Raw genomic sequence first — 115,343 nt, forward strand, 5'->3', positions numbered from 1 at the left:
TCATCTGAGGCAGCAGGGTATTGGTCAGGATAGCGTCCACCATGCGACCACCAGACTCCACCTCGGTACAGCGCTGAACAATTTGTTCCACCACGCTGTCGTCAAACTCAGAAATAATGCTGTGATTCTCTTCCAGACGACGCTGAATGCGCTTGAGCTGCAGGCGAACAATCAGCCCCAGCATCTCGTCACTGAGCGGGTAGTACGGCACCACCAGCAGGCGGCCCAGCAGCGCTGGCGGGAATACTTCCAGCAGTGGCTGGCGAAGCGCGCCGCTCAGGGCGTCTGGCTCCGGCATCAGATCCGGATCGGCACACATGGCGCTGATCAGATCGGTGCCAACGTTAGACGTCAGAATAATTATGGTGTTACGGAAATCAATGTGGCGACCCTCGCCGTCTTCCATCCAGCCTTTGTCGAAGACCTGGAAGAAAATCTCGTGTACGTCCGGGTGCGCTTTTTCAATTTCATCCAGCAGCACCACGCTGTACGGACGACGGCGGACCGCCTCGGTTAACACCCCGCCTTCACCATACCCTACGTACCCCGGAGGCGCACCTTTTAAGGTGGAAACGGTGTGTGCTTCCTGGAACTCACTCATGTTGATAGTGATAACGTTCTGTTCACCGCCGTACAGCGATTCGGCGAGCGCCAGTGCGGTTTCGGTTTTACCGACGCCTGACGGGCCACACAGCATAAAAACACCAACCGGTTTGTTCGGGTCGTCGAGTTTCGCCCGTGAGGTTTTGACGCGACGGGCAATGAGCTCCAGACCGTGACGCTGGCCAATAACGCGCTGGTTGAGCGTGTCGGCGAGGTTCAGCACCGCGTCGATCTCGTTTTTCACCATCCGGCCCAGCGGGATGCCGGTCCAGTCGGAAACCACTGCAGCGACCACGTTTTCATTCACCGCCGCGAACAGCAGCGGTTCATCACCCTGCAAGGCATTCAGCGCCTGCTGCTGTTCCGCCAGTTGGCGGCGAAGCTCAGCATTATCGTCGTCGCCTGCTGCAAACAGCGCGGCACGCAGGCTGATAATCTCCTGCACCAGGCTGCGTTCCTCTTCCCAACGCTGGGCAAGGGCTTCGCGTTTTGTTTCATACGCGTCGCGATCTGCAAGTAATGCCGTCACGCGATCGACGTCACCTGCCCCCACGCGGGCTTCGCGTTCCGCTATCTCAATTTCCACGTCCAGCGCGGCAAGGTGGCGCAGGCAGTCTTCCAGCTGCGCAGGTGGCGCGCTCTGGCTGACCGCGACGCGGGCACAGGCGGTATCAAGCAATGCAACAGCTTTATCCGGTAGCTGACGCGCCGGAATGTAGCGATGCGACAGCTTCACCGCCGCGCTGACCGCTTCGTCCAGCAACAGGACCTGGTGATGGGTCTCCAGCGGCGAGACGGTGCTGCGCAGCATCAGAATGGCTTTGGCTTCATCCGGCTCGTGAACCTGTACCGTCTGGAAACGACGGGTCAGCGCCGGATCTTTCTCAATGTATTTTTTGTACTCCGCCCAGGTCGTTGCCCCAATGGTACGCAGTTGCCCGCGAGCCAGGGCAGGCTTCAGCAGGTTTGCCGCATCACCGGTCCCCTGCTGGCCACCTGCGCCAATCAGAGTGTGGATCTCATCAATGAACAGAATGATCGGCGTGGCGCTGGACTGCACTTCATTGATTAATGCCTGCAGACGTGCTTCGAACTCACCTTTCATGCCTGCACCGGCCTGTAGCATGCCGATATCCAGCAGCCAGAGTTGAATATTTTGCAGCGGTTCCGGCACGTCGCCGTCGGCGATACGCAACGCCAGTCCTTCCACCACGGCCGTTTTCCCGACCCCGGCTTCTCCGGTCAGCAGCGGATTGTTCTGACGGCGGCGCATCAGAATGTCGACCATCTGGCGGATCTCTTCATCACGCCCGACCACCGGATCAATTTTCCCTTCACGGGCACGCGCAGTCAGGTCCTGACCATACTGGGCCAGCGTGCCCTGTGCAGCCGGTACTGCACCGGCTGGCACATCCGCCGCGGCAGCAGCCTGCTGCGTCTCTTTGCTGTTGGCGCAAATAGCGTCGAACTGCTCAATCAACACCTCGACATTCAGACGAGTAAACTGCGCAGAGATGCTTTTCAGCACGTTAGCCAGATTCCAGGTTTTCAGTATGCCGATCAGCAAATGCCCGCCACGAATACGGCTGACGCCAAACTTCAGCGAGCCGAACACCCAGGCGCGCTCCACAGCGCTGTCGATATGTTCGGAGAGATCGGAAACGGAGCTCGCGCCGCGCGGAAGTGCGTCCAGCGCGGCCACGATATCACGCGTCAGTTGCTGTTCGTCGAGACCAAAGTGGCGGATGACCTGCTGCAGATCGCCATCCTGCTGCTGCATCAGCTGATGCAGCCAGTGCACCAGCTCAACATAGGGGTTGCCGCGCAGCTTGCAGAACGCAGTGGCGCTTTCCAGAGAGGTAAATAACAGCGTATCCAGTTTGCCGAAAAGCACGGCACGGCTAATTTCTGACATGTTCGGTTCCGTTGATAACAATGCGTTAGAAAAATTATCGCTCTGCGCAATACACCAGGTCGCCACGCGGGACAGGCTGCGGCTGAAGTCCCAGCCAGGTGTTATAGCCTAATCGCCCGGCGCTGCCGAGCGTGGTGCCCTGTACCACGTCTTCACGCAGGATCACCCGTGTTTCCCATTCAAACTCCACCCCAAGATACTGGCGCACCCAGTCGCGCAGCTCGGTGACCCACGCTTCGCCCGGCAGAAAACGGTTGTACTCCTCCGCGCTCAGCGGGCCAATGTCGATGCGAAACTTGTGCTGCACGTCGCGGACGGCAACGCCGAGAAACGCAGATTCGCCCAGACGAGGCAAACGACGTCCTTCGCCCAACTGCGCCTGCTCACGCGGTGAAAGCGGCATCCACTGCGGCACGTTGCTTATCAGTTTGACCGGCGCTTTAAAATAGTTGCGCAGGATCTTCTCCAGCCCCTCGGGATCGCGCCCGTGACGGGTCAGGTGCCCGGCGTGGGTAAAGCGTGCATGCGAGCTCAGGCTGCCTTTGTCCATCTGGCCCGGCTGTCCCATGCCAATCAGCGACGCCAGATACCCCTCAAAGCGCCTGTTGTCTGCGCGGTCCAGAGAGACTGCAGGCTGCGCATCCGCCCACGCGCGATAAAACAGCAGCGTCAGACGATGATGGAACAGATCGGCAAACGCGCTCAGGCTGGTGTCCTGGTGATGATGAATACGCTCGCGGGCGTACTCGGTCATGTGTACCGGCAGCGGGCCGTTAGGGCCAAACAGGCCGAAGCTGAGGATAGACACCTCATGCAGCCCGCTTTCCTCCCGCAGGCCGACCTGTGCCACCGTCGACGGCGCAAAACTCATCGACGGCTGCTGACCGATGCGTAACGGCTCAAACTTTGGCAGTGGCGCGCGTCCCAGCGGGTAGCGCTCGCCGCCCTGAGCATCAATACGCCTTAACAGCTGGAACAGATCGTAGCGCCACGGGGTCTCGCGAACGCCATGCCAGAACGTATCCGGCAGCGGCGTCAGGCGCTGGACGCGCAGCGGTGCGACAGCAACGTCACTCATAGCAGCGCCCTTTTACCCATCCGCGGCGCCCAGTAGCCGATCTCGCCGCGCTGCTGACTTTGCAGGGTGAACTCGGTGAAGCTGTTGATCGACACCAGCCGGGCAAACAGGCGCTCCAGCACGCTGCCAAAAAGCCAGGGGCTGGCACCGGAAAACGCCCGCTCATCCACCGTCAGGGTAATACCGATCCCACGGGCGAAAACGACCGGACCGGGTTCAGGAACACGACGGTGAACGGGTTCCAGCACGCAGTGGCGAACCCCTTCGACCTGACGCGCAACGGGCGTTTCTGCCAGGTTGGCATACAGCCCTAACAGCTGACGCAGCGCCGCCGCGCCCTCTTCATTTTCGCTGTCCATCAGGCTGAGGTAGTTCATCTGCAACTGGCTTATAAGCCGCCAGGTACTGAACCCTTCGCCCAGCGCCGGACGCGGTGGCGTTGGGCCTTTACGCAAGGTCAGGGATTTCACCGGCATGGAGTCGGCCATAATGAACTGCCCGAGCTCCTGCTGCAGCATCAGCGGCAGATCGCGGCTGGTGCACAACACCTCTGCAGAGATGTAGCGCAGGTTTTCCTGCCAGGGTGCATGCTGTTCATCCACCAGCGAAACAAAGACCTCCGAACCGATATAACCGGTACGGGTGCCGTACCGCAGAGCGTGTTCTGAGAGCACGCGCTGTTCCCGGCGCTGAGAAAAATAGGCACCGTAATTGCCTGCATCGCCGCTCCAGGTACTCCAGAAAGGACGAAACGTCTGGTCGTCACGCTGGCCATCGACACTGCCGAAGATTTTTTTCACCGCGTAAATTTCATAATCCAGCGGACGAATGTTATCCACCACCAGATGGTATTCATGCTGACCGTCGTTGAGCTTTTGTCGCGCCGCCACTTTCGGGAACAGATTGATCACTGGCGTACAGTGCAACGCCAGATGACTGGCATCAACGACGCGCTCCAGTTGCTCATCCGACTTATCCAGCAGGATGAAAATATCAAAGGCTTTTTCGTCTTCGCAGCGCACAATAAGCCTGCTCAGACCGCTCAGGCTGATGAAGCGGAAACGTGCCGGAAAAGCAAAATACTCCTGCAACAGGCGATAACCGTCAAAGTTACGCAGATCGTCCGGGAGCAGCGCCTGATCCGGTTCAAAGCCCTCCTGACGCAAAGCGTCAGATGCCAGCAGTTGTCGCTGCGGCTGAGGGCTGACCGTCTGGCAGACGATCCCGGCGTGGTGCTCCATCACCAGCTCCAGCAGCTTCAGCGCTTCAATGTCAGGACCGCCGAGGAAAAATTCCAGACGGTCGAAATCCAGGTGGCCGAGGTTTTGCGGGCCGTCGCAGGCGATGCGGATCCGTAACGCGCTGTTGATCCCCCGTTGGCTCAGGCCCAGCTGCGCCAGCGGCAGGTCAGCAGACACCCCGCCCAGTTCGACTTTCTCGATTTTCAGCGGCAGCAGGTTGACCTCGTGCGCAGTGGTATAGCTGCAGGTCACGCCGGTTTTTTTCAGCGCCAGGCTGTCCATCATAGTGCCGCGCGGCACGATAAAGCCTTTGCTCAGATCGCCCCGGCTACTGTCTGGCTGGATTTCAGCAATCGCCATTGAGGGGGTCGGGGCGAGATAGTTCGGTGCAATCATCTCCAGCAGGCGCTGAGAGAAACGCGGAAACTCCGCATCCATTTTCATCTGCACGCGGGACGTCAGGAAGGCAAAGCCCTCCATCAGACGTTCGGTATACGGGTCCGCAACCTCGATGCCACGCATGCCCAGCCGTCCGGCGACTTTAGGGTAGCGTTCTGCAAATTCAGCCCCCATTTCGCGCAGGTAGGCCAGTTCACGGTTGTAGTATTCGAGCAGTTTACTTTCCATGATTACCCCGCATCTTTCAGTTCAAAATGGCCGTTTTCCAGATCGACATCGGTGCGAAACAGAAACTCCAGCGGGTATGGCACACACCACAAACGCCCTTTGATTTCGATGGACAGCACGTTGTGCAGATCCAGCGATGAGGTATCCGATACGCAGCGAACCTGCAGCCCTTGCGGCAAAATACGTGGTTCAAAATTGATGATGGCCTCAGTGAGCTTGCGCTGAATGTCGTGCCATTCGATATCCGACATGCGCTTCCCGGCCAGCGGCGCAACACCAAAGTTGATCACCGAGCGGTTGACGTGTGGCAACGCACTCAAATCACCGGACGCATCATGGTTAATGGTGTTAAACAGCCACTGCAGATCCCGCAGGACATTGCGACGCAGCGCAGCGTGGGTGATCAGATTGCTGTTGGCCGACTCGCGTTTTTTTTCCGGGTCGTTATCGGTGAGGCGATCCAGCAGTGAGGGCTGCATTTTATCGCGCGCCCCCACCTTCTCCTGCTTGCTGCGGGCTTGCCAGCCGCTGCGCAGCAGATCGCCTTCGCCAGCGGGATTACTCATCGGCTCCATCCGTCGCAAACGTCACGAGGCTTAGCGTCAGCAGCGGGCTTTCGCTTTGTTCGCTCAGCCAGGCTTTCTGCCCCATCCCTTCGTAAAGGGTGGCGTCCTCGTCGAGCGGACGCCACTCGGTGGTGCGTCCCAGCTTGACCGCATCGGAGGCATCGGCCGCAAAAGGATAGCGCGCCGGGATCTGACACACCTGTTCCGTACCGTCGGTCAGACGTACCAGCGCATGGCGCCAGACGAGATCGGTGACGCTGGCCGGGGCCTGGAAGCGGATCTCCGCGATGGCGCTAAACGGCAGCCAGAAATAGCGACCGTTCACAATGGTTTCACACACCGGGCCGAGGCGGGCATCGCCGTCCATCAGCCAGTCAAACGTCTGTGTTTCCTCGTTTTCGAGGGTGAGGTGTCCCGGGTTTGCCTGCGCCTGTTCAAGGGCGTCCAGACGCAGTACCGCTGCTTGTTCGCCTTCTTCGCTCAGCGCCGCAGCAAGCGTGGTCAGCCACGGCCACTGGGTTTCAGGCATGGCCGGACGCGCTTGTCCCGCCATTACCTGCGCACGTTGCAACTCGCCCTGGATTGACTGCTCCAGCAGCGTAACCGTTGGCTTTGCCTGAGGCTTCAGCGCCAGCCAGCTTTTCAGTTGAGTCAGCGCACGCGTCCAGTTGCCGCTGAGGGTTAAAAACTGTACGAACGCGGCGCGGAGATCGGCATCTGCCGGACGGGCTTTGATTTCGGCTTCAAGACGCGCCAGCGCGTCGTTGAGCGACTCACCCGCCAGGTGTTGATAAAGCGTATTCATAGCCATTCCTTAATTCGCCGCGCGCCACGCACCGACTGCCGGGTCGCGCAGTTGAGGACGCAGGGTATCAATCAGAACGATATTCACCGGGGTACCGGGTGCAACCCAGGCGCTCCAGGTTTTTTTCACTGCCGCAATACGCGCCTGCAGTTTTGCATCGTCGCTGGCGGTTTCACGGGAAATCTCCACCGCTACGGTGCCGTTGCTCTTCCAGCTATTGAGGGTGTCGTCGTAAGGCAGGATCATCCAGCTCTGGTCGCTGTTTGGGGTGCTGAATACCATGCGCTCTTTGTTGACGGAGGTGATCAGCGCGTTTTCAGGGTTGGCGCTTTGATTCAGCCCCGTTACCGGGAAGCCATGAATGTACGTCACTGCCATCTCTTTCTGCCCGCCGTTACGGGACTGCGAGATGACGGCGTGTCCGCTCAGCCAGCTCCCGTTACCGCAACGGGTGGTGTCAGTATCCGGAATAAACAGCGCCGGTGCTGAGGAGCCCCCTTCCCAGAAGGTGCGCAGGTGGCAACCATCCTGAAGGGTAAATTCCTGCCACGGCGTGCGGTCGGCGGCAGCAGTTTGGGCGGCGACATTCTGGTCCGGCGGCACTAACGCACCGCTGGCAGGGGTTGCGGTTACGGTCGCTGCAGGGGCGGACTGCTCCTGTTTCACCACCAGCGCCCAATCCTGTGCTTTACCTGCTGTGCCCTGTGCCAGCGTCGTGCCCGCCGGATCGTTAAGCGTCCAGTTGAGCTTATTCACTTTGCTGCACTGGTGTTCCAGCAGAGAACCAAGACGTGGCACAAAGTTCTCCAGAACGGAAACGTCTTTCTTGCCGTTCGCCACAATACGCAGAGCCACCTCTGGCTTACACCAGCTCTGCGGCGTGTTGTCCTTGATGTTGTCGATCCAGATATCCAGCTTCTGCGCAGGTGACTGCACAATGCGGAAATTCTCAGCCTGCGCGGTGGAAGCCACCGTCAGAAGTGCCAAACCCGATAGCCAAAGTTTCATATCGTTCCTTGTGTGTCTAATCAGTTCCGCAGGGAAGAAATTGTGCTGCGTCAGAGAGTGTGTGCAGCAATGTGGTGTCCTGAGGGTTGCCCATCCATACCGCCAGGGCGGTATAGTTATCCTGCGCATTCCCCTCCTGCTCGGCATTCTTTTGAATAATTTGGTTCATTAAGGTCAGCCACTCTTGCGGCGTGTTGACCATGTGTAGCGATTGTTTCATCTGCTCTTCGCTGACGCCATGCCAGAAACCGTCTGTGCAGAGTAAAAAGGCATCGCCGTCTTCAACCTGAACCACGTCGCTATAGCTCGCTTCCGGTCCACCGTTTTCAATCCCCAGCGCCAGATACAGCAGGTTGCTGTTCAGGTTGTCGGTCTGGTGTCCGGCATCTTTCATCTGTTGCACCAGGCTGTGGTCGGTGGTGACATGCCACAACCATCCACGGCGAAACAGATACAGGCGGCTGTCTCCGGCGTGCGCCCAGTACGCCAGGCCGTAATCCCTGTCAATAAACAGGCTGACCAGCGTCGTGCCCATCCGGCGATAATCCTGTACCGCCTGCTGTTCACTAAGAATGGTGCGGTTCGCCGTTTTCACGTAGTCGCGTATATGCTGCGCGTTGAGGTGCTTGTCGCCATCGAAGCGGGAGATAATGCTATTGCGGGCCAGTTCAGCGGCGACGTCACCACCCGGCAGGCCCGCGATGCCGTCACAGACGACAAAGCAGGCTGAACGTTCCCCAATGGTTTCTCCCGTCTGATCCTGGTTGCTGGCGCGCGTCCCCTGGCGGGAGAGAGAAGCCGTTGCGATATTCATTTGTCTTCCGATCCGCTCTGTGAGTCTTTGTACTGATTCACCTCCATGTCATACGCATGAAGGAATGCTTCGCCAAACAGGGTATGGAAGTCATCCTCAATCTCGCCGGCCGTCTCACCATAGCTGCGGACAAAATAGTCCCACAGGGCGGCTTTGCGGCTGCCCGGTAGCGCCAGACGGGAGGTCATGCCGTTCTGCTTCGCCTGCTCTTCCAGCTGTTCCGGGTTAAAGGACTGCAGCATCGCGGCAATAATGGCGCGGATACCGGAGATCATGCCCAGCTGATGCGCCTGCAAATCGATCAGCGCGTCGCGCACGGATTTTGTTGGCGGCATAAACCCCGGCATCGGGGTGCCGAACATCTGGATCAGCACGGTTTTGCCGGTCGGCAACAGCTTGAACGGGTTGTTGGCGTCGTCCAGCACCATGGTCATATCGGCTTTTACGCCGCGTTTGAGGATGGAGCGCGAGGAGAGCAGCGCCACGGTTCCCTGAGAGAACATGCCCAAAATCTGCCCCAGCTGACGCATATTTTCACGGTCAAACTGCGGCACCGGCTGCATTTCACTCAGGCCCATGCCTTCCAGCAGCGCCTCCAGCAGTTCACCCTGCAACACATCGCCCTTCTCGCCATTGTTTACCGTGGCAGTTGGGGAGGCTGTGTTATTGACCGGATCGATACGCAGACGGCCCTTAGGGGCCTGAGCGCTACTGCGCGTCACAGCCTGCGGCGTAGGCATCGTGAAGCCTGCATAATCTGGTCGCGCGGGCGCTTCTTCTGCACGCGGTACTTCCTGCGGCTCAGGGGCAAACAGCGGAGAATCAGCCAGCACGTTGTCTTCCTGCTCAGGTTCAGGTACTGGCTTATTGTCGATGATCTCATCCGGATGGGTTAACGGCGTGCCGCCCATCAGCCCGAGTGGGTCATCATTACGTGCAGCTGGCGCGCTGGCCTTGCCACCAAACAGGGCCAGCGGATCGAGTTCATCTGTCGCCTCTTCTTCTGGTGCGGGTTTACTCTCTACCGGCGGCACCAGTGTTGACGGGGTGACGTCATCGAAGATGCTCTCTTTTTTGAACAACGCTTCATCGCTGAACAGCGTGTCCGGATCGACATTCTTACGCTCAAGCTTAGGATCGCTGTCGTTGAACATCGCCAGCGGATCTTCAGCGTTACGCTCCGGGGCCGCAGGCTGGGAGAAGGGATCGTGCGAAGCTGCAGGCTGCGGTTTTGTGCGGTTGCTGGAGATACTGTCTGAGATAGAGAACTCCTGCATCAGGTTATCCCAGATTTCCGTTGGCACGGCTGTCGGCTCTGCTTTCGCTCGTGGCGCTGCACTCACAGGCTTCGGTTGCTGAGCGGGTGCGACAGTCGGACGTGCCTGCTGCTGCATGCTGGCCGCCATACGGCTCACGGGCTGCGTGTCGTGGATCAGCTCGGTCACTTCGAGGCGGTAGTCATCAATACCGAGAATGTCGCCATCCTGCAGTTCAACCTGACGCCCCCGCTCCAGCGGAATGTCATTTAATACCACGCGGGTGACGCTGCCACGGTTGGTCACGCGGCATTCACCCTGGGCGTCAACGTGAACAATGGCCTGCAGACGAGAGATAGTGCGGTCATTATCCGGCAATACCAGATTGTTATCCGTACCGCGCCCAATGGTGCCGCCCGGGGCGTAAAAATCACAGCTGCTTTGTGGCGGCTGATGACCGGGTTTCGTAGAAATAATCGTGAATCGCATGGCGTATTCCTGCTGGTATGATTAGCGCTCAAACGCTGCCGCTCTCGAGGGTGAAAACGGCGGCGTTTGGGGGTTAATGCAAAGGTAAGTTTAAATATTGAGCATCATTTGAAACGGTACTTTTATCGCCCAGTAACAACTAACACAATTAACAATAACATTAAAAACACGACAAAAACTGTTAATTTATGAAACGTTGTAATCCACTGTAAACGGTATATTGAACGTATTAACCTTCCTGCTTCAGGAGAGATTTGCATTGTGCCACCTGATTTTATCGGCTTGCACGCAATTACTTTTCTCATTAAGAATACACGATGAGCAAAGCCAGGTAATCCAAGCTGTTCATAAAAAAGATAATCATTTATATCTAAGTATTGTTTATTACTCAGAAGGTGAAATGCTTTTTAAGCTCCTGAGAGTGTTTCCGATAAAAGTAAACGTATAAAACTAAAGAGCTAAACAAACCTAAAAATACAAAAGAAAGCAGTATCAGGCGCATTTACTCGCCCCCAAAAAATCAATCACATGGTGTAATTGTGTCAGCATAATTAAAAAAACATTCATATAGATAATAAACGTTTATACACCATCAACACTTGCCATGACTAAAAGCAGTATAAAAACCGCCGCCGTGATTTTTATTTTTTTGTCATAAGAGTAAACCCAGGAGAGTTCAGAATCGGACAAAATGTTATGGCACGAATGGGAATGAAGTATTCGAGAATTGGTTAGTTTAACGTCCCTACCCTGTAACAGTCTGGATAATATTGTGACACGAAAACCAAAACCCCAAAAACCCAAACCTTCCCAAAGTTGATAGTCCTCTTTCCTTAATAACCCAATCTGCGTTAATGAATTATATACTTTCAATACTTCACTTGAGTGCTTTCGATAATCAATATAGAAAGTAACAGCCATGATCAAAAAAAGAATAAACAGAAAAATCATAAAAATGGAGAAAATATCATTAGTAATCATATCATTCCCCACTGAATATTAAGCTACCCATCTGCTCACCAACAAACCCACCTACTTTCGTACCTCCTACATCTCCAGTAGTTTTGATTAGCGCTCAAACGCTGCCGCTCTCGAGGGTGAAAACGACGGCGTTTGAGAAAGAGAATATCAAAAAACTATTTAATGAAGGTTATAAAATATAATCCAACTATGAGCCACAGAGTGAATATTAATGCCTGTAATTTATAACGACGATGTAACTTTAGTATCCAACCAATTCTTTCATCCGGCAACGACTGCACATATTTATAAGCTTCTTCCTGCACAAGCCTTTCATGAGTGAACTTCATTCTAACGCCTTTATAAAGACGTACAAACCAGATTATTTTCTGATAATTGGCCAACGAACCAAAAAAAGAAGCGTAGTTTGTTACAAGATCCAGGTCATATCCTTTGCGTCGGTAGTCAGAAAGTAACTGATTATAATCAGCCTCGTGTTTTTTGAAATAACGAGAACTGAACAGATCCATAACTACAACAATAAGAAATAAAGCCACGACAAGGAATAATAGTAAATTCTCTATATTCACCATATTTTATCCATCATATACTCAGTCGCTCCGCCCGCTATCTCGCCACCAACGTATCCACCTGCAGCCGCCCCGACAATGGAGCAGGCGAGCAATCCTACCCCCCCCGTCGCAACACCAAGCGCAACACATACACCAGCACCTGCCATGGCTCCGTATTTACCACCGTAAATACCCCCTGCAAGGCTTGCACCAAAACTGCTGTATTTTTTCACAGCCACTTTAGCGCAACTCTGCTCTCGTCCCACGGTACATGCATTGTAAACTTCATTGGTGGTATTTACACCTGCAAAACCTATTGCAAGCCATCCTCCCGCTTTAAGAAAACGGGCGGTCTTAGAGGCATTATCGATATAAGTTGAATAACCGCGAATAGAAGCGACTCCTGCTGTGCTCCATTCATGTACAATTGATCTGCTTGACAACCCTAACGCATGCTTCAATTCGTTATAAGGTTTCATATTTAACGTCAACCTGGACAATTTGTTTAATAATCCATCCAACTCAGAAAAGAGACGCTGACGCTCAACAAAAAACTGCTGGCTTATCAATGTCCCTTGCGCCCTGTACTGATTCTGGTAAGCCAACTCAATGGATTTAAGTTTTTTTTCTATTTCACTGAAATATTTTTCACCTGCATCAGCAACGACACCAAGGGACTTATCCATAAAATTAGTAACTGCTGCTATGGTACTAAAATGTTGATTAAAGAAATTCGCTTCTCCAGAGTTAAGGTCGGCCAGAGCACCATTGACTTTCTTTTTTGCAAGCTGTAATTGCTTAAATTGCACAGCATTATTACTTCCCGGCGCATCAAGAATCAACATCTGCCCAGGTTTTGACCACTGCATATCACTATTAACCTGCATGAAATAACGTGCAGCATCACTATTGGGATTGTTGAACAAGTGCCTTGCCTGGAAATCCAGGGTTCCGGGTTGCTGAACAATACAATATCCCGGATTAACTAATGATTGACTAGCCATGTTCATTCCTTTTGATTTTCACAAAAATGCTCACGAATAAGTAAAAACATTAAAATAAAAATGGAGTTGAATTAGTATCCAAATGTTGGCACTTCTTTAAAACGCCAACATTTGAAAACTCCTCTATTCTATTTTAGCCAGCACTAATTCACCTTTAGAATTTATACTAAGCATAAAGCGAGTCGCATATCGAATAGCGCCATTATAATTTCTCGAATTTAATACCACATCATACTCTCCTGACCGCCAGTCCACCTTATCCCAGCGAAGACACTCTTCAGATTTTAGAATATGGCGGGAAGGATATTTCCCTGGAGAAAAAATAGTCTCCCATCCGTTACCTACACGCCTAGATATAGATGGTTCATAAACTAACACAGGTTCACTGAATCTCGCGTCATTCGAAACTCCAAAACAGGGAACATTTTTTTCTAACTTAACGGTTAGACTCTGAAACTGAGCAGGATGGGATATACAGGCGCCACATGATAATACAATGGATATAACCGTTAACACTTTTTCCATCGCAAATATACACCGGCTTATGAACCAATCGTAATAACCGGGGAAAACTCCCCGGTCACATACGCAATTACGCTTCTTTATTCTCTTTGATGTTCCAGCCAGCGCTGCTTTCAGCACCTTTACCACCAGAAGTGGTCTGCTCCCAGTACTGCTGTTTCACTTTCGCAGCCTGGAATGCGTAGGTCACACCAACGGTATCGCCGTTGTCAGCACCGGTGTACTGAACAGACGTTACCAGAACGTCTTCCAGCGTGATGCGGGAGTATTCTACCTGCTGGCCACCGGCTTTACAGACGGACAGCTCAACTTTGGTCAGGTGTTTACCGCTGGCGCAGTGTTTCAGGATTGCTGTAGTGGATTTGTCAATCAGAGCGTTAACGTGCAGATCGTTAAAGTTAACTTTACCGGCACCGCCGCCGCCGCCGACGCTCATATTACCTGGCTGGGAAGCGCCCCAGGAGAAGGAGGTAATATCAGTCCAGCCGGTGTGGTTAGAATCTTTAGATTCGCCCGTAACACCCTCGACCTTCAGAAACATATCAATAGCCATAATATCTACTCTTCGTGGATGAACAATATTGCTTTCGAAAAAGCACTTATATGGCAAACAGGAAAGCATGGGGCTGAATAAAACCGTCCATATTTTACCTCTGCCTCATATCAAACGACTCATGTCATTTGACAGTCTTACACTCCCCCTGAATGAACGGAAAGAATGTGAAGTCTTTTACTACTCTGGGTTATCCTGAATCCAGGTACGATCAGGATCGCCAATGATAACCTGCGGAACCAGTTTATTCAGTTCGTCGCTATGATAAAGACGTAAACAGTTTAAGGTTACGCCGTTGACATCGGGTTTTCGCTCTGAATGAAAACCATTAATTTGGTTTTTATATTTCCCAATGAGGGCATTCACTTTATCCGTGCCATTTTCGGCATCAAAAGGTATCCACTCAATAAATGCACTCGCACATCGGGCCGCATCAGCAGAAAACTGGCTGCCTTTATCTGCGACCTGCGCAAGACAGCGCGCCAGAACTAAATCTTTTAAAACCTGTCGGTATGTTTGCTGCTGATAAAAATCAGGATAGTTATTTCCAGCACACACATAAAAAGTCATAAATGCGAGGAAAAAACAGAAATGTTTCACCTTATATCCTTTGCCATATGCTCAGTAGCGCATCTGCCAGCGTGAGGCACTAACTTCTCTCTTTCCATTTCTCTGCAACAACGTATATCCCTATCGCTAGTGAATTAAGTCCAGCACATAAGAACCCATGCATTGCGATTCGCGGAACATCATCCGGCCAGTCAAAGATAAACAGATAGTAGCCGGATACCGTCACAAACAGCATGAATGAAATAATTAACAACGCATAAACCATTAAATAGCTGATGAATTTTCGTATTAACGCTTTCACAGTCAAATTCATTAGCTATCTCGTATTAACCGAAAAGTTGCCGGCCCAATGGGCCGGCAATCATCATCACGCGTCTTTCGTCTTCAGCGACGGCAGTTTAGACACCAGACGCAGGGACACAGTCAGACCCTCCAGCTGGTAGTGTGGACGCAGGAAGAACTTCGCGGCGTAGTAGCCCGGGTTGTCTTCGATTTCCTGCACCTGCACTTCCGCAGCCGCCAGCGGTTTGCGGGACTTGGTCTCCTGGGAGGAGTTCGCCGGGTCACCGTCGACGTAGTTCATGACCCAGTCGTTCAGCCAGCGTTCCATCTCCTCGCGCTCGCGGAAGGAGCCGATTTTGTCGCGCACGATGCACTTCAGGTAGTGCGCAAAACGGCAGCAGGCGAACAGGTACGGTAGGCGAGAGGCCAGACGCGCGTTAGCGGTGGCATCCGGGTCGTGGTATTCGGCCGGTTTTTGCAAAGACTGCGCGCCGATGAAGGCGGCAAAGTCGGAGTTTTTGCGGTGAACCAATGGCATAAAGCCGTTTTTCGCCAGCTCGGCTTCACGACGGTCGCTGATGGCGATCTCGGTCGGGCACTTCATGTCCACGCCGCCGTCATCGCTCGGGAAAGTGTGGCATGGCAGGTTTTCTACCGCCCCGCCGGACTCCACGCCGCGAATCGAGGTGCACCAGCCGTACTCTTTGAAAGAACGGTTGATGTTGGCAGCCATCGCATACGCCGCGTTCGCCCAGGAGTAACTGTTGTGGTTCGCGCCGTCGGTCTGCTCTTCAAAGTCAAAGCTGTCAACCGGATTAGTACGAATGCCGTACGGCAGACGTGACAGGAAGCGTGGCATCACCAGACCCAGATAGCGGGCATCTTCGGATTCACGCAGTGAACGCCAGGCGGCGTATTCGGTGTTCTGGAAGATCTTGGTCAGGTCGCGCGGGTTAGCCAGTTCCTGCCAGGATTCCATCTGCATCACGCCCGGTGCGGTACCGGTGATAAACGGACAGTGCGCCGCAGAGCCGATGCGCGCCATTTCACCCAGCAGCTCAACGTCCTGCGGACTGTGGTCGAAGTAGTAGTCACCCACGATGCAGCCAAACGGCTCACCACCAAACTGGCCGTACTCCTGCTCGTAGATTTTCTTGAAGATCGGGCTCTGGTCCCAGCCCACGCCTTTATAGCGTTTCAGGGTGCGGCCCAGCTCCTGCTTGGAGATGCTCATAAAGCGGATCTTCAGCATCTCGTCGGTTTCAGTGTTGTTCACCAGGTAGCTCAGACCGCGCCAGGCGCTCTCCAGCTTCTGAAACTCGTCGTGGTGAATGATCTGGTTTACCTGCTGCGACAGCTGTTCGTCGATACCGGCAATCAGGTTTTGAATGGTGCGGTAGGTGTCGTTGGAGAAAGTGACGGTATTTTCCAGCGCCTGCTGCGCCAGAGTTTTGACCGCGCTTTCTACAGCGGAACGCGCCTGATCGGTTTTCGGGCGGAACTCTTTGTTCAGCAGCGCGCTGAATTCATCCTGGCTGAACGCCTGACCCGCCTGCTGCTCATGTTGTTGAGTCTGGTTGCTCATCGATTATTCCTCGCTACCTTTCGCACTTTCGTCATTTTTCGGCAACTGGCTCAGGGATTTGAGCAGCGTCGGATCCTGGAGAATTTTCGCGATCAGCTCTTCTGCACCGTTTTTGCCGTCCATGTAGGTCAGCAGGTTGGAGAGCTGAGTACGCGCTTCCAGCAGCTTGTTCAGCGGTTCAACCTTACGGGCCACCGCATCCGGCAGGAAGTCGTCCATGCTGTCGAAGGTCAGATCGACATTGAGCTTACCTTCGCCGGTCAGGGTGTTATCCACCTGGAACGCCACACGCGGCTTAAGTGCCTTCATGCGTTCGTCAAAGTTGTCGATGTCGATTTCGAGGAATTTACGCTCGTCGACGGCCGGCAGGTTTTCAACCGGTTTGCCGACCAGATCGGCCATGACGCCCATCACAAACGGCAGCTGAATTTTACGTTCTGCACCGTAGATCTCTACGTCGTACTCAATCTGCACGCGGGGGGCACGGTTACGTGCGATGAATTTCTGCCCACTGTTACTCATTGCCATGATGTTCTCCATCAAAGATGCGCGGTGAAGTTGAAACGGCAGGCTCCATGCCTGTCGTCATAATGCCTGGACGCGTTATTCGCGGCGTCCAAAGATGTTTTCCAGTTGGTTAACGCCGTCCGGCGCCAGGTCGCGAATAATGTCCATAAAGTTGAGTTCTGACAGCCGCTGTACCCGTTCAATCATCAGCGGCGCAGGGTGGCTCGGTTCGTACTGCGCAAAATACTGCTTCGCTTTTTCCAGCATCAGCTGCGCGTCGGCGCGGCTGGTGACCTGCACACTGCGCCAGTCGGTGACCTGCTGAACGGGCTGTGCTGTCACCTGTTGCTGCTCAGCTTGTTGTTCAACCTGCGCTTCACGGTTTGGCAGCAGCTTGCTGATGTCGGTCACCTGACAAGCGCCGGCGACCAGCCCCACAGTTTTCAGCAGCTGCTCCATTTCGGGTACGCCGCTTTCACCGAGATACCCGGTGAGGAGATCGCGAATGGCCTGCAGCCGTTCGTGAATGACGATAACCGCGGCGGTACCCGGCTGGTCGCCGCGAGCCAGTTCGTCAATCAGCCGTGGACGACCGCCCGGATAATCCGGACATTCGGTCTTGCTGCCATCCAGCAGCGCCTGGGCATCCCGGAGCGAAATTTCATCGCCGTTTGAACGCAGCAGCGAAGCATTACGCACGGCGACGGTGAGGTCAGATTTATCGCTCAGCCCTGCCAGAGCGTTAATGCGATAGAACGGATCGGTTTCGCCATACTCTTCCAGCAGCGGATAAAGCGGCTCCCAGTAACGGCTGATGGCCTCCTGCACCAGCAATAGTCCGTCTGCGTAACCTGCCAGCCCGCGACGGCGGGTCCAGGCATGCGTGAGTGCCAGCAGTACGCGAAGATCTTTGGTGCGGGTCAGCAGGCTGGTGGCGTATTTTTCAACCGTGTTCCAGTCAGCAGGCTCCGCCGGGATAATGGTGTCGCCAAACTGCTGTTCTGCTTTCCCAAGACTTGCCTGATTCATGATCTGGAAGTCAGCGTCGTACTCCAGGTTTTCGCCGCAGGGCTTGTCGGGGCTTATTGGCGCGAGAAATTCTTCGATATTCATGAGATCCCTGCTTATTCAAACATGGGCGGATAGAGACCGTGACGGCCCGGGCGGGCGCCCCCTGCCGGGTCGAACAGCAGAGTGAAAAGCTGTCCGGTAAAGTTACCGCTATGCACATGGGTGTACAGCGGATAACCATCGCAGCGGTTAGTCCACCAGTAGCTGGTCTGGCGCAGCGGATCAAAGCACTCCGCGGCCTGGGGCCAGCCCAGCGTGTTCTGACCGTCCTCGTCATAACCAATCACATCAAGGATGTCAGAACGCTTTTGCGGCTCAACGGGCTGCGGCGCCGGAATGGTCATCAGCATCTCGTCCAGCTGTGAGGCGGAAAAACTATTGCGCACCGCGTGCAAACCCAGGCGCCCAATCTGCTGATACCAGCTTTCAGCCTGGCTGAGCAGGCTGGTCGACCACTCTGTCGGGGCGAAGCTTAGCTGAAGGCAAACCGGGTACTGGCGGCCAACGCTGTCGCGGCCGGGCAGCAGACAGCCCATCTGGATCATCTGGCTACCCAGCATCGGGGGGACAACAAAATTCCAGACCGGCGCTTTGTGAAACTGGCGCTCGCCGCTGCGCTGCTCTTCCTGCTGCCAGGCCAGCAGACCAACCTGGAACCAGTGTGACCACTGGCGCTGTAAAGTGTCAGGAAAGCGACGCTGCAAAAAATCTCCGGCGCTGGGTAACTTGCCATACCAGCTGTAGCGGTTCATCGCAGGGGTATTCGTCATACGGCTGTCCTTGCGGTTATGGGCATGAGAAACGAGGAAGCTGGAACGGGTTGCGAATGCTGTTTGGCGCAAACTCCAGCGTGACCTGATGTCCGTCGACGTTGAACGTGGCCTGGCGGCTCAGGCTACCTGCCCCCGGGCTGGTGCTCGCTTTATCGAAAAAGCGGTTTAGCGCCCAGGCACCGTTGGTCACCAGCGTCGCCGTGCTGCCATTCGCCAGCCCCAGCTGCATACGTACCTGATTGGTACCACCCGGTCCTGGCCAGTTCATGATCTGCACCGCCTGAGGACCATGGCTGTAGCGCAGTTGCTGGCCATCAACGTCCAGCGTCAGGTTCAGAATGGTGTTATCCATTCGCACGGTGCGGACCGTCACTTTGAAAGACGGGGTCGTGGCGCCATTAGCAAAGAAAGCATCACGGATTGACTGGGCCTGCTGGAACGGTCTCAGCAGTCCTTCGCTTCCCGGCAGCGTTTTGCCGTCAATGCCAGGCATAAAGCGCCAGTTTGCCTGCGTGGTATCCACTTTATTGGTCAGATTGTCGCGGAAGAAGGCGTCCATCAGCCCGGTTCCCGGCGCAAACATACGCGCGAGATCGTCAGGAGTGACCTCGGTGCTGGCGCTGCGTACCAGCGGGTAGCGACCGGCAATCGCCTGACGACAGAATCCGCCCACTTCGACATTGATCCGCTTACGCACATTGTCCAGATCGCGGCGCTGGGTATCACTGCTGGCCCCCACCGCCATGTTGCTGAACATGGTTTGCAGCCCGCCCGGCAGACGACCGGCGCTGGCCTGCAGACGGCTGATCGCCTCGCCGCCCGGTGCCGGCATACCGCTGTTGGCGGCATCCTGGACGGCGGTCAGGTAACGATAAAGCTCGTCCACCTGCTTAAGAAAGTCATCAAATACGATGGTCTTCCCGCCCTTCTCCAGCGGCTGCGCCAGCTCAATCAGCGGGGCGTAGTGATCGGTAACCAGTTGTTCCGGTGACTGAGCGACAACGGCAGCCTGTGACGGAGCAGAGTTGTTATTGCTGAACAGCGTTTCCAGCGTGCGGGTAGCGCGGTTGCTTTGATCTTGTGCTTTACCGGCATTGTCTGCTGCTGGTTCATCACGAGATAGCGTCAGTACCTGACTCAGGCTCAGCACCAGACGGCGCAGCGGCGAGTTTGTGCCAGAAAGCAGGCGTGCGGTATTGATACGCTGAGAAAGGTCGGCACTGTTGTTAAGCTGAATGTCGGCGAGCCAGGGATCCCAGTTTGCGATAAAGTCTCGCATGTAGAGCTGGCGCACGGCGTTATCGATCTGCTTTTTATCTTCCTGCGCCGTGGCGGCTCCCAGCACCCAGGCATCGTCTTCATGCAGGGCGGTGGTGACGCTGTCAATCTGGCCGTTAAAGCTTTTCCAGTAGCCGTCCGGGGTATAAAGCCCCGGCACACCCTCACTCACCGGCTTGCCGCTTTTACGTGAGAACACCAGTTCGCTCTGCGGTCCTCCCAGGTCGGTAAGAGAAACCGGCTTCAGATTTTCATCATGTTCCAGCAGACGCTTCAGACGACCATATACGCGGGTGGAGAGCGGCTGCTGGTTGATCAGCGCTCTTTCGCGGGTAACCAGGGATTCGTCCTGGGCATACGGGGAGGCCTGAATTTTTGGCTCCAGCAGCTGCGTTAGATGCCATTCAAGCTGTTGCAGCTGTGCCTTCGTGACGTTCTGCGGCAGGTTGCGCTGCAGATTGAGCATCACCCACGAATGCAGGAATTTGCCGTCGTAGTGCTTCGGCTGATACAGCATTTGATAGGCTTTTAGCGCTTCGTAGCTGTATTCCACATCGCTGCCGTTGTCGTTACGAAGCCAGGTGGTGATGTGCATGGCGACGGCAGGCAGCAGCATCTGATCCAACGCTTTCTGGTACAGAGACTGCGATGCATCACTGACGTCATCCCCACGATAAAGACCCATACGGCGGGATACTGGCGGATCGTTTACATCAAACGCGTCACTCTTCGGCAGGTCCACCAGACCATTGAGCAGCGGCAGCAGATCAAACAGGTCACGCTGAGGCTGGTTCTGTAAGGCTTTACTCTGCTGATCCAGCAGCGGCACCTTCGCATCGACCTCTTCCAGATACGCCTTGTTTTTGGCGTAGCTGGTCAGCCACAGTCCACCGAGGATCACCAGCAGAGACAGCAGTGCTGCATAGCCGGACCAGATCACCGCCCGGTTGCGCAGTTCCCACCAGCGGTTTTCTCCGGCAATACCGGCCTCCTGGAAAATGACGTTTTGCAGCAGATTCTTGATGAAAAAGCTCTGGCCTTTCGCTCCTGGAATGGGTGCCTCTTTGCTGACTGCATCCCAGCTATCGCCCTCGGCACCTTCAGGTAAAGAGAGCGCGCGGTTCAATTCACCCATCACGCGGTCGAACGGCATGCCCTCCTGCGTCCCGCTGGCGAAGTAGATCCCGCGTGGGGAAAACTCGGTTTCGAAATTCGAACGGGCGAAGACCGTGCTCAGGTAGTCCGCCAGCAGCGGACGCAGCGCGGCAAACTCCTGCGGGAAGAGATAGGCTTCGGCGCGGGTTTTCGCGTCATGCTCTTTCAGCATGGTTTCCGGCAACCCGGCGTCCAGGCGCTGCTGCAGCAGAGAAAACTCCTGCTGGAAGTTGCCCATCAGGTCGTAATCGGCGTGTCTGGTTTGCTCCCACGGCAGCGTAAAGCCCCAGATCTGATCGCGCTGGGCTTTGTCGTAGTCGGCAAACCATGCACGGAAGCCTTTAAGCAGGTCAGCCTTGGTTACCATCACGTACACCGGGAAGCGAATGCCCAGTTGTTCATGCAGCTCAGACAGACGCTGACGCAGATTCACCGCCTGCTGGCGGGACGCCTCGGCAGACTGGGTGAGCAGGTCAGAAATGCTGATAGTGATGATGACACCGTTGATCGGCTGGCGGCGGCGATACTTACGCAGTAACCCCATGAATTCCAGCCATTCTCCGGCATCCTGTACCTGCTCGCTCTCCTGAGTGGTATAGCGACCCGCCGTATCCAGCAGCACCGCCTCGTTAGTGAACCACCAGTCGCAGTTACGTGTCCCCCCAATACCGCGCAATGCAGTCTTACCGAAACGATCGGCCAGTGGGAACTGCAGCCCGGAATTGACCAGCGCCGTGGTTTTACCGGAGCCCGGTGCGCCAATAATGACGTACCACGGCAGTTGATAAAGATATTGCGTGCTGAAGCGCTGCGTCCACTGGGCACTCTGCCCCGCTTTGCTGAAGTGCGCTTTTTTCAGCATCTGCGCGGCTTCATCAAAACGGCTGGCGAGGATCTGCTCCTCGCTGTTCAGTCGTTTCTGCGGATCCGCGGCTTCCGGTTTGCTCGTGTTCTCATTGAGCTTGTCCATCAGCTTGCGGTTCAGCCAGGCATTATACAACCGCGGCAGGATATGGCCTTGCGCCCAGAGCAGATAGACCACAGCGATGCTGATAATGCGGTTTTGTTCAGACTCAAGCGGTCGGGTGTCCACGATGGACAACAGGGGACCGATCATCCAGATCACCGCCGCAAGCGCCGTTACGCCGAGGAAGCTCCACAGAATGCGGTTGGTCAAAATGGAAAGAAGTGTAGTCAGCATCCTTAGTTTCCTTGCGGCAATCCGTTCAGCTCAGCCTGTATATTTTCAGGCGACACCAGCAGAGTAATTTCCACACGGCGGTTACGGGCGCGATTTTCAGGCGTCGTGTTTGGCGCCACCGGGTTAATCTCGCCCCGCCCTTCCGCTTTCACACGATCGGGCCGGGAGAGGCTTCCCTGCAGCATTTTCTGTACCGAGCGGGCACGTTCCAGAGACAGTTCATAGTTAGAAGCAAAGCGCGCGCTGCGGATCGGTACGTTGTCGCTGTAGCCCACCACTAGAATTTTGCCGCTGACGTTATTCATCGCCTGCGCAATACGGTTAATCACCGGTTCATATCGGTCACGCACAACGGTGGAGGCAGAGGCAAACAGACCGTCACCTTTCAGGATCACGACGCTGCGGTCCGCTTCGTCTTTCACCGCGACCAGGCCCGCCTCGATTTCAGGCTTCAGGAAGCCGCGCAGGTTTAACACCGCAGGTACTTGGCGAGCTGGCTGCTGGATGGTGGTTTCCGGCAGCTGGGACTGGTAAATCTTCGCCAGCACCGGGCTGGTGTTGTCGCCAAGACGCCAGTTAAGGACGATGTAGAACAGGCAGGCGATAAAACCGGCCAGCGCGACACAAGCCCAGAGCGGTACCATCGGACGCCACAGTTTGCGCAGCACCGGGCGATCTTCCGGATGGGGAGAAAGCGGTGGCGGATAGCTTCCACGTACGCCTCGGATCATCTGCCAGAGTCGCTGCTTGATCGTCTCGAGCTGGGTGCGGCCATTATCCAGCACCCGATAACGCCCTTCGAAGCCAAGCAGCAGGCAGTAATTGATCATCTCCAGCAGCAGAATATGTTCACGCGGGTTCTGCGACAGGCGCGCCAGCAGCTGGAAGAATTTCTCGCCGCCCCAGGTTTCGTTATGAAACGTCACCAGCAGACCGTTGCTTGACCAGACGCCGCTGCTTCCCCAGGGGGTCAGCGCAGCCGCTTCATCCAGGGCCGTACACAGGCAGTAACGTGCCCCGACGATCACCTCATAGGCGAGACCAGCCTGCTGACAGCGGACTTCGAAACGGCGAATTTCATCGATCAGACGCTGGCGTAATGCCACCTGATCGTCATGAGACACCGAATGACGGATCTGCGGAATCGCATTGAGCAGCGGATTAGCGGCCGCCACCAGCGGATTGTTACTACTGGCTCCGGTAATCGCGGCATCACTGCCGGTATCCTGTCGTTCCTGCATATTTAGCGCTCGCTATATTATTCTGTCGGGCTACGGATGGCCCAAAACTCCATATCCAGCCCCGGGAATTCCCCTGCAAGATGCAGGGCAAATGCACCGGACTTATCCATCTCGTGCCACAGCTCACTGCCTTTCTCCAGCTCAAAGTAGCTGTAGCCCGCATGCCATGGGATCTGCGGTGGCGCAACCGGCATGGCGCGCAGCATAATGCCAGGCAGTTGCAACTGGACCAGATCGCGGATTTTCGATACCGGTGCGATCTTCATCTGGGCAGGGAAATAGGTTTGCAGGTGTTCGCCTGGCACACTGGCTTTTACCGCCAGTACGAAACCAAACTCACGCACCATGCTGGTTTCAGGCACCGTAGCGATGTTCAGACCGTGAGAGCGTTCGTTAAGCGGCAGCTGAATCGCGTGATCTTCCATCACCAGCGACAGCCCCTGACGCAGCATCAGCATCAACTTACTGAAGCAGTTCGCGAGATCGTCATGATCGTAAATCGGTAGTACGTTTTCGGGGTGACGTTGCGAGGTCCAGGTGGCGAGTTCGGTGGCAAACGGCAGCCAGCTGCGCCAGAGCGTTTCCGGGTGCAGCAGCGGCAGCGTTTTTAAGTGAGAAACCTCGCCCAGATGGCGGTTCACCAGCGACAACAGCGTAAATTCGATCAGTTCAGAGGTGTTAAAACGGCCAGGCTGACGCAGACGACCGCCAATCTGCTGACTGCGCTGCACCAGTAAGCCGTGCAGATCGTTGATCATGCTGTAGATCTGCGGGCTGTTATTGGCGTTCATCATTGGCGGAATGTAGCTGTTATCGAGTCGCACGAGGTTATCGTTACGTTTCTCGGTCACTGCCGCCACGCCGATGGCGGTCCATTCTGCTGTCAGATCTTTTTCCAGCATCAGGGTCAGACGAAGACGGCCAAACTGGACGGTGGCACCCCCCACCGACATGGCGTTATCGTCTTCTACCTCTTGCTCAAAAGCGATGAAGCGCGCCAGAGAGGCCTGCTCTTCGCTAAAAATCACCTCTTCTCTCTCGCCACGGCGAACCGGCAGTGCGAGCACCACCTTTTCATTGGTGAGGTTGTCGGGGATTTTCAGCGGTGCAGGCCCGTTGCGCCCGTTACGCACCTGGAAAAAGGTGCCGTCCGGCAGCAATCCGCTGCAGTAGCTCAGGGCAATGCATCCCTGACGCAGCATGGCTTCATCGAGTTCAACGTCCATAAAGCCCCAAAGATAGGACCGCTGTAGCGCACCCCATTCACGAACATGGTTGAGCAGATAGCTTTCAGCCCGCTGAAAATGGTGTGGACGCAGGAACATGCCTTCGGTCCAGACGACCTTTTCTGCTTTCGTCATGATGTGTTTCCTGTTTTAACGCGCGTTACTGACTGATGACACGAATGCCATTCACGTCGAGAAAAACGTTGGCCTGGAGTTCATCCGCGGACCATTTCCAGAACTGATAGAGATGATTTTCGCCTGGCACAGGCAGAGGGATTGAAACGCGCCATTTTTTGCCATCCAGCATCTGATATTCCGCCATCACACCGATATAGCGGGCCTCCGGAGAGCTTTGTCCGCTGAGGGTTTTCGACAGCTGTCCTGGCATCAGGAAGAACACATCGCTGTTCAGCAGATTCGCGCCAAGCGTTGCTGACGCGTTGTTCTGCAGGGAAAAGAAGTCGCTGGACATGAAATCCGCATCGGATTTCAACAACAGTACCCGGACTTTAAGCGGTGCAGATTCATTGATTTGTGGATGAGCCTGAAACTGCAGATTGTAGCGGGAAGGGTCGCTGTGTGAAGACGACGTACAACCACTGACAAGGGTGAAAACCACCGCGTAAAAGACCAACCACAGCCGATGAAAATTTTTATTATTCATAAAAACACGCTCATAAAAGCCGTTTAGTTCAGGATCCAGGTACCGTTAGCGCTGTCTTTGCAGGCTTTGCTGTTGCCATCAACATCGACACAGGTTGCTTTTTTACGTGACTTAGGACGAATGGCCTGTTTACGCACGGCCGCGTCGTACTGATCGGCCTTGATAACGGCGCGCATCGGCACGTAACCAATCAGCTGGTCTTGTCCTTCATCGGCAAGCGCCATCCAGTAGTGTTCAACCTGCCCCAGCACCACGTAGGTTTTTCCGGTTTCCAGCGTGCGGATAACCTTTCCGCCAAAGTCAGGACGGCTCATCACGGATGCCGGATACATGGCACGATACGGCTCATTGAGTTGGGTGAATTCTGCTGGGGGGGTAACGGCGTGACGGTGGGTTAAGGTGACGCCATTGACCTGGCTGGTCACGATAGTATCGTCGTTGATCACAGGTTTCTGCGGCGCTTTACAGCCCGCCACCGCCATTACAAACAGAAGTGAAAACAGTACGCGCATTTTCATATGCTTTTCCGTAGCGATATTTCGATGATGAAGATGAGGGAATGAAGTTTGTTTTAAGTACAAAAGTTAAAACATGCAGGATATTTTCGGGGCGTGACTATTTTAAGGGCATAGCTACCGCACGAGCCCCTCAGAATAAGGCCCAGTGTCTTCCTGACATATTTTGACAAACAGCAAGCAAGTTTACATGAGCTTCGCATCAATTCAATATTTAACGCCCCGCAAGTGATGGTTAATGAAGCACCTGGCGCATTATAGGATTAATCTGACAAACAAAGTGGCGCAGTCTCAATGAGCTAATTATCAGGCAAACAACTAACACAACCACCTGTTTTCACAAAAGAAAAAACCAAAAGAGAACCAGTTGCATTAACGCAACAAACCTATTTTCACCACTACCATAATTAGTAGAATTTCGTTTATTTTCGGTTTGCACAGAATATATTCATTATGAATTATTTGTTGCATCGATAGAGTATGTTTATTTTTTCCAGCAGGGCACCTTAAATGAGATTAATTCGGTCATTGGCAGGCGGTTAATTTCACACCCCAAAATAAGTTTGTATTTTGTATGGTGATAACTGTCTATTCAGACATCAAATGAATGAATTAACAATTAAGCATGAGTAAACTTTTATGCTACCAGAATGTTCAGATTTTTCTCTAAACCAACTTACGCTGAGGTTTACCGCTAGCTCACCCTTCCCGCCTTTCATATGAAGTTTTACCGCTACTACATCATTTTTTCTTCCTGCGTCATCTATCCCACCGAATGTGTGATAGATAAGATTTATTATCAAAATGATAAAATTTCGTTATAATTTCTTTAAATATTTAGATTACATCGTTGATAAGTCACTGTAATAAAGAGGCATTTAAGATAAAGCGCTTTGCAACACCGTGTGCATTGATACACGTGCTGATCATTGCTTGTGCTTATTGCCTCCCACGGTGGTTTTTACTGGTCCGACGGTGTATGAGTTAACGAGTCAGGAGTTGGTATGAACAAGAAAAGACGCTCAGTTCCCGGAATCAGGCACTATGACGGTCCTGCCGGAGGCTGGGGGGCGTTAAAAGCCACCGCCATTGCGGTACGTACCCAAATGGATACCTTTGATGCCCCCGCGACGCTGCTGCGTACCAACCAGCCTGACGGCTTTGACTGTCCGGGCTGTGCATGGCCTGATAAAGAACACAAATCGACCTTCCAGTTTTGTGAGAACGGCGCGAAAGCGGTGACCTGGGAAGCGACCAGCAAACGCGTCACCCCGGCGTTTCTGGCCGAAAACACAGTTACCTCACTGCTGGCTAAGTCTGACTTTGAACTGGAAGGATATGGCCGTCTGACACATCCCCTGCGCTATGACCGGGCAAGCGATACTTTCAGGCCTGTTGAATGGGACGAGGCGTTTCAACGCATCGGTGAGGTCCTGCGCGAGCTCGATCCGGATCAGGTTGAGTTCTATACCTCCGGGCGCGCCTCCAACGAAGCGGCCTACCTGTTCCAGCTCTTTGCACGTGAATACGGTACCAATAACTTCCCCGACTGTTCGAATATGTGTCACGAAGCCACCAGCGTCGGATTGCCACGCTCGATTGGTATCGGGAAAGGTACCGTCTCACTGGATGATTTCGATAAAACAGAGCTGGTGATCTCCATCGGTCACAACCCCGGGACTAACCACCCACGGATGATGGGTACCCTTCATGAGCTTGCACGTCGCAACGTGCCGATTATCGTCTTTAACCCGCTACGCGAACGCGCTCTGGAACGTTTTGCTGACCCGCAAAGCGTCATTGAAATGGCGACCTACAGCTCGACAGATATCGCGTCGACTTACTTCCAGGTGAAGGCCGGAGGCGATGCCGCCGCGTTAAAAGGTATTGCTAAACACCTTCTGCACATGGAGGCCGAACGCGGTAACGTGCTCGACCACGCGTTTATTGCCGAGCACACCCAGGGTTTTGAGGACTTTGCTGCCGATATTGCCCATACGCAGTGGGACGAGATCGAGCGAGAGTCAGGGTTAAGCAAGGCGGCCCTTAAAAGCGTGGCCGACGCCTATGCGAAATCCAGTGCCACTATCATTACCTACGGGATGGGGATTACCCAGCACAATAAAGGCACGGCTAACGTCCGGCTGATTGCTGACCTGCTGCTGATGCGCGGCAATATTGGCAAGCCCGGCGCGGGGATCTGCCCTCTGCGCGGTCATTCAAACGTGCAGGGGAACCGCACCGTCGGGATTAGCGAGAAGCCGACACCGGCATTTCTGCAACGTCTGAAAGACGTTTTTGGGTTTGAGCCCCCTTCCCACCACGGCCATGATGCGGTGCAGGCAACGCAAGCCATGATCGACGGCCGCGCGAAAGCGCTCATCTGCCTCGGCGGTAATTTTGCCGTCGCGATGCCCGATCACGAGCGCGGTTTTCCGGCGATGGGGTCACTTGAACTGAGTGTGCATGTCGGGACCAAGCTTAACCGTACCCATCTGCTGGTCGGTAAAGAGACGATTATTTTACCGTGTCTTGGTCGTACAGAACTGGATGTCCAGGCCACCGGGCGTCAGTCCATTACCGTCGAAGATTCCATGTCGATGGTGCATGCCTCTTCAGGCAAGCTGAAGCCTGCTTCTCCACTGTTGCGGGCTGAACCGGCCATTGTCGCCGGCATGGCGAAAGCTACTCTGCAGGCAACCCGCGTGGACTGGATGACGTTGATTGAGGATTACGACCGCATCCGCGATCTCATCGAGCAAACCATTCCGGGGTTCGAGAACTACAATGCGCGGATCCGCGTTCCCGGCGGCTTCCGCATGCCGCTACCGCCAACGAAACGTATCTGGCCAACCGCAACGGGCAAAGCGATGTTCTCAATATTCGACGGCGTGCATGAAAATGCCAGTGGTGAAGGAGAGCATGTTCTGCGTCTGATCACGCTGCGCAGCCACGATCAGTACAACACCACCATTTACGCCCTGGACGATCGCTACCGTGGCGTTTTTGGCCGCCGGGATGTGCTGTTTATGAATGAAGATGATATGGCACAGGCCGGGCTGGAACACGGCGATCGCGTGGATATCGAAACCGCCCTCCCCGGCAGTGTTCAGCGTCTGGAAGATATTACCGTTGTGGCATACAGCATCGCACAGGGATCTGTCGGGGCGTACTACCCGGAAGCCAACGTGCTGGTTCCACTCGATTATCTGGATAAGGACAGCGGTACGCCGTCCTATAAATCGGTTCCGGTTCGCATCACCCTGCGCTCGAAAGAGATCCGCATGCTGTAAGGCTGTTCGCGCCGAGTAAACGATGGATATAAAACAGCTAAAATATTTGATCGCGCTCGATCAGACCCGCCACTTTGGTAAGGCGGCCTCGCAGTGCAACATCACCCAGCCGACGCTCTCCATGCGCATCCGCAGCCTGGAGGAGGAGCTTGGGCTGGTGCTGATTGTGCGCGGGCAGCGCTTTGAAGGCTTTACACCGGAAGGTGAACGCATTCTGGCATGGGCGCATGCCTTGCTTGCTGCCCACGACGGGTTACAGGCCGAAGCCGCGCTGTGCAAAGGCCAGGTGGTGGGTGAGTTACGCCTGGGAATGGTCCCGCTGGCGAGCGTGGACCCGATGACCTTTATCCGCCTGTTGACGCAAAAATACCCGGAGCTGACTTACAGCCTTTATTCCATGTCCTCGGCACAGATCGCCGATGGCGTCAGCCGCAATCAGCTTGAGCTGGGCATATGCTACCTCAACAGCATCGACACCAGCCTGTTTGACATTATCCAGCTGCCAAAGACGAAGATGGGCCTGCTGCACGATACACGTCATTTTCAGTTGGATCAGGACACGCTGACCTGGCGCGACCTGATGGATTTTTCTCTGGGGTTCCTGACCAAAGGGATGCACTACCGGGCGCATATGGAGGCCAGCTTTAACGCCGCAGGGATCGAACCCAAATCTGTTTTTGAAAGCGACTCCACGTTCCAGATCATTCAGGCGGTGCAGAGCGGCGTGTGCTGCGCCGTGATGCCGCTGAACAACGGGCTGGAAGACCTGAACAGCAATTTCAGGATAGTCCCCATCACCGATGCAAACATTGAGGCGCCCGTCGGCCTGATTATGCGCAGACAGAAGCCCGTCTCCTCGCTGGCGCTGCGCTGTTTTACTGACGCTCAGGAGATTTTTCAGGCAGACAATGAAGCGTAAGTCTGGCGTGTCACCGCGCTAAAACCGCCGATCAACACCGCGTTGCAAACGTCCCGATTTTCCGGTGATTCCACCAGCGCGCGGAGCGCATCGCGAATGGCGTTAAGCGTTTCAGGCGAGGTGTTATGCGAGGTGATCAGCGGCAGCCCCGGCGTCAAAGGGGTACGGTCAATGACTGCGAGCCCCGTAAGCCGTTCCGGCTCGTGACGCTGGAGCAGCGCCCAGGTCACACAGTCGATGGCCGCGATATCACCTTCTCCGCGTTTGACATCAATCAGCGACTGGCGATGGCTGCCGCTGAATGTTGTTTGTGAGAAAAAATTGTCGTCAGCCACTTTTTTTCGCAGCGCACGGTAGCCGGACTGCGAGTCCGCGGAATTACAGACCGCGCGACGACCGCGAAAATCAGCCAGCGTGAGATGCCGATCTTCCGCACGCACTACCAGAAAACTGCGGTACTGGATCCCCTCGCAGCCCGAAGCGGTGTAGTGAAAACAGCCGACCACCTGCACGTCCGGTAGCAACGTCACCAACGGATAACCACAGGTCTGGCTGAGGATAAGCTCAGGCTGTTGCCAGTGGGTCAGCAGATTGGATTCCGGCCAGCCGGGGACACGGTCAACGGACACACCACGTGCGACCAGCAACCTCTTTACCGTTAGCCAAAGCGCGCGGGTATTGGCTTGATCCACGGCATACATGGGAAATGCCAGCAGGTTACTCATCATTTGTCCTTTGTTGGCTCCCCGGATGAACGGTAACGTTAACGGGTCTGCTCCAGAACTGGCGGAACCATTCGCCATAGCCCATAACGAGAAAACCACGATTTCGCAGCCGATACGCATCCTGGTTTTGCTGGTAGATCGTCTTCAGTCCATACCAGGGCACGCCCGGTAAATCATGATGTACTGCATGGTAGTTGAGATTCAAAAACAGTACCCGCCAGAACAGCCCGGCCTCGTTAATGACGGAACGTGCGAGCGGGTCATCCGCCGCGCGATGTTCGAAAAACGATCGAACCTTGGTCAGTGCCAGCGCCGGATAACTGACCGCCAGTACAAACCAGACGGGTGAAAAGCCGGTCTGCGTCATCCAGGCGAAGAGAGCCACCAGCAGCAAAACGTGAACCAGCCACATTGATATTGCCCGCAGTTGAAGATGACGAAATGCCGCCACGGCGCTGCCCAGTGTTTGAACGATATCCAGCAGCGGCGCTAGCACTATCCGCCCGGTAAAGGTATTCCGCGCCTGGATCACGCGCTTCTGCCAGGGGGAGAAGCGCGCCCAGCTCTCCGGCGTAAAATAGTACGATTCAGGGTCATCCACCGGATGGGTCAGGCTATGGTGCCGATGATGGGCAAGATGGGAGTCCCGGTACAGGCCGTACGGATACCAGACCGCCAGCGGGAGGGTGCCAAACAGCTGGTTAAGCCAGGCAAAACGCGTGGGATGCCCGTGGATCAGCTCATGCTGCAGGGACATGTACCAGGCGGTAAACCCGATGAGCAGCAGCGTGGCGGGCAGCAGGCCGAGCGTTTGCCAGAACGTCAGCGTGGCAAACCAGCCTGCATAAATAGTGACGATCAATAGCCACGTGGGCAATTCGCTTCGCCATATAAAACCCGATGCGAGATGGCGGATTTGTTCGCGTTGTTGCGGATGTAAATAGAGGGAGTTTCGTTTACCCATTCCTTCAGACGCCGTTTCGCCAGAGACAGTGCCCTGACGATCGGGGATAACGTCTGAAATAACAAAGAACTTAAATCGCATTGCTTTGCCAGAAACGTGGGCAGGCTTCGCCGCTTGACTTATTCTGCAATAAAGGTACTTTTCAGGACATGAAGAAAATACTGATTATCGTTCCTGACGGCGGCATGCTGTTTGAAGCCGCCGGTATCGCTGACATTCTGATGCAGGCTAATCGACTGCATCCGGAAGGTATTTCGCGTCCCCGCTATCGCATTATCATCGCCACGACCCAGCCCCATCAGGTGATCCACGGTCAGTCTGGCCTGAACCTGCTGGCAGACTACCGTCTGCCGGAGCTGGACCCGCGTGAACCGCTGGATACCATTATCATTACCGGACGCGGTATGAACGAGCAGGAGAGCACAGCCGTAGTAGACTGGCTGCACCTTGCTGCGCCGCATGCGCGGCGGATAGCGTCAATTTGTGGCGGTGCGATGCTGCTGGCCCAGACGGGATTGCTCGATGGTCGTCGCGCGACCACCCACTGGCGGCTGCTGGAGACAATGCAAGCCCAGTATCCGGCTATCAGGGTCGAAATTGGTCCGCTGTATGTTCAGGATGGTCCTGTCTGGACCTCTGGCGGCGTAAGTTCCGGGTTCGATCTGACTCTGGCACTGGTGGAAGATGACTATGGCTTTACCCTCGCCCGCGACGTGGCGCAGGATATGGTGATGTATCTGCGCCGCCCCGGTGGGCAACTGCAGTTCAGCCGTTATAGCCTTCAGCAACCCGGCGATTCTGGGCCGCTCAGTGCGTTGCAAACCTGGATCCTGCAAAACCTCACGGAAGACCTGTGCGTGGAAAATCTGGCCGGGAAAGCGGCGATGAGCCCGCGCAATTTCACCCGTGTGTTTACTCGTGAGACCGGGGTTTCTCCGGCCCGCTACGTCACTGAAGCGCGTCTGGCTGCCGCCCGACAGATGCTGGAGCAGACCCGGGATCCCCTTGAGCTTATTGCTGAGCGAACCGGATTTGGCAGCAGTATTAATTTGCGACGCGTGTTTGAGAAACAGCTCCACCTCACACCGGGTGAGTACCGCCAGCGCTTTCATTGCCGGAAAATGGCGTAATCTGATCCTTTTTTGTCGTTTACGCCATTCGACCTGACGCCTACAGTGACTCCAGACAACAGAGATAAGGAGTGCATCATGGTTAAGGTCGGTATTAACGGTTTCGGCCGTATTGGACGTAATTTCCTGCGCGCGGCGCTGGGCAACGCGGATCTGCAGATCGTGGCCATAAACGATTTGACGGACAGCAAAACCCTCGCCCATCTGCTCAAACACGATTCCCTTCTCGGTACCCTGCCGGTTCCAGTTGAAGCGGCTGACGGCGCGTTGCAGGTAGACGGGCAGCGAATCGCCGTATTTAGCGAACGCGATCCGGCGAATATCCCGTGGCGTGATGCCGGTGTTGACGTGGTAATTGAGGCCACCGGCTTCTTTACCGAGCGGGAAAAAGCGGCGGTGCATATTACCCACGGCGGCGCTAAGCGCGTCATCATTTCCGCTCCCGGGAAGAACGACGACCTGACGATAGTGATGGGGGTCAATCACGAGCAGTACGATCCTGCCCGGCATGTTGTCGTAAGCAACGGGAGTTGTACCACTAACGGCCTGGCTCCGGCTGCGCAAGTGCTACATCAACAGTTCGGGATTGAACATGGTCTGATGAACACGACCCATGCTTATACCAACAGTCAGGCGCTGCACGATCAGCCTGAAAAAGATCTGCGCGGGGCGCGTGCTGCAGCCCTGTCAATCGTTCCGTACTCCAGCGGTGCGGCAAAAGCGCTGGGGAAAGTCATCCCTTCCCTTGACGGTAAACTGACCGGCTACTCCCTGCGCGTGCCGGTTCCGGTGGTGTCGATTGTGGATTTAACGGTAACGCTAAGTCGTAACGTGACTGTTGAAGAAGTGAATGACGCGTTTCGTCACGCTGCCGCCAGCGGGCCACTGAAAGGCATTCTGGGATATAGCGATGAACCGCTGGTCTCCAGCGATTACCAGGGCGACCCACGCTCCTCAATTATCGACGGGCTTTCCACGCTGGTGATTGGCGGGAATATGGTGAAGATCCTGGCGTGGTATGACAACGAGTGGGGATTCTCTAACCGCCTGGTAGATCTGGCTTTGTGGATGGATAAGAAAGGGTTGTAACTCTGAAGCCGGGTAGCGATAACGCTTACCCGGCAAATTAATTACTCCGCCTTCACTCTCACACCCATAAACACAATCACCATCGCCGTCACCAGCAGGAAACCACTTCCTGCAAATACGCCGCTGGCACCGTTGAGGTCAAATACCGCCCCGCCCCCGGCCGCACCCGCACTGATTGCCAGCTGAATTGAGGCCACCAGCAACCCCCCTGCACTTTCGGCTTCATCCGGAACGGTGGTAGCAAGCCAGGTTGACCAGCCCACCGGAACCAGACCAAACGCAAAGCCCCACAACGCAACCAGGAATCCATCCAGCATCGCCAGATTACCAAACGCCACCATCGTGAGGGCGAGTACGCCCATCGCAAACGGTACCAGCGCCAGCGTCAGGCGCAGATTACGTGCCAGCAGGTGCCCGGCGACAGAGGTGCCCACAAAATTGGCGAGTCCAAAACCCAGCAGGATCAGTGAAATACTCTCAACGCTTACCTGACCTACTGTTTCCAGGAACGGACGCAGGTAGGTAAAGAAGGCAAAGTGGCCGCTGAAGATCAGGATGGTCGCCAGCATGCCGCCGATCATCCCCGGACGACGCAGCACGCGGAACAGCGTACTCAGGCTACCGCTGCTCTCCGGTTTCATGGAAGGCAGCACCCAGAGCTGCCACAGCAGCGCCAGCATACTTGGCAGAATGCAGAGAATAAAGACGTTACGCCAGCCGATCAGGCTACCCAGATAGCTTCCCAGTGGTGCAGCAACTACGGTGGCAATTGATACACTGGAGAAGATCACCGCCAGCGCTTTCGGCACTTTATCCGCAGGAACCAGACGCATCGTCGTGGCCGTCGACATCGCCCAGAATCCGCCGATGGCAACCCCCAGCAGCAAGCGCCCTATCAGCAGGACGTGCAGGCTGGGCGCAAAAGCCACCAGCAGGCTGGAGATGATTTGCAGCACGGAGAAAAACATCAATACCCAGCGGCGGTCGATGTTCTTGGTGGCCGGCGTGATCAGCAATCCCGTGACCAGCGCCACCAGTGCGGTGGCGGTTACGGCCTGACCGGCCATCCCCTCACTTACCCCCAGGCTCGCAGCCATCGGCGTCAGCAAACTGGCGGGCAGAAACTCTGCCGTAATCAACCCAAACACTCCCAGCCCCAGTGAATAGACCGCTCGCCAGGCGGGTTTTGCAGGCGCGATGGCCTCTCTCGCCGCGACACATGAATTCATCTGTTGTTCTCCCGTTATGAAAATGTGACAACTGTCGCAAAAGCATAGAAGGTTCACCCTGGACGATCTATGACATATAATCTCCACTTATTGATTATTCGTCCGGAGTTGCGCCATGACCGTACAGTCACCCGATCTGATCAGCGAACTTTTACGCGGCATGCGCCTGTCAGGTGTGAAATACCGGCGCATCCAGGCCAGTGCACCGTTTGGCGTCGCGTTCCATCAGGCACCCGGTAGGGCGCAGTTTCATTTTGTAAGCCACGGTAGCGCCCTGCTGCGAATGGAGAGCGGTACAACGTTCGAACTGAGCAGTGGTGACGCCCTTTTTATTCCTGCCGGCAATTCCCATGCCCTGCTCTCAGACGAGCAGGCGACCATTACGCCCATTAACGCCTTTCCCAGCGAGCCCATCTGCAGCTCGGTGTGTGCCATCACCTGCGAGCCCTGCCCGGAAAGCGAGAACACCATCATCTTTAGCGGGTGCATGGATTTTGAGCTGGGCGGGATGCAACCGCTGATCAAGGCGATGCCGGAAGTGATGATGGTCAGCCGGTTGATGTCCACCTGGCCGGAGATCCATCCGTTGCTGGCGGCGATGGAGCGGGAATCCGTGGCGCGTCAGGCCGGGTACGCGGGGATCCTGGCGCGACTGGCCGACGTGGTGGCAGCGTTAATCGTACGTGGCTGGGTTGAAGGCGGCTGTGGCAAAGCCACCGGCTGGGTGCAGGTACTGCGTGACCCACGCCTGAGCCGCGCCATTTACGCTATGCACCAGCAGCCTGGCCTGAACTGGAGCGTGGCAGACCTGGCAAAAGAAGCGGGGACTTCCCGTTCTGTATTCGCAGAACGGTTTCTGGCGGCGACGGGAACTACGCCGGCAAAATATCTCAGCGAGCTGAGGATGAGGCTGGCCATTCAGTACATTCGACACGAAAATCAGCCGATTGAAACCGTCGCGCTGCGGCTGGGATACGGCTCTCTGGCGGCATTTAGCCGGGCATTTAAGCGCATTATTGGACATGCGCCGGGCACGCTGCGGGAAACCAGCCAGACGCCGGAAGAGGCCTGACCGAACAGCAATATTTAACGCGAAGCAGGCAATATTCGTCTAAGGTTTTCAGGTGATTGACAACAGCGGTCACGCTGTTTAGTGAAGACAGGAGACGAACTAATGATAAGACCTCGTACACTACGCCCTGCGTTCTTGCCCCTTGCGTTAGGCGGCGCGCTGCTCGGCGTAACGACATTGGGTTATGCCGACGATAGCCCCGCGACCCAGACAACCTCACCTGATATCTTGCTGGGCCCTCTTTTCAATGATGTGCAAAGTGCCAAACTGTTTCCCGATCAGAAAACCTTCGCTGATGCCATCCCTAAAAGCGACCCGCTAATGATTCTGGCGGATTATCGGATGCAGCACACGCAGTCCAGCTTTGACTTACGCCACTTTGTCGAGATGAACTTCACGCTCCCTGCGGAAGGGGAAAAATATGTTCCGCCTGCTGGACAAAGTTTACGTGAGCACATTGACGATCTCTGGCCCGTACTGACGCGCACCACGGATAAAGCCAGCAACAAATGGGATTCCCTTCTGCCGTTACCCAAACCTTACGTGGTGCCCGGCGGGCGTTTCCGTGAGGTCTACTACTGGGACAGCTATTTCACCATGCTGGGCCTGGCGGAAAGCAATCACTGGGACAAAATCAGCGACATGGTGGATAACTTTGCGTATGAGATTGACACCTTCGGCCACATTCCCAACGGCAACCGTAGCTACTACCTGAGCCGCTCCCAGCCACCGTTTTTCTCAATGATGGTTGAGCTGCTGGCGACCCACGACAGCGATGCGCTGAAGAAATATCGTCCGCAGATGGAGAAAGAGTACGCTTACTGGATGGATGGCGTAGATGCCCTTCAGCCGGGGCAAGCCAGTAAACGGGTGGTGAAACTGGATGATGGCACCATTCTCAACCGCTACTGGGATGACCGCGATACCCCGCGCCCGGAGTCCTGGCTTGACGATGTGAATACCGCCAAAAGTAACCCTAACCGTCCCGCGACGGAGATCTACCGTGATTTACGTTCCGCTGCGGCTTCGGGCTGGGATTTTAGCTCCCGCTGGATGGACGATCCGCAAAAGCTCGGCACGATCCGGACCACCAGCATTGTGCCCGTCGATCTGAATGCCCTGATGTTTAAGATGGAAAAACTGCTGGCGCGGGCAAGCCAGGAAAGTGACGATGCCGCCAGCGCGAGCAAATACGAAACGCTGGCAACCGCGCGTCAGAAAGCCATCGAGAGCCATCTGTGGAATGATAAAGAGGGCTGGTACGCCGATTACGATCTCAAGAGCAAAAAGGTGCGTAATCAACTCACGGCGGCAGCCCTGTTCCCACTTTACGTGAAGGCGGCGGCGCAGGATCGGGCCGACAAAGTGGCAGCGGCAACCTCGTCTCGCTTGTTGAAACCAGGCGGAATTACCACCACCACCATCAACAGTGGTCAGCAGTGGGATGCGCCAAACGGCTGGGCCCCGCTGCAGTGGGTGGCCGCGGAAGGTCTGCAGAATTACGGGCAAGAGAAGGTCTCGATGGAGGTAACCTGGCGCTTCCTGAAGAACGTTCAGCATACTTACGACCGCGAAAAGAAACTGGTCGAGAAATATGACGTGTCGACAACCGGGACCGGTGGCGGCGGAGGCGAGTATCCGCTGCAGGACGGCTTCGGCTGGAGTAACGGCGTAACGCTGAAGATGCTGGATCGGGTGTGTCCGAAAGCGAAACCGTGTGACAGCGTGCCGGAAAATCAGCCTGCGGCAAATGATGAGGTGGCACCGGTGAAAGCGACGGCGCAGTAAGTGAGTATTGCCGGGTGGCGGCTACGCCTTACCCGGCCTACGTTTTGTACTCACCGGGCTTTGCTTAGAAACTGTAACTCGCCCCTAGCTGATACGTCCTGTCACGCCCAATCCAGCAGTTGGTCGCGTCGTAGCAGGTCAGCGTCTCTTTGTTGGTGATGTTCTGTGCGCTGGCCTTAAGCGTCAGCCCTGCCAGCGAAGGCATAATTTCCCCCATCCGGTACGAAGCCGCCAGATCGTACTGCGTTGCACCACCCAGTTTACCCGCATCGTTAGCCGGAGAGATTTCCATCGGCCCGGTGTAGCGTGCGCCCGCACCCAGCATCAACCCTTTCAACGCCGTGTTCTCAAAGGTGTAATCCCCCCAGAGATTAAAGGCGTTTTCCGGCACCTGCGTTGGACGTTTCCCTTTGTACTTGTCATCTTCCGTATTGATCGCGTGGGTGTAGGCATAGTTAGCAATCAGCGTCAGGTTATCCATCGGACGGCTGATGGCGGACAGTTCTGCCCCTTTTGATTCCACTTCCCCGGTCTGACGATAGTTCAGGAATCCCGGATCGGAGGTGACGACGTTTTTCTGACGGATGTTAAACACCGAGGCGGTAAAGGTGGTGGCATAGTCGGCCAGCAGATATTTTACCCCGCCTTCCACCTGCTTGCTGGTGGTCGGTTTGACGTCTTTCGCCACGAGCGTTCCCTGCGGTGACACCGGCGCAAAACCTTCTGAGTAGCTGATAAATGGCGAAATCCCGTTGTCGAAGGCGTAAAGCGCCCCCAGGCGTTTGGTAAAGCGGTCCTGCGATACCCAGGCTTTATCGCCGTTTTGCAGATAATTGGTGGTGACGGAGCGGTAATCGTCGTAGCGCAAGCTGCCCAGCAGGTTGAGGCCGCCAAATTCCACCTGATCCTGCAGGTAATAACCGTTCTGTTGGTAGCTGAGACGGTTTTTCTGGGCGGTGTAGAGCCCCAGCGCGCTTTCCTGGATCTGCGAATAGTCAGGATGACGCATATCCATACCCGGCGTGGCCGACGCGTAGCGATAGTGGAAATGGGAGTTCAGCTTCTGATAGTCAAACCCGGCCAGCAGATGGTGTTTCCAGTCACCCAGCGTAACGGTTTTGGTCACCTGGTTATCGATGTTAAAGCTCTTAAGGTCTTCATCAGTGGTGTAGGCAAAGCGGTTGAGTTGGTACACCTCACTTCCCGTCCCTGTCGCGTAGACGCTGCGCTGGTGGGTATCAACGTCGAAATAGCGCGCTTTCTGATTAAAGCCCCAGCCGCTGTCAAATTCGTGTTCGAAGCTGTAGCCCAGCATCCACTGACGCTGCTTAAATCCATTCCACTCATCTCCGGCGTAATCGCGCTTGCCCGCGTATTTCGAACGCAGGTAAGCGAGCGGCAACGGGTTAGACGGCGTCAGGCTCGGGGTATTTTGCGCCAGGGCATCCAGGGTGAGGCGGGTTTTACTGTCCGGTTGCCAGGTGACAGATGGGGCAATCAGGTAGTTTTCATACCGGGTAGTGTGCGGCTGATCGTCATTTTCCGTCGCTTTCCCCAGCAGACGATAATTCCAGTCGCTGCCGGCAATTTGTCCGGTTGAGTCGAGATAGCCCTCTTTCAGATTACGGTTCCCGGTGTTAAAACCGACCTCAGTTCGGGCTTCTCGCTGCGGCTTTTTACTTTGAATATTCACCAGCCCGCCCGGCGAACCGCCTCCGTATAGGACCGATGAGGGACCTTTCAGGATATCAACGCTGTCTATTAACAGCGGATCGATGCGCGCCTTGGTGTTTCCGGTGACGTTATAGGGTAATTGCAGCCCGTTGTAGAACTCCTGGTCAACGGTAAAGCCACGAATTTTATATTCGCTCATATAGGAGGTATTCCCCCGTACCTCGGTTGAGACGCCCGGGGCATAGCGCAGGATTTCATTCACCGAATTCGCGTGACGCTTTTCTATTTCCGGCGCAGAGAGGGTCGTTATGACCTGCGGCGTTTTACTTTCAGCAACGGCCGATTTCGTGGCGCTGTTCGTCCAGGCCGGTAGCGCGCTGCCCTGCTCTGAGCCCGTAACAACGATGGTGGATTCTTCGGCAAAGGCCTGGGCCTGCAATGCCAGCGTGACGGCACCTGCCAGGGCGCACAGCGCAAAACGTGAGGTATTCATAATGTCGTCTTGTTGTTAGATACAATTAGGAACGACAATTATTATCATTTAGATTAGCAAATCAATACTCCGGCAAAAAAACGGCCCTCCGCAGAGAGCCGTTTATGTCAATTTATGCTCGTCGCAGTAACCTGAATATGCCCAGCACCACAATGGCACCCACGACAGCGACCAGAAAACTGTGCAGGTCGAAACCACTTATGTTGCCTCCAAAGCCAAACATCGTCGCCAGCCAGCCGCCCACAACCGCACCAACGACCCCGAGTACACAGGTCAAAATAAAACCGCCACCATCACGCCCCGGCATGATCAGTTTGGCAATAGCGCCGGCAATTAGACCAAAGATAATCCAGGCGATGATACCCATAGCGATGCCCTCTTGCAGGTTTAACGCGTGCGCAGAAAACCTTCTGCACAGCTAACTTAAGTATAGGTCATCGCCGGAAAACCATTTTCATCTCACCGACTTATCTTTGCTTAAACAGGCAAAAAAAACTCACCGGTTTGTATTAAGTTTCATTGTTGATTGCCGATAACGCTAAGACAGTCTGTCATCTTTCAAGGAGCCATCCGGCGTGAGTCATTACAGTGAGCAGTTCCTCAAGCAAAATCCGCTGGCTGTATTAGGGGTATTACGCGACCTGCAAAAAGGCGAAGTGCCGCTGCGCATCAGTTGGTCGAATAATCAGTTCATCAGCAAGATCCTTGATGCCTCGCAGGAGCGGCTGGTTATCGACCTGGGCAGTCAGGAGTATGAAAACCGTGCCGCACTGAAAGCGGAAAATATCGCAGTGATGGCCGAAACGCAGGGTGCGAAAGTGGAGTTTGTGCTGCCACGACTGGAACTGAGTGAATACCAGGGGCTTCCTGCTTTTGTTACGCCTCTTCCCACCAATCTCTGGTTTGTCCAGCGTCGTGAGTATTTCCGCATCAGCGCTCCGCTTCAGCCAGCCTATTTTTGTAAGGCCAAAATGCCTGACAAAAAAGAGATCCGTTTCCGCCTCTTCGATCTGTCTCTGGGCGGTATGGGCGCGCTGATGGATACCGCGACTCCTGAGGGATTGGTTGAAGGCATGCGCTTTACCCAGATAGAACTGGATATGGGAGGCTGGGGTCGCTTTTATTTTGATGCACAGCTGATTGCCATCAGCGATCGCAAAGTCGTAGACAGCAAAAACGAGACTATCACTACGCCACGCCTGAGCTTCCGTTTCCTTAACGTGGGGCCCGGCGCAGAGCGCGAGCTTCAGCGTATTATCTATTCACTGGAGCGGGAAGCGCGGCAACGCGCCAATAAAGTTCTGTGAGAAAAGTCGGGCAGCATAACCGCCGCCCGTCTACGGCATTACATAGCATCCATCGCTTTCTGAACTTTCCAGATATAACGAGGTGCCTGTGGTGCCGGGTGATTCTTAGCTACATGCTCAAAGAACTCATCTTTATCCATGCCATTAATTTCTGCTATCGCCTCTTTCCGGTCAGAGGAGAAGGTTCTGAGCAACGCGCCGGCACCGTTTACATAAGACACCACCAGCGCATACTGCATCACTTCCGGGTCCTGAATCCCCTTCAGCACCCCATGCTCCATAATGCTCAGGTAGGCGGTCCCCATCGAAATGTTGCGTTCCGGGTTCTTCAGCTCACTGGTCGACGGCTGCCCGCTCCAGCCCATGTAACGGTAGACCTCTTTTCCCGCCGTTGACGCTTTAAGCTGCATCAGCCCCACCGCGTTGGATTTGCTGACGAGCGTTGGATTACCGCCGGACTCCACCGCAATAATCGCCGTGATCAGTCGTGGACTAACGCCCCAGGCCTTTCCGGCTTGTTCACTGATCGGCATCCACTGCATGGCCCGTTTTACGGGCACTTCAGGGTTCCAGGGCGGGTTTTGATAATCATGTTTTGAACTACAGCCAGCAAGCAACACAATCAAAAAAGCAAACCATCTCAATTTCACGTCATCTATCCTTATAGCCGGTCATCGCGGTGCGCCGCCTCTTGAAGCAGGCGGCGTATAAGCGGCATGATATAGACAATTAGTTTCTCATTCAGCAAGGAATTGCCATGTCTCAGTTTCATCTTATCGCGCCGTCGGGCTACTGCATTAACCAGGACGCGGCACAACGGGGCGTTCAGCGCTTGCTGGAATCCGACCATCAGGTAGAAAATCAGACGATTATCCCCCGCCGTCTTCAGCGCTTTGCCGGAACGGAAGCGCAGAGGCTGAATGATATCAATAGTCTGGTGAACCTGAAGGGCGAAAACCAGATTGTGCTCGCGGTACGCGGGGGATACGGTGCGAGCCGGTTGCTGGAGAGCATTGACTGGCAAGGGCTGGCGCAGCGTCAACAACAGGATCCGCTGCTGATCTGCGGACACAGCGATTTCACGGCGATCCAGCTTGGGCTGCTGGCCTTGCATAACGTCATCACCTTCAGCGGCCCGATGCTGGCCGGTAACTTCGGTGCGCCGGAACTGGATACCTTCACCCAGGAGCATTTCTGGCGCGCGCTGCGTAATCCCACCTACAGCGTGGAGTGGCAAGGCAATGGGCCGCACTGGGAATGTGAAGGCCAGCTCTGGGGCGGCAACCTGGCGATGCTGGTCTCGCTGATTGGTACGCCGTGGCTGCCGCAAATTGAGGACGGCATTCTGGTGCTGGAAGATATCAACGAACATCCGTTCCGCGTTGAGCGTATGTTATTGCAGCTTTATCACGCCGGGATCCTCGAACGTCAGTCCGCGATTGTACTGGGCAGTTTTAGCGGCTCGGCACCGAATGATTATGACGCAGGTTATTCTCTTGAGACTATGGTCGATTTCATTCGCTCGCGGCTGGATATCCCGGTTATTACGGGGCTGGATTTTGGCCATGAGCAGCAGACTGTGACCCTGGCGCTGGGCGCGCACGCCGCACTGATTCATGATGATTCAGGCAGTCGACTAAGTATCAGCGGCCATCCTGTCATAAAGGCATAAAAAAACCGTTTAACCCCCTTAATAAAACGCTGTTGCCACCGTTAATATGTTAGGGTTTTAGTAACAGCGTTAACATTGAGGTGGGAGAAAGACAACATTGGATGCCGCAGCGATAATCAGCCTTTTCATTCTGGGTTCTGTGCTTGTAACCAGCAGTATTTTATTAAGTTCATTTTCATCGCGTCTCGGCATACCTATTCTTGTTATTTTCCTTGCCATCGGCATGCTGGCTGGCATTGATGGCATCGGCGGTATCCCATTCGATAACTACCCTTTCGCTTACATGGTGAGTAACCTCGCGCTGGCGGTGATCCTGCTGGACGGCGGGATGCGCACCCAGGCGAGTTCATTCCGCGTGGCCTTAGGGCCTGCACTGTCGCTCGCCACGGTCGGTGTGTTGATTACCTCTGGACTGACCGGGATGATGGCCGCGTGGCTTTTCCATCTCAATATCATGGAAGGTTTGCTGATTGGCGCTATCGTTGGCTCAACCGATGCCGCAGCCGTGTTTTCCCTGCTCGGCGGAAAAGGGCTTAACGAACGTGTCGGTTCCACGCTTGAGATTGAATCCGGCAGTAACGATCCGATGGCGGTGTTTCTCACCATCACGTTAATCGAGATGATTCAGCAGCACGAAAACGGGCTGAGCTGGATGTTTGCCTGGCATATTCTGCAGCAGTTCGGTCTGGGTATTTTCATCGGTCTGGCGGGAGGTTATCTGTTACAGCAGATGATCAACCGTATCTCGCTTCCTCTGGGGCTTTACCCTCTGCTGGCGCTGAGCGGCGGCATTCTGATTTTTGCCGTTACCACGGCGCTGGACGGCAGCGGCATTCTGGCGGTTTATCTCTGCGGATTCCTGATGGGCAACCGTCCGATTCGCAACCGTCACGCCATTTTGCAGAATTTCGACGGTCTGGCATGGCTGGCGCAAATCGGCATGTTCCTGGTGCTGGGTCTGCTGGTTACTCCGTCAGACCTGTTGCCGATTGCCGTTCCGGCGCTGTTGCTTTCAGCATGGATGATCTTCTTCGCCCGTCCGCTGTCGGTGTTTGCGGGCCTGCTGCCGTTTCGCGGTTTCAATCTACGTGAACGGGTTTTTATCAGTTGGGTGGGGCTGCGAGGTGCGGTGCCGATTATTCTTGCCGTCTTCCCGATGATGGCCGGTCTGGATAATGCGCGGTTGTTCTTTAACGTGGCGTTCTTTGTGGTACTGATTTCCCTGCTGTTCCAGGGAACCTCACTCGGGTGGGCAGCGAAAAAAGCCAAAGTGGTGGTCCCTCCTGTCGGCTGGCCGGTTTCCCGCGTGGGGCTGGACATTCACCCTGAGAACCCATGGGAACAGTTCGTCTATCAACTGAGCGCCGACAAATGGTGTGTGGGAGCATCGCTGCGCGATTTACATATGCCGGCCGAAACGCGTATTGCCGCCTTGTTCCGTGATAATGCCCTGCTGCACCCTACCGGCAGTACTCGTCTGCGCGAAGGCGATATCCTGTGTGTCATTGGCCGCGAACGCGATCTGCCTGCGCTGGGCAAGCTGTTCAGTCAGTCACCACCGGTGGCGCTGGATCAGCGCTTCTTTGGTGATTTTATTCTGGAAGCGAGTGCCAAGTTTGCCGATGTGGCGCTGATTTACGGTCTGGATGAAGGACTGGAGTACCGTGATAAACAGCAAACGCTGGGTGAAATCATTCAACAACTGCTGGGTGCAGCCCCCGTCGTTGGTGACCAGGTGGAGTTTGCCGGGATGATCTGGACGGTGGCCGAGAAAGAAGATAACGAGGTCAGGAAAGTTGGCGTGAGGCCAATGGACGAGGAAGCGGAGTAGTAGTTTTTTTGCCGGGTAAGCGCTCGCGCTACCCGGCGAATATATGTTACACCGTCACAACCGGCACTCTTGGTGCCAGCGCGCACATTAATTCGTACCCCACCGTTCCCGCCGCGGCAGCCACATCATCAATTTTGATTTCGTTACCCCACAGCTCAACCGGTGAACCGATCCCCGCCTGCGGGCATGGCGTCAAATCAACGGCCAGCATATCCATAGAGATGGTACCCACCGTACCGGTGCGCACACCATCTACCAGGACTGGCGTACCGGTCGGGGCGATGCGCGGGTAGCCGTCGGCATAGCCGCCCGCCACAATACCAATCCGTTGCTCGCCCTTCGCCCGGTAACGGCTGCCGTAGCCCACCGTGTCACCGGCCTTCAGCGTCTGCACGCCAATAATTTCACTGCGCAGGGTCATGACCGGCTTCAGGCCGCTGTTGGCGATATCCTGCCACTGACCTGACGGAGATGCGCCGTACAAGACAATCCCCGGTCGTACCCAGTTATAGTGGGCTTCAGGATGCCATAGCGTGGCGGCTGAGTTTGACAGCGAGCGCGGACAATCCAGCCCTTCAGCCGCCTGCTCAATACGCACCATGGCATCGGCAATGCCATCAGGTTTTTCCGCATCGGCAAAGTGCGCCATCAACGTCATTTCACCCACATTCTTCAGCGCACGCAGCTGTTGCCAGACGGTGTGCACCCGCTCAGGCTGGAAGCCCAGGCGGTTCATACCGCTGTTGACCTTGAGGTAAATATCCAGCGGCGCATGCAGTTTTGCATCCTGCAGGGCTTTAATTTGCCAGTTGCTGTGAACGCTGGTGGTCAGACGGTACTTATCAAGTAACGGCAGGTCGTCGGCGTGGAAGAAACCCTCAAGCAACAGGATGGGCCCTTTCCAGCCGCGTTCACGCAGCAGAATGGCCTCTTCCAGATTCAGTAACGCAAAACCGTCGGTCGCGCTGAGGGCGCTCCAGATACGGTCAATACCGTGGCCGTAGGCATTCGCTTTGACCACCGACCAGACGCGTGAACCAGGTGCTGCCCGGCGAACAATTTGCAGGTTATCCTTCAGGGCCTGCAGATCCATCTGAGCCAGAACAGGACGGGACATGACGACTCCTTAGTTATGCGCGCCGTGCAGGTGCTGTGGACGTGACGGCGTAAACCCTGATTGATAGCGTGCGGCGCTTAAATCGTCAAACGGAATGGCCGGCGTGCGCCCGGAAATCAGGTCGCTCAGCAGTTGACCAGACCCGCAGGCCATCGTCCAGCCAAGCGTGCCGTGTCCGGTATTGGTCCACAGATTTTTAAACGGCGTGCGCCCAACTATCGGTGTGCCGTCGGGAGTCATTGGACGCAGGCCGGTCCAGAACGTTGCCTGCTCAACAAAACCCCCGCGCGGGAAGAGATCCCCCACCACCATCTCCAGCGTTTCACGACGCGGCTTCAGCAGCTCGGTGTTGAAGCCGACAATCTCCGCCATGCCGCCGACGCGGATGCGGTTATCGAAGCGCGTAATCGCAATCTTGTAGGTTTCATCCAGGATGGTCGACACAGGCGCGCCGCTCTCCTCTTTCACCGGAATGGTCAGCGAGTAGCCCTTGAGCGGATAGACCGGAATATCGAGAATGCCTTTCAGCATGGCAGTGGAGTACGAGCCAAACGCCATGACGTAAGCATCAGCTTTGATCACTTCGTCGCCACACTTCACGCCGTAAATCTTTTCCCCTTCCGACAGCAGCTTATCGACAGAGGTGTTAAAGCGGAATTTCACCCCCGCCTGCTCGCACATTTGTGCCAGACGTTGCGTAAAGAGCTGGCAGTCACCGGTTTCGTCATTAGGCAGACGCAGACCACCCGTCAGTTTGTGCGCCACTTCCGCCAGGGCTGGTTCAACCTGACCAAGCTGGCTCGCTTCCAGCAGCTGGTACGGTACGCCGGCATCTTCCAGCACGGCGATATCGCGGGTCGCATTTTCGTACTGTTGCTCTGTACGGAACAGCTGTAGCGTCCCGCCCTGGCGACCTTCGTACTCAATGCCGGTCGACGCGCGCAAGGCTTTCAGGCAATCACGACTGTACTCCGCCAGACGCACCATGCGCCCTTTGTTTTCCATGTAGTGGCGGGTGTCGCAGTTGCGCAGCATCTGCCACATCCACTTCAGCTGAAACTGGGTGCCGTCGAGGCTGATGGCCAGCGGCGCATGGCGCTGGAACATCCATTTAATCGCCTTCAGCGGAACACCGGGTGCCGCCCACGGCGCCGCATAGCCCGGAGAGATTTGCCCGGCGTTTGCCGCGCTGGTTTCAAGCGCTGGACCGGATTCACGATCGATAACGGTTACGTCATGTCCCGCCTGACTTAAATACCAGGCGCTGGTTACGCCAACGACACCACTTCCCAGTATGACAACACGCATAGCCACTCCATTATGTGCAAAAGAACAATCTTCTAATTACAGATTGATAACCTAGTTGAAAATATTATTCAACATATGACTTTTTTATGGTGACTTACCTCACACATCCCCCAGCATCAGGGGATAGTGCTAATTTGGGATCTCCTGCTGCGCGTTATTTTTAACCAGCATAATATGCTGCGAGACACCGTTTATTTGCCGTATCAAAAACGCGAAATCGCAAAGAAAAAATTTCTGCTCCAGCACGCTTTTTAACACGTTGATCTATGCTTGAAAGGAGGCTCTCCAGACAGAGAGAGCACCCACAATGAGGGCGCGCTAATGGCTACTATTGATTCCCTGAACAAGGACAACACACGTCTGAGCGATGGACCCGACTGGACCTTCGAGCTGCTGGATGTCTACCTCGCCGAAATCGACCGGGTAGCAAAACTGTATCGCCTGGATACTTATCCGCATCAGATTGAAGTCATTACGTCCGAACAGATGATGGACGCCTACTCCAGCGTCGGGATGCCGATTAATTATCCTCACTGGTCGTTTGGTAAAAAATTTATTGAAACGGAACGGTTGTATAAGCACGGGCAGCAGGGGCTGGCGTATGAGATTGTCATCAACTCCAACCCGTGTATTGCTTATTTGATGGAAGAGAACACCATTACCATGCAGGCGCTGGTCATGGCGCATGCCTGCTACGGACACAACTCCTTTTTCAAGAACAATTACCTGTTCCGCAGCTGGACGGATGCCAGTTCTATTGTCGATTACCTTATCTTCGCCCGTAAGTACATTACCGACTGCGAAGAGCGTTACGGCGTGGATGAAGTGGAAAAACTGCTCGACTCGTGCCACGCACTGATGAACTACGGCGTGGATCGCTATAAACGTCCGCAGAAAATCTCCCTGCAGGAGGAGAAAGCCCGGCAGAAAAGCCGCGAAGAGTATCTGCAAAGCCAGGTAAATATGTTGTGGCGTACCCTGCCGAAGCGTGAGGAAGAGAAAGCGGTGGCCGAAGCGCGTCGCTATCCGTCCGAGCCCCAAGAAAACCTGCTCTATTTTATGGAGAAGAATGCTCCGCTGCTGGAACCATGGCAGCGTGAAATACTGCGCATCGTGCGCAAGGTAAGCCAGTATTTCTACCCGCAAAAACAGACCCAGGTGATGAACGAGGGCTGGGCGACATTCTGGCACTACACCATTCTCAACCATCTGTATGACGAAGGAAAAGTCACCGAGCGGTTTATGATGGAATTCCTGCATAGCCATACCAATGTGGTGTTCCAGCCGCCGTACAACAGCCCGTGGTACAGCGGGATTAACCCGTACGCGCTTGGCTTTGCCATGTTCCAGGACATTAAACGTATCTGTCAGTCACCCACAGAAGAAGACAAGTACTGGTTCCCGGATATCGCCGGTTCTGACTGGCTGGAAACGCTGCATTTCGCCATGCGCGACTTTAAGGATGAGAGCTTTATCAGCCAGTTTATGTCGCCGAAGATCATGCGTGATTTCCGCTTCTTTACCGTTCTGGACGATGATCGGAATAATTATCTGGAGATTTCAGCGATCCATAACGAAGAGGGGTACCGTGAGATCCGCTCTCGCCTCTCTTCTCAGTACAACCTGAGCAATCTTGAACCCAATATTCAGGTATGGAACGTTGATTTACGCGGTGACCGCTCTCTGACGTTGCGGTATATCCCGCACAACCGCGCGCCGCTGGATAAAGGGCGTAAAGAAGTGCTGAAGCATGTGCATCGCCTGTGGGGCTTTGACGTGCAACTTGAGCAGCAGAATGAAGATGGTAGCGTGGAGTTACTTGAGCGTTGTCCGGCGCGGTTGAATACGCTGTAGTACAGCTTTTTTTTGCCCGGTGGCGCTACGCTTACCGGGCCTACAAAACCCGTAGGTCGGGTAAGGCGCAGCCGCCACCCGACGAAAAAAAAACCTCTCATATGAGAGGTTTTTTATTTAACGACTTTGAATCGCTAAATCACCCGGTAGCGTTTTCTGCATACGGTGCCAGATTTCACCGGAGTCGTGGCCGTAGCGACGCACGGTTTCATAGACCTGATCGTGCAGGCCTTCAGAACAGAGCTTGCTTAGCTTATGGTAGAAACCCAGTGCCAGGCTGCGGGCTTCCGGATTAGCAAAATAGTGGCGACCAATGCGGGTATACAGCCCTTTCATACCGTTCAGAATAAGGCCGTAGATTGGGTTACCAGAGGCAAACGCCAGCCCACGGAAGACGTTGTAATCGAGGGTTGCAAACGCATCGGCGTGATCTTCAACTTCGTTCGCACTGGCCAGCACGGCAAGCGCATCTTCCGGATGCTGACGAAAAGCGGTGCGAATAAAGATCGTCGCAATGTTGGTACGCACGGAAAGCAGATTATCGATCAGCTGCGGCACGCTTTCATGGTCGAGGCGCGCCAGCGTTTCAAGAATGTTCAGCCCGGAAGTTTCCCAGAAGTTGTTCACTTTCGTTGGTTTGCCGTGCTGAATCGTCAACCACCCATCACGTGCCAGTCGCTGGAGCACTTCACGCAGCGTGGTGCGAGTGACGCCAATCAGTTCAGAGAGTTCGCGTTCAGCCGGAAGAATGGATCCCGCAGGAAAACGATTATTCCAGATGCTTTCAATGATGTACTCTTCCGCGAAACCCGCCGGGCTCTGCGCCTTAATGACCATAGTGAGATTTCCATTACACAGCTTTAGCAAATTGGACTCATCATACCAGAGGCACGCTGTAGCAGATAGCGCGGCAAAGAGAGAAAAGAGGGATCGCGGTTTCATTTTTGTGAAATTTACAATACTGACTTATCCACCTCCAGGCCGCGATTTTTGCGTATACTCATGTTTTGTCTGAGTTGACGGGGAAGGACGTCTGTCGTGGAAATTTCTTTTGGGCGCGCAGTGTGGCGCAATTTTTTAGGCCAGTCACCCGACTGGTACAAACTGTTATTGCTGGTGTTCCTGGTCGTTAATCCCATCATTTTTATTGTGAGCCCGTTTATTGCCGGCTGGTTGCTGGTGGCCGAGTTTATCTTTACCCTGGCAATGGCGCTGAAATGTTATCCCCTGCTGCCGGGCGGATTGCTGGCGTTTGAAGCGGTCGTTATCGGTATGACCAGCGCAGAGCATGTGAAAGCAGAACTGGCCTCTAATCTGGAAGTGCTTCTGCTGCTGATATTTATGGTGGCCGGTATCTACTTCATGAAACAGCTACTGCTGTTTATCTTTACCCGCCTGCTGCTCAGCATTCCGTCGAAAACACTTCTGTCGCTGGCCTTCTGCGTGGCTGCCGCGTTTCTTTCGGCCTTCCTGGATGCCCTGACGGTCGTTGCGGTGGTGATAAGCGTTGCCGTTGGATTTTACGGCATTTACCACCGGGTGGCCTCTTCGCGCCCCGGTGACGATCTGCTGGATGACAGCCAGGTTGATACTTACCACCGGGAAGTGCTGGAACAATTTCGCGCCTTCCTGCGAAGCCTGATGATGCATGCCGGCGTTGGCACCGCCCTGGGTGGCGTGATGACAATGGTGGGTGAACCCCAAAACCTGATCATTGCCAAAGCGGCAGGCTGGCATTTTGGTGATTTCTTCCTGAGAATGGCACCGGTGAGTATACCGGTTCTGATCTGCGGTCTGTTGACCTGCATGCTGGTGGAGAAGTTTCGTCTCTTTGGCTATGGCGCACAACTCCCGGACCCGGTGCGTCAGGAACTGCATAAATTCGATCTGCAAAGCCGTAGCCAGCGGACACGCCAGGAGACACTGCGTCTTATTGCGCAGGGGATCATCGGTGTCTGGCTTATTGCCGCGCTGGCGTTTCATCTTGCTGAAGTGGGGTTGATTGGTCTCTCGGTTATTATCCTCGCCGCCACGTTTACTGGCGTAACGGATGAACATGCTATCGGCAAAGCGTTTACCGAAGCCTTGCCGTTTACCGCGCTGTTAGCTGTATTTTTTGCCGTTGTGGCGGTAATTATTGACCAACACCTCTTCGCGCCAATTATTGCCTTTGTTTTACAGGCTGCACCGGATGCTCAGCTCTCGCTGTTTTATCTGTTTAACGGCCTGCTTTCGTCGATATCCGATAACGTCTTTGTCGGGACGGTCTACATCAACGAAGCTAAAGCAGCCATGGAGCAAGGCGTCATCAGTCCGGGGCAGTTTGAGCTGCTGGCTGTGGCGATCAACACCGGCACTAACCTGCCATCGGTTGCGACCCCTAACGGGCAAGCCGCTTTCCTCTTTCTGTTGACCTCCGCGCTGGCGCCACTCATACGACTTTCTTATGGCAAGATGGTCTGGATGGCCCTGCCCTATACGCTGGTGCTCACGATTGTGGGTTTGCTTTGCGTCAAAATTACCCTCATTCCCTGTACGCAATGGTTGATACAAGCGGGTATACTTGCGGCGCAATAAAGTATGCATCTCGGGCAGTTCGCTGCCCGTTTGCCTTTTCGCACGATAAACATCCAATTACGTTTTATTTCGTCAGGTACAGGTGGCGCGAAAAACGAATTCGTTTACACTGCGCTTTCTAAGCATGTTCCAGGGAAATGATTATGTTGAGATTTTTAAACCAGTGCTCCCGCGGTCGCGGAGCGTGGTTGTTAATGGCCCTGACCGCCTTTGCGCTGGAAATGGTCGCGCTGTGGTTCCAGCATGTAATGGGACTCAAGCCTTGCGTGCTTTGTATTTACGAACGCTGCGCATTGTTTGGCATTATGGGGGCGGGTCTGGTGGGCGCGATTGCCCCGAAATCACCGCTGCGCTATGCCGCAATCGCTATCTGGTTGTACAGCGCCTGGAAAGGGATTGAACTCTCCTGGCAGCACACCATGATGCAGCTGCATCCGTCACCATTTATGACCTGTGATTTCGCCGCCCGCTTCCCGAGCTGGCTACCGCTGGATAAATGGCTGCCGCAGGTGTTTGTTGCTTCCGGCGACTGCTCCGTTCGTCAGTGGGAATTCCTGACCCTGGAGATGCCGCAGTGGCTGGTGGGTATTTTTGTGGCCTACTTCGTCGTGGCACTGCTGGTGCTGATTGCTCAGCCATTCAAACCGAAGAAACGCGATTTGTTTGGAAGGTAAACGCAGCGCTACCCGACATACAGCAAACAATAAAAAACCCGCCTCGGCGGGTTTTTTATTTCAACTCAACGGTTGGGATGATTCATGATGTGATCTTCCCAGTCCCGAACCTCAGACTCTTTCACCGCAATGTGGCGCACTGAAATGCGCTCACCGTGCATCGCCGCTTTCGAGCCCGTCAGCAATGGGTGCCAGTTCGGTAAATCCTTCCCTTCCGCCAGCAGGCGGTACGCGCAGGTATGCGGCAGCCATTCGAAGGTTGGCAGATTATCGCGGGTTAATTTGATGCAGTCCGGCTCAAACTCGAACCGACGCTCATAGTTACGGCACTGGCAGGTTTTGATGTTCAACTGCTTGCAGGCAACGTTGGTGAAGTAGATTTCGTCAGAATCTTCATCCATCAGCTTGTGCAGGCAGCACTGCCCGCATCCGTCGCACAATGATTCCCATTCCGCGTCAGTCATGTCATCAAGAGTTTTGCTTTGCCAGAAAGGGATGTCGTTCATCAGGATGTCCACACGTCAAAAGAAAGCGCACCTTATAACGAGTCTGGCACGTTGTTGCAAGTTTTGCCGCCCTCTTCAGGCGGCAAGATGCAGTTACAGCACGCGGGTTTTCAGCGACAGGCCGTTAAAACCAACCTCAAGCTCATCCCCGCTGAGTAGCGGGCCAACACCTTCCGGTGTACCTGTCAGGATCACATCACCCGGTTTCAGGGTAAAGAAGCGGCTCATATAGGCAATCAGCGGTAGGATCTTGTGGATCATATCGGCGGTGGTTCCCTGCTGGCGGAATTCACCATTAACCTTCAGGGAAAGCGGCGTATCCTGCGGGTCAGCAGTGAACTCGCCCACTGGCACAAAACCGGAGATTGGGCAGGAATTATCAAACCCTTTGGCTTTTTCCCACGGCTGCCCGGCTTTTTTCATTTTGCCCTGAACATCACGCAACGTGAGGTCCAGCGCAACGCCGTAGCCAGCAATCGCTTTTTGCACGTGCTCTTCAGAGGCCTGACGCAGCGTCGCGCCGATCAGCACGGCGAGTTCGACTTCGTGGTGGACTGAACCCAACCCCTGCGGCAACGCCAGCGGTTGACGGATATCACAAAGCGCCGTTTCTGGCTTAATGAACAGAACCGGTTCTTCTGGCGTCGCGCTGCCCATCTCCTGAATATGTTTTGCATAGTTGCTGCCCACGCAGACCACTTTGCTGACGGGATAATCCAGTAATGCACCTTGCCAGTTATGATGTTGATACATGGTCGACCCCTAAACGGTTGATGTGTTGAGTCCAAAAACAGTTGAGACTATTTTTTTCCGTTCGCCTCAAGATGCTGTTTTAATAAATTCTCAGGCGGCGGCGGAAGCTGTAAATAATAGCCCTGCTCGGTTAATGCCGTTTTCACTTTTTCCAGATCGGCATTCACCAACGTCTTACGACCATCCAGCGGCAACAGCATCGCCAGCTGCGGTCGGCCAAAGCTTTTCATTAATTCTTCAGGCACGCGGGAAAAATCGTCTTTCTTTTCGACATAAAGATAGGTCTGGTCACGACTTGTACTTCTGTAGATCACACAAAACATGTTTTTACTCTGAATTAATGGGTGGTTGCTTGCCTCAATATACTCCTGACTATAACATGCCTGATACTCTTCGGAATATCGCAGCGAGTGGTTGCGGTTAATAGCAAATTGAGTAAGGCCAGGATGTCAAACACGCCCATCGAGCTTAAAGGCAGTAGCTTCACCTTATCAGTGGTACATTTGCATGATGCAAAACCCGAGGTTATTCGTCAGGCGTTAGAAGACAAAATCGCCCAGGCTCCCGCTTTTCTGAAACATGCCCCTGTTGTTATCAATGTCAGCGCGCTTGAAGCATCGGTTAACTGGAAACTTCTCCAGCAAGCCGTCTCCTCGACCGGTCTGCGTATTGTGGGCATCAGCGGCTGCAAAGATGCTGAGTTGAAAGCGGAAATTGACCGTGCGGGGCTGCCGCTTCTGACCGAGGGCAAAGAAAAAGCCTCACGTACAGCACCTGTTGCCGTCCAGACGCCCCCTCCCGTGGTGCAAAACGTTACCCCCGTCACAAAAACGCGAATGATTGATGTACCGGTTCGTTCCGGTCAGCGCATTTATGCACCAAACTGTGATCTGATTGTTACAAGCCACGTCAGTGCTGGCGCAGAGCTGATTGCAGATGGCAATATTCACGTTTACGGTATGATGCGTGGACGTGCGCTCGCGGGAGCAAGTGGCGATCGGGATGCGCAAATATTTTGTACTCACCTGACGGCGGAACTGGTGTCCATCGCAGGTGAATATTGGCTGAGCGACAAGATCCCAGCCGAATTTTATGGCAAAGCGGCTCGCCTGCTTCTGGCAGACGACGCGTTGACCGTTCAACCGTTGAATTGATCCCTTTTTAACAAGGAATTTCTATGGCACGCATTATTGTTGTTACTTCGGGTAAAGGAGGCGTTGGCAAGACCACCTCCAGCGCGGCCATCGCTACTGGTTTGGCCCAGAAGGGAAAGAAAACCATCGTTATCGACTTCGATATCGGTCTGCGTAACCTCGACCTGATCATGGGATGTGAGCGTCGCGTCGTGTATGACTTCGTGAACGTCATTCAGGGCGATGCCACGCTGAACCAGGCGATGATTAAAGACAAGCGCACCGAGAACCTCTACATTCTTCCGGCCTCTCAGACGCGTGACAAAGACGCGCTGACCCGTGAAGGGGTGGAAAAGGTGCTCGACGATCTGAAAAAAATGGATTTCGACTTCATTGTCTGCGACTCCCCTGCCGGCATCGAAACCGGTGCCCTGATGGCGCTCTACTTCGCTGATGAAGCGATCATCACCACCAACCCTGAAGTTTCATCCGTGCGTGACTCAGACCGCATTCTGGGGATCCTCGCCTCTAAATCCCGTCGTGCGGAAAATGGCGAAGACCCGATTAAAGAACACCTGCTGCTCACCCGCTACAATCCGGGCCGCGTGAACAAAGGTGACATGCTGAGCATGGAAGACGTGCTGGAGATCCTGCGCATCAAACTGGTAGGCGTTATCCCGGAAGATCAGTCCGTGTTACGCGCTTCTAACCAGGGCGAGCCAGTGATCCTTGATACAATGGCAGATGCAGGTAAAGCGTATGCTGATACTGTTGACCGTCTGCTGGGAGAAGAACGTCCTTTCCGCTTCATTGAAGAAGAGAAGAAAGGTTTCCTCAAACGCCTGTTCGGAGGATAAGTTATGGCATTACTGGACTTTTTTCTCTCGCGGAAAAAGAACACCGCCAACATCGCTAAAGAACGTCTGCAAATTATCGTGGCGGAGCGCCGTCGTAGCGACGCCGAGCCTCATTACCTGCCGCAGCTGCGTAAGGACATCCTGGAAGTGATCTGTAAGTATGTGCAGATTGACCCGGAGATGGTCACCGTACAGCTGGAGCAGAAAGACGGGGATATTTCGATTCTGGAGCTGAACGTTACGCTTCCGGAAGCGGAAGAGTCACGTCCGTAGGTTTGTGATTTTGTAGCCCGGTAAGCGCAGCGCCGCCGGGGGAATATGCCGGGTATTTCACCCGGCATATTTATTAGCGCGGATACCCTTCCAGCAGCGTATTCAGGCGATCGGCCATCAATTCTCCGCGCCATCCTGCCACCATTTCCGGCAAACCATTTTGCGGTTTCAACTTCCAGTGCCAGTTCAGCAGCTGGTTAATCTGTCGGCGTGAGGCGAGCAGTTCCGCACTCAGTTTGCTTTCCGTTGCGACGACCTGCACCAGCGCTTTGATATCCTTAAATGCTTTACGGTAGCCCGGCATATCCATTAGATTCAGCAGCGGTTCCGGCAACGCATCTTCCGGCAGCTCCTGCGCTTTTGCGACCAGCGCCAACAGGGTTTTGCCGTGGAAACGGATTTCGCTGCCCGAAAGCCCAATGCTGTCCAGCTCGCCCATGCTGCCAGGCATATAGCGCGCGACCGCCCAGAGATGTTCTTCGCGAACTACAAAGTTAACGGCAAGATCGCGCTCGCGGGCTTTGCGCAGACGCCAGTCCGCTAACAGCTGCAGGCACGCCAGCTGACGCGTACGCAACTGCCAGGCATTACTGATATCGCGCCAGGCGTCTTTCGGGTCAACCACTTCCTGACGACGTTGCTGCGCCATACGACACTCATCCAGGGCTGCAGCCAGCCAGCCTGAAGCTTCCGCCTCTTTCATCAGCTGTCCGGCAATAGGCAGCAGATAAAATACGTCGGCTGCCGCGTATTCCAGCTGACGCTCAGTCAGAGGGCGCGCCAGCCAGTCAGTACGGGATTCGCTTTTGTCCAGCGTCAGGCCCGTATACTCCTCTACCATAGCAGCAAAGCCCCATGAGAGCGGACGATTGCTGAATGCCGCCAGGATCTGCGTATCAATCAACGGCTGTGGCATGATGCCAAACGTGTTGAGAAATACCTCCAGATCTTCACTGCCTGCGTGCAGGTATTTCGTCACGGCAGTATCGAGCAGCAGGTCACGCATCGGCGTCCAGTCGGTAATACCGAGAGGATCGATCAGCGACACATGTTTACCGTCGAACATCTGAATCAAACCCAGCTGCGGATAGTACGTCCGGGTACGAACAAACTCGGTATCCAGGGCAATGGCAGGAAAGTCGCGCGTCACTTCGCACAGCGAAGCCAGCTCGTCATTGGTCGTGATCATCTGGTAATTCAAAACGGGTTCTCTTTTGTTTGCGCCCATAAAAAACGCCGGCTTAACCGGCGTCTGGGCGATTAGCGTGAAGCTCAGGCCTTATTGTCTACTTTGCCACGGGCTTCGTCACGTAATTCTCGTCGTAATATCTTTCCGACGTTGGATTTCGGCAACTCATCGCGGAATTCAACCAGCTTCGGTACCTTGTAGCCCGTCAGTTGGCGACGACAGAACGTTACCAGCTCCTCCTCGGTGAGAGAGTGATCCTTCTTGACCACAAAAATTTTGACCGCTTCACCACTGCTGCCGGAAGGAACCCCTACCGCCGCCACTTCGAGTACGCCGCTGTGCTGCATGACGACATCTTCGATCTCGTTCGGATAGACGTTGAACCCGGACACCAGGATCATATCTTTCTTACGGTCAACGATGCGCAGGAAGCCCTCGTCATCCATCACTGCGATGTCACCCGTGTGCAGCCAGCCGTCTTTGATGATTTCGTCGGTCGCATCGGGACGCTGCCAGTAACCCAACATCACCTGTGGCCCTTTGACACACAGTTCTCCCGGCTCGCCCGGTGCAACTTCGTTATCGTCATCATCGACCAGTTTGGCTTCTGTCGAAGGCACTGGCAGACCAATGCTACCGCTGTGGTAGTCGATATCATGTGGATTGACGCTAACCAGCGGAGCACATTCCGTCAGGCCGTAGCCCTCCAGCAAATACTGACCGGTGAGTTTGACCCAGCGCTCGGCGACCGCCTGCTGAACCGGCATGCCGCCGCCCGCAGAGAGATGCAGCGTGGAGAAATCCAGCTGCTGGAACTCTTTGTTATTGAGCAACGCGTTAAACAGGGTATTCACACCGGTCATGGCGGTGAACGGATATTTCGCCAGCTCTTTCACCAGGCCCGGGATATCGCGCGGGTTGGTGATGAGGATGTTCTGACCACCCAGCTCAATAAACAGCAGGCAGTTCATGGTCAGCGCAAAGATGTGATACAGCGGAAGCGCGGTGATCACCACCTCTTTGCCCGGATGCAGCAGCGGCCCGTAAGTGGCGTTCACCTGTTCAAGGTTAGCCAGCATGTTACGGTGGGTCAGCATCGCGCCTTTCGCCACTCCGGTGGTCCCGCCTGTGTATTGCAGAAACGCAAGATCTTCTGCCACCACGTCGGGTTTCACATACTGCATACGGTAGCCCGCGTGCAGCGCGCGGCGGAAGGAGATAGCATCAGGCAGATGGTATTTTGGCACCAGGCGTTTGACGTATTTAACGACAAAGTTAACCAGCGTGCCTTTGGCGGTGGAGAGTTGATCACCCATACGCGTCAGGATGACATGCTTAACCTGGGTTTTATCGACCACTTTTTCCAGCGTGTGGGCAAAGTTAGAGACAATCACTATCGCCGCCGCGCCGCTGTCGTTCAGCTGGTGTTCCAGCTCGCGCGGCGTGTACAACGGGTTAACGTTGACGACAATCATCCCGGCTCGCAGGATACCGAACAGCGCCACCGGGTATTGCAGCAGGTTCGGCATCATCAGCGCGACGCGGTCCCCTTTTTGCAGCCCCAGCCCTTCCTGCAGATACGCCGCAAATGCCCGGCTACGCTCCTCAAGTTTGCGGAACGTCATCACCTCGCCCATGTTCACGAAAGCGGGTTGATCGGCATAACGCCTTACCGAGTGTTCAAATAATTCAACCAGGGATTGATAACGGTCAGGATTGATCTCGGCAGGAACATCTGCGGGATAACGGTTAAGCCAAACCTTCTTCAATGCATCACCTCTGAAATGAGTGTTCGTCGTCATCACAACCCCGATAATAAACAGTTTGTTAACATTATATTAACTCAGCGTACCAGTTTATTAATTGTTCAGATTTAAGGTTGCGAAGCGCGTCACTCTTTTTTTTCGTCTTGTCCGTAAAAAAACAGAGACAGCGGCTGAGCCGCTGTCTCTTTTCCAACAATAACAGTAAGTTACTCAGTAACGATAGTCTGTACCTGTGCAGGTCCTGGGTTATACCAACCCCAACCCGGGTAGCCATAACGATAAGGATGCGGCCCCCACATCCACGGGTCGATCGGCTGAGGCGGCATAATCACCTGCTGCGCCAGCCGCCAGCGTTTATACCCGTTAACCTGCATGGTCATGAATTTGTACGGCGTGTTGCCGATTTTGCCCTGCACGGCACCGGTAATTGGCCCGACGACGGTCACCAGCTGCCCGCGAAAATCGACCGGGTCAAGGAAACCACTGACGTCCGCATAAATACGTCCGCGAGAGGCTTCACCCAGAACAGGCCTTGCACCGCTGTCCAGCGGGACGGTCGCGATCTCCAGACGGGTTTTCCCCTGCTGATTTTGCACGTCGATCACCTTGCCGCCAAAGCGGGCTTCCTGGCCGACGTACAGCTCAGGCGCATTCATCACCCGAACCAGATCCTGCTGTGGCGTTGGGCTGCTGCCCTTAATCGCATCAGGAACGGAAACGCATCCGCTCAGTGCTATGGCAACTGCGCCTGCCATAATAAGGCGTACTACTTTGGTCTGAACCGCCATGATGCGACTCCTTTTTCTCAGTTCCTGTTACTGAGATTCACTCGCGGCCCGGAAGTTTCTTCCAAGCGACGGTGTTTCGCAAATAAACCGGCTCCGCGTGTTCAACGGCAACGGTTTTTCCTTCTGCGAGCAGCTGGCAGGCAATCGGAAGCATATCTTCCGCAGCCGGCAGCAGCATGTTGCCGTCTACCAGCGTAACCCCGGTATCGTTCGCCATCTCGGGCCACGCAGGCCAGCCGGTGCCAACGGTCGCCCATTCACCGGACAACTGTTGCAGCCTTTCAGTGACCGCTTCCGGCTTAAGCACGGCTTCCGTCTCTTCACCGTGCCACACGCCGTTTTCATCGCGCGTATATTCGGCCCAGTAGACTTCACCCATGCGGGCATCAATCGCGGCCAGCACGCGCGTTGCTCCGGTCATGCGCCATGCACCCTGCGCCATGGTGGCGAGAGTAGAGACGCCGATCATCGGCAGCGCAGCGCCCAACGCCAGCCCCTGCGCAATGCCAATCCCGATGCGTACGCCCGTAAAGCTGCCAGGGCCACGGCCAAAGGCCAGCGCATCGAGGTCGGTTAAGGAGGTGTTGCCCTGGGTTAAAATCGCTTTTACCAGGGGCAGAATGCGTTGGGTGTGTTCCCGTGGGCACTCTTCGAAATGGGCAGAGATAGTACCGTCGTTCCACAGGGCAACGGAACAGGCCTCTGTAGCGGTATCAATAGCCAGAATTCGCATCAGTTGTCGCGCTCTCGCAAGGGTCAGTCACAAAATGGCGCGCATCTTAGCACACTCCGGGGCAAATTACTCCGCCGTTGGGTTTGCGAGGAAACGCACCGCGCGTTTTATGTCCCGCGTACGTGGCGCGGGCGGCAGACTTGCAAGGAAAGTGGCACCATACGGGCGCATCACCAGCCGGTTATCGCAAATGACCAGCACACCGCGGTCGGTCACGTCCCGGATCAATCGCCCTACCCCTTGCTTGAGGGTAATCACCGCATCCGGCAGTTGGACTTCATCAAACGGATCGCCTCCGCGCAGGCGGCAATCTTCCATGCGCGCTTTCAGCAGCGGATCGTCCGGAGAGGTAAACGGCAGTTTATCAATAATCACCAGCGAGAGCGTGTCCCCGCGCACATCCACCCCTTCCCAGAAGCTGCTGGTGGCCACAAGGAGGGCATTACCGGCACTGACAAACTGCTGCAGCAGTTGCCCTTTGCTGGTTTCACCCTGCAACAGCACTGGCAAGGTCATAGTGGCACGGAACTGCTCAGCCAGGTCTCTCATCATGGCGTGAGAAGTGCAGAGCATAAAGCAGCGGCCATTGTTGGCCTCAATCATCGGTTTTAACATCGCCGCCAGGTGGCGGGCGGCACCGGGCTGATTCGGTAGCGGCAAATTGCGCGGCACACAGAGCAGCGCCTGTTTTTCGTAATCGAACGGGCTTGGCAGCAGCAGCGACTCCGCCTGCTCGATACCCAGACGCTCGGTAAAGTGATGCAAATCGTCATTCACCGAAAGCGTCGCCGAGGTGAAGATCCAGCTTCCCGGTTTTTGCGCCATCACCTCTTTGAATTTATCCGCTACGGTAAGCGGTGTCAGGGCGAGGGTGAAATGCCGCGAGGTACACTCATACCAGTAGCTGAAACCCGGCTGGTTAATCTCTTTCAGCCGTTTAAGCCGCCCGCGATAGAGCGTGGCGCGCTCGAAGGCGGCATCCAGCAACGCGGAGCGTCCGAGCGACAGTTTTGCCACGTCGTAACAGAGCTCAAGGGCATCATCCAGCAGCAGCAGTGCGCGCTGGATATTTTTGTCAGCCAGCAATTCACGCAGGTTGCCACGATAGCCCGGCTCGCCAAGCTGTAAGCGAAAATCCTGCGCGCTTTGCGCCAGACGGTCGGCACATTTCTGTAGCTGCTGGGTATCTTTTAATTCAGTACGGTAAGCAATGGTGAAATCTTTGGCCAGATCCAGTAGCTGACGGCTGGAGAGCGACTGACCGAAATACTGGCTGGCGATATCCGGTAACTGGTGGGCTTCATCGAAGATCATGACGTCCGCCTCGGGGATCAGCTCGCCGAAACCGCTGTCTTTGACCACCATATCGGCGAGAAACAGATGGTGGTTAACCACCACCACGTCGGCATCCATCGCCGTTTTGCGCGCTTTCACCACAAAGCAGTCTTTATACAGCGGGCAGTCGCTGCCAAGACAGTTATCGTTAGTACTGGTCACCAGTGGCCAGGCAGGAGAGTCTTCAGGCACGCTCGCGCAGGTGCTGATATCTCCTTCTTCGGTCTGGTTCGCCCAGGCGCGAAGAATAATGACGTCGCTCAGGGTTTGCACCGGCAGATCGCCGCCCGCCAGCGCCTGCTGCTCAAGACGTTCCAGACAGAGATAGTTGGAGCGCCCCTTCAGCAAGGCCAGACGACCTTTGTATTTCAACGCCTTTGCCACGGTGGGTAAATCGCGGCTGTAGAGCTGATCCTGCAGCGCTTTCGATCCAGTGGAAATGATCACCTTCTTTTTCGCGCGCAGCGCCGGAGCGAGATACGCGTAGGTTTTCCCCGTGCCGGTTCCGGCTTCCACCACCAGCGGTTGCGCCTTGTCGATGGCGCGTGCAACGGCGTGTGCCATCTGCCGCTGTGGTTCACGCGGTTTGAAACCAGGGATGGCCTGTGCTAATTGACCTTCAGGGGAAAAATCGTCTGCCACGTTGTTCTCTCACTGTATTTTTGCACAGGGATTATGTCAGCCCCTTCTCTCCAGTGCCACCCCAAATAGTGACGACAGCGGAACAATATGGCAGTCTTGCCGCCTGATGACGAAAAATAACGAGGAAACGTTTATGACAATTGTGCGCATTGATGCCGAAGCCCGCTGGTCTGATGTGGTGATCCATAACCAGACGCTCTACTACACCGGCGTACCGGCTAACCTGGACGCAGATGCATTCGAGCAGACGGCAAATACCCTGGCGCAGATTGACGCGGTGCTGGAAAAACAGGGCAGTGACAAATCCCGCATTCTGGATGCGACCATTTTCCTGGCAAACAAAGACGATTTTGCGGCGATGAACAAAGCCTGGGATGCGTGGGTTGTGGCGGGTCACGCGCCTGTACGCTGCACCGTACAGACCACGCTGATGAAACCGGAATACAAGGTTGAGATTAAGATTATCGCGGCAGTGTAAGCCGGTTATTCTTCATCTTCATCCTCAAAACGCGCCACGATCCGCTCGCCGGTATGGGTGGCGCGCAGTTCCTCCGCCACCTGGGCAATCGCCTGCCCGCTGCTCATCCCCTGGGACATCAGTTCCTGAATTCGCTCAACCGCTTTCTGCTGCTGTTCATGGCTCAGAGAAGGTAAACCTGCAAACATCGTCAACTCCTGCTAAATTATTGGCGCTAATTATTTCACGCTGCCCGGTAGTATGCCACACATGAACATGCGCTTCCCCACTGTTATTACCCTGCCCTGGCGAACGGACGCCGCTGAATTCTGGTTTGCTCGTTTGAGCCATCTTCCGTTTGCGATGCTGCTGCACTCCGGCTATGCGGACCACCCGTACAGCCGCTTCGATATTCTGGTCGCCGATCCCGTCAGGACGCTGACAACCGATGACATGTCGTTAACCGACGATCCGCTGATGCTGCTTCAGCAAGAAATTGACGCGCTGGGCTTATCTGCCACACCGAACCCGGACCTCCCTTTTCAGGGTGGCGCGCTGGGCCTGTTTGGCTACGATCTGGGTCGTCGTTTCGAAACGCTACCTGAACATGCGCAGGCTGATATTTCCCTGCCAGACATGGCCGTGGGGCTGTATGACTGGGCGTTAATTGTTGATCACCAGAAAAAAACGGTTTCCCTGCTGAGCCATCGTGACGTGCAGGCGCGTCTGGACTGGCTAGAGGCGCAACAGGCCGCACCCGCAGAGACGTTCATGCTGACCTCCGACTGGCGCTCGAATATGAGCGCCGCGGATTATGCCGAAAAATTCTCGCGCGTTCAGGCGTATCTGCAAAGCGGTGACTGCTACCAGGTTAACCTTGCCCAGCGTTTCCAGGCGACTTATGAAGGCGATGAATGGCAGGCATTTACCCGACTCAATGCCACTAACCGGGCACCGTTCAGCGCGTTTATTCGCCTGAAACAGGGGGCAATACTCAGCTTGTCACCTGAGCGCTTTATTCATCTGGCAGAAGGGACGATTCAAACCCGTCCGATTAAAGGCACGCTTCCACGCCTTGCCGATCCCGACGCCGACCGTCAGCAGGCCGAAAAACTCGCTGCCTCGCCAAAAGACCGCGCCGAAAACCTGATGATTGTCGATCTGATGCGTAACGACATTGGTCGGGTGGCCGTTCCGGGCAGCGTACGCGTGCCGGAACTGTTTGTCGTCGAACCTTTCCCGGCGGTGCATCATCTGGTCAGTACCATTACCGCGCGTCTGCCCACTTCTCGCACCGCCTGCGATCTGCTCCGCGCCGCGTTTCCTGGCGGATCCATCACAGGCGCGCCAAAAATTCGCGCCATGGAAATCATCGACGAACTGGAACCGCACCGCCGCAACGCCTGGTGCGGTAGCATTGGCTATATCAGCCTCTGTGGCACGCTGGATACCAGCATCACGATCCGCACGCTGACGGCCTGCAACGGAAATCTTTACTGTTCGGCCGGAGGCGGCATTGTTGCCGATAGCCAGGTCGATGCGGAATATCAGGAAACCTTTGATAAAGTTAACCGTATCCTGAAACAACTGGAGTAATCACGGGTGGAAAAAGAGAACCTGACGCTGGATGACTTTTTATCACGTTTTCAGCTATTACGACCGCAGGTCAACCGCGAAGCGCTTAATCAGCGTCAGGCAGCCGTACTGATCCCGGTCGTGCGTCGCGCGCAGCCGGGCCTGCTGCTCACCCAGCGTTCTCCCCATTTACGTAAGCACGCGGGTCAGGTCGCCTTTCCAGGAGGCGCAGTAGACAGTTCCGACGCCTCGCTGATTGCCGCCGCACTGCGGGAGGCGCAGGAAGAGGTTGCCATTCCGCCAGAGGCTGTGGAGGTTATCGGCGTGCTGCCGCCCGTCGACAGTGTCACCGGCTTTCAGGTCACGCCAGTGGTTGGTATTATCCCGCCGGGCCTGCGGTATCACGCCAGCGTTGATGAAGTTTCTGCGGTGTTTGAAATGCCGCTGGATGAAGCCCTTCGACTGAGCCGCTATCACCCGCTGGATATTCAGCGTCGCGGGCATGACCATCGGGTCTGGTTGTCCTGGTATCAGCATTATTTTGTCTGGGGCATGACGGCGGGCATTATTCGTGAGCTGGCGTTGCAAATCGGCCTGAAGCCTTGACTATACTTTACATTTTGCCCTCTTCTGCCAGGTTTGCGATCTGCGTCGCGCTATTAGCAAAACCCATCGTTAACCATTAGTTTAATTCATGTGAATAGTTAAGCCGAGGTCGGTGTTCCCTCTTACACTATGCGCAGTTATAACATCGTTACTGGAACCCCGGTAACCCTGTCAGGAGTGTGAAAGTGATTAGTATATTCGACATGTTCAAAGTGGGAATTGGCCCTTCGTCTTCCCATACTGTTGGCCCGATGAAGGCCGGTAAACAGTTCGTCGATGATCTGGTCGAAAAAGGATTACTGGAAAGCGTTACCCGTGTCGCCGTGGATGTTTACGGCTCACTGTCATTAACGGGTAAAGGCCACCACACCGATATCGCCATTATTATGGGTCTGGCTGGCAATATGCCGGATACCGTTGATATTGATGCCATTCCGGCATTCATCCGCGACGTGGAAACACGTGGCCGTCTGCTGCTGGCTAACGGCCAGCATGAAGTCGACTTCCCGCAGGATGACGGCATGCGTTTTCGCAGCGACAACCTGCCGCTGCATGAAAACGGCATGACCATCCACGCCTGGAACGGCGAAAAAGAGATTTACAGCAAAACCTACTACTCCATCGGCGGTGGCTTTATCGTCGATGAAGAACATTTTGGCAAAGATAGCGTCGGCGACGTCAACGTGCCGTACCCGTTCAAATCGGCTACCGAAATGCTGGGTTACTGCAAAGAGACCGGTCTTTCACTGTCCGGTATGGTGATGCAGAACGAACTGGCACTGCACAGCAAAAAAGAGATTGAAGACTATTTTGCGAACGTGTGGCAAACCATGCGCGCCTGTATCGATCGCGGGATGAACACCGAAGGTGTCCTGCCGGGTCCGCTGCGCGTACCGCGTCGTGCCTCTGCCCTGCGCCGTATGCTGGTGACCACGGACAAGTTCTCCAACGACCCGATGAACGTGGTCGACTGGGTAAACATGTTTGCCCTGGCGGTTAACGAAGAGAACGCCGCAGGGGGTCGCGTCGTCACCGCTCCTACCAACGGCGCGTGCGGTATCGTCCCGGCGGTACTGGCTTACTACGACCACTTCATTGAGCCAGTGACCCCGGACATCTACATCCGTTATTTCCTGGCGGCGGGTGCCATCGGTGCGCTGTACAAAATGAACGCCTCCATTTCTGGTGCGGAAGTGGGCTGTCAGGGTGAAGTGGGTGTGGCCTGTTCGATGGCGGCAGCCGGTCTGGCAGAGCTGTTAGGAGCAAGCCCTGAGCAGGTCTGTGTGGCGGCTGAAATCGGTATGGAACATAACCTCGGTCTGACCTGTGACCCGGTCGCGGGCCAGGTGCAGGTGCCGTGTATCGAACGTAATGCAATTGCGTCGGTGAAAGCCATCAACGCCTCGCGCATGGCAATGCGCCGTACCAGTGAACCTCGCGTATCGCTGGATAAGGTGATTGAAACTATGTACGAAACGGGCAAAGACATGAACGCGAAATACCGTGAAACGTCCCGTGGTGGCCTGGCTATTAAGGTGCAGTGCGACTAATACTCTCTTTCGCCCATCTGCAACGGATGGGCGAATTTCCCCCTGTTTCTCGTCTCCTTCTACTTTCACCACTACACTTTGTACTGTTGCGTCCGGCTTTTGTGGCTGGTGGCTTATCAGGCGACCGTTCATGCAAACAGCACAAACGATCATTAAAAACTATCGCCGAAAACGCGTTATCGTCTGTGTGACGGTCGCGCTCCTCACGCTCATCCTGACATTAGGTATTCGCTTTATTTCGCAGCGGAACGTCAACCAACAGCGGATCCTCGATTTTACCAGCCATACCGTTCGCTCCCTTGATAACGTTCTGCTTTCATTAGAAAACCGTCGCAAGGTGCTGCAGTCCCTCGTGGGTCAACCCTGCCCTCAGGTGCACCTTGCTCTGCGAAAGCAGGCAGCCATTTTGCAGACCGTGCGCTCCATTGCCCTGATTAAAGACGGTATTCTCTATTGCTCCAGTATTTTCGGTAGCCGCGATGTGCCGGTTCGTGATTTTCTGAAAGAATTACCCGCCAATACGACGAAGTTGATTTTATCGACCGACCAGTGGCTGCTTAAGGGCAGCCCGATTTTGATCCAGTGGTACCCTGTATCCGGTGACGGTGAAGATGGCGTTATTGAAATCATCAATATTGATCTGATCACCAAAATGATACTGGAACCCCAGCGCCCGCTGATCGATGACGTGGCGCTGACCGTGGGCGATCGCTTCCTGCGTTATGGTCAACGCGTCACTGATAGCCTGACATTTGATGAAGATGGCGCTATTTTCCAGCAGTCATCAATCCGTAATCCTTTCTCCATTACAGTAAGCGGGCCGGGTCCTGGACAACTCGCCTTAAAGAGCCTGCCAGCCCAACTGCCGCTGGGGTTAATGCTGAGCCTGTTGCTGGGATATCTCGCCTGGCTCGCTACGGCAAACCGGATGAGCTTCACATGGGAGATTGATATGGGGATTGCGGCGCGGGAATTTGAGCTTTTCTGTCAGCCGCTGGTGAATGCCCGTACTCAGGAGTGCTCTGGTGTTGAGATCCTGCTGCGCTGGAATAATCCCCGTCAGGGGTGGATCTCCCCGGAAGTGTTTATTCCTCTGGCAGAAGAACACAACCTGATTGTTCCGCTGACCCGTTACGTCATCGCCGAAACGGTGCGCCAGATAGGTTACTTTCCTTCCAGCGCAGGTTTCCACATTGGGATTAACGTCGCCGCCAGCCATTTCCGTCGCGCTGTGTTGATACAGGATCTGAACCACTTCTGGTTCAGCGCACACCCGCGCCAGCAACTGGTGATTGAATTAACGGAACGAGATGCGTTGCTGGATGCGGATTATCGCACTGTGCGTGAGCTCCATCGTAAGGGGGTGAAACTCGCTATTGACGATTTTGGCACCGGGAACAGTTCCCTCTCCTGGCTTGAAAAACTGCACCCGGACGTTCTGAAGATTGATCAGTCGTTTACCACTGCAATTGGAACTGATGCAGTAAATTCAACGGTGACAGATATCATTATTGCTCTGGGTCAGCGGCTGAATATCGAACTGGTTGCTGAAGGAGTCGAGACAGAGGAACAGGCGCGGTATTTACGCCGTCATGGGGTACCTGTCCTGCAGGGGTTTTTCTATGCGCGGCCTATGCCACTGCGAGATTTTCCGCAATGGCTGGCGGGAAGCGCCCCCCCGCCAGCACACCATAACGGACACATCGTGCCTTTAATGCCGTTACGTTAAGCAGACTTACTCATCTTCATCGTGGACAGAGTGTTCTTTAACAATACGAACCATATCAACGCGATAGTCGTTGGCTTCAACGATGGAAATGTGCAACGGCGGCAGTTCGATAACATCCCCCACTCGTGGGATTTGCCCGTTAACCGCGATGACCAGACCCGCCACGGTGGCAATGTCTTCTTCATCGTTGACCACGTTTTCCAGCCCCAGGGTGTGCGAGAGTGCATGCAGGTCAGTTGTACCTTTAACCAGCCAGCCTTCGCCGTCAGCCACGATCTCAGGTGTTTCGTCTGCATCCGGGAACTCACCGGCGATCGCTTCAAGCACGTCCAGCGGCGTCACCAGCCCCTGTACTACGCCAAATTCGTTAGTGACGATCACAAAGCTACCGCGAGCACGGCGTAGCACGCCCAGCAGGTTGATTGGATCTAACGTTTCCGGCACCACAATCGCAGGTGAAGCAGCGGCGATGGCTTCGACGTTGACACCCTCTTCCAGAGCCACCAGCATCTCTTTCGCACGGACGACACCGATGATCTCATCCAGCTCACCACGGCAAACCGGGAACAGGCTGTGTGGTGACGAGAGCAACTGCCGACGAATTTCATCCACGCTCAGGTTAGCATCAACCCAGCTGATTTCGCCGCGCGGCGTCATGATCCCACGCAGTGAACGCGAGGCCAGGGAGAGTACGCCGTTAATCATGTAGCGCTCTTCTTCCACAAACGCCCCTTCAGGGACCGGAACCGGGTGACGGTTTTCGGAGTCAGACTGGACGTTGACCTGCCGACGCCCCCCCATCAGACGCAGAATGGCGTCTGCAGTACGGGCGCGAAGCGGCTGATTCGACTGCTGCTTAATAAAGTTACGGCGCGCAATCTGGTTAAACAGCTCAATCAGAATTGAGAAGCCAATGGCTGCGTACAGGTAGCCTTTCGGAATATGGAAACCGAAGCCTTCCGCCACCAGGCTCAGACCAATCATCAGCAGGAAGCTCAGACACAGTACCACTACCGTCGGATGCTGATTCACGAAACGCGTCAGCGGTTTCGAGGCCAGCAGCATAACCGCCATCGCAATAACAACAGCCGCCATCATCACCGGGAGATGGTTCACCATACCGACGGCCGTGATCACCGCATCCAGCGAGAAGACCGCATCAAGCACCACGATCTGCATCACGACAACCCAGAAGCTGGCATAGCCTTTACCGTGTCCATCATCGTGCTGACGGTTTTCCAGCCGCTCATGCAGCTCTGTCGTCGCTTTAAACAGCAGGAATATCCCCCCCAATAGCATGATCAAATCACGGCCGGAGAAGGTGAAATCCATGACGGAAAAGAGCGGTTTTGTCAGCGTTACCATCCACGAGATGACGGACAGCAGTGCCAGGCGCATGACCAGCGCTAGCGATAAACCAATCAGACGCGCTTTATCACGTTGTTTTGGCGGCAGTTTGTCCGCAAGGATGGCGATAAACACCAGGTTATCAATGCCGAGAACAATCTCCAGCACCACCAGCGTGAGCAATCCCACCCAGATTGACGGGTCCATTAAGAATTCCATGACAAGCTCCTGCTAAAGGAATGACGAAACGGTGCCCCACTCAATGTGGGCAAAACAGAGGCAAACAGAGTCGATACGTGGCGAGGATCGCCGGTGAAATAGGCGCGAAATGGCCTGGTAGATGTCTGACGTCGGTGACGGTCCATATAGTGGGCTGTAGCCCTATACTCCTGAACAATTAAACGGAGGCTAAACATATCAGAGACAATATCTGTTTAGCAAAGATTTACGTTCCTTTGCAAAAATTCGATAAGACTTAATTCTTGACGAGTAATTTCTCGATTGCGAAAGCTAAATTACGGATCTTCATCACATAAATTATTTTTTCACTATCTAAAATAATTCGCGGAAGTCTTAGTTTTTTGAACTCTAACCCTTATCTGAATCGATTCGGTTCGCCAATACGATTCTCAGTACGACTGCCTGGCAGGCGTATTAATGATAATAAAAGGAGGTAGCAAGTGACCATTGCTATTGTCATAGGCACACATGGTTGGGCTGCTGAGCAGCTACTCAAAACAGCAGAGATGCTGTTGGGCGAGCAGGAAAACGTCGGCTGGATCGATTTCGTTCCCGGTGAAAATGCCGAGACGCTGATTGAGAAGTACAACGCCCAACTCGCGAAGCTGGATACCAGCAAAGGCGTGCTGTTTCTCGTTGATACATGGGGAGGCAGTCCGTTCAATGCTGCCAGCCGCATTGTCGTCGATAAAGAGCACTACGAAGTTGTCGCCGGGGTGAATATCCCGATGCTGGTGGAAACCTTCATGGCGCGCGACGACAATCCCTCTTTCGATGAGTTGGTTGCACTCGCTGTGGAAACCGGCCGCGAAGGCGTGAAAGCGCTGAAAGCACAACCGGTCGAGAAACCCGCACCGGCTGTCGCAGCGCCAAAAGCTGCTGCACCGGCAAAACCGATGGGCCCGAACGATTACATGGTTATTGGCCTTGCACGTATTGATGACCGCTTAATCCACGGTCAGGTCGCTACGCGCTGGACCAAAGAGACCAACGTTCGACGCATTATCGTCGTCAGTGATGAGGTTGCCGCCGATACTGTACGTAAAACCCTTCTGACTCAGGTTGCTCCTCCTGGCGTTACCGCGCACGTGGTGGATGTCGCCAAGATGATCCGCGTTTATAACAACCCGAAATATGCGGGTGAACGCGTGATGCTACTGTTCACTAACCCGACAGACGTTGAGCGCATTGTTGAAGGCGGCGTGAAAATCACCTCCGTTAACATCGGGGGTATGGCATTCCGTCAGGGCAAAACGCAGGTCAACAACGCCATTTCGGTTGATGCGAAAGATATCGAGGCATTTAACAAACTGAATGCCCGCGGTATTGAGCTGGAAGCCCGTAAGGTTTCCACGGATCAGAAACTGAAAATGATGGATTTGATCGGTAAAGTTGGGAAATAAGCCCGCGCCGGTTTTCACATAACGCTTATGTAATAGGAGAAGTGCAATGGAGATTACCACTCTTCAGATTGTGCTGGTGTTCGTCGTCGCATGTATTGCGGGTATGGAATCCGTACTTGATGAATTTCAGTTCCACCGTCCTCTGGTGGCCTGTACGCTGATTGGTGCCGTTCTGGGTGACATGAAAACCGGTATCATCATCGGTGGTACCCTTGAAATGATCGCCCTGGGCTGGATGAACATCGGTGCGGCGGTTGCGCCTGATGCCGCGTTGGCTTCCATCATTTCTACCGTTCTGGTTATTGCCGGTCACCAGAGTATTGGTGCAGGTATCGCCCTGGCGATCCCGCTGGCAGCAGCAGGCCAGGTACTGACCATCATCGTTCGTACCATCACGGTTGCTTTCCAGCACGCAGCGGATAAGGCGGCCGAAAATGGCAACCTCACGGCGCTGTCCTGGATCCACGTATCGTCTCTGTTCCTGCAGGCAATGCGTATCGCTATTCCGGCGGTCATCGTCGCGATTTCTGTCGGTACCAGTGAAGTCCAGAGCATGCTGAACGCCATTCCAGAAGTGGTCACCGGCGGCCTGAACATCGCGGGCGGTATGATCGTGGTAGTCGGTTACGCAATGGTCATCAACATGATGCGCGCAGGCTACCTGATGCCGTTCTTCTACCTCGGCTTCGTGACCGCTGCCTTCACCAACTTCAACCTGGTTGCGCTGGGTGTAATTGGTGCAGTGATGGCGATTCTCTATATCCAGCTGAGCCCGAAATACAACCGCGTTGCGGGTGCCCCAGTGCAGGCTGCTGGTAACAACGATCTCGATAACGAACTGGACTAGCAGGTGAGCGAAATGGTTGATATGACAAAAACTACCACCGAGAAAAAACTCACTCCGGGTGATATTCGTGGCGTGTTCATCCGTTCTAACCTGTTTCAGGGTTCATGGAACTTCGAACGTATGCAGGCGCTGGGCTTCTGTTTCTCCATGGTGCCGGCAATTAAACGCCTTTATCCGGAAAACAACGAAGCGCGCCGGCAGGCAATTAAGCGTCACCTGGAATTCTTTAATACCCATCCATATGTGGCGGCTCCCGTTCTGGGTGTAACGCTGGCGATGGAAGAGCAGCGTGCGAACGGCGCAGAGATTGACGATGGTGCCATCAACGGTATTAAAGTCGGTCTGATGGGTCCGTTAGCAGGTGTCGGTGACCCTATCTTCTGGGGTACCGTTCGTCCGGTCTTCGCGGCACTAGGGGCCGGTATCGCGATGAGCGGCAGCCTGCTTGGCCCGCTGCTGTTCTTCATCCTGTTCAACGCCGTGCGTCTCCTGACCCGCTACTACGGTGTGGCATACGGTTACCGTAAAGGGGTGGACATCGTTAAGGACATGGGTGGCGGCTTCCTGCAAAAACTGACTGAGGGGGCGTCTATCCTCGGCCTGTTTGTGATGGGGGCATTGGTTAACAAGTGGACACATGTGAACATTCCGCTGGTGGTTTCCACCATCACCGGGCAGGATGGTCAGACCCGTGTCACCACCGTGCAGACTATCCTGGATCAGCTTATGCCTGGCCTGGTGCCGCTGCTGTTAACCTTCGCCTGCATGTGGTTGCTGCGTAAGAAAGTTAACCCACTGTGGATCATCGTTGGCTTCTTTATCATCGGTATCGCGGGTTACGCTGTCGGCCTGCTGGGCCTGTAAAGCAATAACGTTAGACGCCGGGGGCTTGCCCCCGGTTTTTTTATCTGTTCTTCGGAGGATGAATGACTGTCACGGACATCGTATTGGTTTTATTTATTGCTGCCCTTCTGGCTTACGCGATCTATGACGAGTTCATCATGCCTCGCCGCCACGGCGAGACGCTGCTTTCCCTTCCTCTTCTGCGACGCGGACGCGTAGATGCGTTTATCTTCACGGGTCTCATCGTCATCCTTATTTACAACAACATCACCAGCCATGGTGCAATATTAACCACATGGTTATTATGTGCGCTGGCATTAATGGCGATTTATCTGTTCTGGATCCGCACGCCAAAAATCATTTTTAAATCCCGTGGATTTTTCTTTGCCAATGTCTGGATAGAATATAACCGTATTAAAGAGATGAATTTATCGGAAGATGGAGTACTGGTCATGCAATTAGAGCAACGCCGCCTGCTTATTCGTGTTAAGAATATTGACGACCTGGAAAAAATATACAAATTACTCGTTAAAACTCAATAAGTTATATATATAGCATCGGCTATATTTTGTGCATATTTTACGCAATAAACATAGCCTAAGCTATATTACTCTTTTTCTTTCTACCTATATTTCTTAACGATACATTCACTCTTAAATAAAAATGAAAATCGTTATCAACAAGCGTTTGAAATAATGCCTCTCCATTGTTGTTTTATATTCTCAAAATATGTTAAGGTTGCGCCCGTCGTTGGGGAGTAGCCGATTTCCTGTTCTCAGGAAATGTACGTGTCAACATACTCGTTGAAAAACGTGGCGCGTACGGATCGCTTTCTGCACATCTTATGTGCGTTGTGATCAGGCGAGACCATAGATACATCAACTGCTGTTTACTGGGGGCAGTGATGTGTCATATGGATATCTCCCGGTCTGGACGCTGTTATGAATATCTCCGCTACCATCCTTCTTGCTTTCGGCATGTCCATGGACGCGTTTGCCGCCTCCATTGGTAAAGGTGCCACGCTCCACAAACCAAAATTCTCTGAAGCATTACGCACCGGTCTTATCTTTGGCGCGATTGAAACGCTGACACCGCTTATCGGCTGGGGTCTTGGCATGCTCGCCAGCCAGTTTGTGCTGGAATGGAACCACTGGATTGCGTTCGTGCTTCTGGTGTTTCTTGGCGGCCGAATGGTCATTGAAGGTTTTCGCGGCAATGACGATGAAGATGAGGAGCCTCAACACCGCCACGGTTTCTGGTTACTGGTTACCACAGCCATTGCTACCAGCCTTGATGCGATGGCCGTCGGTGTCGGTCTGGCTTTCCTGCAGGTTAATATTATCGCCACCGCGCTGGCCATTGGCTGCGCAACGCTAATTATGTCCACACTGGGCATGATGGTCGGTCGGTTTATCGGCCCGCTGCTGGGTAAACGCGCCGAGATTCTGGGGGGGATTGTGTTAATTGGCATCGGAGCCCAGATACTCTGGGCACACTTCGCGGGTTAATCTTCGCGCTGCCAGACGTGGATACTGAAATCCGTCTGGCAGCGAAATGTTGAGTGTGCAGCTAGCGCTTCCCATACTTCCGGTTTTGCCCGCCACGCGAACGGCGTCATCTGCAACAACGCAACGGCCTCTTCCCCTTTCAGCGTCATTTCATACGCCACGCTTTGCTCCTGCTTCAGGCTAAAACCAGCCAGCTGTTCAGAATGAGGGGCATGGAGACGCACTTCGTCGTAGATCAGCCCTTTCAGCTCCATCAGATGACGCGGGCCCGGCGTCACGGTGACTACCCATCCGCCCGGCTTCACCACGCGAGCCAGCTCTTCCACCTTGCAGGGCGCGTAAATGCGGATAACAGCATCCATGCTGGCATCGTCAAACGGCAGACGGTGGCTGGATGCCACGCAGAACGTCACGTCGGTGTAACGCTTTGCCGCTGCGCGAATGGCCACTTTCGACACGTCCAGACCGAATGTCAGCGCGTCCTTCTCACGGGCAATCTCGGCAAACCGTGCGGTGTAGTACCCTTCCCCGCAGCCGATATCGAGCATGGCGGTGGCAGAATCCGGCAGAATGTCATTCAGCCTCTGCGCGACGGTCTCCCGCAGCGGCAGATAGTGCCCGGCATTCAGAAACGCGCGACGCGCCTGCATCATCTCTGCACTGTCGCCGGGATCGCGGGAGCGCTTATGCTGCACCGGCAGAAGATTCACGTAGCCTTCTTTTGCCATATCAAACTGATGCCCCTGCGGACAGGTATAACTTTTATCTGAGTGTGTCAGGAGGGCGTGGCAAAGAGGACAGCTGAAGGACATGGTGACTCCGGAGCATATTCAAAGGGCGAAGTGTACCGCTATTCGCCCTGGTTATAAACGCCCGGTTAACGCATAACGATTAGGTGATCGGAACCCGCCGGTAAACCATCGGGTTTCACATTCTCCAGACGCAGCACGTTTCCCATAATCTCGCTGAAAACGGGCGCGGAGACGGCACCGCCATAGTATGCCCCGTTTTGAGGGTCGTTAATCACGACCACGAGCGCAAAGCGTGGATCGCTAGCGGGTGCAACACCTGCAGTGTAGGCGACGTATTTATCGACATACTTCCCGCTATCATCAATTTTCTTCGCCGTACCGGTTTTCACCGCCACGCGGTAGTCACGCACGGCTGCCTTAACGCCTCCCCCACCAGGCAGTGCCACACTCTCCATCATGTGCTCCACTTCATGAGCGATTTCCTCTGGCATGACGCGTTGTCCAATTACGGGTGGATCGATACGCGTGATTGAGAGAGGACGCTCAAGCCCGTAGCCGCCAATGGTGGCGTAAACATGTGCCAGCTGGAGCGGTGTCACCATCAGCCCGTAGCCAAAGGCAAACGTCGCCCTGTCGAGCTGGCTCCAGAATTTACGCTGTGGCAGTAGTCCCGCACTCTCCCCCGTTAAGCCAAGCCCCGTATTTGTACCAAAACCAAAGTTCCGGTAAGTATCAATAAGATGCTGGACCGGCATCGCCAGCGAGAGGCGGGATACGCCTGTATCGCTCGATTTTTGCAGGATCCCGGTCATAGTCAGCTCAGGGTAATAACCCACATCGCGGATACGATGCCCGTCGAGAGTATACGGATGGGTGTCAATCACGCTGTCCGGCTGGACCAGCCCCTGCTGCAATGCAGTCATCAGCACCAGCGGTTTGACGGTAGAACCAGGTTCAAACGTATCGCTGATCGCACGGTTACGAAAATCGTTTATTGTTGCGCCTTCGCGATTATTGGGGTTGAAATCCGGATAGCTCGCCATGGCGAGTATTTCCCCGGTTGGGATATTAATTAACACCGATGCCCCGGATTCGGCCTTATTCCAGGCCACGGCATTATCAAGCGCATCTTCGGTAATGGTTTGCAGCCGCTCGTCGATGCTCAACTGGATGTTATGAGCCGGTGCAGGAGCAACTTCTGTCAGGTTTTCTACCACACGCCCGTAGCGATCCTCTCTAACCTGCCGGACCCCGGCCTTCCCCGTTAACTGAGCGTTGAAGCTTTTTTCCACACCTTCAATACCCTGCCCGTCAATATTGGTGAAACCAATCAGATTTGCCGCCACATGCCCGGCGGGATAAAAACGACGAGACTCATCACGTAAATTGATACCCGGCAAATTCAGTTTATCGATCCACTTTGCCTGTGCCGGGTCGACCTGGCGGGCAAGGTAAATGAAACGTCCCTGTGGATTCGCGTTGATGCGTGTCGAGAGCGTAGCCAAAGAGAGATGTAGCGCATTCGCCAGCGCTTGCCAGCGCTGATCAAAGCCGACTCCCCCTTTCGCCAGTACCGTTTTTGGATCGGCCCATACGGCCCTGACTGGCACACTGACCGCCAGTGGTCTTCCTTCACGATCCTTGATCATGCCGCGTGGAGCATCAATCGGCAGTTCCCGGAGTGACCGCATATCCTCTTGCTTCACCAGATTGTCTGGCTTGATGATTTGCAGCCACGCAACACGACCCAGTAAAAAAGCCAGACTACAAAAAATGGCAAAACAGAGCAGCGCAAAACGCGCCGGAGTGAAATTTCCGGCTGTCGTAAGTATCTTCTTCTTCACCTGAACCCCAGGACAATTTAACAACGCCCTGATTTAACGGGAAAAGCCGAGCAGAAGGAGCCGAAACAGTGCTACTAACCTCGCAGCTTTGCAACAAGTTACTAACAAGTACGGGGATGGTAATATTTTGAAAGATAAAGGGCATAAAAAAGCCCCGCGTTATGCGAGGCTTTATGTCTGAGAGTGAAGTGCTAAGCGCTTCAGTCAGCAGTGGTTCGATCAGATAGCAGTTACGTTAACTGCAGCTGGGCCTTTCTGGCCGTCCTGAATTTCGAACTCAACGTTCTGGCCTTCAGCCAGAGTTTTGAAGCCGTTACCCTGGATTGCAGAGAAGTGTACGAACACGTCTTTGCTGCCGTCAGCAGGAGTAATGAAACCAAAACCTTTAGACTCGTTGAACCACTTAACTTGACCTTTAATCTTTGCCATTTGCAAAATTCCTTAGAGTGTTTTCTTAGCCCGCAGGCATTAACTGAGATAAAACTGAGACATTACTGCATGAGGCACTAATATAAGGTTCGGCAGAGAAGCGGTATTCAACGACAACGTGTTTACTCAGGACTTCTTTACTGAAAATGCCACACATAAACAGAACTGTACCTCGTTTGACCCAAAACGTGTTATCACACACAATGTTTAATATGGCAAGCCATTTTTAAACATGTCTCGATCCGCCGCACAAATTCGAACACTGCCTGTCAGGTTTTGCACAATTATGCGCATAACATACAGGCAATTCTACTTCGTTACAGAGACTCAACGTTGCTTTCGCAGTCGCTGTAATCTAAGACTTTTTTAACATAGCTCAATCATTCCAGTGCGTCCAGCAGCCGGGAAAAGAAATCTTCAAAATTGATTGAGTTAGAACAATTTGTGAAAACTTATGCTTAAATCATTGTAACGACACGGCATTGTTTCGCAGAAAATACAATGTTAATAACCTGCAGTTGACTGTATTAAAATTCATCAGCTAATAAGCCGTGTTATGCACCAAAATAATGAAATTTTTATGACTCTGCATCAAAACAAGGCAAGCAAAACGTTTCGATAAAAATAAAATATTCATTATCGCGTTCACATACAGAATATATGCAACAATTTATCGCTTCGTTTATAAGGATAAATATTCACCAATTTTCAGTATCCTTAAAGAACTATCAACTGGTGCTAAATTATCTAGTGCAACCGTTAACTCCCTCACTGGGTCATCCAGCGCATCATCTGCCAGTTCAAACACGCCCCAGTGAATAGGAAACGCCAGAGGGCAGCCCAACTGTTGCCATAACGCAACGGCAGATTGAGGGTCCATATGATGTACAGCCATGAACCATCGTGGGGCATAAGCTCCGATAGGTAATGCAGCAGCGTCAATTCTCCCCAAACGCTCCGGTATCAATAGCAACTCAGGCGAATAACCTGTATCACCGCTGAACCAGAAACGGTGATGCCGCCCCTCAAAGACCCAGCCGCACCACAAGGTGCGATTTCGATTCCAGGGTGTTCGCATACTCCAGTGCTGTGCCGGAACAGCACTCAAGGTCATCCCTTGCCAGGTGAAACTCTGCCACCAGTCGAGCTCAACCACACGTCTTGCTCCCCGGCGGCGAAACCAGTCGGCCAGACCTAAAGGTACAAACAGACTCACGTCAGGGAAGCGTTTAAGGATCCGACGGATAGTTGCGTCATCAAGATGATCGTAATGATTATGGGAGATAACGACGGCATCAAGCTGATGAAGTTGATCAACAGAAAGTACCGGAGGGGTTTTGCGTTGTGGTCCCAGAAATGAGAGCGGAGAGGCACGCTGTGAGAAAATCGGGTCAGTGAGGAGAATATTGCCGTCTATCTGCAGCAGCACACTCGCGTGTCCCAGCCACCATACCCCATCCTCATGAGGTTGCATAAGATCAACCGGTTGCCACCACTGACGTATAAAATCCTCATAACCGAGTGTGGGCGGTATGGGCAAACCGGCCTCTTTACGCGCTTTTCGCCAGCGCTCAAGGTCACCGGGCTGATGCCCGACAGGACAGGTATTACGGAAACCATTCGGCGTGTGATGTTTCAGGGAGGGGTCATACCAGGGATTTTTCCAGACCACAGCCACCTCCCAGGACAAAAAGATTAACGCTCAGCCACCAGGCGGATAAAGTCGTCTTCGTCTTTGTCGTCTTCAGCGACAGCGTCTTTCGGCGCGTCTTTCTCTTCCGGTTCGTTAGCCTCACACAGACGGCGTAACAACGCATTTTGACGTTTTTGCTGATCGAGCAGCGCTTCCAGCAGTTCGATCTGCTCGTTAGTACGTGAACTGGCCCGGTTAACGAAAAACCAAATGACCAGCCCCACAAGCAGAACGACCAAAGAAATCATCAAGGATGCCACATTCAGCAGCCCTGAATTCAGTAACTCACCCATTTCACCACCTCAATAAAAACGTCTATTTTACCACTGGCGCGAAGGAAGGAAATCACCTTGAGAAAAAATGCGTGTTACCACGGAATAAACTTATTTATTGCGCAAACGCCGCTAAAGAACTGTACATCCTGATCGCACATCACATTGATGGTCTGCGTCCATAGCACCACGCACGCTACCAGCACGATAATCAGAATTACCCAGCGTATTTTTTTCACTCCACACTCCGTCAAAAGACCTGATGTAACCAGGTTATCACGGTTATCTTAAACAAGGGCTAACTGTACCGACATCAAGCCTTTTTCAGAATCATGCACTTGTTTCATTACGTAAACCGTTTACGCTTGCTTAATGATAACAACGATAAAGAGGCATTGATGCGCTTAATCATTCGAACAATTGTTGTACTGGCCATCGTCTGGATTGGCCTTCTGTTAACCGGTTATGGTGTGCTGGTGGGAAGCACTGAAAACGCAGCAGGATTAGGCATTCAGTGTAAATATTTAACAGCACAAGGAGTAAGCACCGCGCAGTATCTGCATACTAACAGCGGAATCATTGGCCTGACTAATTGCCCGGTACTGCGTAAAACATCCGTCGTAATCGATAATGGCTAATCAGCCAGGTTAACAGCAAAAGCGCCGCAACACTCGCGGCGTTTTTTATGCTAACGAGGATTAAAACGGATAGTCGTGATACCCCATCTGCTCGGAAATCTTACGTGCTGCGGTGTGCAGAATAGCCACATACTCGTGCAGTCGCTCCTCAGAGAAGCGCAACGTCGGGAAGGAAATACTAAGCCCCGCAATCACGACGCCAAAGCGGTCAAATACCGGAACACCAATACAGCGCAGCCCCTCTTCCTGCTCTTCGTTATCTTCGCCATAGCCTTGCTCACGCACCTTGTCGAGCACGGTTAACAGCGCATCCGTGCTGGTAATGGTTCGTGCCGTACTGCGTTTGTACTCCACGCCATCAAGGATCTGTTTCACTTCTTCACGATCGCGCCATGCCAGCAGAACCTTACCAATGGCAGTACTATAGAGTGGGTTACGGCGGCCAATGCGTGAATACATACGCAGGTTGTACATGGAGTCGATTTTATGGATGTAAACAATACTGTCTTCATCCAGTGCCCCCAGGTGAATGGTCTCTTTGGTCAGACGGGAGATTTCACGCATCTGAATATCCGCGCTGCGGATCAGGTCAACATTTTGCAGCGCACGGGCACCCAGTTCGAAGAGTTTCAGCGTCAGAGAGTATTTTTCAGACTCGCCTTCCTGCGCAACGTAGCCCAGTGACTTCATGGTTTGCAAAAAACGATAAACGGTGCTTTTCGACATCATCACACGCTGCGACAACTCTGTAATACCAATTTCACGCTCTTCCCCAAGCGCCTGTAAGATGCCAAACACCTTCAGCACGGAAGAAACAGAATCTGGCTGTTTATCCAAATCCGCAATTGCCATTTACCACCTCATAGAGAGTGTTTTATAAAAATCAGAATCGGTTTTTATTATAAGTTCCCGTCATGTCACCTGCAATCAATCCGCGTTTACTTCGTTACAAATCTGCGACATATCGCGGCTGTAACAATGCTAAAATAGTTACCCTGAGAATAATTTCACGCTGAGCTTTTTTAATCCTAATGGAAAAGACCCTTTCCGATGGCCTGCCTTTACCCCAGCGGTATGGCGCTATAGCGACCATCATTATCGGTATCTCAATGGCCGTCCTTGACGGCGCAATTGCGAATGTGGCCCTGCCAACCATCGCCAGCGACCTGCATGCCTCCCCTGCCAGTTCGATATGGATAGTTAACGCCTATCAGATTGCAATTGTTATTTCCCTGCTCTCGTTCTCTTTTCTGGGCGATATGTTTGGCTACCGTCGGGTTTATCAATGCGGTCTGGTGGTTTTCACCTTCACCTCATTGTTATGTGCCCTTTCTGATTCGCTGCATACCCTGACGCTTGCACGTATTGCACAAGGTTTTGGCGGTGCAGCGCTCATGAGTGTTAACACAGCGTTGATCCGCTTAATTTATCCGCAGCGTCATCTGGGACGCGGCATGGGGATAAACTCGTTTATTGTTGCGGTCTCTTCTGCCGCCGGGCCAACCATTGCAGCAGCCATTCTTTCCGTCGCGTCCTGGCAATGGCTGTTCGCCATAAACGTGCCGCTGGGCATCGTGGCTATCTTCTTTGCCCTACGCTTTCTTCCCGCTAACGGCCCCAGAAGTACAATGCCGCGCTTCGACGTCGTGAGCGCGATAATGAATGCCCTCACCTTTGGTCTGCTGATTACTGCCCTGAGCGGTTTTGCACAGGGACAATCCCTGATGCTTACCGGCGCGGAACTCATCGTCTTGCTGGCGACAGGTTTCTTCTTTGTTCGCCGTCAGCTCACGCTTCCTGTGCCGTTACTGCCAGTTGACCTGCTGCGCATTCCCCTCTTTTCGCTCTCCATTTGCACATCTGTCTGCTCATTCTGCGCCCAGATGCTGGCCCTGGTCTCTCTGCCTTTCTTCCTGCAAAGCGTAGTGGGACGCTCTGAAGTGGAGACCGGGCTGTTGTTAACCCCATGGCCGCTGGCTACGATGGTAATGGCACCGCTGGCGGGTTACTTGATTGAACGCGTCCATGCCGGTTTATTAGGTGCTCTGGGGCTGGCTGTGATGGCAACAGGCCTTTTCGCTTTGGCGCTGCTGCCGTCATCGCCTTCCGATCTCGACATCATCTGGCGCATGATCCTGTGCGGAGCCGGGTTTGGCCTGTTCCAGTCGCCTAACAATCACACCATTATTACCTCAGCGCCGCGTCATCGCAGTGGAGGGGCCAGCGGTATGTTAGGCACCGCGCGTCTGTTAGGGCAAAGCAGCGGTGCTGCTCTGGTCGCTCTGATGTTTAACCTTGCCGGGCAAAACGGTAATCACATTGCGCTCCTTAGCGCAGGAGCCCTTGCTACCCTCGCGGCTATCGTCAGCGGTCTGCGCATTACCCAGCCCAGAGCCCAGGCATAAAAAAAGCCGGGCGGAGTCTTCTCCTGCCCGGCTTATTGCGGTTCTTCGCGTTACTTCATGTATTCCCCACTACGCAGCGCTTCGATACGTTTATCCAGCGGCGGGTGAGACATAAACATTTCACTCAGTGACTTCGATTTACCGTTAATACAGAAGGCCATCATGCTGTTCGCTTCCTGCGGCTCGTAACTGGTTTTCAGACGCTGCAGCGCAGCAATCATTTTCTCACGCCCAACCAGTTTTGCGGAGCCGGCATCCGCGTGGAATTCGCGGTGACGGGAGAACCACATGGTGATAATGCTTGCCAGAATACCGAACACCAGCTCCAGTACCATGGAAACTGCGAAGTAGATCAGCGGATTACCGTTGCTCTCTTCACCTTCGTCGCGGTTGCCACCCATAAAGCCTGCAGCAATCTGCGCCAGAATACGGGAGATAAAGATAACGAAAGTGTTCACCACGCCCTGAATCAGGGTCATGGTCACCATGTCACCATTTGCGATATGGCTGATTTCGTGAGCGATAACCGCTTCGGCTTCATCACGGCTCATGTTCTGTAACAACCCGGTGCTGACGGCAACCAGGGATGCATCACGACGAGCACCCGTAGCGAACGCATTAATGTCCGGCGCGTGATAAATAGCGACCTGCGGCATGGCAATCCCAGCCTGACGGGATTGCTGAGCAACCGTATTCATCAGCCACTGTTCCATATCGTTACGCGGCTGTTCAATAACCTCACCACCTACCGATTTCAGTGCCATCCACTTCGACATCAACAGTGAAATGAAAGAGCCACCAAAACCAAACAGCAGCGCCATAATCAACAGACCCTGAACGCTGCTCGACTGAATTCCTGTCAGGCTTAGCACGAGCCCGAAAACCACCATGACCGCAAGGTTGGTGAGCAGGAAGAGCGCGATTCGCATCATAATTTTCTTTTAACCTCAGTTTAACAAAACGCACTATGCGATTACCCACATCGTATGGGTATTGTGGCTATTTTCAAGCATCAGGCGGGCGTAAGTCACCAGAAAGACACAACTTTACACAATTGGAAACCAGCCTGACGGAAGGATGCAGAACAAAAAGAAACAGGCACAATTTCTTGTGCCTGTTGGGAGATTATTTTGCCGGAGCAGGTTGTACGGCAGGTTTCTCTTTTTCAAGATTCGCAAGGTCGAGTGCAATATGCACCGTCTCATCCAGATAAGGATCTGGCTCCTTGTAATCTTTTGGCAGATCGTCCAGTTTCTTGAGCAGAGGTTTGCCTTCCCGTTTGAAGCGATCGTTGATACGCGCCAGACGCGTTGCATCGTCTTCATTGTTCTCTTTTTCACGCTGAGCGTAGTTCAGAGAAACAATATTCCGTTTATCTTTCAGAGCATTGAAACGTGCAATGTCCTTCATGATGTACTGGAATTCCGCATCTTTCGCAATACGGTCATTATGCGCTTTCAGCAGTTCAGGACCAAACTGCGTCATATCACCCGCTTTCACGTAGGTCGCCGCGTTGATGCTGTCCCACGGTAACGCGTTATCTTCAAACTTCTCGCCCGTTTCCGTCTCTTCCGTGCCTGTCGGCATCATGATATCCGGCGTCACGCCTTTACGCTGCGTACTGCCACCGTTCACGCGGTAGAACTTCTGAATAGTGTACTGAACCGAACCCAGCGCAGGCCATTCAGGGCGCAGCATCTGATCGTAAATACGATTCAGAGAGCGATACTGTTGAACGGTGCCTTTACCGAACGTCGGTTCACCCACGATCAACGCACGGCCATAGTCCTGCATTGCGGCAGCAAAGATCTCAGACGCTGAAGCACTGAAGCGGTCCACTAAGACCACCAGCGGGCCTTTGTAGTAAACCACACCATCGTTGTCGGCATCTTCACGGACTTTACCGTTGTTATCGCGCACCTGAACCACAGGACCAGATGGAATAAACAGGCCAGAGAGCGAAACCGCTTCCGTCAGCGCACCGCCGCCGTTACTGCGCAGGTCGATGATAATGCTGCTAACGTTCTGCTTCTCAAGCTTCTGCAGCTGCACTTTCACATCGTCGGTCAGCCCTACGTAGAAGCCCGGGATATCCAGGACACCCACCTTCTCTTTACCCACGGTTTTCACCGACATTTTCACCGCGCGGTCTTCCAGACGGATACGCTCACGGGTCAGGGTAACAATACGGGTTTTAGTGCCTTTTCCTGCAGGCAGCACTTCCAGACGAACCTTGCTGCCTTTCGGGCCTTTAATCAGCGCCACCACATCATCAAGACGCCAGCCGATCACATCAACCATGTTCTGACCGGTTTGTCCCACACCCACAATGCGATCGCCTACGCTTATCGCTTTGCTTTTGGATGCTGGGCCACCCGCGACCATCGAATTGATCACGGTATAATCATCATCCATCTGCAGCACCGCGCCGATACCTTCGAGAGACAGGCTCATTTCAGTATTGAACTGCTCGGTGTTACGCGGGGAGAGATAGTTGGTATGCGGATCGATTTCGTGAGCAAAGGCAGTCATTGCCAGTGAGAAGACATCCTCACTGTTGGTCTGCGCCAGACGACGAATAGCAAATTTGTAACGACGCGTCAGCGTGTCACGGATCTCTTTTTCATCTTTGCCGGTGAGCTTAAGGCTCAGTTCGTCATATTTAACTTTTCCGTCCCACAGCGCATTCAACTCGGCTTCATCTTTCGGCCAGGGTGCTTTACTGCGATCCAGATTAAAGGTGTCATTGCCGGTGAAGTCCATCGGACGTTCCAGCACTTTCAGCGCGTACTGGTAGCGTTCAAAGCGGCGCTTTTGCGACAGGTTATAGAGATCGTAGAACAGATCCAGCTTGCCTGAACGCAACTCATCACCCACCTCAGATTTACGCTTAGCGAACTGCTCGACATCGCTGGCGAGCAAAACGTTATGGCTGTAATCCAGCAAGTTCAGATAGCGGTCAAAGATTTTGGCCGAAAAGGCCTGATCGAGATCGAACTGACGATAGTGCGAACGGGTGAAACGTGAGGTTACGCGCTCACTCACCGTTGCGTGCTGGGTTTCTTCCTTAAGAACCGGAATTTGATCAACACGCGTGATATCGTCCACTGCGAAAGCGTGACCTGTTATGGCAAACAGGCCCGCCAGCGCGGTGAGCTTAAAAAAAGTGTTCATGCCAGGCTTGGCCTCCGTTTCAGAACAACAAGTGTTCTGCGCGTACAATCATTGACATACCAGAAGTCAGCTGTACACGAACGCCATCTTTGGTGATTTCCAGTACAGTGGCGTCCATAGCATTGTTACCCGCTTTTACCTTCAGCGCCTGACCAACGCTCAGGGCGTTAATGTCTGAAACCGGGGTATGACGCGGCTCTTCACGAGGGGCGCGCGGGGCTTTCGCTGCAGGTTTGTCAGCACGCGGTTTGCGATCGTTATTATCATTACGACGCGGTGCAGGGCGTGGTTTACGCTCACGACGAGGCGCTTCTTCCTGGCCGTTTGCCGCTGCGGCTTCGCGTTTTTTCGCTTGCTGTTCAGCACGTTGTGCCTGAACGCGTGCTTTGGCTTCTTCCAGCTGTTTACGCGCGTGTTCAACGTGCTGCTCATCCAGCTCACCACAAGGGTTGCCATCGAGATCCACGCGAGTCGCGCCCGGTTTGATACCGTACAGGTAACGCCAGCTCGAAGTATAAAGACGTAAGGCGGAACGCAGCTGAGTTTTGCTGAGGTTCATTTCCCCCTCAACACGTGCCACCAGATCCTGAAAAATACCGACTTTCAGGGGACGAGCTTCACCTTCAGCACTGAAGCACTGTGGGAAACGCTCGGCCAGAAATGCGATAACTTCTTTACTGCTATTCAACTTAGGTTGATTTTCCATGAAATTTCCTGATTACAACGGACGTTGCCAACAAGCGCAGGCATGAACAGGCGTCATTATAATGACGCTATCAGTAAATGCTACGTTATCCGTTGATTATCCTGCGACGCTCGCAAAGAATTTTTGATAATCGGTTGCAGCGAGAACGTTTTCCAGGTTTGCCACCAGCTCGCGCAGTCCCTGTTCGTCCTCGGCTGTAAAGCGACTGAAGACCGTACTGTCGATATCCAGAACGCCAATAATCTGATTTTTTACCACCAGTGGCAGAACGATTTCAGAATTACTTGCAGCGTCGCAGGCAATATGTCCGTCAAACGCATGAACGTCTTCCACACGCTGTACCTGATTCTCGGCGACCGCGGTACCACACACACCGCGCCCTACCGGGATACGTACGCAGGCCAGCTTGCCCTGGAATGGCCCCAGCACCAGTGTTTCACCTTCCAGAAGGTAAAATCCAGCCCAGTTAACGTCACTGAGACGTTCAAACAGCAATGCGCTAGTATTTGCCAGAGTGGCTAAGAAGCTGGTCTCGCCCGCCATCAATGCCTTAAAATCGCGGTTCAGATCCGCGTAGAATTCTGTTTTGTTCATTATTCAATCACTTAGTTGTCTTACAAAATTACCGCATAGCCTATTAAAATAAGCATTAAATGCGCTCATGCTCAAGATGAATCAGTTCATGAGTTATTATAACTTTCAACAATACTTATTTGTGCGCAGCTGATGGCCTTAAAAACAACCAAAATTACGCCGACAAAAAAGATAACTGTCCATACGGTAAGCGAAGCTTTGCCTCGTGCACATTATCAGCGTTGCCCCCAGTGCGATACGCTTTTTATGTTGCCGAAGATGAAATCGCACCAAAGTGCCTTTTGTCCCCGCTGCGATGCCAAAATTCGTGACGGCCGCGACTGGTCTTTGACCCGCCTCGCCGCCATGGCCGTCACGATGCTGCTTCTGATGCCTTTCGCGTGGAGCGAGCCGCTCCTTAAACTCTATCTGCTTGGTGTACGCATTGATGCCAACGTTCTACAGGGTATCTGGCAGATGACCCGGCAGGGTGATCCGGTAACTGCAGCTATGGTGCTTTTTTGCACCGTTGGCGCGCCGCTGGTCCTGGTCGCGGCGATTGCGTATTTGTGGCTCGGCAACATTCTGGGTATGAACCTGCGACCGGTGTTGCTGATGCTGGATAAACTCAAAGAGTGGGTCATGCTGGATATCTATCTTGTGGGTGTTGGCGTGGCGTCAATTAAAGTGCAGGACTACGCGTTTCTGCAGCCAGGCGTCGGACTCTTTGCTTTTATCTGTCTGGTATTGCTCAGTATCCTGACGCTCATCCACCTGAACGTCGAACAGCTTTGGGAGCGTTTTTATCCTCAGCGCCCAGCCACACGCCCGGATGAGAACCTCCGTGTCTGTCTGGGTTGCCACTATACCGGGCTACCCGACGCGCGTGGCCGCTGTCCACGCTGCCATATTCCTTTGAGACTGCGGCGCAACAACAGCCTGCAAAAATGCTGGGCGGCGCTGATTGCCTCCCTGGTGTTTCTGATCCCGGCCAATATGCTACCGATTTCCATTATTTACGTGAATGGTGCACGCCAGGAAGATACCATCCTCTCAGGCATTATTTCCCTTGCGCACAGCAATGTGGGGGTGGCTGCCATCGTCTTTATTGCCAGTATCCTGGTGCCGTTTACCAAAGTGGTGGTGATGTTTACGTTACTTATCAGCATTCACTTTAAATGTGAGCAGGGGCTACGTACCCGTATCCTGCTTTTGCGGTTCGTCACCTGGATTGGTCGCTGGTCGATGTTGGATCTGTTCGTGATTTCGTTGATGATGTCGCTGATTAATCGTGACCAGTTACTTGCTTTTACAATGGGACCCGCGGCTTTTTATTTCGGCTCAGCGGTGATATTGACTATTCTTGCTGTGGAATGGCTGGATAGCCGCTTACTTTGGGATGCACATGAGTCAGGAAACCCCCGCTTCGCCGACTGAAGCGAGAATTAAAACAAAACGCCGCATTTCGCCATTCTGGTTGCTGCCTGTCATCGCCCTGATGATTGCGGGCTGGCTTATCTGGACGAGCTATCAAGATCGCGGGAGTACGGTCACCATTGATTTCCAGACCGCCGACGGTATCGTCGCCGGGCGAACACCCGTTCGCTTCCAGGGGGTTGAAGTCGGTACGGTTCAGGACATCTCCCTTGGAAAAGGGCTGAACAAGATTCAGGTGCGGGTCAGTATTAAATCAGACATGCAGGATGCCCTGCGCAGCGAAACGCAATTCTGGCTGGTCACGCCGAAGGCCTCTCTGGCGGGTGTTTCCGGTCTGGATGCGCTGGTGGGCGGTAACTATATCGGTATGATGCCAGGTAAAGGTGAACCGCAGGATCACTTTGTTGCCCTGGATACACAGCCCAAGTACCGCCTTAACAACGGCGATTTGATGATCCATCTGCAGGCGCCGGATCTCGGCTCTCTGAACAGTGGCTCACTGGTTTATTTCCGTAAAATCCCGGTGGGTCGCGTTTACGATTACGCCATCAACCCGAATAAACAGGGTGTCACCATTGATGTGCTGATCGAGCGCCGCTTTACCAATCTGGTTAAAAAGGGCAGCCGTTTCTGGAACGTATCCGGCGTGGATGCCGATCTCAGCCTGAGCGGTGCAAAGGTGAAACTGGAGAGTCTGGCTGCGCTGGTGAATGGCGCCATTGCCTTTGATTCCCCAGAAAACTCAAGCCCTGCCACCGCTGATGACTCGTTCGGATTGTACGCTGACCTGGCGCACAGCCAGCGTGGGGTGATCGTTAAACTCGTCCTGCCCGATGCGAAGGGGCTTAAAGCCGGTTCAACACCGCTGATGTATCAAGGGTTGCAGGTCGGTCAGCTTACCAAAATGACGCTCAACCCGGGCGGCTCGGTCACCGGCGAAATGACTGTTGATCCGAGCGTGGTCGATCTTCTGCGCGAGAAGACGCGTATTGAAATGCGCAGTCCAAAGCTATCACTCAACGATGCCAGTATCAGTAGTCTGCTGACGGGAAATACGTTTGAGCTGGTGCCCGGTGAAGGTCAGCCCAGCAATAGCTTTGTGATTGCCCCGGCCGACAAAGCCTTGTTGCAAAAGCCGGGTGTCGTGACGGTCACGCTGAATGCGCCAGAAAGCTACGGTATTGAAGCCGGCCAGCCGTTGATTTTGCACGGTGTTCAGGTAGGACAAGTTCTTGAGCGTACGCTTACCGAGAACGGCGTGAGCTTCTCGGTCGCCATTGACCCGCAATACAGCAACCTGGTCCATGGCGACAGTAAGTTTGTGGTTAACAGTCGTGTCGACGTGAAAGTAGGTCTGGACGGGGTGGAGTTCCTTGGCGCCAGCGCCAGCGAATGGGTCAACGGCGGGATCCGCATTCTGCCGGGCGATAAAGGCCCTGTGCGTGACAGCTACCCGCTGTATGCCAACCTGGATAAAGCGATTGAAAACAGCCTGAGCGATCTTCCTACCACTACGCTGACATTAAGCGCCGAAACATTGCCGGACGTTCAGGCAGGCTCCGTTGTGCTGTATCGCAAATTTGAGGTCGGGGAAGTGATCACCGTTCGCCCTCGCGCGGACGCATTTGATATCGAGCTGCATATCAAGCCGGAGTATCGCAAGCTGTTGACGCCAAACAGCGTCTTCTGGGCTGAAGGCGGTGCAAAAGTTCAGCTCAACGGTAACGGGCTGACGGTGCAGGCCTCCCCGCTTTCACGCGCGCTGCGTGGGGCAATTAGCTTCGATAACCTCAGCGGTGCAGGTGCGAATCTGCGCAAAGGGGATAAGCGTATTCTCTTCCCGTCCGAAACCGCAGCACGTGCCGTTGGCGGGCAGATTACCCTGCACGCTTTTGATGCGGGAAAACTGGCTGAAGGGATGCCAATCCGTTACCTGGGTATTGATATCGGGCAGATCCAGAAGCTGACGCTGATCACCTCGCGTAACGAGGTGCAGGCCACCGCCGTGCTCTACCCGGAATATGTACAGACGTTCGCCCGCACCGGTTCGCGCTTCTCGGTGGTGACGCCGCAAATCTCGGCCGCAGGCGTTGAGCACCTCGACACCATCCTGCAGCCGTATATCAACGTCGAGCCTGGCCAGGGCAATGCCCGTCGTGATTTTGAGCTGCAGGAAGCCACAATCACTGATTCGCGCTATCTTGATGGTCTGAGCATTGTGGTGGAGGTACCAGAAGCTGGTTCGCTCAGCATCGGCACGCCAGTACTGTTCCGCGGTATTGAGGTGGGCACAGTGACCGGTCTGACGCTCGGGACACTCTCCGACCGCGTGATGGTGGCGTTACGGATAAGCGAACGTTACCAGCATCTGGTGCGAAATAACTCGGTATTCTGGCTGGCTTCCGGCTATTCGCTGGACTTTGGCCTGACGGGGGGGGTCGTGAAAACTGGTACCTTCAACCAGTTTATTCGCGGTGGGATTGCGTTTGCCACACCACCGGGCACACCGCTGGCACCGAAAGCGCAACCGGGTAAACACTTCCTGCTGCTCGAAAGTGAACCGAAAGAGTGGCGTGAATGGGGAACTGCCCTGCCGCGTTAATCTCAGGGCTCCGGTGTCAACGCGCCGGAGCCTTTATGCTACACTGCGCACCTGAACTTTTCCCTGTGGTGTACCCGTGGCTCAAAACTCCGTATTTCTTCCTGAACAATTCCTCGCGCAAATGCGTGAGGCGCTTCCTTCTCACCTGTCGTTAGACGATTTTATCGCCGCCTGTCAGCGTCCGTTGCGCCGAAGTATTCGCGTCAATACGCTAAAAATCAGCGTCGGGGATTTTCTCGCGCTGGTATCCCCGTACAACTGGCAACTGACGCCAGTACCATGGTGTGCTGAAGGGTTCTGGATCGAGCGTGATGACGAAGATGCCGTGCCGCTGGGAAGTACCGCCGAGCATCTGAGCGGGCTGTTTTATATTCAGGAAGCCAGTTCAATGCTGCCAGTTGCCGCGTTGTTCGCCGATGACAACGCGCCTGAGCGGGTGATGGATGTGGCCGCGGCACCCGGGTCGAAAACCACACAGATTGCCGCCCGGATGGGTAACCAGGGGGCAATTCTTGCCAATGAGTATTCCGCCAGCCGCGTCAAAGTGTTGCATGCCAACATCAGCCGCTGCGGTATTCATAATGTTGCCCTGACACACTTCGACGGGCGCGTGTTCGGTGCTGCCCTGCCGGAAGCCTTTGATGCTATTCTGCTGGATGCTCCCTGCTCCGGGGAAGGTGTGGTACGTAAAGATCCTGATGCGTTAAAGAACTGGTCTGTTGAAAGCAACCTTGAGATCGCTGCTACCCAGCGTGAGCTGATCGACAGCGCATTTCATGCACTGCGGCCAGGCGGCACGTTGATTTACTCCACCTGCACACTGAACCGGGATGAAAACGAAGACGTCTGTCTGTGGCTGAAGGCGCAATATCCCGATGCCGTCGAGTTTCTGCCGCTCAACGATCTGTTCCCCACGGCAAAAGAGGCCATCACGCCTGAAGGATTCCTGCATGTTTTCCCGCAGATCTATGACTGTGAAGGTTTTTTTGTTGCCCGACTGCGTAAAGCTGTCGCCGTTGATCCCCTGCCCGCTCCAACGTTTAAGGTCGGCAATTTCCCGTTCACACCGCTGAAAGGCCGAGAGGCCGAGCAGGTCACCCTCGCCGCCAGAAAAGCCGGGCTTTCCTGGGATGAAACGCACCATCTCTGGTTACGTGAGAAAGAGATTTGGCTTTTCCCGGCCAGTATTGAACCGCTTATTGGCAAAGTACGTTTTTCCCGTATCGGGATCCGTCTGGCGGAAGTTCATAATAAAGGCTATCGCTGGCAGCATGAGGCTGTTATCGCCCTCGCCGGACACGAGAATACGTTTGCCCTGACACATCAGGAAGCCGAAGAGTGGTACCGTGGTCGCGATGTTTATCCTGCCAGTACGCCATCGAATGATGAAGTTGTGGTTACGTATCAGGGACACCCGTTGGGGTTGGCTAAAAAAGTGGGCTCACGACTGAAGAACAGCTATCCGCGTGAACTGGTGCGAGATGGTCGGCTGTTTACCGGTAACGATCGCACCGCCTGAAAAAAAGCGCATTTTTTTACTGGCGATTTCGCTCTCCTTGTCTACGATCAAAAATGGATGGCCGCACTGGTCATACCAGATTTTGACAATCGACCCGGAGAGCAATATGACGAAAACCAGCGTGCGTATTGGCGCTTTTGAGATCGACGACGCAGAACTGCGCGGCGAAATACAAGGCGATCGAACGTTAAGTATTCCCTGCAAATCCGACCCGGATTTGTGTATGCAACTCGATGCCTGGGATGCGGACATCAGCGTCCCGGCAATTCTTGATGGCGAACACTCTGTCCTTTACCGTGAGCATTACGATAGCAAAACTGATGCCTGGGTCATGCGCCTTGCCTGACCTAAAGAGAACCCGCCCGAAGGCGGGTTATTTATTACTGCAGTTGTGCCAGCGTAAAGTAACCGTCAAAAACAGCCCCCGTGTCGATATAGTGTAAATTATCAAAATCATACCTTCGGTCGACAGGCGTATGTCCGAACCAGAAATGATCCGCTCCGCGAATTCCCTGCCCTTTACCCACCATAAACCCCATCAACCGATCGCGATCCCATAATACGCGCTGGGCGCTTACCGGTTTTTGCCAGCGGTATTCCTCCGCAGGATAATCAGCATGGGCGATCACATTCAGGCCATTTGCACTGGTGATCTCGATAATATGCGGCAAATTGCGACAGGCATTGAGCAGCGATAGCGCCAGCTGTTGCTGGTCACGTTCAAGGCGTGCAAACCACATTCCGCCATTCATCGTCCAGAGCGCAAAATCATTATTATCCAGGCTGTCGATTGCCATTTGTTCATGGTTGCCGCGCACCGCGCGAAACCATTTTTCATTGATTAGCCCCAGGCATTTAACGCTGTCAGGACCACGATCAATCAAATCCCCGACGGAGATCAGTAAATCCTCATATGGATTAAAATGACGACGTTTCAGTTCATCCATCAGCCACTGATAACAACCATGAATGTCGCTAACGACCCAGACGTGACGCCACCTCCCACCTTCTAATCGCTGATACATAACACCTCCTGTAGCGAGTATAGTTGCACCAGACTTATCCGGAGAGACGCAATCCAGCAGTGCTTTCCACAAAGCTAAACAAACAGTAAACTAAGGATAAATAAATATTTCACCAGTATTAATCCAGTTTTGCATGCCCCCTAAAATATACAATGCATAAAATTTGAGGTTTTCCCGTGTCAAATACGCGCCTGCAAGACGATGCAGCACATCCGCATCGTACCCATATCATTTCCGAACTGGTGAAAGGTCAACTCGTCCCAGGCCCTATCTGGCAAAAACGCGAGTATCGACTTAAATTTCTGTTGCGTTCGCTGCTTTTCTGGTCTTCAACGCACCGAATGCTTGATGCGCTGGCCCGCCGCGACGATTTTGACCAACTTCTGGCCTCGCAAATCACGCTGCCAAGTAAAACCCATCGTCAGTATCTGATGCGTGGCATGAACTCCAACGCGCGTGCCGACGCTATCATTAGTCATTATCAGTGGATTGACTCTCTGAAAGATGCCGGGCTGGTCAACGCTTTAACTGGCCCCCAGGAGCAATCTATTGTTGAGTTTCATGCAAAAGATGGCGTGAGCTATAACGTCAATGCCATGAACGCCAGTAAAGCGGAGCGCGAAGGCGAGTGTACGCTGTGGCTGCGAGACAATGAAAATACCCTGCTTGCGAGCGTGACCTTTTGCGTCGCCCGGGAAAACGGGGAATATGTGCTGGTGATTGGCGGTCTTCAGGGACCTCGCCGCAGCGTATCCCGTGATGTGATCAAGCAGGCAACACGAGCCTGCCACGGCCTTTTCCCTAAGCGAGTATTAATGGAGGTGCTTTTCCAGCTGGCAACACTCTCCGGTATCAAAGCGATTTATGCCGTCAGCGATGAAGGGCATATCTTCCGTGCTCTGCGTTATCGCCTGAGTAAAGGCCGTCATTTCCACGCCAGTTACGATGAGTTTTGGGCCTCTATCGACGGTCAAAAGCGCTCAACATTCAGCTGGCAGCTGCCCTTGCAGATGGAACGCAAATCCCTTGAGGAGATTGCCAGTAAAAAACGTGCCGAATATCGCCGTCGCTTTGAACTCCTTGATGAAATTGAGGCATCTGTTAAATCGCGCTTCTAAGCACTGCATAGGCTTTCGCTGACTGCGCACAAAAATTTAACAAAACAGGCAAAAAGGGCTGGACTTCCGCATGCTGTGTTGTGTTATGTTTTAGCAAGACACACACAGTGTGCACGCTGTAAAAGAAAGAAGGCGTTGGATTTATTCGTTTACTTTCATACAGATAAAAAGAGACCGAATACGATTCCTGTATTCGGTCCAGGGAAATGGCTCTTGGGAGAGAGCCGTGCGCTAAAAGTTGGCATTAATGCAGGCTAAGTCGCCTTGCCTTTTAAGAATAGATGACGACGCCGAGTTTTCCAGTCCACAGCTAAAGCGGCCTGAAAAAAAGCGTAAGAGCATCATAAAAAGTAAAAAACCGCAGTGCTTTCGCAAGCATCTGCGGTTTTTTATTGGAAACCTGAGCATTAGCAGAGCTTGTCGGCACGCTCGATAAACGGTGCCAGACTCATCTTCTGTCCCGGATTAGCCGGGTCATCAATCTGAATAACACTGATCGGCTGGCCGCTGCTCTTACCGCTAGCCACCTGCTGCTCTGCGGTCTCATTTAACGGGTATTGCACCAGCGTACTTGGGTTGATCGCATATAATGCATGACCCGGACGGCAAGTCAGCATCACCTCTTCGCGATTGAAAGCCCATTTGTCTTTACCCACTTCAAAACGGCTGACGGTAATCACCTGCGGTGCAGCCAGAGCACTCCCCGTGCAGGCCAGTAATAAAAGAGAAAGTACTGTCTTTTTCATATGCTATTTAACCTTATCAGAAGGGTTCCCAGGTCGCGAACAGACTGACCGTTGCCAGCACCAGCGTTCCCAGCACCACCTCTGCCTGTGTCATCCTGATAAAAATCTGTTGCGCTTGTCCGGTCTCCGGACGAAACCGTGGCACCAGAAAATACCGATTTGCCAGTGCAATTGCTACCATCAACGCCACCAGCGCACATTTGAACAACAAAAACCGCACGTAGTCAGCCTGCCATGGGATCTGGATGCCAGTGATAAACAGCGTGTTGATAATGCCAGTGAGCAGTACACCCGCAACGGCATAATGGCCGACACGCGAGAAACGCATCATGGTGTAGATAGCGGCATTTTGCCAGCGCCCTTTCGCCAGACGCATGCAGAACAGCAGCGGAAGTAATCCGCCAAGCCAGGTTGCGGCACACAGCAGGTGAAAAGCGTGATTAAGACGCTGCAAAGCCCCTGTCGGACCGTCGCTCATCGCCGCGTGCCCTACCCCTGCCAGCAGGATAAGCTGCCCCATTGCGAGCAGTAACAGCCGGGAACCTTTCAGGGGAGCGAGCCATGCAGCTCCGACGGTAATGGCAGCAAGAATTATTTGCCACAACCAGACGCTGCCAAACTGCGTCGCCAGCACGCTACGCCAGATCTCCGGGGAAAAGACATCTCCCCAGCCACTGCCCATCAATCCCCCCTGAAACATAAACATCAGGAGTGCAGCACCCAGGCTGATTAAAGACGCCACTTTCTGCTGTAACTTGAAACGCCGGGACATCAGGCGGTGGAGTGAGGAAGGCGCAAACCAGACGCTGTAAAGCGCATTGCCAAAAATGAGCATCAGCGCCCCGAAATGGATAAATCGCAACCCGACATAAAACAGGGCCAGCATGCTATTTCACGCTAAAGTGGTAGCTGCCTTTGGTTTTATGGCCGTCTACGGAGACCACATGCCAGTCGACCTGATAGGTCCCGGGCGTCAGCGGTTGTTCCAGCGGAACCGTCAGCTGAGCGTTGTTCTTTTCGTCTCGTTTAACCGTACCTGTTTTCATAACCTGCTTTTGTGCATCCGTGACCACGACCCCACTAAAACCAGGTTCGATACCTTCCGAAAAAATCAACGTAAGGACCTGGGGTGGTGTCACCTGGCTGTCTGCCGCCGGGGTTTGCTGTTTAAGATGAGCATGCGCCAGCACAGAAGGCGTCATGACCAATGATGCCAGAAAGGCAAGCGCGCATACCGCGCGGGAAGTGGTTAGTCCCATCGCAATCATTCCTTTTTGTTATGTCTGTATGCTAAAGAATAACGCTGTATAATAAACGAGTCGAGGATCATCCCGCCTCCGCTTGTCATCATCGTGCAATCGCGGTAACGTTGCCGCCGCATAATAAGGAGAAGGAAATGAAGATCAATCTGGCCACCCTTCCTCAGGACGAGATGGATAAAGTGAATGTCGATCTCGCTGCCGCAGGCGTCGCGTTTAAAGAGCGTTACAACATGCCCATCGTGGCTGAGGTTGTTGAACGTGAACAACCGGCTCATCTGCGCGACTGGTTTCGCGAAAGATTAATTGCCCACCGTCTCGCATCGGTCAACCTCTCTCGTTTGCCCTACGAGCCTAAAGTTAAATAAGCTTAAAAAGTCGTTACACTTCCTTACGCGGAATATGCCAGGATAAGAAAACCCTGATTAATTTAGGTGTATTCTTAAAATCCCTGCGACTCAGTGTATAAGGAAGTCACGATGTCACAATGGAATATTGCCGCAGCCCAGTATACCGGGCAGCATCACAGTGTAGATGACCATGTTGCGCGCCACCTCTGCTTCATAGCCGAAGCAGCACGCCAGCAATGCGATTTGCTGGTATTTCCTGAACTTTCATTAACGGGCTCGGGCACAACGGTATTACCTCCTCCCCCCAGTGATGCGCAGCTTGAACCCCTTCTTGACGCCGCACATTTTTACCAAATTACCCTCATTGCCGGGCTCCCTCTTGAACGGAATGGTCAGCGCCAGAAAGGACTCGCGCTGTTTACGCCTTCCAGCCAGGGTATCCTGCGCTACCCGCAGGGGAGCGGTGCAAGTCTGGTTCCGGGAGATAAACAACTTAGCATCATTGATGCGCATACCGATTCACCCAATCTCGATTCACAGGCGGCGCTGTTTACCAGCTGTCAGTCTGTTGTTGATTATCGCTGGCGGCAGTCCATCAGCACCCTGCAGCGCTTCGCACATAAATATGCGATTGCCGTGTTAATGGCTAATGCGTGTGGAGGCAGCGCGTTATGGGATGAAAGAGGTCAGTTGATTGTCCGCGCGGATAAAGGCGAGCTCTTGCTGACCGGCACGCTCGGCAGACAGGGTTGGCAAGGCGATATCATTCCTTTAGGCTAAGCGTTTTAAGCTCAGGAGTTTTCAATGCTGCGCGTCATCGATACCGAAACTTGCGATCTTCAGGGCGGAATTGTGGAAGTGGCCTCTGTCGATGTGGTAGACGGTAAAATCGTCAACCCAATGAGCCATCTGGTGCGCCCTGATCGCCCCATTAGCCCGCAGGCTATGGCAATCCATCGCATTACCGAATCAATGGTGGCGGATAAGCCGTGGATAGAAGAAATTATTCCACACTATTACGGTAGCCCGTGGTACGTCGCGCATAACGCCAGCTTTGACCGCCGGGTGTTGCCCGAAATGCCAGGGGAATGGATTTGTACTATGAAGCTGGCACGTCGCCTCTGGCCGGGGATCAAATACAGTAATATGGCGCTGTATAAGTCCCGCAAGCTTAGCGTCCGTACACCTGAGGGGCTTCACCATCACCGCGCGTTGTACGACTGCTATATTACCGCCGCGTTACTCATTGATATTATGAATATCTCTGGCTGGACGCCGGATGATATGGCAACGATCACCGGTCGTCCTGCGCTTCTCACCACCTTTACCTTTGGCAAATATCGCGGTAGAGCGGTGTCTGATATTGCGGATAAAGATCCGGGCTATCTGCGCTGGCTTTACAATAACCTCGACAAAATGAGCCCGGAACTGCGCTTAACGCTGAAACACTACCTGGGCGAAGCTTAAGGCTCTTCACCGCCTGGCAGCGTTCCCTGCGCCAGGCCAATCAGGAAGGCATATTCCAGGGCGACGCCTTCATAGGTTTTGAACCGCCCTGATTTCCCTCCATGCCCGGAATCCATATCGGTACAGAGCAGCAACAGATTATCATCGGTTTTTAGCTCCCGCAGTTTTGCCACCCATTTTGCCGGCTCCCAGTACTGCACCTGCGAATCATGCAACCCGGTGGTGACCAGCATGTGCGGATAGGCTTTTGCCTCCACGTTATCGTACGGGCTGTACTCTTTCATATAGCGATAGTAGATCGCATCCTGAGGATTCCCCCACTCTTCGAACTCCCCCGTCGTCAGGGGAATGGATTCATCGAGCATGGTCGTGACCACATCGACAAACGGAACCTGCGCGACAATCCCTTTGAAGCGATCGGGACGCTGGTTGATCACCGCCCCCATCAACATGCCGCCCGCGCTGCCCCCCATCCCAAAGCAGAGATGCGGATCCCCGTAGCCTTGCTCAATCAGCGCATCACAAACATCGAGATAGTCATTGAAGGTGTTTTTCTTTTTCAGAAATTTCCCGTCTTCATACCAGTGCTGCCCCAGTTCACCGCCGCCGCGCACATGGGCGATAGCGAAAACGAAGCCACGATCGAGCAGACTTAACCTACTGCTGCTGAAATCGGCATCCATGCTTGAGCCATAGGAACCATAGCCGTAAACCAGCAGTGGGTTTTTCCCTTTCCGGAAATGCGCCTGGTGGTAAACAAGTGAGACCGGAACTTCCACGCCATCGCGGACAGTGACCCACAGGTGCTCGCTGCGGTAGTTTTCAGACTCAAACCCTTTGACCTCGGTCTGCTTAATCACCTGACGCTGGCCGGTATCCATATCCAGCTCAAACAACGTGTCCGGCGTGGTCATTGAGGAGTAACCGTAGCGCAACCGCGACGACTCGGGTTCAGGGTTGAAACCAATCCACGTCACATACGCTGGGTCGTCGAACGCAATCCCCACCACTTCCCGGGTTTTACGGTTGATTTGCCGGATACTGGTCAGCCCGCGCTGACGCTCTTCCGCCACCAGCCAGTCGGTAAACAGAGTGAACCCTTCCAGCATCACTTGCTCCCGCGCGGGAATAAGCACCTCCCACTTGCGCTCATCACGCACTTTGGTTTTATAGAGACCAAAGTTTTTGCCCTCGCGATTAGAGCGCAAATAAAAACTGTGCTGGAAGTGATCCAGACTGTACTCATGATCCTTGCGACGCGGCAGAAAACAGAGCGGCTGGGCATCAGGTAGTTCGGCGTCCAGCAGCAAAACCTCAGACGTCGTCGCGCTGGCGAGGAAAATAATCACATAGTGGCGTGAGGAGGTTTTATGCAGGCTGACATAAAACGTTTCGTCTTTCTCTTCATAGACCAGTTCGTCATCGGCAGAACCCGTCCCTACAGTATGTCGCCACACCTGATAAGGCAGTAGCGTGGACGCATGCTTTTTGACGTAGTAGACGGTCTCGGAATCATTCGCCCAGACAAAATCCGGGGAGACGTTTTCCAGCATTTCAGGATACCAGTTCCCGGTGCCCAGATTGCGAAAACGCAGGCCATACTGACGGCGGGAGAGGTAGTCCTCAGCCAGCGCCATAATCGTGTTGTCAGGTGAAATGGACATGCCGCCCAGCGTATAAAATTCGCTGTGGGCGGCGCGCTGGTTGGCATCCAGTAAAATCTCCCACTCATCCCATTCGGCACTTAACACGGGTTGTCGTTGGTAGATGGGATACTCGTTGCCGGGCTCGTAGATATGACGATAGCGATAGCCATTTTTGGTCCAGGGCGCGGAGATATCATGCTGAGGAATGCGCTGCACCATTTCATTCAGCAGTTGATCCTGAAGTGCCTGCTGGCTGGACATGACCTTGCGGCCATAGTCGTTTTCCTCGTGCAGGTAGTCGAGCACCTCTGGCCGGGAGCGAGAATCGTCCCGTAGCCAGTAATAGTTGTCTATACGCGTATCGCCATGCGTGGTTATCGCATAAGGAGTACGTCGGGCTTTCGGTGGCATATCATCATTCTTTTAAGTTTTACACCCTATAAGGTTGGCAAAACCCACGCATGATGCAAGCGAAACAGTGTCGCAGCCGCGACGCTATCCCTGTAACGCTTTTTTTTGTTCCCGGATATCCTGCTCAATACCCTCGCGTACATCCTGCGGGATTTTCAACGCATCGCCGAGGGCATTGAGGTAGCTACGTTCCATAAAGTGGTCGATATCAATGGCGGCACAGCTGAGAAAATAGAGTTCAAGCGCCTCTTCCTCATTCTTCACACTCTGCGCAAGACGCAGTGGATCGAGCGGCTGTTCGATCGCCTGCGCCACCAGGGCTCTGCCCTTCTCTTCAACACCGGCTTCGCGAAGCTGCTGCTCAATCGCCGATCGTTCTTTATCGTCAATATGCCCGTCACTCTTCGCGGCAAAGACCAGCGCAAGGATCAATCGTTCGGTACGCAGATCCAGCGGCGAGGTATGCTCGCTATAATGCGGTTCATCGCAGTGTGCAGCCCGTATCCTGTCTTTGTATTTATTCCATAGTACGGTGCCTGCGATGGCCCCGCCACCGGCCAGCAACGCGCCAGTTCCATATTTTGCCAGCAGCTTACGTGAGGATTTATTCGCGACTAAAAGGCCTGCCAGCCCGCCAAGTGCGCCGGGAACCAATAGTTTACTGAGCCCCTGCTCGCCAGACGACGATGCTTTCTGTCCTAACAGCGATTGCAACTGATTTAACCAACCAGACATGGTTTCCCTCACTTAACGGTGAACATATTTCACAGCGTAAGCGAGCAGGCGTCAGGAAATGTCTGGATGGGCTAAAGATGCGCAAATTTCTTCCCCCTCCCTTAGCCCTGCACAAGACACACGCAAACGTTTTCGTTTATACTGCGCGCATCTTTTTCAGGGGGAATGTTATGACTCGTTTAGGCACTGCGCTGCGACCTGCAGCGACGCGTGTGATGCTGTTGGGATCTGGCGAACTGGGTAAAGAGGTTGCCATTGAATGTCAGCGTTTAGGTGTGGAAGTGATTGCCGTAGACCGTTACGCCGATGCTCCTGCCATGCACGTCGCCCATCGTTCTTATGTGATTAACATGCTGGATGGCGAAGCCCTGCGGGCACTGATTACGCAGGAGAAACCCGATTTCGTGGTCCCGGAAATAGAAGCCATTGCCACCGATACGCTGATCGCTCTTGAACAGGAAGGTCAGCGCGTGGTGCCCTGTGCCAAAGCGGCAAAACTGACTATGAACCGGGAAGGTATTCGTCGTCTGGCAGCGGAAGAGCTGGGGCTCCCCACGTCGAGCTATCGGTTTGCGGGCGATAAGGCCGCATTCCTGCAGGCTGTTGAGGAGATTGGCTACCCGTGCATCGTTAAACCCGTGATGAGTTCCTCCGGTAAAGGACAGAGCTTTATTCGCGACAGCAGCACGCTGGATAAGGCATGGGATTATGCCCAGCAAGGTGGTCGTGCCGGAGCGGGTCGCGTGATTGTCGAAGGTGTCGTGAAATTTGATTTCGAGATCACTCTGTTGACCGTCAGCGCCATTGATGGCGTCCATTTCTGTGACCCAATTGGCCACCGTCAGGAAGATGGCGATTACCGTGAATCCTGGCAGCCGCAGCAGATGAGTCCCCTGGCACTGGAACGTGCGCAGGCGATCGCCCGTAAAACTGTACTCGCGCTGGGCGGCTATGGCCTGTTTGGCGTAGAGCTTTTCGTCTGCGGAGATGAGGTTATTTTCAGCGAAGTCTCACCTCGCCCACATGACACCGGCATGGTGACGCTGATTTCGCAGGATCTCTCTGAGTTCGCCCTGCACGTACGCGCTTTCCTCGGATTGCCTGTTGGTGGCATCCGTCAGTACGGCCCGGCCGCTTCCGCAGTGATCCTGCCGCAATTAACCAGCCAGAATGTCACGTTTGATAACGTCGACGGCGCAGTAGGTGCAGGGTTACAGGTGCGTTTGTTCGGTAAACCGGAGATCGACGGCACGCGTCGTCTTGGCGTAGCATTAGCCACCGGGGACAACGTAGAAGACGCCGTGGCGAGAGCGAAAACAGCCTCCGCAGCAGTTAGCGTAAGAGGATAAAAAAACGGGCCGAATGGCCCGTTTTTCATGCTGCGTATAACTTACTGCTGCGCACCTTCAACCGCTTCACGAGCCAGTTTAGTAATGCGATCCCAGTCGCCCGCTTCCAGCGCATCCGCCGGAACCAGCCATGAACCACCGATGCACAGCACGCTTTTCAGTGCCAGGTAGTCACGGTAGTTAGCAGGAGAGATGCCACCCGTCGGGCAGAAACGAACCTGAGCGAATGGACCCGCAATCGCCTGCAGCGCTTTGGTGCCGCCGTTCGCTTCTGCCGGGAAGAATTTGAACTCTTTCAGACCGTAGTCCATACCCAGCATCAGTTCAGATACGGTGCTAATGCCAGGGATCAGCGGAATGCTGCCTTCGGTTGCCGCTTTCAGCAGAGACTCCGTCAGGCCCGGGCTGATCGCAAACTGTGCGCCCGCTTCAGTCACTTCCGCCAGTTGCTGTGCATTCAGAACGGTACCCGCACCGACGATGGCGTCCGGCACTTCTTTAGCGATTGCGCGAATGGCATCCATCGCGCAGGCGGTGCGCAGGGTGACTTCCAGAACACGAACGCCACCGGCAACCAGCGCTTTCGCCATCGGTACCGCATGCTCCAGTTTATTTACCACGATAACCGGCACGACAGGGCCAGTGGTCATGATTGCTTCTGCACTTGTTTTCCAGTTTTTCATCAGTGTCTTCTCTCGCCAGATCGTTAAAATCAAGTCGTCTTAAAACGTAATACAGGTTGCGCCCTGCTCAGCACCAGAGAGTTTCTCACGCAGCGCACCAAACATTTCGCGCCCTGTCCCCACGCGCGATGCGCTCAGGTCAGGAATATGTGGCTTACGTGCCGCGAGCTCTGCGTCATCCACCAGCAGGGTTAACTCACCTGTCTGACCGTTTACGCGGATCATGTCGCCGTCACGCACTTTCGCCAGCAAACCACCGTCGTAAGCTTCAGGTGTCACGTGGATGGCTGAAGGCACTTTACCGGATGCGCCAGAGAGGCGTCCATCCGTCACCAGAGCAATTTTGAAACGGCGGTCCAATAATACACCAAGTGGTGGCATAAGTTTATGTAATTCTGGCATCCCGTTGGCCTTTGGCCCCTGATGGCGAACGACCACCACGCAGTCTTTATCCAGAAGACCGGCGTCAAAGGCAGGTAATACGTCGTGCTGGCTTTCGAACACTACCGCCGGTGCTTCGATAATTTGATTCTCTTCCGGTACGGCAGACGTCTTCATCACCGCGCGTCCGAGGTTGCCGCTCAGCACTTTGGTGCCACCATGAGGAGAGAACGGTTTGTCGATGGTGGCGATAACCTGTGCATCAAGAGAGGCATTCGCCCCTTCGCGCCAGTCCAGCTCGCCGTTATTCAGCCACGGCTCCTGGGTGTAGCGTTGCAGACCAAAGCCCGCCACGGTATTTACATCTTCATGCAGCAGACCGCCTTTCAACAGCTCGCGCATCAGCAGTGGTACACCGCCAGCGGCCTGGAAGTGGTTAATGTCAGCCGGGCCGTTCGGGTACAGACGCGCCATCAGCGGCACCACAGAAGAGATCTCGGAGAAATCATCCCAGTTAATCAGAATGCCCGCCGCGCGCGCCATGGCCACCAGGTGCATGGTGTGGTTGGTTGACCCCCCCGTTGCCAGCAACGCGACGATACCGTTAACGATGACTTTCTCGTCAACCATTTTGCCCATCGGCATCCATTCGTTGCCATTACCGGTCAAACGCGTCACCTGACGGGCAGCAGCTTCGGTCAGCGCCTGGCGCAGTGGTGCATCCGGCTGGATAAAGGACGAGCCCGGAAGCTGCATCCCCATGAACTCTACGACCATCTGGTTAGTGTTAGCCGTACCGTAGAAAGTACAGGTTCCCGGCGCATGGTAGGACGCGGCTTCTGCCTCCAGCAGCGCCTGACGGTCTGCTTTCCCTTCTGCATACAGCTGACGGATACGCACTTTCTCTTTGTTTGGCAGGCCGCTTGCCATCGGGCCGGATGGCACGAAGATCGCAGGCAGATGACCAAACGACAGCGCAGCCATTACCAGGCCCGGGACAATCTTGTCGCACACGCCGAGATACAACGCGCCATCGAACATGTTGTGTGACAAGCCAACCGCTGCAGACATCGCAATCACTTCGCGGCTCAGCAGGGAAAGCTCCATTCCGTCCTGCCCCTGCGTCACGCCGTCGCACATCGCCGGAACACCACCCGCCACCTGGCCCACGGCATTCACGCTGTGCAGCGCTTTACGGATGATATTGGGATAGACCTCATACGGCTGGTGCGCGGAAAGCATATCGTTATAGGAAGTAATGATCGCGATGTTGTTACGCAACATGCTTTTCAGCGAGGCTTTATCATCGGGTTGGCAGGCGGCGAAACCGTGTGCCAGGTTACCGCATGCCAGCTGAGAGCGGTGGACGGTGTTACTTTTAGCTTGTTCAATCCGGGCGAGGTAGGCCGAACGGGTCTCTTTCGAGCGTTCAATAATGCGTTGTGTTACGCGTAACAATGTCGGATTCATAAATGCTCCTCTAATTTATCTGTCCGTGCTCAGGAGTTTACAAAGTCGCTGGCAGTTGTTAACAACGCTGAAACGCTTGCTGTCCGGAGCTCAGGGGCAAAATCACTTCCGGCAGTGTAATAAAAAAAGCTCCGCGGGTGAATCCACACGGAGCTTAAAAGTTTAAAAATTGTGCCACTAGCTGTGTTAGATCATGTTACCGGTAAAATAACACTTTCGAGCTAGAGGATGATCTTACTCAAACTCGTTCCAGGAGCGACCATCGCGGGTGATCATCGCCACGGACGCGACTGGCCCCCAGGTGCCTGCCTGATACGGTTTAGGCGCATCCTGATCGGCTGCCCAGGCTTCGGTAATGGAGTCAACCCATTTCCAGGCCTCCTCCACTTCGTCGCGGCGCACAAACAGCGCCTGGATACCGCGCATGGTTTCCAGCAGCAGGCGCTCATACGCGTCTGCAAGATGCGTCTGGTTGAAGGTTTCGGAGTAGCTCAGATCCAGTTTGGTGGTCTGCAGGTTGTGTTTGTGGTCAAGACCCGGCACTTTGTTCAGGATCTGAATATCAACCCCTTCGTCCGGCTGCAGGCGAATGGTCAGTTTGTTCTGAGGCAGTTCCTGCCAGGACTCTTTGAACAGGTTCAGTTCCGGGTTTTTGAAGTAGACAACCACTTCGGAGCATTTGGCTGGCAGACGTTTACCGGTACGCAGATAGAACGGAACCCCCGCCCAGCGCCAGTCGTCGATATCCACGCGGATCGCCACAAACGTCTCGGTGTTGCTGGACTTGTTCGCGCCCTCTTCCTCCAGGTACCCAGGCACTTTTTTGCCTTGCGCAAACCCGGCGGTGTACTGACCACGAACGGTCTTCTCACGTACGTTAGAGCGGTCGATACGGCGCAGTGACTTCAGTACTTTCACTTTTGCGTCACGGATGCTGTCAGCCGTCAGGTCAGACGGTGGAGACATAGCAATCATGCACAGAATTTGCAGCAGGTGGTTCTGGATCATGTCGCGCATCTGACCGGCCTGGTCAAAGTAACCCCAGCGCCCTTCAATCCCCACCTCTTCCGCCACGGTGATTTCCACGTGGTCGATAGTGCGGTTGTCCCAGTTGTTCACAAACAGGGAGTTAGCAAAACGCAGCGCCAGCAGGTTCAGGACCGTCTCTTTACCAAGATAGTGGTCAATACGGTAAACCTGGCACTCTTCAAAGAACTCGCCTACCTGATCGTTAATTTCGCGGGAGGTTGCCAGCGACGTACCCAGCGGCTTCTCCATCACCACGCGCGCCGGCTTGGCGTTCAGTTTGGCTTCACCCAGACCTTTGCAGATGGCACCAAAGGTGCTTGGCGGCATGGCGAAATAGTTAATGGTGACACGATTTTTCTGATCCAGCATGTCGCCCAGGCGGGAAAACGCACTGATGTCGTTCACGTCCAGGTTGCAGAAATCAAGGCGTCCGCTCAGCGTATCCCACAAACTTTCATCGATTTTCTCTTTCATGAACGTTTCGAGCGCTTCACGAACGACTTTGGTATAAGCGTCCTTGTCCCATTCGGCGCGCCCTACACCCAGGATACGGGTATCTGGATGAAGTTGGCCTGCTTTTTCCAGTTGATACAGGGAAGGCAGCAATTTCCGGCGTGCAAGATCGCCTTTCGCGCCGAAAATGACCAGGTCACATGCCTGGGCTGTTTGCGTTACCGCCATGTCATTCTCCTCAGTTGGATCACCTGGTACTTCTGCCAGGTATCGTTGTAATTTTATTACAATGCACTGTACTGCTTTTACGTCATTCCCGAAACCATTAGCGCTTATCGCCACGTGCTTTACCGCGATTTTTCGCCATTCCGGTGCTTTCGGGGATGCAATGACGCAACAACCGTCGATTCTTTGCGCAACAAGGGCCCGGCAAAACCCGACGCCGATCAAGTAATGAAAAAAAACAACAACATTATCTTGTCGACTGTTACCCTTTATGGAAGCCACAGGGGTAATATCGGCTAAATCGAATCACGATTTCACCCATTTATGAAATCGTTTACACCCATGAGCGTCATGTTAACAATGAACATGCTGGAAAAAATCCAGTTTCAACTGGAACACCTTAGCAAATCCGAGCGAAAAGTGGCCGAAGTTATTCTCGCGTCTCCCGCTCAGGCGATTCATTCAAGCATCGCCGCTCTGGCGCAGGAAGCGAGTGTCAGCGAGCCAACGGTAAATCGCTTCTGCCGTAGCCTGGAAACGCGCGGCTTTCCTGATTTTAAACTGCATCTGGCACAAAGTCTGGCTAACGGCACACCTTATGTTAATCGTAATGTGGATGAAGACGACAGCGTTGATGCCTACACAGCGAAAATATTTGAGTCAGCCATGGCCACACTTGACCACGTCCGCCAGAGTCTGGATATGAGTTCGGTGAATCGAGCGGTGGATTTACTCACCCAGGCCAAGCGGATTGCATTCTTTGGTCTTGGCTCATCGGCAGCTGTGGCGCACGATGCCATGAACAAATTCTTCCGCTTCAACGTACCTGTTATTTATTCAGATGACATTGTGTTGCAACGCATGAGCTGTATGAATTGCAGTGAAGATGATGTCGTGGTACTGATTTCGCACACCGGACGCACCAAAAGCCAGGTGGAACTGGCCCAGCTGGCGCGTGAAAACGATGCCATGGTGATCGCTCTTACGACGGCGGGTACACCTCTGGCCCGTGAAGCGACGCTGGCTATTACCCTCGACGTACCGGAAGACACCGATATCTATATGCCGATGGTCTCCCGTCTGGCCCAGCTCACGGTGATTGACGTGCTGGCGACCGGTTTTACCTTACGAAGGGGCGCAAAATTCAGAGATAACTTGAAGCGTGTCAAGGAAGCGCTTAAGGAATCGCGTTTTGATAAAGAATTGCTTATAAAGAGCGATGTTCCCTGATAGTTGATAACAAGACGTAACGAATAATTACGATGTAACGATTTACGGCATTCGGTCCACTCTCTGCCGCCTTGCGGCAAATGAAGGCCGATTCAATGTTCACGCAACACCAAAGTTGTTTCAGTCAACGGAGTAATACATGTCCAGAAGGCTTCGCAGAACCAAGATCGTAACCACCTTAGGCCCGGCCACCGATCGCGATAATAATCTCGAAAAGATTATCGCCGCAGGTGCCAACGTGGTGCGTATGAACTTCTCTCACGGTACGCCAGAAGATCATAAATTACGTGCCGATAAAGTGCGTGAAATCGCAGCAAAACTGGGGCGCCATGTTGCCATCCTCGGCGATCTGCAAGGTCCTAAAATTCGTGTATCGACCTTTAAAGAGGGAAAAGTTTTCCTCAATATCGGCGACAAATTCCTGCTTGATGCCAATCTCGGCAAAGGTGAAGGCGATAAAGAGAAAGTCGGGATTGACTATAAAGGCCTGCCGGCTGACGTGGTACCTGGCGATATCCTGCTGCTCGACGACGGTCGCGTACAGCTGAAAGTGCTGGAAGTTCAGGGCATGAAAGTGTTCACCGAAGTCACCGTCGGCGGCCCGCTCTCCAACAACAAAGGTATTAACAAACTGGGCGGCGGCCTCTCTGCAGAAGCGCTTACCGATAAAGACAAAGCGGATATCGTTACCGCTGCGCTGATCGGCGTTGACTACCTGGCCGTCTCCTTCCCACGCTGCGGTGAAGACCTGAACTATGCGCGCCGACTGGCACGTGATGCTGGTTGCGATGCCAAAATCGTCGCTAAAGTTGAACGCGCGGAAGCCGTTTGCGATCAGGACGCCATGGACGACGTGATTCTCGCCTCTGACGTGGTGATGGTTGCCCGTGGCGACCTGGGTGTGGAAATCGGCGACCCTGAGCTGGTGGGTATCCAGAAAGCGCTGATTCGCCGCGCACGTCAGCTGAACCGCGCGGTGATCACCGCCACTCAGATGATGGAATCCATGATCACCAACCCAATGCCTACCCGTGCGGAAGTCATGGACGTGGCCAACGCCGTGCTGGACGGTACCGATGCGGTTATGCTTTCAGCGGAAACCGCGGCAGGCCAGTATCCTGCAGAAACCGTGGCCGCCATGGCGCGCGTTTGTCTGGGTGCTGAGAAGATCCCAAGCATTAACGTCTCTAAACACCGTCTGGACGTTCAGTTCGACAATGTGGAAGAAGCGATTGCGATGTCCGCCATGTACGCTGCCAACCACCTGAAGGGCGTTACCGCAATCATCACCATGACCGAATCTGGCCGTACCGCGCTGATGACCTCCCGTATCAGTTCCGGCTTACCTATCTTCGCCATGTCCCGTCACGAGCGTACGCTGAACCTGACGGCGCTGTATCGCGGTGTTACCCCTGTTCACTTCGATAGCACCAATGACGGCGTGGCTGCGGCACACGACGCCGTAAACCTTCTGCGTGACAAAGGCTATCTGGTATCCGGTGATATCGTCATCGTGACCCAGGGTGATGTGATGAGCACCATCGGCTCAACCAACACCACTCGCGTTATGACAGTCGAGTAAGTCAGTCTCTGTTAAAAAGCCCTCTCCTTTCAGAGAGGGCTTTTTTTATTTCGTTGGAAAAAGCTCTTTGCGTTTATACGGCTCTTTTTCGCCTGGCTTACGCGTTTTAAGCAGTTTCAGTATCCACGTGTACTGCTCCGCATGCGGTCCCACCAGTATTTCCACCTCTTCGTTCATTCGACGCGCAATGGTGTTATCGTCTGCAGTGAGCAGATCATCCATCGGCGGGCGAACTTCAATGCTCAGACGGTGGGTATTACCGTCGTAGACCGGGAAAAGCGGAATAACACGGGCACGGCACACCTTCATCAGACGGCCAATCGCAGGTAGTGTCGCTTTGTAGGTCGCGAAGAAATCCACAAACTCACTGTGTTCCGGGCCGTGATCCTGATCCGGCAAATAGTAGCCCCAGTAGCCCTGACGTACGGACTGAATAAACGGCTTGATACCATCATTGCGCGCATGAAGGCGACCACCAAAACGGCGACGTACCGTATTCCACACGTAATCAAAGATCTTGTTACCCTGATTATGGAACATTGCCGCCATTTTTTGTCCCTGCGACGCCATCAGCATAGCTGGAATATCAACGCCCCAGCCGTGCGGAACGAGAAAAATGACCTTCTCGTTGTTGCGACGCATCTCATCAATGATTTCCAGACCTTTCCAGTCAACGCGATCCATAACTTTCTCCGGCCCTTTCAGCGCCAGTTCAGCCATCATCGCCATCGCCTGTGGCGCAGTGGTATACATGGCATCAATAATGGCCTCCCGCTCTGCGTCGCTCTTTTCCGGGAAACAGTAGTAAAGATTAATTTGCGCGCGGCGACGGGCACTTTTACCTAAGCGTCCGGCCAGGCGACCTATTTTGCCCAGCACAGGATCGCGTACAGAAGCTGGTAACATCGCAATACCCGCAAATGCATAAACGCCAAGCCAGGCCCCCCAGTTACGCGGGTGACGGAAAGATTTTTCAAACTCGGGAATGTATTCAATATTGTTTTTTTGGGTTTCCATGCTGGATCCAGGGTCTGATGACGCAAAATTTTATTCAGATAGTGTAGCGAGGCAGTCGCCCACGCACAAAAGAAAAAGCCGGCGCACACTGACACCGGCTTTTTAAACAACACAGAAGGCTTAGTCTAAGCTCAGCTGCGGCACCACCTCTTTCACCTGCGCCAGGTAATCAGAACGATCTTTACCTGTCAGGCCTTCGGTGCGCGGCAGTTTCGCCGTCAGCGGGTTCACGGCTTGCTGGTTGATCCATACTTCATAGTGCAGGTGCGGGCCGGTAGAACGTCCGGTATTGCCTGACAGCGCGATACGGTCACCACGTTTCACTTTCTGACCCGGTTTGACCAACAACTTGCGCAGGTGCATATAGCGAGTCGTGTAAGTACGACCATGACGCACCGCAACATAGTATCCAGCTGCTCCGCTGCGTTTGGCCATGACCACTTCACCATCACCCACAGCCAGTACCGGTGTACCCTGCGGCATAGCAAAATCAACGCCACGATGCGGTGCAACACGCCCGGTGACCGGGTTCAGACGGCGCGGATTGAAGTTAGAGGAAACGCGGAACTGTTTCGCCGTCGGGAAGCGCATGAAGCCTTTCGCAAGACCTGTACCGCTGCGGTCATAGAACTTGCCGTCTTCAGCACGAATCGCGTAGTAATCTTTGCCCTCTGAGCGCAAACGCACGCCCAGCAGCTGGCTCTGCTCGCGCTTACCCTCCAGCATTTCGCGGGACATCAGAACTGAAAACTCATCACCTTTCTTCAGCTTGCGGAAATCCATCTGCCACTGCATGGCTTTTATGACAGAACTGATTTCAGCGCTGGTCAACCCTGCATCTCGGGCACTGGAAACAAAGCTTGCGCCCACGGTCCCTTTCATAACGCTATTGACCCAGTCGCCCTTCTGCATTTCGCTGGTCATTTTGAAACCGTTTGCAGTGCGTTCGTAGGTGCGGGTTTCGCGGCGAGACATTTCCCAGGTCAGACTCTGCAGATCGCCATCTGCCGTTAATGTCCATGAGAGCTGTTGCCCTATTTTCAAATTACGGAGATCTTTATCTGCAGCCGCCAGCTGGCTGATATTGCCCATGTCGATGCCGTACTGGTTCAGTACGCTACTCAGCGTATCCCCGGTAGAAACAACGTATTCGTGGGTCCCTGCGTCGCTCTCGGTTTTATCGTCCAGTTCATCTTGTGGGATAGCTTCATCTTCCTGAGCCGCCTGATCGATAGGCTCACTGGCTTCAGGCAGCAAAGAACGGATTTCGCTCTTTTCGAGCTCGATGGTTTTGATGATAGGGGCAGAACTCGGGTGGTAAACATAGGGCCGCCAGACGGCGACCGCTAAAGTGAGAACTGTAAGCGACCCCAGCATAACGCGATGGGGTCGAGGCAGATTGTTAAATGCCAGGGCGACAGAGCGGGCTATCTGTTGCACGTATTCACTTCCTCGTTAATCTCCTTTCAGGCAGCTCGCATACTGGTTCGCCAGTTGGCTGAGAAACTGCGAATAGCTCGCTTTGCTCAACTGGATATTCGTTCCTAGCGGGTCAAGGGTCCCCATGCGCACGGATGTCCCCCTGGCCACGGCTTCTACGACCGCTGGCCTGAACTGTGGCTCAGCAAAAACGCATGTCGCTTTTTGCTCAACCAACTGTGTTCTGATTTCATGTAAACGCTGCGCACCAGGTTGAATTTCAGGGTTGACGGTAAAATGACCCAGCGGGGTCAGACCGTAGTGTTTTTCGTAATAGCCATAGGCGTCATGAAAAACGAAATACCCTTTTCCTTTCAACGGTGCGAGCTCAGTACCTACCTGCTTATCGGTTGCGGCTAATTGTGCCTCAAAATCCTTCAGGTTGGCGTCTAGTTTGGCTCGACTTTGCGGCATAAGTTCCACTAATTTGTCATGGATTGCAACCGCTGAAAGCCGCGCTATCTCTGGGGATAACCAAAGATGCATGTTGTACTCGCCGTGATGGTGATCTCCATCACCTTTTTCGCCGTCTGCAGCATGATGGTCATGTTCGTCGCCGTCGTCATCCGACCCTTTCATGAGCAACGGTTTCACGCCAGGGAGTTCGGCAATCGCGACCTGTTTTTCGTCAACTATCTGTTTCGCTGACTTCTGCATAAACGCTTCCATTTCCGGACCAATCCAGACGACTAAGTCCGCGTTTTGTAAGCGCTTTACATCTGACGGGCGCAGGGAATAGTCATGCTCGGATGCACCATCAGGGAGCAGAACCTGGGTTTCCGTTACCCCGTCTGCAATGGCAGATGCGATGAATCCAAGCGGTTTAAGCGAAGCGACAACCGCAGCGTTAACATCTTGTGCGGTTGTACCCCAAAGGGCAGCGGATAATGCTGCGAAAAGAAGCGTATTTTTATGTAACATAATGCGACTAATCATCGTAGTGAATGCGTGGAATGTGATATTATAACATTCGTTGACTTCTTCAAGCTTAAAATGACATGACGACATTGGTTTCTCTTGAAAATATTTCGGTCTCATTCGGGCAGCGCCGCGTCCTCTCTGACGTGTCGCTGGATCTGAAGCCCGGCAAAATTCTGACGCTGCTCGGTCCCAATGGCGCCGGAAAATCTACCCTGGTGCGCGTGGTGCTGGGTCTGGTCGCACCCGATGAAGGCGTGATCACGCGCGAGGAAAAATTGCGTATTGGCTATGTGCCGCAAAAACTTCACCTCGACGCCACGCTGCCGCTGACGGTCAGCCGTTTCCTGCGTCTGCGCCCCGGCACCCGTAAAGCCGATATTCTCCCGGCACTGAAACGCGTGCAGGCGGGCCATCTTGTCGATGCGCCTCTGCAAAAACTGTCCGGCGGTGAAACGCAGCGAGTTTTACTCGCCCGCGCGCTGCTGAGCAGCCCGCAGCTGCTGGTACTGGATGAGCCGACTCAGGGTGTGGATGTGAATGGTCAGGTTGCGCTTTATGATTTGATCGACCAGCTACGTCGAGAGCTTGATTGCGCAGTGCTGATGGTGTCCCATGACCTGCATCTGGTCATGGCAAAAACTGACGAAGTGCTGTGTCTCAACCACCATATTTGCTGCTCCGGCACGCCTGAAGTGGTGTCAATGCATCCGGAGTTTATCTCCATGTTTGGCCCTCGCGGTGCTGAGCAACTGGGCATTTATCGCCATCATCATAATCATCGCCATGATTTACAGGGACGAATTGTCCTGCGCCGGGGAAATGGACACTCATGATTGAACTGTTACTGCCCGGCTGGTTAGCCGGGATTATGCTTGCCTGCGCCGCGGGCCCACTCGGCTCGTTTGTTGTCTGGCGCAGAATGTCCTATTTTGGCGATACCCTGGCGCATGCCTCTCTGCTGGGCGTCGCTTTTGGTCTGTTACTGAACGTCAACCCTTTCTATGCGGTGATTGTAGTCACGCTGCTCCTTGCCGGGGGGCTGGTCTGGCTGGAAAAACGCCCACACCTGGCCATTGATACACTGCTTGGTATCATGGCGCACAGTGCCCTGTCGCTGGGTCTGGTCGTCGTGAGCCTGATGTCGAACATCCGCGTCGACCTGATGGCCTACCTGTTCGGCGACCTGCTGGCCGTGACGCCAGAAGACCTGATCTCTATCGCCATTGGTGTCGTCGTGGTGCTCGGCATTCTGCTCTGGCAGTGGCGTAATTTGCTGGCGATGACCGTAAGTCCGGATCTGGCGTTTGTTGACGGCGTGAAATTGCAGCGCGTGAAGTTGCTGCTGATGCTGGTAACAGCGTTGACCATTGGTGTGGCGATGAAGTTTGTTGGAGCGCTGATTATTACCTCCCTGCTGATCATTCCTGCAGCAACAGCGCGCCGCTTTGCCCGCACGCCAGAACAGATGGCCGGTGTGGCCGTTCTCATTGGGATGGTTGCGGTAACAGGTGGGTTAACCTTCTCGGCGTTTTATGACACGCCTGCAGGGCCGTCTGTGGTGCTGTGTGCAGCGGTGCTGTTTATTTTCAGTATGATGAAGAAGACGGCAAGTTGACATCGAGGGCGCTGATGCCCTCTCCCGGCGGGAGAGGGAATTAAACATTATGGCATTGCCGGTGGGGTAATGCCGAAATGATTCCACGCCCGCACCGTTGCCATACGTCCACGCGGGGTGCGCTGCAGGAAGCCCTGCTGGATCAAATACGGTTCGAGCACATCTTCAATTGTCTCGCGCTCTTCCCCAATTGCCGCCGCCAGGTTATCCAGCCCGACCGGGCCGCCAAAG

General features: G+C 54.1%; 105 protein-coding genes, 1 pseudogene and 1 riboswitch (2 of these 107 only partly in view). Of the genes and pseudogenes, 40 read left to right on the forward strand and 66 right to left on the reverse strand.

From position 1 onward, the window contains the following. The 21 genes from tssH to ACJ9Y9_RS13770 all read right to left on the reverse strand — a co-directional run. On the reverse strand, positions 1-2,518 hold the 5' portion of the coding sequence (tssH, locus tag ACJ9Y9_RS13670; RefSeq protein WP_028018724.1) for a type VI secretion system ATPase TssH. It extends 98 nt beyond the left edge of the window; only the first 2,518 of its 2,616 coding nucleotides appear in the window; the start codon lies at positions 2,516-2,518; its stop codon lies beyond the left edge, outside the window. 34 nt (positions 2,519-2,552) lie between these two features. Then, positions 2,553-3,596 carry a type VI secretion system baseplate subunit TssG gene (tssG, locus tag ACJ9Y9_RS13675; protein WP_028018723.1) on the reverse strand — a complete coding sequence of 348 codons (1,044 nt, stop codon included), beginning with the start codon at positions 3,594-3,596 and terminating at the stop codon, positions 2,553-2,555. After that, positions 3,593-5,464: a type VI secretion system baseplate subunit TssF gene (tssF, locus tag ACJ9Y9_RS13680; RefSeq protein WP_028018722.1), complete on the reverse strand. Its 1,872-nt coding sequence runs from the start codon at positions 5,462-5,464 to the stop codon at positions 3,593-3,595. The genes tssG and tssF overlap by 4 nt, the downstream gene beginning before the upstream one ends. Positions 5,465-5,466: 2 nt before the next feature. Beyond that, the gene (gene tssE, locus ACJ9Y9_RS13685; RefSeq protein ID WP_028018721.1) at positions 5,467-6,030 is read right to left on the reverse strand and encodes a type VI secretion system baseplate subunit TssE; all 564 of its coding nucleotides are present in this window, start codon (positions 6,028-6,030) and stop codon (positions 5,467-5,469) included. Further along, a complete protein-coding gene (locus tag ACJ9Y9_RS13690) occupies positions 6,023-6,835 on the reverse strand; it encodes a type VI secretion system accessory protein TagJ (protein ID WP_028018720.1) in 813 nt (270 codons plus the stop codon). The genes tssE and ACJ9Y9_RS13690 overlap by 8 nt, the downstream gene beginning before the upstream one ends. 9 nt (positions 6,836-6,844) lie before the next feature. After that, complete coding sequence (locus ACJ9Y9_RS13695; RefSeq protein ID WP_108089718.1) at positions 6,845-7,843, reverse strand: hypothetical protein; 999 nt, start codon at positions 7,841-7,843, stop codon at positions 6,845-6,847. A gap of 16 nt (positions 7,844-7,859) precedes the next feature. Beyond that, positions 7,860-8,657: a PP2C family serine/threonine-protein phosphatase gene (locus ACJ9Y9_RS13700; protein ID WP_028018718.1), complete on the reverse strand. Its 798-nt coding sequence runs from the start codon at positions 8,655-8,657 to the stop codon at positions 7,860-7,862. Next, complete coding sequence (tagH, locus tag ACJ9Y9_RS13705) at positions 8,654-10,402, reverse strand: type VI secretion system-associated FHA domain protein TagH (protein WP_028018717.1); 1,749 nt, start codon at positions 10,400-10,402, stop codon at positions 8,654-8,656. The genes ACJ9Y9_RS13700 and tagH overlap by 4 nt, the downstream gene beginning before the upstream one ends. 1,136 nt (positions 10,403-11,538) lie before the next feature. Beyond that, entirely contained in the window at positions 11,539-11,955 is a 417-nt protein-coding gene (locus ACJ9Y9_RS13710; RefSeq protein WP_028018715.1) for a hypothetical protein, read from the reverse strand. Next, positions 11,949-12,938 (reverse strand): hypothetical protein, encoded by a 990-nt coding sequence (locus ACJ9Y9_RS13715; RefSeq protein ID WP_028018714.1) that lies wholly within the window; start codon positions 12,936-12,938, stop codon positions 11,949-11,951. The genes ACJ9Y9_RS13710 and ACJ9Y9_RS13715 overlap by 7 nt, the downstream gene beginning before the upstream one ends. Positions 12,939-13,530: 592 nt before the next feature. Beyond that, on the reverse strand, positions 13,531-14,013 hold the full coding sequence (locus ACJ9Y9_RS13720) for a type VI secretion system tube protein Hcp (RefSeq protein WP_008502640.1): 483 nt from the start codon (positions 14,011-14,013) through the stop codon (positions 13,531-13,533). Positions 14,014-14,193: 180 nt separating this feature from the next. Then, positions 14,194-14,613, reverse strand: coding sequence for a T6SS amidase immunity protein Tai4 family protein (locus ACJ9Y9_RS13725; protein WP_407226178.1), 420 nt, complete (start codon positions 14,611-14,613; stop codon positions 14,194-14,196). Positions 14,614-14,950: 337 nt separating this feature from the next. Beyond that, positions 14,951-16,450 carry a type VI secretion system contractile sheath large subunit gene (tssC, locus tag ACJ9Y9_RS13730; protein ID WP_028018712.1) on the reverse strand — a complete coding sequence of 500 codons (1,500 nt, stop codon included), beginning with the start codon at positions 16,448-16,450 and terminating at the stop codon, positions 14,951-14,953. Positions 16,451-16,453: 3 nt separating this feature from the next. Then, on the reverse strand, positions 16,454-16,978 hold the full coding sequence (gene tssB / locus ACJ9Y9_RS13735) for a type VI secretion system contractile sheath small subunit (protein WP_008502644.1): 525 nt from the start codon (positions 16,976-16,978) through the stop codon (positions 16,454-16,456). Between the two features lie 75 nt (positions 16,979-17,053). Continuing rightward, complete coding sequence (tssA, locus tag ACJ9Y9_RS13740) at positions 17,054-18,070, reverse strand: type VI secretion system protein TssA (RefSeq protein ID WP_028018711.1); 1,017 nt, start codon at positions 18,068-18,070, stop codon at positions 17,054-17,056. An 11-nt stretch (positions 18,071-18,081) separates the two neighbouring features. Next, on the reverse strand, positions 18,082-18,798 hold the full coding sequence (tagF, locus tag ACJ9Y9_RS13745; RefSeq protein WP_028018710.1) for a type VI secretion system-associated protein TagF: 717 nt from the start codon (positions 18,796-18,798) through the stop codon (positions 18,082-18,084). Between the two features lie 16 nt (positions 18,799-18,814). Next, positions 18,815-22,435, reverse strand: a complete 3,621-nt coding sequence (gene tssM / locus ACJ9Y9_RS13750) for a type VI secretion system membrane subunit TssM (RefSeq protein WP_028018709.1) — start codon at positions 22,433-22,435, stop codon at positions 18,815-18,817. A 2-nt stretch (positions 22,436-22,437) separates the two neighbouring features. Continuing rightward, on the reverse strand, positions 22,438-23,676 hold the full coding sequence (locus tag ACJ9Y9_RS13755; RefSeq protein ID WP_028018708.1) for a DotU family type VI secretion system protein: 1,239 nt from the start codon (positions 23,674-23,676) through the stop codon (positions 22,438-22,440). Positions 23,677-23,693: 17 nt separating this feature from the next. Further along, positions 23,694-25,037, reverse strand: coding sequence for a type VI secretion system baseplate subunit TssK (gene tssK, locus ACJ9Y9_RS13760; protein ID WP_028018707.1), 1,344 nt, complete (start codon positions 25,035-25,037; stop codon positions 23,694-23,696). Positions 25,038-25,062: 25 nt separating this feature from the next. Beyond that, positions 25,063-25,566, reverse strand: coding sequence for a type VI secretion system lipoprotein TssJ (gene tssJ / locus ACJ9Y9_RS13765; protein ID WP_028018706.1), 504 nt, complete (start codon positions 25,564-25,566; stop codon positions 25,063-25,065). Between the two features lie 23 nt (positions 25,567-25,589). Next, positions 25,590-26,084, reverse strand: coding sequence for a hypothetical protein (locus ACJ9Y9_RS13770; RefSeq protein WP_028018705.1), 495 nt, complete (start codon positions 26,082-26,084; stop codon positions 25,590-25,592). A gap of 1,001 nt (positions 26,085-27,085) precedes the next feature. Between ACJ9Y9_RS13770 and ACJ9Y9_RS13775 the strand changes: the two genes are divergently transcribed. Together ACJ9Y9_RS13775 and ACJ9Y9_RS13780 are read left to right on the forward strand one after the other, a co-directional pair. After that, positions 27,086-29,374 carry an FdhF/YdeP family oxidoreductase gene (locus tag ACJ9Y9_RS13775; RefSeq protein ID WP_028018704.1) on the forward strand — a complete coding sequence of 763 codons (2,289 nt, stop codon included), beginning with the start codon at positions 27,086-27,088 and terminating at the stop codon, positions 29,372-29,374. Between the two features lie 22 nt (positions 29,375-29,396). Next, positions 29,397-30,293 (forward strand): LysR family transcriptional regulator, encoded by an 897-nt coding sequence (locus tag ACJ9Y9_RS13780; protein WP_028018703.1) that lies wholly within the window; start codon positions 29,397-29,399, stop codon positions 30,291-30,293. Here ACJ9Y9_RS13780 and ACJ9Y9_RS13785 read toward each other — a convergent pair. After that, positions 30,272-31,018 carry a phosphate/phosphite/phosphonate ABC transporter substrate-binding protein gene (locus tag ACJ9Y9_RS13785; protein WP_028018702.1) on the reverse strand — a complete coding sequence of 249 codons (747 nt, stop codon included), beginning with the start codon at positions 31,016-31,018 and terminating at the stop codon, positions 30,272-30,274. The genes ACJ9Y9_RS13780 and ACJ9Y9_RS13785 overlap by 22 nt on opposite strands. Next, positions 31,011-31,982 (reverse strand): fatty acid desaturase, encoded by a 972-nt coding sequence (locus ACJ9Y9_RS13790; RefSeq protein ID WP_028018701.1) that lies wholly within the window; start codon positions 31,980-31,982, stop codon positions 31,011-31,013. Before ACJ9Y9_RS13790 ends, ACJ9Y9_RS13785 begins: the two co-directional genes overlap by 8 nt. 149 nt (positions 31,983-32,131) lie before the next feature. Between ACJ9Y9_RS13790 and ACJ9Y9_RS13795 the strand changes: the two genes are divergently transcribed. Next, positions 32,132-33,112 carry a GlxA family transcriptional regulator gene (locus tag ACJ9Y9_RS13795; RefSeq protein ID WP_028018700.1) on the forward strand — a complete coding sequence of 327 codons (981 nt, stop codon included), beginning with the start codon at positions 32,132-32,134 and terminating at the stop codon, positions 33,110-33,112. Between the two features lie 78 nt (positions 33,113-33,190). After that, a complete protein-coding gene (gene gap, locus ACJ9Y9_RS13800; RefSeq protein WP_028018699.1) occupies positions 33,191-34,201 on the forward strand; it encodes a type I glyceraldehyde-3-phosphate dehydrogenase in 1,011 nt (336 codons plus the stop codon). 41 nt (positions 34,202-34,242) lie between these two features. Here the strand turns inward: gap and ACJ9Y9_RS13805 are convergent, their stop codons facing one another. Continuing rightward, positions 34,243-35,430 (reverse strand): MFS transporter, encoded by a 1,188-nt coding sequence (locus tag ACJ9Y9_RS13805; protein ID WP_028018698.1) that lies wholly within the window; start codon positions 35,428-35,430, stop codon positions 34,243-34,245. A 115-nt stretch (positions 35,431-35,545) separates the two neighbouring features. Between ACJ9Y9_RS13805 and ACJ9Y9_RS13810 the strand changes: the two genes are divergently transcribed. Continuing rightward, a complete protein-coding gene (locus ACJ9Y9_RS13810; protein ID WP_028018697.1) occupies positions 35,546-36,502 on the forward strand; it encodes an AraC family transcriptional regulator in 957 nt (318 codons plus the stop codon). Positions 36,503-36,604: 102 nt separating this feature from the next. Beyond that, positions 36,605-38,290: an alpha,alpha-trehalase gene (locus ACJ9Y9_RS13815; protein WP_028018696.1), complete on the forward strand. Its 1,686-nt coding sequence runs from the start codon at positions 36,605-36,607 to the stop codon at positions 38,288-38,290. Between the two features lie 64 nt (positions 38,291-38,354). On the opposite strand, the gene ACJ9Y9_RS13820 is transcribed toward ACJ9Y9_RS13815, so the two are convergent. Continuing rightward, positions 38,355-40,457, reverse strand: a complete 2,103-nt coding sequence (locus tag ACJ9Y9_RS13820; RefSeq protein WP_028018695.1) for a TonB-dependent siderophore receptor — start codon at positions 40,455-40,457, stop codon at positions 38,355-38,357. Positions 40,458-40,569: 112 nt separating this feature from the next. Further along, entirely contained in the window at positions 40,570-40,824 is a 255-nt protein-coding gene (locus ACJ9Y9_RS13825) for a GlsB/YeaQ/YmgE family stress response membrane protein (protein WP_028018694.1), read from the reverse strand. A 208-nt stretch (positions 40,825-41,032) separates the two neighbouring features. Between ACJ9Y9_RS13825 and ACJ9Y9_RS13830 the strand changes: the two genes are divergently transcribed. Next, positions 41,033-41,764, forward strand: coding sequence for a flagellar brake protein (locus ACJ9Y9_RS13830; RefSeq protein ID WP_028018693.1), 732 nt, complete (start codon positions 41,033-41,035; stop codon positions 41,762-41,764). 38 nt (positions 41,765-41,802) lie between these two features. Here the strand turns inward: ACJ9Y9_RS13830 and emtA are convergent, their stop codons facing one another. Next, entirely contained in the window at positions 41,803-42,414 is a 612-nt protein-coding gene (gene emtA, locus ACJ9Y9_RS13835) for a membrane-bound lytic murein transglycosylase EmtA (protein ID WP_028018692.1), read from the reverse strand. A 107-nt stretch (positions 42,415-42,521) separates the two neighbouring features. Between emtA and ldcA the strand changes: the two genes are divergently transcribed. Both ldcA and ACJ9Y9_RS13845 read left to right on the forward strand, forming a co-directional pair. After that, positions 42,522-43,436 (forward strand): muramoyltetrapeptide carboxypeptidase, encoded by a 915-nt coding sequence (gene ldcA, locus ACJ9Y9_RS13840; RefSeq protein ID WP_028018691.1) that lies wholly within the window; start codon positions 42,522-42,524, stop codon positions 43,434-43,436. Between the two features lie 97 nt (positions 43,437-43,533). Further along, positions 43,534-45,267, forward strand: a complete 1,734-nt coding sequence (locus tag ACJ9Y9_RS13845) for a potassium/proton antiporter (RefSeq protein WP_028018690.1) — start codon at positions 43,534-43,536, stop codon at positions 45,265-45,267. Positions 45,268-45,313: 46 nt separating this feature from the next. Here the strand turns inward: ACJ9Y9_RS13845 and dadX are convergent, their stop codons facing one another. Then, a complete protein-coding gene (gene dadX / locus ACJ9Y9_RS13850) occupies positions 45,314-46,384 on the reverse strand; it encodes a catabolic alanine racemase DadX (RefSeq protein WP_028018689.1) in 1,071 nt (356 codons plus the stop codon). A 9-nt stretch (positions 46,385-46,393) separates the two neighbouring features. Further along, positions 46,394-47,692, reverse strand: coding sequence for a D-amino acid dehydrogenase (locus tag ACJ9Y9_RS13855; RefSeq protein ID WP_028018688.1), 1,299 nt, complete (start codon positions 47,690-47,692; stop codon positions 46,394-46,396). 321 nt (positions 47,693-48,013) lie between these two features. Here ACJ9Y9_RS13855 and ACJ9Y9_RS13860 point away from each other — a divergent pair, with 321 nt between their 5' ends. Then, the gene (locus ACJ9Y9_RS13860; protein ID WP_024909810.1) at positions 48,014-49,546 is read left to right on the forward strand and encodes a SpoVR family protein; all 1,533 of its coding nucleotides are present in this window, start codon (positions 48,014-48,016) and stop codon (positions 49,544-49,546) included. A 117-nt stretch (positions 49,547-49,663) separates the two neighbouring features. Here ACJ9Y9_RS13860 and fadR read toward each other — a convergent pair whose 3' ends face one another. Beyond that, entirely contained in the window at positions 49,664-50,383 is a 720-nt protein-coding gene (gene fadR / locus ACJ9Y9_RS13865; protein ID WP_028018687.1) for a fatty acid metabolism transcriptional regulator FadR, read from the reverse strand. A gap of 201 nt (positions 50,384-50,584) precedes the next feature. Here fadR and nhaB point away from each other — a divergent pair, with 201 nt between their 5' ends. Then, a complete protein-coding gene (gene nhaB, locus ACJ9Y9_RS13870) occupies positions 50,585-52,123 on the forward strand; it encodes a Na(+)/H(+) antiporter NhaB (protein ID WP_028018686.1) in 1,539 nt (512 codons plus the stop codon). Positions 52,124-52,266: 143 nt separating this feature from the next. Continuing rightward, entirely contained in the window at positions 52,267-52,797 is a 531-nt protein-coding gene (gene dsbB, locus ACJ9Y9_RS13875; RefSeq protein ID WP_028018685.1) for a disulfide bond formation protein DsbB, read from the forward strand. Between the two features lie 65 nt (positions 52,798-52,862). On the opposite strand, the gene ACJ9Y9_RS13880 is transcribed toward dsbB, so the two are convergent. The 3 genes from ACJ9Y9_RS13880 to ACJ9Y9_RS13890 form a co-directional block, all read right to left on the reverse strand. Next, positions 52,863-53,303 carry a YcgN family cysteine cluster protein gene (locus tag ACJ9Y9_RS13880; protein ID WP_028018684.1) on the reverse strand — a complete coding sequence of 147 codons (441 nt, stop codon included), beginning with the start codon at positions 53,301-53,303 and terminating at the stop codon, positions 52,863-52,865. A 93-nt stretch (positions 53,304-53,396) separates the two neighbouring features. After that, positions 53,397-54,056, reverse strand: coding sequence for a fumarylacetoacetate hydrolase family protein (locus tag ACJ9Y9_RS13885; RefSeq protein ID WP_028018683.1), 660 nt, complete (start codon positions 54,054-54,056; stop codon positions 53,397-53,399). Between the two features lie 47 nt (positions 54,057-54,103). Then, entirely contained in the window at positions 54,104-54,379 is a 276-nt protein-coding gene (locus tag ACJ9Y9_RS13890; RefSeq protein ID WP_028018682.1) for a YcgL domain-containing protein, read from the reverse strand. Between the two features lie 123 nt (positions 54,380-54,502). Here ACJ9Y9_RS13890 and minC point away from each other — a divergent pair, with 123 nt between their 5' ends. From minC to minE, 3 genes are read left to right on the forward strand one after another with little or no spacing between them, the layout of a single operon-like run. After that, positions 54,503-55,210, forward strand: a complete 708-nt coding sequence (gene minC / locus ACJ9Y9_RS13895; protein WP_028018681.1) for a septum site-determining protein MinC — start codon at positions 54,503-54,505, stop codon at positions 55,208-55,210. Between the two features lie 23 nt (positions 55,211-55,233). Continuing rightward, a complete protein-coding gene (minD, locus tag ACJ9Y9_RS13900) occupies positions 55,234-56,046 on the forward strand; it encodes a septum site-determining protein MinD (protein WP_023312187.1) in 813 nt (270 codons plus the stop codon). Positions 56,047-56,049: 3 nt separating this feature from the next. Next, positions 56,050-56,319, forward strand: coding sequence for a cell division topological specificity factor MinE (minE, locus tag ACJ9Y9_RS13905; RefSeq protein ID WP_008500504.1), 270 nt, complete (start codon positions 56,050-56,052; stop codon positions 56,317-56,319). 73 nt (positions 56,320-56,392) lie between these two features. Here the strand turns inward: minE and rnd are convergent, their stop codons facing one another. The 5 genes from rnd to ACJ9Y9_RS13930 all read right to left on the reverse strand — a co-directional run bounded on the left by rnd (position 56,393) and on the right by ACJ9Y9_RS13930 (position 62,772). Beyond that, positions 56,393-57,520 (reverse strand): ribonuclease D, encoded by a 1,128-nt coding sequence (rnd, locus tag ACJ9Y9_RS13910; RefSeq protein ID WP_028018680.1) that lies wholly within the window; start codon positions 57,518-57,520, stop codon positions 56,393-56,395. Positions 57,521-57,591: 71 nt separating this feature from the next. Further along, the gene (gene fadD, locus ACJ9Y9_RS13915) at positions 57,592-59,277 is read right to left on the reverse strand and encodes a long-chain-fatty-acid--CoA ligase FadD (RefSeq protein WP_128347537.1); all 1,686 of its coding nucleotides are present in this window, start codon (positions 59,275-59,277) and stop codon (positions 57,592-57,594) included. A gap of 203 nt (positions 59,278-59,480) precedes the next feature. Continuing rightward, a complete protein-coding gene (locus ACJ9Y9_RS13920; protein ID WP_028018678.1) occupies positions 59,481-60,062 on the reverse strand; it encodes a Slp family lipoprotein in 582 nt (193 codons plus the stop codon). Between the two features lie 37 nt (positions 60,063-60,099). Next, complete coding sequence (tsaB, locus tag ACJ9Y9_RS13925) at positions 60,100-60,795, reverse strand: tRNA (adenosine(37)-N6)-threonylcarbamoyltransferase complex dimerization subunit type 1 TsaB (RefSeq protein WP_028018677.1); 696 nt, start codon at positions 60,793-60,795, stop codon at positions 60,100-60,102. Positions 60,796-60,861: 66 nt separating this feature from the next. Then, entirely contained in the window at positions 60,862-62,772 is a 1,911-nt protein-coding gene (locus tag ACJ9Y9_RS13930) for an ATP-dependent DNA helicase (protein ID WP_028018676.1), read from the reverse strand. A 133-nt stretch (positions 62,773-62,905) separates the two neighbouring features. Between ACJ9Y9_RS13930 and ACJ9Y9_RS13935 the strand changes: the two genes are divergently transcribed. Then, positions 62,906-63,250, forward strand: coding sequence for a RidA family protein (locus ACJ9Y9_RS13935; RefSeq protein ID WP_407226179.1), 345 nt, complete (start codon positions 62,906-62,908; stop codon positions 63,248-63,250). A gap of 5 nt (positions 63,251-63,255) precedes the next feature. On the opposite strand, the gene ACJ9Y9_RS13940 is transcribed toward ACJ9Y9_RS13935, so the two are convergent. Beyond that, the gene (locus ACJ9Y9_RS13940) at positions 63,256-63,438 is read right to left on the reverse strand and encodes a YoaH family protein (protein WP_010432696.1); all 183 of its coding nucleotides are present in this window, start codon (positions 63,436-63,438) and stop codon (positions 63,256-63,258) included. Between the two features lie 61 nt (positions 63,439-63,499). Here ACJ9Y9_RS13940 and pabB point away from each other — a divergent pair, with 61 nt between their 5' ends. From pabB to ACJ9Y9_RS13960, 4 genes are all read left to right on the forward strand, one after another. Continuing rightward, positions 63,500-64,825, forward strand: coding sequence for an aminodeoxychorismate synthase component 1 (pabB, locus tag ACJ9Y9_RS13945; protein WP_028018675.1), 1,326 nt, complete (start codon positions 63,500-63,502; stop codon positions 64,823-64,825). A gap of 6 nt (positions 64,826-64,831) precedes the next feature. Further along, a complete protein-coding gene (locus tag ACJ9Y9_RS13950; protein WP_028018674.1) occupies positions 64,832-65,410 on the forward strand; it encodes a CoA pyrophosphatase in 579 nt (192 codons plus the stop codon). A 185-nt stretch (positions 65,411-65,595) separates the two neighbouring features. Continuing rightward, the gene (gene sdaA, locus ACJ9Y9_RS13955) at positions 65,596-66,960 is read left to right on the forward strand and encodes an L-serine ammonia-lyase (RefSeq protein ID WP_028018673.1); all 1,365 of its coding nucleotides are present in this window, start codon (positions 65,596-65,598) and stop codon (positions 66,958-66,960) included. Between the two features lie 130 nt (positions 66,961-67,090). Continuing rightward, positions 67,091-68,689 carry a cyclic diguanylate phosphodiesterase gene (locus tag ACJ9Y9_RS13960; protein WP_028018672.1) on the forward strand — a complete coding sequence of 533 codons (1,599 nt, stop codon included), beginning with the start codon at positions 67,091-67,093 and terminating at the stop codon, positions 68,687-68,689. A 6-nt stretch (positions 68,690-68,695) separates the two neighbouring features. Here ACJ9Y9_RS13960 and yoaE read toward each other — a convergent pair whose 3' ends face one another. Continuing rightward, on the reverse strand, positions 68,696-70,255 hold the full coding sequence (gene yoaE / locus ACJ9Y9_RS13965) for a CNNM family cation transport protein YoaE (protein WP_028018671.1): 1,560 nt from the start codon (positions 70,253-70,255) through the stop codon (positions 68,696-68,698). Next, positions 70,243-70,452 carry a protein YoaL gene (locus tag ACJ9Y9_RS13970; protein ID WP_072032730.1) on the reverse strand — a complete coding sequence of 70 codons (210 nt, stop codon included), beginning with the start codon at positions 70,450-70,452 and terminating at the stop codon, positions 70,243-70,245. The genes yoaE and ACJ9Y9_RS13970 overlap by 13 nt, the downstream gene beginning before the upstream one ends. Before the next feature lie 264 nt (positions 70,453-70,716). Here ACJ9Y9_RS13970 and manX point away from each other — a divergent pair, with 264 nt between their 5' ends. The 5 genes from manX (at position 70,717) to mntP (ending at position 74,877) form a co-directional block, all read left to right on the forward strand. Then, positions 70,717-71,679 (forward strand): PTS mannose transporter subunit IIAB, encoded by a 963-nt coding sequence (manX, locus tag ACJ9Y9_RS13975; protein ID WP_028018670.1) that lies wholly within the window; start codon positions 70,717-70,719, stop codon positions 71,677-71,679. 46 nt (positions 71,680-71,725) lie between these two features. Beyond that, on the forward strand, positions 71,726-72,526 hold the full coding sequence (locus ACJ9Y9_RS13980; protein WP_028018669.1) for a PTS mannose/fructose/sorbose transporter subunit IIC: 801 nt from the start codon (positions 71,726-71,728) through the stop codon (positions 72,524-72,526). Positions 72,527-72,538: 12 nt separating this feature from the next. Next, positions 72,539-73,390, forward strand: coding sequence for a PTS mannose transporter subunit IID (locus ACJ9Y9_RS13985; protein ID WP_028018668.1), 852 nt, complete (start codon positions 72,539-72,541; stop codon positions 73,388-73,390). A gap of 62 nt (positions 73,391-73,452) precedes the next feature. Further along, the gene (locus ACJ9Y9_RS13990) at positions 73,453-73,911 is read left to right on the forward strand and encodes a DUF986 family protein (RefSeq protein WP_028021357.1); all 459 of its coding nucleotides are present in this window, start codon (positions 73,453-73,455) and stop codon (positions 73,909-73,911) included. Positions 73,912-74,109: 198 nt separating this feature from the next. Then, positions 74,110-74,300, forward strand: a riboswitch (yybP-ykoY riboswitch). Positions 74,301-74,310: 10 nt separating this feature from the next. Continuing rightward, complete coding sequence (gene mntP / locus ACJ9Y9_RS13995; RefSeq protein WP_028018666.1) at positions 74,311-74,877, forward strand: manganese efflux pump MntP; 567 nt, start codon at positions 74,311-74,313, stop codon at positions 74,875-74,877. Here mntP and rlmA read toward each other — a convergent pair. The 7 genes and pseudogenes from rlmA to mgrB all read right to left on the reverse strand — a co-directional run bounded on the left by rlmA (position 74,874) and on the right by mgrB (position 80,106). Further along, positions 74,874-75,689 (reverse strand): 23S rRNA (guanine(745)-N(1))-methyltransferase, encoded by an 816-nt coding sequence (gene rlmA, locus ACJ9Y9_RS14000; RefSeq protein WP_028018665.1) that lies wholly within the window; start codon positions 75,687-75,689, stop codon positions 74,874-74,876. The two genes, mntP and rlmA, sit on opposite strands and share 4 nt — an antisense overlap. 65 nt (positions 75,690-75,754) lie before the next feature. Beyond that, positions 75,755-77,473 carry a peptidoglycan glycosyltransferase FtsI gene (gene ftsI / locus ACJ9Y9_RS14005; protein WP_028018664.1) on the reverse strand — a complete coding sequence of 573 codons (1,719 nt, stop codon included), beginning with the start codon at positions 77,471-77,473 and terminating at the stop codon, positions 75,755-75,757. Positions 77,474-77,692: 219 nt separating this feature from the next. After that, positions 77,693-77,902, reverse strand: a complete 210-nt coding sequence (gene cspE, locus ACJ9Y9_RS14010) for a transcription antiterminator/RNA stability regulator CspE (RefSeq protein ID WP_001062678.1) — start codon at positions 77,900-77,902, stop codon at positions 77,693-77,695. 12 nt (positions 77,903-77,914) lie between these two features. After that, positions 77,915-78,059: pseudogene (locus ACJ9Y9_RS14015) on the reverse strand (DUF2627 domain-containing protein). 525 nt (positions 78,060-78,584) lie between these two features. After that, positions 78,585-79,574 (reverse strand): MBL fold metallo-hydrolase, encoded by a 990-nt coding sequence (locus ACJ9Y9_RS14020; protein ID WP_028018663.1) that lies wholly within the window; start codon positions 79,572-79,574, stop codon positions 78,585-78,587. Between the two features lie 23 nt (positions 79,575-79,597). Then, on the reverse strand, positions 79,598-79,888 hold the full coding sequence (locus tag ACJ9Y9_RS14025; RefSeq protein ID WP_028018662.1) for a YebO family protein: 291 nt from the start codon (positions 79,886-79,888) through the stop codon (positions 79,598-79,600). Between the two features lie 74 nt (positions 79,889-79,962). Continuing rightward, complete coding sequence (gene mgrB / locus ACJ9Y9_RS14030; protein WP_014170606.1) at positions 79,963-80,106, reverse strand: PhoP/PhoQ regulator MgrB; 144 nt, start codon at positions 80,104-80,106, stop codon at positions 79,963-79,965. Between the two features lie 159 nt (positions 80,107-80,265). Between mgrB and ACJ9Y9_RS14035 the strand changes: the two genes are divergently transcribed. Next, positions 80,266-80,505, forward strand: coding sequence for a YobH family protein (locus ACJ9Y9_RS14035; RefSeq protein ID WP_028018661.1), 240 nt, complete (start codon positions 80,266-80,268; stop codon positions 80,503-80,505). Between the two features lie 60 nt (positions 80,506-80,565). Here ACJ9Y9_RS14035 and kdgR read toward each other — a convergent pair whose 3' ends face one another. Next, positions 80,566-81,357 (reverse strand): DNA-binding transcriptional regulator KdgR, encoded by a 792-nt coding sequence (kdgR, locus tag ACJ9Y9_RS14040; RefSeq protein WP_028018660.1) that lies wholly within the window; start codon positions 81,355-81,357, stop codon positions 80,566-80,568. Between the two features lie 179 nt (positions 81,358-81,536). Here kdgR and ACJ9Y9_RS14045 point away from each other — a divergent pair, with 179 nt between their 5' ends. Further along, positions 81,537-82,910 (forward strand): MFS transporter, encoded by a 1,374-nt coding sequence (locus tag ACJ9Y9_RS14045; protein ID WP_028018659.1) that lies wholly within the window; start codon positions 81,537-81,539, stop codon positions 82,908-82,910. Positions 82,911-82,960: 50 nt separating this feature from the next. Here the strand turns inward: ACJ9Y9_RS14045 and htpX are convergent, their stop codons facing one another. From htpX to ACJ9Y9_RS14065, 4 genes are all read right to left on the reverse strand, one after another. Continuing rightward, a complete protein-coding gene (gene htpX / locus ACJ9Y9_RS14050; protein WP_028018658.1) occupies positions 82,961-83,842 on the reverse strand; it encodes a protease HtpX in 882 nt (293 codons plus the stop codon). A gap of 193 nt (positions 83,843-84,035) precedes the next feature. Next, on the reverse strand, positions 84,036-86,084 hold the full coding sequence (gene prc / locus ACJ9Y9_RS14055; protein WP_028018657.1) for a carboxy terminal-processing peptidase: 2,049 nt from the start codon (positions 86,082-86,084) through the stop codon (positions 84,036-84,038). A gap of 19 nt (positions 86,085-86,103) precedes the next feature. Further along, positions 86,104-86,790: an RNA chaperone ProQ gene (gene proQ / locus ACJ9Y9_RS14060; RefSeq protein ID WP_028018656.1), complete on the reverse strand. Its 687-nt coding sequence runs from the start codon at positions 86,788-86,790 to the stop codon at positions 86,104-86,106. A 96-nt stretch (positions 86,791-86,886) separates the two neighbouring features. After that, complete coding sequence (locus ACJ9Y9_RS14065) at positions 86,887-87,384, reverse strand: GAF domain-containing protein (protein WP_028018655.1); 498 nt, start codon at positions 87,382-87,384, stop codon at positions 86,887-86,889. A gap of 132 nt (positions 87,385-87,516) precedes the next feature. Here ACJ9Y9_RS14065 and yebS point away from each other — a divergent pair, with 132 nt between their 5' ends. The 4 genes from yebS to ACJ9Y9_RS14085 all read left to right on the forward strand — a co-directional run bounded on the left by yebS (position 87,517) and on the right by ACJ9Y9_RS14085 (position 93,267). After that, positions 87,517-88,800 carry a membrane integrity lipid transport subunit YebS gene (yebS, locus tag ACJ9Y9_RS14070; protein ID WP_014832380.1) on the forward strand — a complete coding sequence of 428 codons (1,284 nt, stop codon included), beginning with the start codon at positions 87,517-87,519 and terminating at the stop codon, positions 88,798-88,800. Next, positions 88,769-91,402 carry a PqiB family protein gene (locus tag ACJ9Y9_RS14075; protein WP_028021356.1) on the forward strand — a complete coding sequence of 878 codons (2,634 nt, stop codon included), beginning with the start codon at positions 88,769-88,771 and terminating at the stop codon, positions 91,400-91,402. The genes yebS and ACJ9Y9_RS14075 overlap by 32 nt, the downstream gene beginning before the upstream one ends. A gap of 76 nt (positions 91,403-91,478) precedes the next feature. Next, entirely contained in the window at positions 91,479-92,921 is a 1,443-nt protein-coding gene (gene rsmF / locus ACJ9Y9_RS14080) for a 16S rRNA (cytosine(1407)-C(5))-methyltransferase RsmF (protein WP_028018653.1), read from the forward strand. 106 nt (positions 92,922-93,027) lie between these two features. Beyond that, entirely contained in the window at positions 93,028-93,267 is a 240-nt protein-coding gene (locus tag ACJ9Y9_RS14085) for a YebV family protein (RefSeq protein WP_028018652.1), read from the forward strand. Positions 93,268-93,301: 34 nt separating this feature from the next. Here the strand turns inward: ACJ9Y9_RS14085 and pphA are convergent, their stop codons facing one another. Next, positions 93,302-93,946: a protein-serine/threonine phosphatase gene (gene pphA, locus ACJ9Y9_RS14090; RefSeq protein WP_028018651.1), complete on the reverse strand. Its 645-nt coding sequence runs from the start codon at positions 93,944-93,946 to the stop codon at positions 93,302-93,304. Between the two features lie 176 nt (positions 93,947-94,122). Here pphA and ACJ9Y9_RS14095 point away from each other — a divergent pair, with 176 nt between their 5' ends. Next, positions 94,123-95,064, forward strand: coding sequence for a VirK/YbjX family protein (locus tag ACJ9Y9_RS14095; RefSeq protein ID WP_028018650.1), 942 nt, complete (start codon positions 94,123-94,125; stop codon positions 95,062-95,064). Positions 95,065-95,471: 407 nt separating this feature from the next. Here the strand turns inward: ACJ9Y9_RS14095 and ACJ9Y9_RS14100 are convergent, their stop codons facing one another. Genes ACJ9Y9_RS14100 through yobA form a run of 3 tightly spaced genes read right to left on the reverse strand, consistent with a single transcriptional unit; the run spans position 95,472 to position 97,069 of the window. Then, on the reverse strand, positions 95,472-95,810 hold the full coding sequence (locus tag ACJ9Y9_RS14100) for a YebY family protein (protein ID WP_028018649.1): 339 nt from the start codon (positions 95,808-95,810) through the stop codon (positions 95,472-95,474). Between the two features lie 16 nt (positions 95,811-95,826). After that, positions 95,827-96,696 (reverse strand): copper homeostasis membrane protein CopD, encoded by an 870-nt coding sequence (copD, locus tag ACJ9Y9_RS14105; RefSeq protein WP_028018648.1) that lies wholly within the window; start codon positions 96,694-96,696, stop codon positions 95,827-95,829. Position 96,697: 1 nt separating this feature from the next. After that, positions 96,698-97,069 carry a CopC domain-containing protein YobA gene (gene yobA, locus ACJ9Y9_RS14110; protein WP_028018647.1) on the reverse strand — a complete coding sequence of 124 codons (372 nt, stop codon included), beginning with the start codon at positions 97,067-97,069 and terminating at the stop codon, positions 96,698-96,700. 137 nt (positions 97,070-97,206) lie between these two features. Here yobA and ACJ9Y9_RS14115 point away from each other — a divergent pair, with 137 nt between their 5' ends. From ACJ9Y9_RS14115 to exoX, 3 genes are all read left to right on the forward strand, one after another. Next, entirely contained in the window at positions 97,207-97,437 is a 231-nt protein-coding gene (locus ACJ9Y9_RS14115) for a DNA polymerase III subunit theta (RefSeq protein WP_028018646.1), read from the forward strand. A gap of 111 nt (positions 97,438-97,548) precedes the next feature. After that, positions 97,549-98,199 (forward strand): carbon-nitrogen hydrolase family protein, encoded by a 651-nt coding sequence (locus ACJ9Y9_RS14120; RefSeq protein WP_028018645.1) that lies wholly within the window; start codon positions 97,549-97,551, stop codon positions 98,197-98,199. Positions 98,200-98,223: 24 nt separating this feature from the next. Next, positions 98,224-98,886 carry an exodeoxyribonuclease X gene (exoX, locus tag ACJ9Y9_RS14125; RefSeq protein ID WP_028018644.1) on the forward strand — a complete coding sequence of 221 codons (663 nt, stop codon included), beginning with the start codon at positions 98,224-98,226 and terminating at the stop codon, positions 98,884-98,886. Here the strand turns inward: exoX and ptrB are convergent. Together ptrB and ACJ9Y9_RS14135 are read right to left on the reverse strand one after the other, a co-directional pair. Next, positions 98,883-100,943, reverse strand: coding sequence for an oligopeptidase B (ptrB, locus tag ACJ9Y9_RS14130; protein ID WP_028018643.1), 2,061 nt, complete (start codon positions 100,941-100,943; stop codon positions 98,883-98,885). The genes exoX and ptrB overlap by 4 nt on opposite strands. A gap of 84 nt (positions 100,944-101,027) precedes the next feature. Continuing rightward, complete coding sequence (locus tag ACJ9Y9_RS14135; RefSeq protein WP_028018642.1) at positions 101,028-101,678, reverse strand: tellurite resistance TerB family protein; 651 nt, start codon at positions 101,676-101,678, stop codon at positions 101,028-101,030. Positions 101,679-101,848: 170 nt separating this feature from the next. Here ACJ9Y9_RS14135 and purT point away from each other — a divergent pair, with 170 nt between their 5' ends. Continuing rightward, positions 101,849-103,027 (forward strand): formate-dependent phosphoribosylglycinamide formyltransferase, encoded by a 1,179-nt coding sequence (gene purT / locus ACJ9Y9_RS14140; RefSeq protein ID WP_028018641.1) that lies wholly within the window; start codon positions 101,849-101,851, stop codon positions 103,025-103,027. A gap of 41 nt (positions 103,028-103,068) precedes the next feature. Here the strand turns inward: purT and ACJ9Y9_RS14145 are convergent, their stop codons facing one another. The 3 genes from ACJ9Y9_RS14145 to zwf form a co-directional block, all read right to left on the reverse strand. Next, positions 103,069-103,710: a bifunctional 4-hydroxy-2-oxoglutarate aldolase/2-dehydro-3-deoxy-phosphogluconate aldolase gene (locus ACJ9Y9_RS14145; RefSeq protein ID WP_028018640.1), complete on the reverse strand. Its 642-nt coding sequence runs from the start codon at positions 103,708-103,710 to the stop codon at positions 103,069-103,071. 39 nt (positions 103,711-103,749) lie between these two features. After that, positions 103,750-105,561: a phosphogluconate dehydratase gene (gene edd / locus ACJ9Y9_RS14150; protein ID WP_028018639.1), complete on the reverse strand. Its 1,812-nt coding sequence runs from the start codon at positions 105,559-105,561 to the stop codon at positions 103,750-103,752. Between the two features lie 234 nt (positions 105,562-105,795). Further along, the gene (gene zwf / locus ACJ9Y9_RS14155; protein WP_028018638.1) at positions 105,796-107,271 is read right to left on the reverse strand and encodes a glucose-6-phosphate dehydrogenase; all 1,476 of its coding nucleotides are present in this window, start codon (positions 107,269-107,271) and stop codon (positions 105,796-105,798) included. 357 nt (positions 107,272-107,628) lie between these two features. Here zwf and ACJ9Y9_RS14160 point away from each other — a divergent pair, with 357 nt between their 5' ends. Together ACJ9Y9_RS14160 and pyk are read left to right on the forward strand one after the other, a co-directional pair. Next, positions 107,629-108,498 (forward strand): MurR/RpiR family transcriptional regulator, encoded by an 870-nt coding sequence (locus tag ACJ9Y9_RS14160; RefSeq protein ID WP_028018637.1) that lies wholly within the window; start codon positions 107,629-107,631, stop codon positions 108,496-108,498. 139 nt (positions 108,499-108,637) lie between these two features. Then, complete coding sequence (pyk, locus tag ACJ9Y9_RS14165; protein WP_008500455.1) at positions 108,638-110,080, forward strand: pyruvate kinase; 1,443 nt, start codon at positions 108,638-108,640, stop codon at positions 110,078-110,080. A 45-nt stretch (positions 110,081-110,125) separates the two neighbouring features. Here the strand turns inward: pyk and lpxM are convergent, their stop codons facing one another. The 3 genes from lpxM to znuA all read right to left on the reverse strand — a co-directional run bounded on the left by lpxM (position 110,126) and on the right by znuA (position 113,497). Continuing rightward, positions 110,126-111,097 carry a lauroyl-Kdo(2)-lipid IV(A) myristoyltransferase gene (gene lpxM / locus ACJ9Y9_RS14170; protein ID WP_028018636.1) on the reverse strand — a complete coding sequence of 324 codons (972 nt, stop codon included), beginning with the start codon at positions 111,095-111,097 and terminating at the stop codon, positions 110,126-110,128. Positions 111,098-111,217: 120 nt separating this feature from the next. Continuing rightward, the gene (gene mepM, locus ACJ9Y9_RS14175; RefSeq protein WP_028018635.1) at positions 111,218-112,537 is read right to left on the reverse strand and encodes a murein DD-endopeptidase MepM; all 1,320 of its coding nucleotides are present in this window, start codon (positions 112,535-112,537) and stop codon (positions 111,218-111,220) included. Between the two features lie 15 nt (positions 112,538-112,552). Then, a complete protein-coding gene (znuA, locus tag ACJ9Y9_RS14180; protein WP_028018634.1) occupies positions 112,553-113,497 on the reverse strand; it encodes a zinc ABC transporter substrate-binding protein ZnuA in 945 nt (314 codons plus the stop codon). Between the two features lie 77 nt (positions 113,498-113,574). Between znuA and znuC the strand changes: the two genes are divergently transcribed. Then, positions 113,575-114,330, forward strand: coding sequence for a zinc ABC transporter ATP-binding protein ZnuC (gene znuC, locus ACJ9Y9_RS14185; RefSeq protein ID WP_028018633.1), 756 nt, complete (start codon positions 113,575-113,577; stop codon positions 114,328-114,330). After that, the gene (gene znuB, locus ACJ9Y9_RS14190; RefSeq protein WP_028018632.1) at positions 114,327-115,112 is read left to right on the forward strand and encodes a zinc ABC transporter permease subunit ZnuB; all 786 of its coding nucleotides are present in this window, start codon (positions 114,327-114,329) and stop codon (positions 115,110-115,112) included. Before znuC ends, znuB begins: the two co-directional genes overlap by 4 nt. A 47-nt stretch (positions 115,113-115,159) precedes the next feature. On the opposite strand, the gene ruvB is transcribed toward znuB, so the two are convergent. Continuing rightward, positions 115,160-115,343, reverse strand: the end of a protein-coding gene (gene ruvB, locus ACJ9Y9_RS14195; RefSeq protein ID WP_028018631.1) for a Holliday junction branch migration DNA helicase RuvB. It continues 827 nt past the right edge of the window; the window shows 184 of its 1,011 coding nt (coding positions 828-1,011); the start codon falls outside the window, past its right edge — the gene reads right to left on this strand; the stop codon is at positions 115,160-115,162.

The organism is Enterobacter sp. CPE_E1241, assembly GCF_045618265.1.
Classification (GTDB): domain Bacteria; phylum Pseudomonadota; class Gammaproteobacteria; order Enterobacterales; family Enterobacteriaceae; genus Enterobacter; species Enterobacter adelaidei.

Excerpts from the sequence above, each read along its gene's own strand:
- tssG (WP_028018723.1), bottom strand. The coding sequence starts at position 3,596 with ATGAGTGACGTTGCTGTCGCACCGCTGCGCGTCCAGCGCCTGACGCCG.
- tssF (WP_028018722.1), bottom strand. The coding sequence starts at position 5,464 with ATGGAAAGTAAACTGCTCGAATACTACAACCGTGAACTGGCCTACCTG.
- tssE (WP_028018721.1), bottom strand. The coding sequence starts at position 6,030 with ATGAGTAATCCCGCTGGCGAAGGCGATCTGCTGCGCAGCGGCTGGCAA.
- ACJ9Y9_RS13690 (WP_028018720.1), bottom strand. The coding sequence starts at position 6,835 with ATGAATACGCTTTATCAACACCTGGCGGGTGAGTCGCTCAACGACGCG.
- ACJ9Y9_RS13695 (WP_108089718.1), bottom strand. The coding sequence starts at position 7,843 with ATGAAACTTTGGCTATCGGGTTTGGCACTTCTGACGGTGGCTTCCACC.
- ACJ9Y9_RS13700 (WP_028018718.1), bottom strand. The coding sequence starts at position 8,657 with ATGAATATCGCAACGGCTTCTCTCTCCCGCCAGGGGACGCGCGCCAGC.
- tagH (WP_028018717.1), bottom strand. The coding sequence starts at position 10,402 with ATGCGATTCACGATTATTTCTACGAAACCCGGTCATCAGCCGCCACAA.
- ACJ9Y9_RS13710 (WP_028018715.1), bottom strand. The coding sequence starts at position 11,955 with ATGGTGAATATAGAGAATTTACTATTATTCCTTGTCGTGGCTTTATTT.
- ACJ9Y9_RS13715 (WP_028018714.1), bottom strand. The coding sequence starts at position 12,938 with ATGGCTAGTCAATCATTAGTTAATCCGGGATATTGTATTGTTCAGCAA.
- ACJ9Y9_RS13720 (WP_008502640.1), bottom strand. The coding sequence starts at position 14,013 with ATGGCTATTGATATGTTTCTGAAGGTCGAGGGTGTTACGGGCGAATCT.
- tssC (WP_028018712.1), bottom strand. The coding sequence starts at position 16,450 with ATGAGCAACCAGACTCAACAACATGAGCAGCAGGCGGGTCAGGCGTTC.
- tssB (WP_008502644.1), bottom strand. The coding sequence starts at position 16,978 with ATGGCAATGAGTAACAGTGGGCAGAAATTCATCGCACGTAACCGTGCC.
- tssA (WP_028018711.1), bottom strand. The coding sequence starts at position 18,070 with ATGAATATCGAAGAATTTCTCGCGCCAATAAGCCCCGACAAGCCCTGC.
- tagF (WP_028018710.1), bottom strand. The coding sequence starts at position 18,798 with ATGACGAATACCCCTGCGATGAACCGCTACAGCTGGTATGGCAAGTTA.
- tssM (WP_028018709.1), bottom strand. The coding sequence starts at position 22,435 with ATGCTGACTACACTTCTTTCCATTTTGACCAACCGCATTCTGTGGAGC.
- ACJ9Y9_RS13755 (WP_028018708.1), bottom strand. The coding sequence starts at position 23,676 with ATGCAGGAACGACAGGATACCGGCAGTGATGCCGCGATTACCGGAGCC.
- tssK (WP_028018707.1), bottom strand. The coding sequence starts at position 25,037 with ATGACGAAAGCAGAAAAGGTCGTCTGGACCGAAGGCATGTTCCTGCGT.
- tssJ (WP_028018706.1), bottom strand. The coding sequence starts at position 25,566 with ATGAATAATAAAAATTTTCATCGGCTGTGGTTGGTCTTTTACGCGGTG.
- ACJ9Y9_RS13770 (WP_028018705.1), bottom strand. The coding sequence starts at position 26,084 with ATGAAAATGCGCGTACTGTTTTCACTTCTGTTTGTAATGGCGGTGGCG.
- ACJ9Y9_RS13775 (WP_028018704.1), top strand. The coding sequence starts at position 27,086 with ATGAACAAGAAAAGACGCTCAGTTCCCGGAATCAGGCACTATGACGGT.
- ACJ9Y9_RS13780 (WP_028018703.1), top strand. The coding sequence starts at position 29,397 with ATGGATATAAAACAGCTAAAATATTTGATCGCGCTCGATCAGACCCGC.
- ACJ9Y9_RS13785 (WP_028018702.1), bottom strand. The coding sequence starts at position 31,018 with ATGAGTAACCTGCTGGCATTTCCCATGTATGCCGTGGATCAAGCCAAT.
- ACJ9Y9_RS13790 (WP_028018701.1), bottom strand. The coding sequence starts at position 31,982 with ATGGGTAAACGAAACTCCCTCTATTTACATCCGCAACAACGCGAACAA.
- ACJ9Y9_RS13795 (WP_028018700.1), top strand. The coding sequence starts at position 32,132 with ATGAAGAAAATACTGATTATCGTTCCTGACGGCGGCATGCTGTTTGAA.
- gap (WP_028018699.1), top strand. The coding sequence starts at position 33,191 with ATGGTTAAGGTCGGTATTAACGGTTTCGGCCGTATTGGACGTAATTTC.
- ACJ9Y9_RS13805 (WP_028018698.1), bottom strand. The coding sequence starts at position 35,430 with ATGAATTCATGTGTCGCGGCGAGAGAGGCCATCGCGCCTGCAAAACCC.
- ACJ9Y9_RS13810 (WP_028018697.1), top strand. The coding sequence starts at position 35,546 with ATGACCGTACAGTCACCCGATCTGATCAGCGAACTTTTACGCGGCATG.
- ACJ9Y9_RS13815 (WP_028018696.1), top strand. The coding sequence starts at position 36,605 with ATGATAAGACCTCGTACACTACGCCCTGCGTTCTTGCCCCTTGCGTTA.
- ACJ9Y9_RS13820 (WP_028018695.1), bottom strand. The coding sequence starts at position 40,457 with ATGAATACCTCACGTTTTGCGCTGTGCGCCCTGGCAGGTGCCGTCACG.
- ACJ9Y9_RS13825 (WP_028018694.1), bottom strand. The coding sequence starts at position 40,824 with ATGGGTATCATCGCCTGGATTATCTTTGGTCTAATTGCCGGCGCTATT.
- ldcA (WP_028018691.1), top strand. The coding sequence starts at position 42,522 with ATGTCTCAGTTTCATCTTATCGCGCCGTCGGGCTACTGCATTAACCAG.
- dadX (WP_028018689.1), bottom strand. The coding sequence starts at position 46,384 with ATGTCCCGTCCTGTTCTGGCTCAGATGGATCTGCAGGCCCTGAAGGAT.
- ACJ9Y9_RS13855 (WP_028018688.1), bottom strand. The coding sequence starts at position 47,692 with ATGCGTGTTGTCATACTGGGAAGTGGTGTCGTTGGCGTAACCAGCGCC.
- ACJ9Y9_RS13860 (WP_024909810.1), top strand. The coding sequence starts at position 48,014 with ATGGCTACTATTGATTCCCTGAACAAGGACAACACACGTCTGAGCGAT.
- fadR (WP_028018687.1), bottom strand. The coding sequence starts at position 50,383 with ATGGTCATTAAGGCGCAGAGCCCGGCGGGTTTCGCGGAAGAGTACATC.
- dsbB (WP_028018685.1), top strand. The coding sequence starts at position 52,267 with ATGTTGAGATTTTTAAACCAGTGCTCCCGCGGTCGCGGAGCGTGGTTG.
- ACJ9Y9_RS13880 (WP_028018684.1), bottom strand. The coding sequence starts at position 53,303 with ATGAACGACATCCCTTTCTGGCAAAGCAAAACTCTTGATGACATGACT.
- ACJ9Y9_RS13885 (WP_028018683.1), bottom strand. The coding sequence starts at position 54,056 with ATGTATCAACATCATAACTGGCAAGGTGCATTACTGGATTATCCCGTC.
- ACJ9Y9_RS13890 (WP_028018682.1), bottom strand. The coding sequence starts at position 54,379 with ATGTTTTGTGTGATCTACAGAAGTACAAGTCGTGACCAGACCTATCTT.
- minC (WP_028018681.1), top strand. The coding sequence starts at position 54,503 with ATGTCAAACACGCCCATCGAGCTTAAAGGCAGTAGCTTCACCTTATCA.
- minD (WP_023312187.1), top strand. The coding sequence starts at position 55,234 with ATGGCACGCATTATTGTTGTTACTTCGGGTAAAGGAGGCGTTGGCAAG.
- minE (WP_008500504.1), top strand. The coding sequence starts at position 56,050 with ATGGCATTACTGGACTTTTTTCTCTCGCGGAAAAAGAACACCGCCAAC.
- ACJ9Y9_RS13920 (WP_028018678.1), bottom strand. The coding sequence starts at position 60,062 with ATGGCGGTTCAGACCAAAGTAGTACGCCTTATTATGGCAGGCGCAGTT.
- tsaB (WP_028018677.1), bottom strand. The coding sequence starts at position 60,795 with ATGCGAATTCTGGCTATTGATACCGCTACAGAGGCCTGTTCCGTTGCC.
- ACJ9Y9_RS13935 (WP_407226179.1), top strand. The coding sequence starts at position 62,906 with ATGACAATTGTGCGCATTGATGCCGAAGCCCGCTGGTCTGATGTGGTG.
- ACJ9Y9_RS13940 (WP_010432696.1), bottom strand. The coding sequence starts at position 63,438 with ATGTTTGCAGGTTTACCTTCTCTGAGCCATGAACAGCAGCAGAAAGCG.
- pabB (WP_028018675.1), top strand. The coding sequence starts at position 63,500 with ATGAACATGCGCTTCCCCACTGTTATTACCCTGCCCTGGCGAACGGAC.
- ACJ9Y9_RS13960 (WP_028018672.1), top strand. The coding sequence starts at position 67,091 with ATGCAAACAGCACAAACGATCATTAAAAACTATCGCCGAAAACGCGTT.
- yoaE (WP_028018671.1), bottom strand. The coding sequence starts at position 70,255 with ATGGAATTCTTAATGGACCCGTCAATCTGGGTGGGATTGCTCACGCTG.
- ACJ9Y9_RS13970 (WP_072032730.1), bottom strand. The coding sequence starts at position 70,452 with ATGTTTAGCCTCCGTTTAATTGTTCAGGAGTATAGGGCTACAGCCCAC.
- ACJ9Y9_RS13980 (WP_028018669.1), top strand. The coding sequence starts at position 71,726 with ATGGAGATTACCACTCTTCAGATTGTGCTGGTGTTCGTCGTCGCATGT.
- ACJ9Y9_RS13985 (WP_028018668.1), top strand. The coding sequence starts at position 72,539 with ATGGTTGATATGACAAAAACTACCACCGAGAAAAAACTCACTCCGGGT.
- ACJ9Y9_RS13990 (WP_028021357.1), top strand. The coding sequence starts at position 73,453 with ATGACTGTCACGGACATCGTATTGGTTTTATTTATTGCTGCCCTTCTG.
- mntP (WP_028018666.1), top strand. The coding sequence starts at position 74,311 with ATGAATATCTCCGCTACCATCCTTCTTGCTTTCGGCATGTCCATGGAC.
- rlmA (WP_028018665.1), bottom strand. The coding sequence starts at position 75,689 with ATGTCCTTCAGCTGTCCTCTTTGCCACGCCCTCCTGACACACTCAGAT.
- cspE (WP_001062678.1), bottom strand. The coding sequence starts at position 77,902 with ATGGCAAAGATTAAAGGTCAAGTTAAGTGGTTCAACGAGTCTAAAGGT.
- ACJ9Y9_RS14025 (WP_028018662.1), bottom strand. The coding sequence starts at position 79,888 with ATGGGTGAGTTACTGAATTCAGGGCTGCTGAATGTGGCATCCTTGATG.
- ACJ9Y9_RS14035 (WP_028018661.1), top strand. The coding sequence starts at position 80,266 with ATGCGCTTAATCATTCGAACAATTGTTGTACTGGCCATCGTCTGGATT.
- kdgR (WP_028018660.1), bottom strand. The coding sequence starts at position 81,357 with ATGGCAATTGCGGATTTGGATAAACAGCCAGATTCTGTTTCTTCCGTG.
- ACJ9Y9_RS14045 (WP_028018659.1), top strand. The coding sequence starts at position 81,537 with ATGGAAAAGACCCTTTCCGATGGCCTGCCTTTACCCCAGCGGTATGGC.
- htpX (WP_028018658.1), bottom strand. The coding sequence starts at position 83,842 with ATGATGCGAATCGCGCTCTTCCTGCTCACCAACCTTGCGGTCATGGTG.
- prc (WP_028018657.1), bottom strand. The coding sequence starts at position 86,084 with ATGAACACTTTTTTTAAGCTCACCGCGCTGGCGGGCCTGTTTGCCATA.
- proQ (WP_028018656.1), bottom strand. The coding sequence starts at position 86,790 with ATGGAAAATCAACCTAAGTTGAATAGCAGTAAAGAAGTTATCGCATTT.
- ACJ9Y9_RS14065 (WP_028018655.1), bottom strand. The coding sequence starts at position 87,384 with ATGAACAAAACAGAATTCTACGCGGATCTGAACCGCGATTTTAAGGCA.
- yebS (WP_014832380.1), top strand. The coding sequence starts at position 87,517 with ATGGCCTTAAAAACAACCAAAATTACGCCGACAAAAAAGATAACTGTC.
- ACJ9Y9_RS14075 (WP_028021356.1), top strand. The coding sequence starts at position 88,769 with ATGAGTCAGGAAACCCCCGCTTCGCCGACTGAAGCGAGAATTAAAACA.
- ACJ9Y9_RS14085 (WP_028018652.1), top strand. The coding sequence starts at position 93,028 with ATGACGAAAACCAGCGTGCGTATTGGCGCTTTTGAGATCGACGACGCA.
- pphA (WP_028018651.1), bottom strand. The coding sequence starts at position 93,946 with ATGTATCAGCGATTAGAAGGTGGGAGGTGGCGTCACGTCTGGGTCGTT.
- ACJ9Y9_RS14100 (WP_028018649.1), bottom strand. The coding sequence starts at position 95,810 with ATGAAAAAGACAGTACTTTCTCTTTTATTACTGGCCTGCACGGGGAGT.
- copD (WP_028018648.1), bottom strand. The coding sequence starts at position 96,696 with ATGCTGGCCCTGTTTTATGTCGGGTTGCGATTTATCCATTTCGGGGCG.
- yobA (WP_028018647.1), bottom strand. The coding sequence starts at position 97,069 with ATGGGACTAACCACTTCCCGCGCGGTATGCGCGCTTGCCTTTCTGGCA.
- ACJ9Y9_RS14115 (WP_028018646.1), top strand. The coding sequence starts at position 97,207 with ATGAAGATCAATCTGGCCACCCTTCCTCAGGACGAGATGGATAAAGTG.
- ACJ9Y9_RS14120 (WP_028018645.1), top strand. The coding sequence starts at position 97,549 with ATGTCACAATGGAATATTGCCGCAGCCCAGTATACCGGGCAGCATCAC.
- exoX (WP_028018644.1), top strand. The coding sequence starts at position 98,224 with ATGCTGCGCGTCATCGATACCGAAACTTGCGATCTTCAGGGCGGAATT.
- ptrB (WP_028018643.1), bottom strand. The coding sequence starts at position 100,943 with ATGCCACCGAAAGCCCGACGTACTCCTTATGCGATAACCACGCATGGC.
- ACJ9Y9_RS14135 (WP_028018642.1), bottom strand. The coding sequence starts at position 101,678 with ATGTCTGGTTGGTTAAATCAGTTGCAATCGCTGTTAGGACAGAAAGCA.
- purT (WP_028018641.1), top strand. The coding sequence starts at position 101,849 with ATGACTCGTTTAGGCACTGCGCTGCGACCTGCAGCGACGCGTGTGATG.
- ACJ9Y9_RS14145 (WP_028018640.1), bottom strand. The coding sequence starts at position 103,710 with ATGAAAAACTGGAAAACAAGTGCAGAAGCAATCATGACCACTGGCCCT.
- edd (WP_028018639.1), bottom strand. The coding sequence starts at position 105,561 with ATGAATCCGACATTGTTACGCGTAACACAACGCATTATTGAACGCTCG.
- zwf (WP_028018638.1), bottom strand. The coding sequence starts at position 107,271 with ATGGCGGTAACGCAAACAGCCCAGGCATGTGACCTGGTCATTTTCGGC.
- ACJ9Y9_RS14160 (WP_028018637.1), top strand. The coding sequence starts at position 107,629 with ATGAACATGCTGGAAAAAATCCAGTTTCAACTGGAACACCTTAGCAAA.
- pyk (WP_008500455.1), top strand. The coding sequence starts at position 108,638 with ATGTCCAGAAGGCTTCGCAGAACCAAGATCGTAACCACCTTAGGCCCG.
- lpxM (WP_028018636.1), bottom strand. The coding sequence starts at position 111,097 with ATGGAAACCCAAAAAAACAATATTGAATACATTCCCGAGTTTGAAAAA.
- znuA (WP_028018634.1), bottom strand. The coding sequence starts at position 113,497 with ATGTTACATAAAAATACGCTTCTTTTCGCAGCATTATCCGCTGCCCTT.
- znuC (WP_028018633.1), top strand. The coding sequence starts at position 113,575 with ATGACGACATTGGTTTCTCTTGAAAATATTTCGGTCTCATTCGGGCAG.
- znuB (WP_028018632.1), top strand. The coding sequence starts at position 114,327 with ATGATTGAACTGTTACTGCCCGGCTGGTTAGCCGGGATTATGCTTGCC.